Genomic DNA, 115343 nt, shown 5'->3' on the forward strand with positions numbered 1-115343 from the left:
GTGACCAACGCCGTGGACACCGTAAGTCCGGCCGTGGTTCATCTCAAAGTGAGCGGAAATCGCGGGGGCGGAGCCGGCTCCGGATTCTTAATTTCTCCCGACGGTTTTGTAGTAACCAATCAACACGTAGTCGAAAACGCTTCCGAGATCAACGCGGAATTTCCCGATGGAAGAAGTCTCAAAGCCATGAAGATCGGAGAAGATCCGATGACCGACATCGCGGTGTTAAAAGTTTCGAGTGATCCTTTTCCTTATCTGCATTTTTCAAAACCCACTTCCGTAAAAGTAGGACAACTCGCGATCGCGATCGGCAATCCTCTCGGTTACGAATCCACAGTGACTGCGGGTGTCGTGAGCGCGTTGGGAAGAAGTCTTCGTTCTCGTTCCGGAAGATTGATCGAGGATGTGATCCAAACCGACGCGGCTCTCAACCCCGGAAACTCCGGCGGTCCTCTGGTCAACTCAAGAGGAGAATTGATCGGTATCAACACGGCGATCATTCCTTCGGCTCAAGGAATTTGTTTTGCGGTGGGTTCTGGTACTGCTGAATACGTCATCACTCGTCTGATGAAAAACGGTTTTGTAAAAAGAGGTTATTTAGGAATCGCGGGTCAGAACCAGAGTATTCCCAATCGACTGAAGATCTTCAACAAACTGGAACAGAGTTCGGGTGTTCTTGTGATCGAAGTCGAAACTTCCGCTCCTGCGGCCGGGAGTCTATTAAGAAAAGGTGATATGATTCTTTCTTTGAACGACGTTACCATCCGTTCCATCGACGATATGCATCGAACCTTGGATGAATCCACGATTCAAAAAGAACTTCCGATCCGCGTTTTGAGGGAAGGTTCCCTTCGGACCTTTTCGATCCGCAGCGGGGAAATTTGATCGGGGAATCGCAAGATTTTTTTAGAAACGGTTTTTTTGTAGGAACTCCAATGTTTCTTTTGGTTAGAGTGGATTCTCAGGCGGCACGCTGTGCCCCCTGAGATTTTTCCGACAAAGATTTTCTTTTGGAGAATTTGGAAGAAAGCGCAGGAGATCCTACAATATTTCCCGGATGAAACGGGATCATTTTTTAAAAAAGAAGGAGTTCCCACGTTTTTAAGAACAAAGAGATCTGAAAAACCAAAGAAAATCCGAGTCAAGAAGAAGTTCCCACACAGTTTCCGTTCTTTTATCGGAAGAGAAACCCATTTCTTTTTTATTCAGAACCGATCCCAAAACCTGCCCGACACCCAATCGAAGTCGAGAAACTGAGTTTCTGGAAAATGTGGGAACTCTCACGCTTATTTTGGACTCTCAAGGTCCGAATCGAAATCTCAGAAAAAATCAATGAGACGTAATTCGTGGGAACTCACACAGATTAGAATTTTATAAAATGAGCTTTCTTTCTCTTTCGAGGTTTTAGGACCGGTTCTAAATTGCGATGGGAGCTCCTACATTCTAAAACCTTAGGACGTTCTCAATAGCGGTTATGTAGGAACTCCTCCTTTTTTTCGAATCTTAGAACGGAGTATCGATCGCGAGAAGTTCGGATTCTTCCAAAAAAAGAATTTCGAGTTTGGGAGAAGCCGAAAGCCCCAGACCGTCTCTCGCGGACAATTTCTTACCGTCGATTTCGACGGAACCGGAAATCAGAAAAAAATACACTCCACCACTTTCATTTTTTGGAATATACTCGATCTTTAATTCTTTTTTTCCGTGAGCCAAAGAAAAGATCACGTTTTGATTGATCCAGACCGCGCCGCTTTCTTTTTCCGGAGATACGACGGTTTGAAATTTTCCCTGACGATCCTCTACGTTAAACTTCTTTTGTTCATAACGAGGGGCGATTCCCATCTTATCCGGAAGAATCCAGATTTGTAAAAAATTGACCGGCTCCGTGGAAGAGGCGTTGTATTCGGAATGAACGATTCCGGTTCCCGCAGACATGATCTGCACTTCCCCGGCTTGGATGACGGAACTGTTTCCCTCGCTGTCCTTGTGTTCAAGACTTCCCGAAAGGGGAATGGAAACGATTTCCATATTCTCATGCGGATGCGGAGGAAATCCCTTTCCGCCGATTACGATGTCGTCGTTGAGAACTCGCAGTTTCCCGAATTGAACCCGAGCTGGTTCATAATAAGAACTAAAACTGAAAGTATGTCTGCTCTTCAGCCAACCAAAGTCCGCCTTCCCTCTTGTTTCTTGCGCGTGGTATACTGTTTCCATATATCTCCTGAGAGTTAGACTCTAAAACTACGAATCGATGATCACTTCGTTTCGATTTTTGATTGGATTCCTGGATCCTTTTTTGACTTCCACCTTTACAAACAAATTGGAAGCGTAGAATGAATCGTATGCTTCCGATAAAGATACGATTTAAAAAACAGACAGAAGCAAATTTAATTTCCGATGAGAATTGGTCCCTTTTCCCGATCGATCATCGGAGGCGATCCGTTCTTTCCTAACGTTTCCAAAAATAAAATCGGGTTCGATCTTTTAATAAACGATGAGCCAAAAAGAAACTTCTTTCAAAAGAAAAATCGAATCAAGCCGGTGGCACATCCAAGAAAGAATCCGAGAATACTTCCGTTGATTCGGATCGTTTCCAGAACGTTCCGGGTCTTCCATTCTAAATTCTTTCTTAAGTCCTTCGGATCCAAACTCTGAAGTCTGGTCGTGATCTGTTTTCCGATATAACCGGAAACTCCTTCGTCCACGCGTTTTTCCACGAATTCCAAAACGGACCGAAGCGGCGCGTATTCCTGCAAGGTTTTGATCTCGCCGATTTCCTTTAAATGCGTTTGGATCAGAGTTCCCAGAAGTCGGCTCGCTTGGTCTTTTAAAAAACCCATGAGTGATCGAACCGCCTTTTCCCTTTGTTCCAGGGGAAGTTCGTTCCAAGAGGAGATGTAAGTTTCCGTGGAAGCCGCCATCAGGTTTACTAACTTTTCAATCGTCTTCTCGTCCTTGGATTCGATGACAAGCCCTTGTTTGACGTGATTTCCGTATTCTTTCAATTTTTTCGGGAAGTCGACGACAAGATTCAAAACCACCTGAGCCACTAAATTCATCTTTCCTAATATTTCCTGTAGAAGGGATCTGAATTCCTCCGTATCCGCCACGCGGATCATGGATTCCCCGATCAGTAGTTTGATCGTATCCATAATTTCTTTTTGTCGGTTTAATTCTTTTAATAAGGCGACATCGGTTCCCGAAAACTGGTAATGAACGATGTATTCGACGATATCCTCTTCCACTTTTTCAAAAAGTTGATTGAGAACCTCTTTTGTTTTTTTTTCGTTTCCAAAGGTCTCCAAAAGAACTTCGTGTACGTCGTCTCGAGTGTTAGGATCTTCCAATACCATTCGAATCCTGGAACGAATCACTTCGTGGTGTAAAAGATCTCCCGCGACCCAGTTTCCGATTTCACCCGCGAGGGTAAAACTGTCCTCTTCAATCGCTTTGTATGTTTTCCAAACGGCGAACCAATCGCAAAGTCCTCCGATCAAACCTCCCTCTAACGCCGATAAGACGATCTTTGAAATCGGAGATTCCGGATTTCCGAAAAATAAAATCCCGAGGATCGCGGCTGAAAATGCGACCAGAAGAGAATTGGAAAAGAGCTGTCTTTTTCGAAACGGAGTTTTGACGGACCTTGAAGAGGCGAAAAAAATCAATTGGATAGTTTCCTTCGGTTTAAAAAAGTCGCCCCGAAAAACAAAAGAGGTAACAGAAATTGAAAAAAGGTGATCAAGTAGGATCGAATATCATAAAATACGAATCTATTCTCCTTTTGTTTGGAACAAAGATAAAACTGACCTTCTAAAGTTCGATAACTGGTTTCACCGGTTTCCGATTTCCAAAGCGGAAAAAATCCGGAACGGATAAGCACCGGAGAACAGACGTTTTCGGATTGTATCAAAGGTAATTCCCAAACGATCCTTGAGTCGTCCCATAAAAACGGATGAATTTCCGTTCCGGTCCGTTTCCTTTCTTTTTCAAGATCGGTTTTGCCCTTCGGTTTTTTCTTTGAATTCTCCTCTTCCTGGATGGAAACGAGCTTCTGAAGTTCCGATTTCAACCCCGAAAACGGAAACGCACCGGAGAAGGATTTCTCATTCTTTTTGTATTCTTCCGTAGTGATCGGAACCAAAGAAATGGAAAGTGTATAAAGAGAATGTAATGCGAACTCGGAAAGATCCTCGGATCGAATCGAAGTTCTCCTTTCCTGTCCCGCGTCGTCGATCAATAAAGCCCAGGGTTTGGCGGACAAAAGCTCTAACGGCGGTTTGGTGACGTTCAACTTCCAGAGAATCCAGTCCCCCCTTTTTGCGATCTGGGCAAAAGAATCCGGAAGATTGGAAGCAAACTGATTGAGGGCTTCCGATTTCAAAAGCAGATGAGTCACACCTCTTTCCTGCAAAAGACTTAAAAACAAATCGGAAAGTTTGTCCCTTTCCTGTACCGGACGCAGATTGGATCGTTTCCCGTATGTGACCAAAGAACTTTTCGGTCCTTGGGACGGGAAAAGTTGGATAATTTCTTCCGGAGAAGAAGGTAAAGAATTTTCAAAACGATTCTGCAAAACGATATTTCGTCTAACGGATTGTCTCACAAAAACGGAAGCCCATCTGGAATCCAAAGAATTGACTCCCCCCGTGATTTCTTCGGACGCGATCAAGGAAGAATACGGAGTTTCCTTTAAAATTCCGATCCATTCTTCTTTTTGGCTCCAGATCGCTGAAGGCGTTTTGGAAAGAGCTTCGATTCCGGTGGAAGGACCGGGAATCGTAACGATAAAACGAACCATTCCTAATATAAAAAGAATAAGTCCGGTCCAGAGTTTCCATCTTCCGGGCGCGAGATTTTTGAGAAAAAAACGAGCGGTAACAAGCGCAGCGAAAGTTAGAAAAACGAGAGAAACATTGAGAGCGGTATACCACTTAACGTGCAACCACGGAAAAATCAAAGACAAGGAAGAATCGGTAGCCATCCAATAAAAGAGCAAGGTTCCGAAAATGAGAAACCTCGAAATCGGAGGTAACAATTTTCGGATAAACAACAATCGAATTCCGATCACAAAAAGGATCGGAAACAAAAGATGAATCCAATACTGATCGATCAAAATCTGCTTGAAAACTTCAAAAAATCTTTCAGGGTTTGCGACCGAACTCGAAAATTCTTCGCCCAAAAGAGAAAGAAGTCCGTTGACCGGATAAGAAACCGGAGGGTTTTGTTGAAACTGAACAAAGGCAAAATAATTCCAAAGAACGGGCAAGGCCACGAGAATCGGTAAAAGAAAGATAAAAAGAATTTCTAAAAATTCGAACTCGTCTTTGTAAAAAAGAAAATAAATTCCGAGCGAGACCACGTAAAAAAGCGACATCTCGTAATGGGTGTAAAACACGAGTGAACCCGTGATCAGATTCTTCGCAAACGAAGAAACCTTACCCGTGTAACGAAACTTTTCCAAATAGTAGATGGCAAGAATCGCAAAACCGAGACCTAACACCGATGAGATGGAATTCTGAAAAACTCCTACAACGCCCGCGCCGACGACCCGATCCCCGGGATATAAAAAGTAAAACATCAAACCGGTCATCGCCAAAAGCGCGTTCCCTGGACTCAGATTGGTTTCAGTGAGAAAAAGAAATCCCAATTTTAAAAAAGCATACGAAAACAAAAAAAGAGTAAGAAGAATTCCTAAATTAAAAGCGACGCTAAAGGGAAGAAAAAAAAGAAAAAACGTGTGCAAAAAGGAAACTAGAAAAAAGAAAAACGGAGATTGAAAGTAGAATGTAGGACTTCCACCGTGAAGAGAACGATCATAACCGGAGGATAAAAAATTCTTAAAAAGAATCTGATAGTCCTGGGCGATCAGATATTGATTCTGCAAGGAGACCGAATCGGGAACAGAATCCGAAAATAGAAATCGAAACTGAATGGAAAGAAAAAGTAGAACTAGGAAAAAAACGAGCGGCTTTCTTGCGGCATGAGGAATTTTCCATTTCCCCGGGATGATTTGCATGGGATGATTCTTACGAAACCCGATTTCCTGACAAGCAAAACGGATAAGAACCGACGTCTTTCACTCAGCCCGAAGCGGGAAACAAAGAAATTATTCCTGCTTTGCGTTTTCCTGCACGTATTTTCTAAAATCGGCTTCGGACATTTTATCGGCGTAAAGAGGATAGAGGGCCGCGATCAATTCTTCTAAGGTCGGGAATTTCGCCCCGTCAAGTTTGTAAGCCATATCAGACTCCTTGCGATTCTAAGGTCTTGGAAAGATTCCAATCGAATCCACGTATTGCCATCATTTTTAGGAACCCATTTCTATAAATCTAAAAACCGAACCGATTCTAAATTCGATCTTTCGATTCCGAGCAAAGTGATATCGTCTTTTTTAAAATCGGGCAGAGGTAAAGAATTTGCTAAGTCCAATAAGTCCTGACAAACCCTTTCCAAGGGTTGATCCGTTCGATTTCGAATCCAATCCTCGATCGAAAAAAATTCGTGTTCATCTCCGGAAAACAAAAAACGATCCGGCAATCCATCGGTAAAAAGAATCAATCGAAAGTCTTTCGGTAAGTCATAAGATAACTCGGCATAATGATACTCCGGAAGCATTCCGGCATACGGACCTACGAGTTGAAGAGATTCCGACTTTCCGCCTCCGGTCAAAATACAAGCCGGGTTTCCGGAGCTGGAAAAAAGAATCAGATTTTTACTTAGATCCAAATCCAAAATCAAACCCGAAAAAAAAGGACTTACGTCCCCGATTCTGGAAGCGAACTTTTTCGCTAGTTTTGTAAGAAGTTCTCCGGGAGTAAGATTCCAATCGAAAATCGAATTGTATTCGCTCTGAATCACCATCGTGATCAATGAAGCTTGGATTCCGTGACCGATCGCATCCGCGATAAAAATTCGAATCCTATTTTTTCCGTTTTTTCGAACATTGTAAAAGTCTCCACCCACACTTGCGATCGGCTGGTAAAAAGTTTGAAGACGAATTCCAACTTCCTCAAAAAAAGACTCCTCCGGAACTTCCAAAAAATCACTTTGGATTTTTGCGGCCATATCCAAGTCATCGTGGATGGAACGAAGAGTCAGTTTCAATCGATGAGTTCTTTCCTCCACTTTTTTCTCCAGGTTGCGGGAAAGATCCAAAAGCCTTTGCATATTTTTAGAATTTCGAACCGAAAGTGAAACGGATTGTGCAGCCAAAAAAACAAAGGTTCCGATCGAACTGTAATATCCCGTTTCCAAAAAATAACTCACATACAAAAGGTCGTTGATCATCGCGAGATAGATAAATAAAAATCCGGTGAGAAGAATGGCGGCCCCTTCCCTTTTTTTACGAACCGCTCGGATCAAAGTATAAAGTCCGAGACTTCCCGCAAAAAAAGCGTTTAGATAATAGATCGGAATCGTATACGTAAAAACTTTCATCGGTAAAAACAAAACGATCGCACACGCGACCGCGGATATCCACCAGAGTATATCCACAAAAATTCTTTTTAAGTCTCTTGGATAGAGAGATAGAATATAATTTAAAAAAACGGGGACCGAAAGATAAAACGTAAGGTATTCCACACGTATTAAATTTTCATAATTTATTAGATTTGTATATTCCAGAATCAATCGATTCCCCGGAAAAAGACTTCGAAACCCCATCAGAAGACAAAAAAGTCCGAAATAGAGGGACTGAGTTTCCTTTTTTCTCATGAGAAAAAAGGAAAGGTGCAGAAAGGCAATGATAAACAGACCTCCCACCAAAAAGGAATCGAGTCGAAGACTTCGATTCCAATCGGAACGCAAAGAATCGGCCTCTCCCAAAACGATCGGGGACCAAAAACCTCCGAGCCTCAGATCTTCATTCGCGATTTGTAATACGATTTCAAGATTTTTTCCGGAAGATTCGAACTCAAAAAACAAGGGGCGAATTCCCTCCTCCACTTCCTTTAGGGATTGATCGTCGTTTCGAACGATCTTTCCGGAACTCAGGACAAATTTCCCGTCTAAAAAAAGTTCATAGGAAGAACTTTGATCCGGAAGAATCAAACCCAGTTTTTGAATTGTGTTCGGTAGTTTTACTTCGAGGACATAGGAACCAAAACCCTTCCCCGTCCTGGAACCTCCGTTCCAAGTCGAAGGAATATATACGATTTCACCGGATCGTAAAGGACTAACTCCGGCCGGTAAATATTTCCAACCGCCCCAGTAAAACATCCATTCCCCTCGTAGAGTCAGACTTCCGTCTTTTCGAAAGTCCCAAGAGGAAGCGTCCAAAGTTCCGGATTTCCCAAGCGGAGCTTGCGGTCGCGAACAGGAGGAAAAAATAAAAAGAAAAATCCCAACGTAGAATAGAAGAAGAGGAGCGAATTTTCGCAAACGTAACGGCTGATTTTTCAAAAATGGAATTTCATACTTTGGAACGTTTCCGAACATAAAGGAAAGATCTTTCCACGATTTTAAAACTGTTCAAATTCTTTTTATCTGCTTCCGAAGAAATGAAAAACTTGTTTGGTCTTTTTTGGGCAGGCGCTTAGAGGAAAAAACAATGAGAACGAGAATACAAACTCTCATCTTATAACTGTGCTGTCCTTCAAGGACTCTATTTTCTCCCGTAAAAAAGGTCGATAGGAGTTCCTACAAGGGCGTTTCCACTTTCCAAACACCTACAATTCAGAAGAAAGCTCTCTCTTTTACCGGAAATTTTGCCAAAAAAACAAACGGATAGCTATAAAATTAGAATAATTATCCAATATAACAGATTTTTAGTTGACTATAGCAGGATAGCAACATCCCCTGGTTCAAAATCTCGCAAGGAGGGATTGAGTGAAACACACAACGACAAAAATCATTACCGGAGTTTTTTTCATCTGTACTCTTACATTTGGCCTATTCTCTCAAGATACAAAAAAAGCAAAAACTTCCGATCCCGTCCTGAACTTGGATCCTCCTTCGAACGTTCAATACGAAGAACAAGAAAACGACGGAAAAGGGATTCCTGAAATTCAACAGGAACTCGCAAAGGAGGAACCTTATAAAAGTCCTTACAAAGGAAAACTTCCCGGTGAGTTTATGAAATCGATGCTCCTTTCTCCGGAGCACCAAGACGCGGTCCGAAAGGTCGATCGTCTCTGGCTTGGAGATATCTTCCGCGTCGGTTTCCAAGTCCGCCCTCGTTTTGATTACAGCCACAACGCCGATTTTGATAAACGAACTCAGGATGATCGAAACTTTGCGACTCAGAATTCGCAGGTTTCTTTTATCATCGATCCGAGTCCCTATGTCGCCGCCAAGGTTACGATTCAAGACGTTCGTGTTTTCGGCGGAGAACAATCCCGCAAGGACGGACAGTTGGGTTATCTCGGACTTTCCAACTCAGCCGGTGTGGAACTCAGCTCAGCTCCTACCGCCGCCAACTCGGTGAGCGTTAAGAATAACACCGATCTGAGAGAAGGTTTTATTCAGTTGAAAAACTTCGCAAACGGATTCGAGGTCTTTATCGGAAGACAAATCTTCGGTTTTGGCGACAACCGGTATATCGGAGGAAGAAACGACGGTCAGACCGGAAACTCTTTCGACGGCGCCCGAGTAAAATACAATTCCAAATATTTCAACTCGGAAGCGTTTACCTCCATCATCGCGGAAGACTCAAACGCCGGAAGCGGGAACAACACCGCAAACGGAGTCAAAAGAGGAACCGTGAACGATACCTATCTTTCCGGTTTATACAACACCCTTAAGTTCGAAGACTTTCTCATCGACTTCTACTATTTTAACATCGACAAAAAATGGGAACAAGGTCCGACTCCCACCACAAGTTTGGATCGAACCAGACAAAGAGACGATTTGAATACGGTAGGATTTCGCTTATCAAATCGAACGGATAACAACCGTTTGCCGAAAACGAAATCCTGGGACTGGACTCTCGAAGGTTCTTGGCAATACGGATTCAACGGTCAGAGGGTGAACGCGGGTTGGGACCAACTCAAACAAACCGTGGACGGAAAATCGAACTCCGCAAGAATTTACACCGAAAACGTTCAATACGACGCGAAATATTTCATCGCCCAGACGGGTTATACTTTTTTTGACCGATTCAGAATCGGGGTCCAATACTCGATCGCTTCGGGCGATCCTAACAGAACGGATAACAAGGTTGCGACGTATGACGCCTCTTTCGCTACGAGATCGGGCGGGTTTCCCTATTTCGATTCGGGAAACGGGATCGCAAACGCGACGTTCTGGTCGAACACAAAAAGCAAATCGATTCACCTGATGTATAATTCCGCAAACTACGGAAGATTTATCTTCGTCGTCTACGACGTACAAAAAGCGTCCGAAAACGACGCATGGTATTCTTCCGGGGGAGCGCCTAACACGGGACTTACGACGGAAAACGTTTCGGGTTCCGCGTTCGGCGGTTACAAACTCGGTGAAAGAGGCGGCAAACGTCTGTTCTACGAATTCGACCTAATCTACCAATACTACCTCAAAGACTACGTTTCGATTTGGACCGGAGGTTCGTATCTGCTCGCCGGAGACTCGGTTCGAAACGCGAGGGTCAATCCATGGGCGACTAACGTAAACGATCGATATACTCTGGACGGAAAGTCTTACAGTTTCTTTCTTTTTGTCCAATTTGCAATGTAATTCAAAATTAGAAGTTAGGAAAATAAAAATGATGAAAACAACAATATTCAAAATCGGAACGATCGTATTCTTCTGGACCGTTGTAAACGCGAATCTCTCCGCAAAAGACGTGAATCTTCTAAACGTTTCCTACGATCCGACAAGGGAATTGTATGCCGAGTATAACAAACTTTTTGCAAACTACTGGAAGTCCAAAACCGGAGATGAAGTAAGAATCAATCAATCGCACGGTGGAAGCGGGAAACAGGCAAGATCGGTGATCGACGGACTCGAAGCTGATATCGTGACTCTGGCTCTCGCTTACGATATCGACATCATCGCGTCGAAAGGTTTGATCGCGAGAGATTGGTTGAAAAGTCTCCCGAACAACAGCACACCTTATACTTCTACGATCGTGTTCGTGGTTCGAAAAGGAAATCCTAAAAAGATCAAAGACTGGGACGATCTTGTAAAACCGAAAGTTGGAGTGATCACTCCGAATCCGAAAACAAGCGGGGGTGCGAGATGGAACTACCTCGCGGCTTGGGCTTTCGCGCAGAAAAAATTCAACAACGATTCTTCCAAGGTTCAGGACTTTATAAAAACATTATTTAAGAATGTTCCAGTTCTCGATTCCGGTGCCCGCGGTTCGAGCAATACCTTTGCACAAAACGGAATCGGAGACGTCTTGATCGCCTGGGAAAACGAATCCTTTCTCATCCTGGAAGAATTCGGAAAGGACAAATACGAGGTAGTATTTCCTTCCTTGAGCATTCTTGCGGAACCCCCCGTCGCGATCGTGGAAAAGAACGCGGAGAAACACGGAACCTTAGAAACCGCAAAGGCTTATCTCAAGTCCCTCTATTCGGAAGCGGCTCAAGAAATTATTGCCAAACACGGATATCGTCCGAGAAACCAAGCCGTATTGAAAAAATACGAATCCAAATTCCCGAAGTTGGAACTCGTCACGGTAGACGGTCATTTTGGCGGATGGCATAAAGCTCAGAAGGATCATTTTGCGGACGGAGCCTCTTTCGACCAACTCTACGTAAAATAAGGAGCAACCACAAAGACGCAAAGAAGAGGTTTCGTTTTTCGGCTTCTTCTTTGTGATTCTTACCAAAAATGAGTTGCTACTGATCGAAGTCCTACGATTCTCCTGCGTCGATCTTTCCCAGGAGTTGTTGTTTGAATTTTCAAAAAAATCTGTCGTAACTCCGACGATCCTCTGTGAAAGCCGCGCGCCCCGCCCGATTTTCGGGTGGTGGGGCGGGAGGTGGAAAAATTCCGGGAGATTTTCCTATATCACAGAATTATAATTTTGCAAGGAATATTCTCTCTCCACGGTTGTAGGAGCTCTTACAAATCGTTCCTTGGGATCGCCCTGATTTTAAATTTCTTCCCAACTTGTGAGCAAGGCAAGGATCAACGAGGCGGGGAAAAGTTCGAAAGGAATACAAAATTCTTTACTTTCATGCAAACTTTAAAATTATTGGATCCAAATATCTAATTTATTAGAAATTTATCCACTTTGTTGTAGAGATGAATCCAGGAAGAATCAGAATGAACTCAAAAATCCTAAGACTTACCCTAACCGCAATTCTCCTTTTTACGGGTTCTTCCGGTCTTCTTTCCCAGACGAAACTTTTAAACGTTTCTTACGATCCGACTCGCGAACTCTATTCTCAAATGAATAAACTTTTTATCGCACACTGGAAAAAACAAACCGGAGAAGACCTGATCATCAATCAATCGCACGGAGGTTCGGGCAAACAGGCCAGAGCCGTGATCGACGGACTCGAAGCCGATGTAGTAACTCTCGCACTCGCGCACGATATCGAAGCCATTGCTGAAAAATCAAAATTGCTTTCGACCGATTGGGAGAATATTCTTCCGCACCAAAGTTCTCCTTATACATCCACGATCGTTCTTTTAGTGAGAAAGGGAAATCCGAAAGGAATCAAAGACTGGGACGACTTAGTAAAACCGGGAATCGGAGTCGTAACTCCCAATCCAAAAACCGGAGGGGGCGCGAGATGGAATTACCTCGCGGCTTGGGGTTTTGCAAAAACTAAATACGGTTCCGAAGAAAAGGCTAAGGGTTTTGTTAAGAATCTCTACAAGAACGTTCTTGTTTTGGATTCCGGAGCCAGAGGATCTCTGACAACTTTTGTACAAAGAGGAATCGGGGACGTCCTGATCTCTTGGGAGAACGAAGCCCATCTTGCCATCAAAGAAACCGCAAACCAACCAAACTCTCAAGTGGAAATCATCTTTCCTTCGGTGAGTATCTTAGCCGAACCTTCCGTCGCGGTAGTGACCAAAAACGCTGAGAAACACAAAACGTCCAAGGTTGCGGAGAGTTATCTGAAATTCTTATACACGCCGGAAGGACAGGAAGTGATCGCAAAAAACTACTATCGCCCCTCTGATTCCAAAATTTTAGCGAAGTATAAAAGTATATTCAGAAATTTGAAACTATTTACGATTCGAGATCTGGAAGGTTCTTGGAAAAAAGCTCATGAGAAACATTTCGCGGAAGGCGGAATTTTCGACCAAATCTATTTAAAGTAAATCGTTTCAAAAAAAGAGAAACCAAGTGTCCATTTTGAACTTAAGAACCAAACCCTACGGAAAGTCGGCTTTCGGAATCAGCCTTGGACTCACCGTCACCTACTTGAGTCTTTTGGTGATCATCCCCTTGGGCGCTCTTTTTCTCAAAAGTACAGGAATCGGGTGGATCGGTTTTTGGAAACTACTCACGAACGAAAGAATAGTATCGGCTCTTTACTTGAGTTTTGGCGCGGGAGCGATCGCCGCACTCTTAAATTTATTCATAGGATTTTTATTTGCCTGGGTTTTGGTTCGTTACGAATTTCCGGGTAAGTCGCTTTTGGATTCCCTGGTGGATCTTCCCTTTACGTTACCGACGGCGGTTGCGGGAATCGCTTTGACAACCATTTATACAAAGAACGGAATCATCGGAAAACTTTTGGATCCTTACGGAATTAAAATCGCATACACTCCGATCGGAATCGTAATCGCACTCGTGTTTATAGGATTTCCCTTCGTGGTCAGAACCATTCAACCGGTATTGGAAGAATTTCCAAAAGAACTGGAAGAATCCGCATACTGCCTCGGCGCAAACCGCTGGCAAATATTTAGAAGAATCGTCTTTCCGGAACTCATTCCACCGATGGTCACGGGCGCCGCGATGGCCTTTGCGAGAGGGATCGGAGAATACGGATCCGTGGTTTTTATATCCGGAAACCTTCCGGGTAAGACCGAAATTCTTCCCTTATTGATCGTCACCAAACTCGAACAATACGAATACGAAGAAGCCACCGGAATTGCGTTTATCATGCTCGTAATCTCTTTTAGTATATTATTAGGTATTAATATTCTTCAGACGATATCCGCAAGGAGAAAGGGATGAGACAAGAATCCTTATTAACGCGCAGCATCCTCATCGGGTTGGTCTTTCTATTTACCGGTTTAATTTTGCTCCTTCCGATCTACACCGTTTTTCAGGAAGCTTTTTCAAAAGGACTCGGGGCGTATTTGGAGGGAATTCAGGAACCGGATACGATTTCGGCATTCAAACTTACGTTATTGGTCGTTGCCATAGCGGTTCCGATAAACACCGTATTCGGAATCGTCTCCTCGTTCGCTGTGACAAGATTCGAGTTTCCCGGAAAAAGTTGGCTTTTAACGATCATCGATTCTCCATTTTCCGTTTCGCCGGTGATCTCCGGTTTGATCTTTATTCTTCTTTTCGGAAGACAGGGATGGTTCGGTCCCTTGCTCGAAGAGATGGATATCAGAATCGTGTTCAACACGCCCGGGCTTGTGATAGCGACCGTGTTTATCACGCTTCCCTTTGTCACGAGAGAACTGATTCCTGTCCTTGAATCGCAAGGAATCGAAGAGGAAGAAGCCGGGCTCTTACTCGGGGCATCCACTCTCAAAGTTTTTTTTAGGATATTGGTACCCGGAATCAAATACGGACTGTTATACGGGATCATCCTTTGTAACGCAAGAGCCATGGGAGAATTTGGCGCCGTTTCCGTTTTATCGGGACATATCCGCGGACAGACAAACACGTTACCGTTGCAGATCGAAGTCCTTTACAACGAATACAACTCTGTCGCCGCGTTTTCGGCGGCCTCACTTCTCGTATTCTTATCCTTAATCACGCTCGTAGCAAAACAGATCTTGGAAAGAAAAATCAAGGTCACAAAAAAGGAAACATTGCTCCAAGAGGAGGTATAACCATGGGAATCAAAGTTAAGAATATCGTAAAACGGTTCGGAAACTTTACCGCAATCGACAACTTATCTCTGGAAGTTCCTTCCGGGGATTTGGTTGCGCTTCTTGGTCCGTCGGGTTCCGGAAAGACGACACTTTTAAGAATCATCGCCGGACTAGAAGACGCGGATTCAGGAGAGGTCATCTTCGAAGGAAAGGAAGTCGGAAAGAAGAACGCAAAAGATAGAGGAGTCGGTTTTGTATTCCAACACTACGCACTTTTTCGGCACATGACGATTTTCGAAAACATCGCGTTCGGTCTGGAAGTAAGAAAAAGGGCGGAAAGACCTAGTAAGGAAGCGATACGGGAAAAGGTCATGAGTCTTTTGAAACTCGTTCAGCTGGAGAATTTTCACAATCACTATCCCGCCGAACTTTCCGGAGGACAAAGACAAAGGATCGCACTCGCAAGAGCACTCGCGATCGAACCCCGTTTTTTATTGTTAGACGAGCCGTTCGGCGCTCTCGATGCAAAGGTAAGAAAGGAACTTAGAAACTGGCTTCGCCGACTTCACGATGAAATTCATATCACGAGCGTATTTGTTACCCACGATCAGGAAGAAGCGTTGGAAGTTTCGGACAAGGTCGTGATCCTTCGTTCCGGAAAGATCGAGCAGGTCGGAACTCCGGACGAGGTTTACAATCATCCGAAAAACTCTTTTGTGTTTCATTTTTTGGGAGACGTGAATCTATTTCATGGCAGAGTCCAAGGTGGTGAGGCTCAATTAGGCGAAATCAAAGTTGACGCACCCGAACACGCTGCTGTTGAAAACGCAAACGCGGTCGGTTATGTTCGCCCCTATGACGTTGAGATCCTAAGGGAAGCGATTCCCGCTCAGACGATCCCTGCGGAAATTCAGTATATCCATTCCACAGGAAGAATCGTAAAGGTAGATCTCAAACGTTTGGATACTGGTGCTATCTTAGAATCTCAACTCAACTCGACTGAATTTCAAACCCTCAACCTACTCCCCGGAGAAACGGTTCACATTCGTTTTAGAAAGGTAAAAGTTTACGTAGAGGATTATACGATTTAGAATCCGGTTCGCCGTTTTACCCGCTCTTGTACGGATTCCGGTGAAACAGAGGAATAGAAACAAATTTTATCCGGAAATTTGTTTCGAAATATATTTTGTATTCTAATTTATATCGGAATTCGAGGACAATCAGAATCGACTTTTGATTCTCAGAAAAAAAGTCGGATGCAAAACGGAATTCTAAAAATCTATTTTTTTTATACGAATCAATCTCTGAAAATTCTATTTTTTGAATATACTGCCGTTTTCGATCGTAAGAGTTTCTCCGGAGAAGAATGTAGAATCGCTTTGATCGTGAGAGACAATCAAAACGGGGATTCGATAGAGTTTTTGGATTTTTTCCAATTCGTTTCTCATTCTATCTTTTAGTTCCGAATTGAGGGCGGCAAACGGTTCGTCCAAAAGCAGAAGGTCCGGTTTTTTTACAAGCGCTCGAGCCAGGGCAGCCCTTTGTTTTTGCCCGCCGGAAAGATTTTTAGGATAACTTTCGGCAAAAGTATCAATTTCAAATAATTCTAATATTTCCTCGATCCTCTTTTGATCCGAATCCTTAAGTCGAATCAGCGGCGATCGTCTCAAAGGAAATTCAATATTCTTTCGAACGGTCAGATGAGGAAAAAGGGAATAACCTTGGGGGAGATAACCGACATTGCGTCTTTGTACAGGAAGATCGTATTTTTTCTCTCCGTCAAAAAACAAGTTTTTACAAAACGAAATTCTACCTTTATCCGGTCGAATCAAACCCGCAATCGTTTTCAAAGTCAGCGTTTTTCCGGATCCGGAAGGTCCGTAGATCATCAAAAAGTCTTTCTGAAAAGAAAAGTCAAGATCGAGAAAGAACTTCCGATTTCCATCCAGTAACGTTTTTTGAATTTTAATTTCGAGAGACATTCTGTTTTTACTCGTCTTTGCTTTTCAAGCGCTACAGGCTCTCATTTCAAACGTTTGCCTACCCGTCCAAGTTTAATTCCGAACCTAAAGTCGATCCAAGAATCGTCAGGACCGCAGTCTCGGAAGTTAACGAAGACTCGGGTCCATCCTTTCAAAATGATACTTTTCAAAGATTTTGACCACTTCGGGCGTTGATAAGAATTCCAGAAAAAGTTTGGACTCTTTCGGTAGAACGTTATCGGAGACAATCACGATCGGATAAAGAATCGGTTCTGTACTTAGATCGTGGATCATAATTCGGACTTTTTCCTTAAAAAGCAGAGCATCGGTTCTATAAACAAAACCGGCGTCGGCCTCGCCTCGCGCGACGTAGTCCAGAACTTGTCTTACATTTTCTCCGGGAATAAATTTCGGTTCCAGGGTTTTATAGATTTCTTCTCTTTCTAAAACTTCCTTCGCATATTTGCCTGCGGGAACGGTCGACGGATTTCCGATCGCTATTCTTTGAACGGACGCTTCCTCGAGTTGAGAAAGAACTCGAATCTCGGAAGATCCGGAGATCGGGACGATCAGAACCAGTCTATTTCTTATAAAATTCTTCTTGGACTTTCGATCAAAAAGTTTTTTCTTGATTCCTTTTTCCACACTTTCTTGATCCGCAGAAGCAAAGATACTCGCGGGAGCTCCGTTTTCAATTTGCCGGAGTAAAACGCCGGATGCGGCGAAGTTCAATAAAACTTTGATTCCGTGTTTTTTATCGAACTCTTTTCCGATTTCAGTAAACGCCTGAGTCAGACTGGATGCGGCCGATACTATAAGTTGTTTTTTCTCCTCTCCGAAAATCGGAGATAAACAAAGGAAAAAGAAAAGGAAGAATACGATTTTGATTCTTTGTATATTCATTTTACCTTATATTCTACCAATACGATTTTTTAAAAAGTTTTGTCGAAACGGTCAAAATAAACACGCAAAGTATCGAAGTTAAAACTACGAGATAAAAAGCGACCGCGTCGTTTCCGGATTGTACTGCGTCGTAGATTGCAAGGGAAAGAGTCTGGGTTCTATTGGGGATATTGCCTGCGATCATAAGCGTAGCTCCGAATTCTCCCATTCCTCTTGCATAAGCTAACATCGATCCGGCTAAAATTCCTCTCCAAGAAAGTGGAAGAAGAATCTCCCAAAAAATTATAAAATTTCCCCGTCCCAATGTCCTTGCAGTATCTTCTAAGTCGGAATCCACGTTTTCGAAGGCGGCTCTTGCAGACCGATAGACGAGCGGAAAGGAAACCAACACGGAAGCGATCACCGCGCCGGACCAATGAAACAAAACGCTAAAATGAAAATATTCGGATAGAAAGGATCCTCCGATTCCATTTTTTCCAAAAAACACCAAAAGGTAATAACCGAGAACGGTAGGAGGCAAAACTAGCGGAAGTGTGAGAATCGAATCCAACAATTCCTTTCCAAAAAAACCGGCCTTGGACAAAAGATATGCGCCTAACACTCCTAAGACGGTCGCGAACAACGTGGAAAGAGCGCTCACTCCCAAGGTCAATAGAACCGGATATCGAATCGTTTCCCAATCCAGCGAAGTCATTGACGGATAGATAACCCCGCAACCCTTGTGAGGTCAAGAAGAGAAGAGATCCGATCAATAAGATATCACTGAAATCGGTAGGAAGCGCCGAACAAGATCGCCGGAACATCCGATTGTAAGGACTGGGAATAATTGAGAACTCGAATGTCGTTCGGACCGAAAACGGAATGTAAAACCGCCCAGTCGTTTCCTTGGGACGCGACGATCTTTCTCGAAAAAAGATAATTGATCGCAAAATCAAAACTCCAGTTTCCGGAAAGAAAACTGAGTCCAAGAGTGGCCAACTGTTGAACCATAATTCCGGCTTGTAAGGCGCTCATTCCTTCCGAACGTACCACACCCGTGTTATAACGATAGCCCGTCCGATAGGCAAAGGAGTCTGACTTATATTCTAAACCGATCGCTCCGGCCCAAGCGTCGTGATAGGCAATATTCTGGGAGACAGTGTTAGTTTTTCCGAATGCGGTCGGAAACCAAGGATCTTCTAAGGTCTGTTTAAACGTTTGATTATACGAATTATAATTATAATAGAGGAAGTCGATTCCCAAACGAAAATTCTCGTTCCCAAAAGAAAAACCTACGCCGTGTTTTTCAGGAAGGTTGAATGTCGCCGAAACCCCCGTTCTTCTATAATTGTTTGCATCCCCGATTCCGACCTGCATTCCCCCGTCCAAGGGAAGAATATTTCTCGCCTGATAAGAATACGCCGCCTTGAACCAATCCGTAAACGAATAAGTGAGACCGAATATCGCCCCCATGGAATAGGCGTTTCTACTTCGATAATCGAAACCCTGTCCCGGAACTTCGAGCGTATGAGTGATATCGTAAAATCTTTGATAGGCGATCTGTCTGGAATAAATCGCCTCAATACCGAGACCGACCGAAAGATTCCCGAACTTGTAAGCCAACGCGTTAGTCATCTTTACTACGTAAAAGGTCGTCAAAAGATCTTCCTTGATCTTTTTGCTGTCTCCTATCGGTCCCGGAATATCGATTCCGGACCAATCCCGAAACGATTGTCCGTTAGGCGTCACCCTGAGAATCCCATCCACTTGTCCGTTTCCTCCGCCGGGAATATAAACTCCGACTCCGTAATTCAATCGATTCGTGATCGGAACGTTGAGACCAAAATAAGGCAGGGGTGCAAGAATATTATAATTCTGAGAATTAGTATACGCGTAATCCGCGTTCGGATCCGCGAGTCGATCCTTATAAGTGGAACGAATGTATGGAAGTCCGATACCGAATTCCAAACCGCCTTTTTGATTGATTGTCAGATTGGCCGGGTTGGTCGCGATATCCATAGGAGAACCGCCGATCGCAAGATTTACGCCTCCCATTCCCGCGTAGCGTGTATTATGCGATGGTTGAAAAAGACCGACGCCGAACAAGGAAGAAAAACCCATCAGAAAAACGATACATACAAAAAGAAAAATTTTTGAATGTTTTGGAAAATAGATTTTCGCATTTTGCATTGGCAAACTCTTTCGAATTTTAGAATTTTGGAAAGTTATTTTTCTTTTCAGCGTATCCAGGATATGGAAACTTTGTGACTCAAATAAGGAAAGTTCAATGCAAAATTTTACGAAATACAGAACTATGACCGATCCTTACGCCGATCAGATCATAGAGGATTATTTTCAATCCGGCGACCAAGAAAAACTCAAAAGTTTAATACTGTTCAATACGCTCACAAAGAATTTCGCACCGATCCCATCCGAACTCCCCGACTATTTCGAAGACTACTTTGAAAAGACGGGTGTATTACCGGAGTGGGCCGATCCAAAACAGATAGTGATCGCCGAAAAGATTTTTACTTCGTTCGGACCTCAGATACTCATGATCCTCTGTTGCAAGTCTTTGCCGATGAGTTATACTTGTGGAAACGGAGCGGAAGTCCTCGTTCATACCGGAAGACTGGTGGAACAGAATGGATCCACTGACAAGGTCTATCGAAGACTGATGGAAACAACCCAGTTCGTCGTTTCCGTTTTACAAGAAGGTGGTCTCTCTCCTCAAGGAGACGGAATCCGAGTGGCGCAAAAGGTAAGACTCATGCACGCATCCATTCGGCATTTTATAAAACAGTCAGGTCAATGGAATTCGGAATGGGGGGAACCTATCAATCAGGAAGATATGGCCGGAACTCTTCAATCCTTTTCGAGTTTGATCTTGGACGGGCTGGCTTTCTCGGGCATAACCCTTTCAACGGATGAAAAAAACTCCTTCATACATCTTTGGAGAGTTGTGGGACATATCCTGGGTGTTCTCCCGGAGCTTTCTCCCGAAAAAAACGAGGATGCGTATGCGATGGGACTTGCGATCTTTCAGGACCAGAGAAGACCATCGGAAGCCGGGAAAATTCTTGCCAAATCACTTTTAGATTTTATGGAATATATGTTGCCTGGAAATTTATTGGACGGGGTTCCCGTCTATTTTCTTCAAAGTTATTTAGGAAAGGAGAACTGTAACCTCCTTGGAATTCCCTGGGAAGAAAAGGAAATTTTAGGAGAGATACTTGAGAAAATCATGATGGACTTCGACAAAACCCTAAGCGGAAACGATCATTTTCAAAAACTTGTTTCTCATTTTTCATCCAAACTTATCCTAGGGATGGATCATTTTTACTATAAGGGTAAAAAAGCAAAATTTCAAATTCCACCTTCTCTGAAAGGGAACTGGGGAGTATAAAACAATGGAATTCTGGCAAAAAATTTTAACGGACCCGTATTATCTCGGAAAATTTTCCCCGCTCGAAAATTTCTTTCTATTTGTAGGAGTGATCTTCTGGGCCTACGTTTACTACGCGTTGATCGCGGATTCCAATCGAAAACAATTTATAGAAATGCCGGTCTTTATCGCCTGCGGGAACATAGTTTGGGAATTCCTCTGGGGATTCGTAATCCAAGAGGACATGGGGATCGTCCTAAACTGGGGATACAAGATCGCGTTTATTCTGGATATTTTCATCTTTATCAACGTGATTCGATTCGGACAAAAACAATTCAAAATACCCATCAGTATTTTAGAATATAGAATTTTACTGTTTGTTTTATTGATTTCCTGGGGCGCCTTGATCTACACCTATTACATAAATCGATACGATCTTTTTACAGGTTCGAATTCCGCATACATTCTCAATCTTTTTATTTCGGGAATGTATCCCGTTTTATTTTTGAGTATGGGAAATTCTAAACTATTTTCGTATCCGATCGCCTGGTGTAAATTTTTAGGAACCGTATTTTTTACCGTATTCTTATTCCTCTACTTCCCGAAAGAATACTTCGTCTTATGTCTGGGCGTTTTGGTTTTTATAGCGGATGCTTACTACGTTTACATATTTTCCAAACGTAGAACTTAAAAAATGCCTTTTCGAACGGAAACAAAGTTTTCTTCCTTCCGAATCAGGGAGATACTATTGGAAGACCACGTTTCCAGCATTTGTAGAGGCGTTTTAGAGGAAGAATCCGAAACCAAAATTCTCCGGATACAAAAGGAGAAGATAAAAGAGGAAGATTCTTTCTATTTCCTAAACGAATACGAAATCGGAAAGTTAGTGGACGATGATCAGATTCTAAAGCCTGAAAGGATTTTAAGAATCCAAGACAAGTATTGTCTTGTCTACGATAACATCGAATCCTCCTTATTAGGAAATCATTTAAACAAAGCGGATTCTCTTCCGATCCAAGAGTTTCTACAGATCGCGATTTCCATTACGGAAAATCTCATAGCCCTTCATTCCAAGGGAATACTCCACAACCAGATCAGTCCGAATTCCTTCTTTTACGATTCTCATTCAGGAAAGTCGATGCTCGCCTGGCTCGGTTCTTCTTCTCTTCTCATCGGAGAAAAAGGGAACCTTGCTCCTCTCCAAATCTCGCCTACGTTACTCGCCTATTGTTCTCCGGAAAGGACAGGAAGAATGAATCGGACCGTAGACTTTCGATCCGACGGTTATTCCTTAGGCGCGCTTTTTTATCAGATTCTCACCGGTAAACCTCCGTTTGAATCCAACGACCCGCTCGAAATCATCCATTCTCATATCGCGAGAGCTCCGGTTCCGGTGCACACGAGAAGATCCGAAATCCCTATTCAAATTTCGAACCTGGTCATGAAACTTCTTTCGAAGATGCCCGAAGAAAGATATTTCGCTTTGGAAACCCTTTCCAACGATTTGAAAATTTTATACGACTCGATCCGTTCCAGCCAAAGTATCTTGGAATTTATCCCGGCCTCCACCGAAAAAAAGGATAAGTTCCGAATCACTGAAAAACTCTACGGAAGGGATAAAGAAAAAAAAATCATAGAGGATTCGATTTCTTCTATATACGCGGGGGTCAGAGCTTCGATCCTTATCAAAGGAAAATCGGGAACCGGCAAAACGTCCCTTATGATGGATTCCGTTTTTTCTACTGACTTCAACGCATTAAGAATCTTTAAAGGAAAGTTCGACGAAGACAAAAAGGAAATCCCCTACTACGCGCTCAGACAAATCCTCGTGGAACTTTCCAATCACCTTTTGACACAATCGGAGTATGAAATTCAGAGTTTAAGAAGAGGGATGAGAGAAACCCTCGGAGAAAACATTCAACTTTTAGTCCAGCTCATTCCCGAAATCAGAAGTCTTATCGGAATTTCCCCGGAGCCGGCGGAAAACCCGAGCCAAAAGGACGATCAATTTTTGTTTATCGTCATCCTCCGTTTTCTTTCGATTTGTTTTAACCGGAGAAGTCCCGCCTTACTCGTATTAGACGATATACAATGGGCCGACCCTGCATCGATAGCTCTTATCGAATTCATTTCCAGACAAACCGATTGGGAAGGGATGCTTTTCGTTTTTATCTGCAGAAACGAAGAGGAGAATTCCGAATTTTTAAATCAATTTAGAAATAAATTATTAAGTTCTGAAATTCTACTGCAGGAAATTTCCCTGAAACCCCTTGATCGAACGATGATTCGCAGTTTTGTTTCGGACAGTTTGGACATCAAGACGGAGGACGCGGAAAAACTGGCGGACATTCTCTATCAAAAAACAAACGGAAATCCTTTTTTTCTCAATCAGTTTTTTAACGCTCTCTATACCGAATCTTTTATACAATATCGGGAAGGTTCGGGGATCTGGAGTTTGGATTGGGATGGAATCGTAAAAAAAACCGTAACCGAAAACGTCCTGGATCTGCTTACCGAAGAAATCAAAAGACTTCCCGAAGAAACTCTGAAGTTCTTAAAAGTCGCCGCTTGTATCGGAGGTCTTTTTGATTTGGGAACCCTTTCCCGTTACTTTCAGGATTCTCCCGAAATCATCGAAACTGGAATTCGGGAATGTATCAGACGAGGAATCATCATCTTTCAAGAATCGCAAGTCAGTCTTTATCCGATTCTTCAAATTCTTAAAAACGGAACTGAAGAAGAGATAAAACGCGATTCCATTTTTGAAGGGATCACGTTTCGTTTTTCTCACGATAAGATCAATCAAGTGATCAGCGAATCGATCGTCGCCGAAGATCGCGCCGAAATTCACAAAAGTTTGGCCTGGATTCTGATCCAAACGGATCGGAATTCTCCAAAACAGGAGAGAATCCCTCAAATCGCGAATCATCTTATCCGCGCTCAGAAAATTCTAAATTCAAAAGAAGAAGTCGATCTTTTTATCCATTACATTCTTCTCGCAGGAAACGCGGCGAAACTTTCGGCTGCGTTTAACACCGCTTATTCGCTTTTTACCCTTCTCAAAAAAAAGATCACGAAAGAATCCTGGAAGGAAAAAAAAGATCAAACCGTTCAGATTTACAAATCCCTCGCCGAATCCGCCTACTTTCTTTCCAAAACATCGGAAGCGGAGAACGCGGTTCAAATTCTGCTCGAGAATCTAAACGACAGAATCGAAATCGCCGACGTTCACTTGATGCAACTCGAAGTTATGAACGCAAAAAACGACTTGGAGGGCGCTTACAAGGTGGGGATCAAGGCCTTAGAGTCGATGGGAGAGTATTTTCCGGAAAAACCCGGAGTGTTAGTTCTTCTTTTTGAATTTCTCAAGATGATCTATTATCAAAGAGGAAGAAGTCCCGAAATCCTGGAAGACGCAAAGAAAAATCAAAATCCGTATAAGATCGAAGTGATCAACATTCTCACGAACATGTTGAACTATGGAAAACATTTCGACAGCAAACTCTTTGTGTTCTTATTTTTAAAACTGATGAACATCACTCTCAAAGAAGGAAATTCTCCGGTCAGCTTTTTCGGTTATGCCGGGTTCGGTTCTTTAGTTTTTGCCGTCACCGGAAACTTCCAAACCTCGCTTCGTTATTGGAAACTTGGAGAAAGAATTCTTACACTTTTTAACACGGATCGTCTGAGAGGAAGATTCTTGTTTGGAAAGAATATGCTCTTGGACTACTTTCAACATCCATTTTCAAAGCTCGTCCTTTTGGCGGACGACGCGTATCAAAAAAGCATTCAATACGGAGACTATCTCTGGGCCGCATTCTCCTTGATTTCGCATTCGATCTATCAATTGTATCATTCTGAAAATTCCGAAAGTTATCGCGAGGTTTTAGCAAAGGACGCAAAACGCGCGGAAAACCTAAACTATGAAATCACGTATTCCGTACTCGCGAGTTCGGATTATTTTATTCGAAGTTTGGAAGGAAGCGAAAAACCTAACGTCTTTTACAAGGACCAGGAAGTTTCCCTGGAAACTTTCGAAAATAAAATTTTGATTCCCTGCGGCAACGGAACCGCCTTTGCTTGGTATGCGGTTCTAAGAGGGAAGGAAACCTATCTTCACGGGAATTGGGAGGAAGGACTCGAAACGTTCGCAAAATTCAAAGAGGATCTGGAGAGATCCAGAACTATATTCATCTATTCGGAATACAGATTCTATCGTTCCTTACTTCTGATCCGCGCGTCGGAGAACGGAAGAAAAATTTCTTTGATGGATCGCCTTTTTATCCGGGGATCCGTGTCTCTTTTTAAAACCTGGTCCAAGGTTTATCCGGCCAACTTCTTGACTCACTACTACATTCTAAAAGCGGAATATTCCAATTTTAAGAACGACTATAAAACGGCCGAATTCTGTTTTGAACACGCTCTTTCCGCGCTTTCCAAAACTGAAAACAACCTGAGAAAAGCGATCGTCAACGAACTCGCCGGTTCTTGGGAAATCTCCAGAGGTAGAAAACAATACGGGAATTATCTCTTAAAAATCGCGCAAAAACAATATCGTTCCTGGGGAGCTTCGAAAAAAGCCGATCTCATCCAGGCGAACAGGGATCATATCGACGATGAAACCGGCTTTTTACTTCATACAAGAGAGGAAGCCTTACTCGATACGATTCTAAAATCAGCGGACAATCTCGATCTCAGGAGCGTTCTCAAGTCTTCACAATCGATCTCGGGAATTATAGAACAGGACGAACTTCTAAAAAAGATGATGCGGACCATCATGGAAAACGCGGGAGCTACGAGAGGATTTCTGATTCTTCCCAGACAAAACGGACTTTACGTCGAAACGGGACAAGATATCGAAGAATCTGAAAACGTCTTACCGGAACCTTTGCTTTTGGAAGCGGCGGGAGAACTACTTCCGATCGAACTCGTTTACTATTGTTACCGTTCCGGGCAAAGAACTCTTCTTGGAAACGCTTCGAAAGAATCCTTGTATTCTCTCAATTCTTATATCGCGACCCACCAACCTAAGTCTCTTCTTTGTCTTCCGATCACAAAACAGGGTAGAATTTTGAGCATTCTTTATCTGGAGAATCGACTGACCTACGGCGTGTTCGACGAACACAGATTGGAAATTCTCGAAATACTGTCTTCGCAGGCGGCTATTTCATTAGAAAATGCTAAACTCTATGAAGACATCACGCGGTTGAACTCCGAATTGGAAAAGAAGGTAGAATCAAGAACTCAGGAGCTGATGCATTCCTTAAAGATCATCCGGAAGGATCTTCTTTATTCCAAAAAAATTCAGAGAAGTATTCTTCCGGAACATCCCGTTCTCGCGGGAATTTTATATTCGGTTTCTTATCAACCCATGGACGAGGTGGGCGGAGACTTTTACGATCTTTTCGAACTCAAACCCGGGGTGTATCGTTTTTTTGTGGCGGACGCGACTGGACACGGAGTTCAGGCTGCGCTGATCACGATGGCTATCAAAAGCGAATACGAACATCTAAAAAAAGTCCATAAATCGCCGGCCGATCTTTTGAAAGAATTGAATTTCGTGATTCTTGAAAAATTCAAAACGTTGTATCTCACGTGTATCGTCGCAGACATCAACGTAAAATCACACACGCTGGAATATTCTTCCGCAGGTCATCCCGCTCAAATTCTTCTGAGAGAGGGAAAGGCTGAATGGATGCACAAGACCGGAGCGATCCTTGGTCTGAAAAAAAATTATGAATACTATTCCGAAAAATTGAAGTTGAAAACCGCCGATCGAATTTTTCTTTTTACTGACGGAGTCTACGAACAATTCAACGGCGGTAAAAACGAATACGGAGAGATTCGTTTTTTAGAATCGATCCGCACTTCCGATCTTTCGACGCCCGAAAAACAACTTGTAAGAATTCAAAAAGATCTCAACGAATTTTTACAAGGATCCGCGATCCAAGACGACCTTACTCTGATCATAGTCGAAGTCCTCTAATTCTTTGGGACCGTTTTTTATTCCGGTTTCATTTCCAAAAAAAAGAAAGGTTTCCTTAACGAACAGAGGAGAATTCTTAAAATTGAAAATCGGATTCTAATTTTTACTTTTACTTTCGAGCGGGAAATGCTTTCTGAAAAGAAATGACTTCAAAAATTGCTGACATTAGAAGCAACTATACCCGTTCTTCTTTGGACACCGCGGATACCGGAAACGATCCGATCGAGTTTTTTCAAAAATGGTTTCAGGAAGCGGTCTTATCCGAAGTTTTCGAAGTCAACGCGATGACCTTGGCCACGGCTTCCAAAGACGGAAAGCCGGATGCAAGAACCGTTCTTCTAAAAGGAATCAGCGGAAGTTCTTTTCAATTCTTTACAAATTATGAAAGTAGAAAGGGAAAAGAATTGGAAGAAAATCCGAGAGCCTGTCTTGTTTTCTTTTGGTCCGAACTGGAACGTCAGGTTCGAATCGAAGGAAACGTGAAAAAAATTTCCAAAGAAGAATCCAAAGAATACTTCCATTCCAGGCCGAGGGAATCTCAGATCGGCGCCCACTCTTCTCCCCAGAGCCAGGTGATTCCGGATCGGAAATTTTTAGAAGAGAGATTTCAAAAATTTTCATCCCAATTCGAAGGAAAAGAAGTGGACCTTCCCGATCACTGGGGAGGTTACGCGGTCGAACCGGAAAGGATCGAATTCTGGCAGGGAAGATCGAGTCGGCTTCACGATCGAATTGTGTTTGAGAAGAATCCGGATTCTTCTTGGAAGAAGTTTAGAGTCGCTCCTTAATATCAGTCGATCATTCCTTTTTTTTGGAAGAATATAACCCAAAACGTCGAGCGTAGGAACTCCATCGTTTTTTATTGCAAGTTTTCCGAGTGTTCAAAGCGGTTTCTTTACGCTTTGGAACGCGGCTCTATTGATTTTTAGAGTTGTAATTGGAACCTTTTCCGAGAGAATTTCGGTCCTTTCGTATGTTAAAGAATTCGAAAACGCACTTCTGATCCGGAGAAATAACCTTGAAAAAATCGATTCTATTCTTATTAACAATTTGTATTACTGCGCTCGTTGTATGTAGCAAAAAACAAGAACCTAGCTCCGAAACCGCCTCCGGGGAAGCTGAAAAAACGGCGATGAGAAGCGCCGATGTTTCCGGGCAACTTGGTTCACCGATGGCTCCTTCGGAAGACTCAAAGAAAGTTTCGAGTGAAAAGGAAGAAAGCGGTTACAAAAATTCTTTTGATAAAACCGACGATCAACTGGGAAAAATTTTCGCGCCGATTGGACTTACAACGGAAAGACTGCTCGAATACAACATTCAACTTTCTTATGAATGTAAGGATCTCGTAAAGACAAGGAAAGAACTTTTAGACTATATCGCCAAATACGGTTATTTGGAAAGCAGTTCCGCGATCAATTCCAGAACTCCGTTTATGAGCGTGAAAATGCACGTTCGTACCGCGAAGTTATACGAAGCGCTTTTGGATCTCGACAAACTCGGGGTTTTGATCTCCGAAGACATCTCGACGATCGATCACACCGAAGGAATGGTCTGGCAGAAACGAAAGACAACGCGCGAAAAAATCCGTCTTTCAAGAAGAAACAACGCCAATCAGCAAATAGGCGCGGCTTCCAAAAACTGGGAAGTGATCGAAGAATCGATCGAGAGAAGCGAGGACGAGCTCGACCTTGCGGAACAGGAAACCTGGAAGATCAAGGACCGAGTCAGTTGGGCTACGATCTCCGTCAGTTTCGGAACACCGACACCTCCGGACGCGATTCAAGTTCCGGAATATAAAAACGCGCTTGTCGGAATCTTAAACGCCTTTTTACAACTGAGTTATTATTTGTTGTGGATTTTTCCGTTCGCGCTCATCGCGAGTGTTCTTGTTTATTACGGAGGCGTTTTGTTTCAAAATTTGAGAAAGAAGTTCGGGAAGTAGATAAGAATTTAGAACCCCGCAGAGAAAGGAAAGTTTTGTCGGAATTCCGACAAAACTTTCTCGTGAAAGTCGAGCGCCCCGCCCTGTTCTTGCGTAACCTTACCCACAAGTTGGAAAAAATATTTGGAATCAACAAGGGTTACTTTCAGCATTTTTGTGGAGTTCCTACAAAAGCTCTGAAAGAGAATATTCCTTGCAAAATTATAATTCCGTGATATAGCAAAATCACCCGGAGTTTTCCCCTCGCCACTCCACCCAAGAGCCTGTTGAAAAAGAGGTGCAATATTTACGAATTTGCTAGATTAGCACAATGGCAAAGTTCAAGAATACAGATCCGAATTTGCTGAGGATGTATGTTTTAGACTTTCAGGAATTGTTCGGAGAAAGAGGACATCCGATCCACGGATTTAAGAAAGTCATGGAACGTTTAGATTTTGAGGACTTCGAGAAGAATTATCAAAATGACGAAGCTGGTCGGGTCGACCTGTTTCGTCTTCGAAGAAAGTGATTTCGGCCCTTTTCTATTCCATCTTAATCGGCAATCTTTCGACGAGAGAACTCTTGTACGTTATCAAAACTCAGGGTAGAGTTGATCTATCTTTTGGATGGAGAAGAATTGGATCATACATTTATTTCCAAATTTCGAAAAGTTCATAAAAATGAAATCGAGGATCTATTTCGGAGACGGTATTTCTTGGAATGAAAGCGGCCTTATCGACTTTGAAACGATTTCCATAGATGGGAGGAAGAGAAACGGTATTGGTCTTCCTCGATTTCGATGGGTGAGAATGGAGCCTCTAATTTGTATATTTTCAAAGGCGAAATTCGCTGGGATAATCTGAGCAATTACGCAGGAGTTCGTTGTATAAAATAGTTTTTGTCCGGGTGCAGAAGGGGGTGTCGAAAAAGTTGTTATTCGATATGACTCCGGGTAGATTTCGTAGAAAAACGCTTTTGACTAATTCGGAAACCAATCTCGGTAATCTAAAACGTAAAAAAGGGAGCCAGGTTCGGTTTGAAGTCTTCGAAAAACAAGATTGTATCGTAGATCGAGATGAAGGATATAACTGTAACAGTTGTGAAATGCGGGAGCTCCCGCATTCACTGTCTCCACGATAGAATCCCCGACTCCCAACTCTTCCAACCACAGCAGATAATTAAAAAGATAACAACGGGAGACACCGTGTGTCTGCGCAAGCATTCCTAAATAAGTCCAGCTCCCGGTACTCAGGCGGATATTCACTCGTTTCATTTTCTCTTTTCCAGGACTCGGCTGATACAATGTCTTACGTGCGTTTTCTCCAAGCCGTCTCGTCGAGGTAAGATATTTTCCATACCTTCTCAGCAATTGGGGAATTTTTTTCGGCAATGATTTTGCGTCCTTTACACTCACGCCCAACCGATCCAAAGTGCTCTCCGGAATCAACAGAGTTACGGTATCCATTCGACTTTCCTGAAGACTTGAAGAAATTTCTTCATCCGCATTGAACGTTAAGTATCCCATACCCATTTCAGTTCCTGGATCACTTTCAATCGGAGGCGATTCCCTCAAAAAAACAGTTTTTCCGAGTATTTTCTCGAAGTTTTTTGCGGCCATTCCGCCCTTTTCCCACAAAAGACTATCTTAGACAAAATGGCACACCTTCCTGGACTTGAAAAACGTGGGTTAGATGCAAGCTTTTGCATTTATCACAAGACAAGAAAATGACAGAAGGCACGAAATGAAATATATGTAGGAATAGATTTTCACAAAGAAACGATCGGTATCGCCTATTTAACAGGAAATTCAAAAGATTCGGTGAAAGATTACCAAGAACGAAAGAGACTCGGATCAAGAAATTCATTCATAAATTGCAGGAAGGGAGATATGCAGTGGAACGTTGTTACAAAGCCGGAGAACTGGATATCCACTTTACAGATATTTAAAGTCTTTACGGTCGATTGCAAAATAATCGCCCCTGGAAAGATACCAAGACAAAATTCGGATCGAATCACAAGAGATTCTCTGATTTTCTTTTTCAACAGGCTCCCAAGGAACTCAGTGCATAGCTCCCGATGGGTCGCTACGCAGGGCGAGGCTTTCATTTTACAGAAGACTGTCGTTGTTACGACTGATTTTTCTTAGAGATTCAGTCCACTTATGAATAAGTTTATACCGATCTTGGGTGGCGGGAAAACCTCGGGCAAATTCCTCTCTATCAGAAAATTCTAATTAAATCAAGAAGAATCTATATCTCAGAAATTCTGTAGGAACTCCGACAAGTTCCGTTAAAAAACTTTCAACCTAATCCTAGTATATGCCCCAGTTTTAATTTTTTAGTCATCAGATAACCGTGGTTATCTGAACCGGGCTGGATTTCGATCGGGATTCTTTCGACAACTTCAAGACCGTAACCTTCCAAACCTACGATCTTTCTCGGATTGTTTGTAAGAATTTTCATCTTTCCGATTCCGATTTCTCTTAGAATTTGAGCTCCGATCCCATAGTCTCTCAGGTCCGGCGCGAAACCGAGTTTTTCGTTGGCTTCTACCGTATCATATCCCTTATCTTGAATATTATAAGCTTTTAATTTATTGATTAGTCCGATTCCGCGGCCTTCCTGTCTCATATAGAGAAGGACACCACGACCTTCTTTCGCGATCATCTCTAAAGCGGCGTGAAGCTGAGGACCACAGTCACAACGGTTGCTGGAAAAAATATCCCCCGTCAGACATTCGCTATGAACTCGAACCATCGCCGTTTCTTCTTTTTTGATTTCCCCTTTGATCAATGCGACATGAATCTTATCGTCGATCAGAGTGGAATAAGCTCGAATCGTAAACTCTCCATATTCGGTCGGAAGTTTGGATTCCACTTCCAAACGGATAAGATTCTCTTTAGCCCTTCTATAACGAATGAGATCTTCGATTGTATAAATATTGAGTCCGTGTTTTTCCGCAAACTTTTCCAAGTCCGGAAGACGAGCCATCGTCCCGTCGTCGTTCATGATCTCGCAGATCACTCCCGCAGGATAAAGATCGGAAAGTTTTGAAAGATCGACTGCTGCTTCGGTATGGCCCGCCCTTCTTAAAACTCCTCCTGGAACCGCTTGCAAAGGAAACAAGTGCCCTGGTCGCATCAAATCGGCGGAAACAGTTTTTTCGTCCAAAAGAGCCTGCACCGTGATAGCACGATCCTGAGCCGAAATCCCCGTCGAAGTTCCGTGTTTTGCGTCCACGGAAACCGTAAACGCCGTCCCGTGTTTATCCCCTAGAGAATAATCATCCACCATCCGGTTGAGACCGAGTTTTTTCAGTCTCTCCCCTTCCATCGGCATACAAATCAACCCCCGACCAAAGGTGGCCATAAAATTGATCTTTTCCTTATCCGCAAATTCGGCCGCGACTACGAGGTCTCCCTCGTTTTCCCTGTCTTCCGAATCCACAAGAATGATCATTCTTCCGGATTTGATTTCTTCGATTGCGTTCTCAATGGGTTGGATCATAGCTTTTAGTTACCATCTCTTCTATTGGACTAAAATTTGGCTACAGAAACTTAAATCTTTGGAATCAAATCCAACTTTCTCAATAAATAGTTCGAATTATAAACTATTTATATTTGAGAAGTTGCTCCAAGTAACGCGCCACCAGATCGATTTCTAAATTGAGAATACTTCCCGGTTTCCAGGCTTTGGCATTGGTTTTTTTTAGAGTCTCCGGGATGAGAACTAGGTCGAATTCTTCGAGTCTCGAATCCACTACGGTCAGAGAAATTCCGTCCACAGTGATACTTCCTCTCGGAGCGATGTATTTGGAAAAAGAAGAATCGTTTTTTACCGTATAACAGACGACGCTTCCACCTTCTCTTTCTTCTTTGCTGAGAATGTTTCCGGTTCCGTCGATATGTCCACTCACAAGATGCCCGCCCAAACGAGTCGTCGGCAAGGCGCTTCTTTCTAAGTTCACTTCTTCAGCGATTTTGAGTTTTCCGAAGTTTGTGAGTTCCAAAGTTTTAAAACTAGAATAGAATCGAAAACGACTTCCTTTATCGGTAAATTCCGTTACCGTCTGACAACATCCGTTTACTGAAATCGAATCCCCGAGTTTCAAATCGGGTTGTATCCAGGTTGTTTCTACGAAAAAATCCCTTCCATCCGAAGTGTCTTTGATTTCTAAAATTTTTCCGGTTGTTTCTACAAGTCCCGTAAACATCTATGCGCCTCCCAGATATCTTCTTCCAATTTCGACTTCCAGAGCAAGGTGGAATCGTCAGTTTTCAACTTCGGCTGGATTCCTTCCCGAATGGAAGTTGCGGTTTGTATTTTTAAAATTACATCGTTTGTTTTCATCTTAGACTGAAACTTTTCATAAAGTAGATTTCCGCCTTCCACAAGGAGAATATTGACTCCGATCTCGGAAAGAATTTTTAAGGTTTCTTCCGCGAGATTTGTAGAATCGAAAAAAAACAATTCCCTCTCGGAAAGTTTTCCCAGCTCTTCTTTTGTTTTTTCGCCGAGAACCGCGGTGTTTCGGATCAGAAAAACGCACTTTTGAGAACCGACTCTTTCGTTGATCCTCTTTTGTTTTTCAAGAAATTCTTCTGTTATATTCATTTCTTCGAATATAATAAAAACTCGATACGGTTGATACGCGTTTTCAAAAACTCCGTGAATCCTCTGAATATCGGAATCCATTCCGAATTTTAAAACATTCTTCAGAAGAGCGGACGCTCCGGAAGAATTCTCGCGAAACTCCCGAACGTGAATTATTTCGGTCTCCTGAAATTCTTTCGTAAGATTTTTTCGAACCTCCGAAGTTTCTGCTTTCGGAAATCGAAAATCCAATCCCGGAATATCATAAAACAACGTCCCCGGTCCCACAAGAACGGCGTCACATTTCGCGCGAAGCAAAGACGTGTAATACGAAGAAAGTTTTCCGGAAAGTTGAGTTCTTTTTTTATCGGAGGATGCAAAAAAACCTTCTTTCGAAACCGCAGTTTTTAGAATCATAGAAGGACTTTGTGTTTCCAATCGGGATGAAAATCCGAAAAGACTTTCCTCCGCGATCTTTTGCAAGGTCGGATCTTGGATGACGTCGATTCCTTGCCGCAGGCATTCTTCCAAACCGTTTTTATTTTTCACCAATGGGTTTGGGTCTTTCCATCCGTAATAAAGGGTTTTCGGTCTGTATTCCAAAATCAAATCGAGACAAGGGGGTGTTTTTCCGTGATGTGCACAGGGTTCGAGAGTTACCCACAGGTTATGCGGAGTATCGGAGAATCCGTTCTTTAGAAATTCGGAATATGCATTTCTTTCGGCGTGTGGCCCGCCCGTGGGGGATGTTCTTCCCTGTGCTAAAATTTTAGTATTGTCTCTGTTTGTGATGAGACAAGAAACGGGCGGGTTCGGAGAACTTTCACCCGTGGAGAGAAAGGCAAGTTTACGCAATTCCTCCCGAAAAGATTCCGGGAGGAGAGACATCAGGCACGAATCCTTCTTGAAACGTGATCGTAGATATCAACCAGAGGCGCGGCGATAAAGATGGAAGAATAGGTTCCGATGACGATTCCGAACGTTAGAACATAAGCGAAATCGAAAAGTTCGGTCGCTCCTCCGATGATGATCGCTACGATCGAAATCAAGGTCGCAAAAGAAGTGTTAAACGTTCTTCCCAACGTCTGGTGGATCGAAGAATTGATAGTTTGTCCGAAAGTTTCGTTCAGATTTCCAGCGGCATTCTCCCGAATTCTATCAAAGACAACGATCGTATCGTTGATCGAATATCCGAGTAGAGTCAGAAGCGCGGCTATGATCGGAACGCTCGGTTTGATCTGAAAAAATCCGATAAACGCGATGGTCAAAACCAAGTCGTGGGTAAGCGCGGCGATCGCTCCCAGAGCAAACTTAAACTGAAATCGAAAACTAATATAAGCAAGAATGATCACCATCGTGAGTCCGAGAAGTGTCACTCCGGTCGATGACAATTCACCGCCGACCACGGCTCCTACTTGATTTGCACTCAATACTTGACCTTTAGTGATTCCGAAATCCGCGATTAAGATCGCGATCAACGCGTCGATCGCAGAAACGTCCACCTTGTCTTCGGCCTTTAGGCCGTTTTTTTCTTTGTATTTTTGAAGAATCGCATCGACGGAACCGAGTCCGATATCGATCTGAAAGTGATTCTTCTCTTTATCCAAAAGGAGAAGAACGGCTTCGATCTTATTTTCCGAGAAATAGTTCTCAATTTTTTTGCGATCTACACTTTTATCGAATTCGATGACCGTTCTGAGTCCGCCGTTGAAGTCGAGAGAATTCGCAAACCCTCCGTGAACTACAAACGTATAACCGAATCCGAATAGAATCAGAGAGATAGAGGCTGCGAGAGAGACGTATTTATACTTTATAAAATCAAACATTCTTAAGACTCCAATTTTTTAAAGCCGATCTGGAGTTTCTGAACTCCCAGCTTATTGACCAAAAGATCCATGATCAGACGACTTAGGAATAATGAGGTAAAAAGAGAAGTAACGATACCCCAACAAAGTGTGATCGCAAATCCTTTGATCGGGCCGTTTCCGAGACGGATCATCAGAATTCCGGAAATCAAAGTAGTCACGTTACTATCGATGATCGTCCAGAAGGCGTTGTCAAAACCTTGAGCGACCGCGACGGACGCGGACTTACCGGCCAGCAATTCTTCTTTGATTCTTTCGTAGATGATCACGTTAGCGTCCACCGCCATACCGACCGTGAGGATAATCCCCGCAAAACCCGGTAGTGTGAGCGTAAATCCCATCAAAGAAAGAAGAGCGCTCAGAATGATGATGTTCGCAAAAAGCGCGATGTTTGCCACCATTCCGGAAAGTCTATAAATCAAAAGCATATAGAACATCACGAGAATAAATCCGATTCCAACGGCTTTGATACCAACTTCGATCGATTCGATCCCGAGAGTTGGTCCGATAAAGCGCATTTCCAATACACGAAGAGGAATCGGAAGCGCGCCTTCGCTGATCACGTTTGCGAGATCCACTGCTTCTTCTTTTGTAAAAGAACCGTCGATCTGAGCCATACCGCCCGCGATCGCGCCTCGGATCGTAGGAGCGGAAACTACCTTGTCTCCCCAAACGATCGCGAGATTTCTTCCTTTGTTCTGGGAAGTGATTTCGAAAAACTTTTCGGCCCCGCTGCTAGTAAGAGTAAAGGAAACGATATAACCGAAAGAATTATTCTCAAACGCAGGTCTTGCGTCCCTCATATCTCTTCCGTCCAGAGCGATCGCCTTTTCGAGAACTATAAAGTTTCTCGGAAGCTGAGGAGAACTCTGACTGTTTCCTCGTTTCCAATACGCAAAAACTCTGTATTTGTCTTTTGGAATTTTATACTTGTCTTCAAGCGCTTGTAAGAATCGATCCTGCTCCGCTTTTCCGAGTTTTTGTTTTACGATGTTCTGATATTTAACGATGTCGGTTTCTTCTCTTTTACCGGCTTCCAGAAGTTTGTTTTCTTCCTGTTGAATAATCGCGGAATATGTAAGCCCGTTCCCTGCGGAATTTTCGGATTCTTCCAGACGATATTCCACCGTTTCGGTGTTCTGGATGATTTCCAAAATCTGAGAAGAGTTGGTCACGCCGGGAAGGGAAACTTCGATCGAATCCTGATCTTTTTGAATCCTAACTTGGGGTTCCGTTAAGTTTTGACTCGTGAGACGGTTGTCGATGATGAGTTTCGCCTTTTCGAGTTCCAAAAGTTTACGGCTTGGAGAAAGTTCGAAATAACTTTCGATCTCTTCCAGACGATCCTTTGCCTTCTTCTTTTCCTTTTCGTCGGAAGAAGGATCAGCTACCGTTTTTTTTAAATTTTCAATTTCTTTAATATAACTTTCACGAAGTTTGGAGGCGTAGTCTTCGAAATCCCCTTTCATTGCGACTCTCATCCCGCCTTGTAAGTCGAGACCGAGTTTGATCGTAAGAGGACGGCCCTTTGTGATCCATTCTTCCACAAACGTTGGACGAAGTTTGTTTTTTGCTTCGAGGATGAGTTCCGGATTCTCCTGCGAGATCTGATTGATCTTTGCGGAAGTTACAAATCTTCCCTTTACCAAAAGAAACGATTCGTCTTTCAGGTCCAGAGGAGAAGGCGAGATGACCCAATCGGATTGTTTGTATTCCGCGTTCCAGCGTTTTTCAAACTTGGAGAGGATCTCTTTTTTTTGCGCTTCCGGAAGGGACGCAAATTCTTTTCTAACCGCAAGCTCCAACTCTCTCGGAGCGAAGTTGGGATACAGTACAACGGTGGCCGCTAAAATAATGGCGAGCGGCAGGAAAATCCATGTCGCAGATTTCAAAGGGGAACTCCTAGTCTCTTCTCATTTTATTGATCGTCACCGGGGATCTGCGACCGGAACTTCCGCGCGATTTTCCCGCTTTCAATCGATACAAAGCAAATAATAAAATAAATACTACGATGATGATGGGTTTTTTATAGTCGGAGATAAATCCGGTAAAGGATCCGGACTTTTGTCCTTCCTGAACTTTCTTTTTCTCTTCTTCCTTTTTTTTATCTTCGCCTAACTTGAGTATGTCGGAAAGACGGGATTGAAAAGAAGGCCCCTGTTCGATTTTTTCAGGTTCCGCAGCGGCAGTATAACCCGGGAGCCCGGTCGGTTTGACCTTTACTTCTTCGTTTACCCAATACGGTTTTGGAAGATCTCCCGTGTCCACTTTGGATGCGCTCGCGAGTTGTTGCTCTTCTACATTCCGAGAGGAAGATTCTTTTGTTTGAGTGTTCGTATTCGAAGAATTGGATGGGTTCGAATTGTTCTGAGAGTTGTTTCCGGAATTGGAAGTCTCCTCTCCGTTGTTCGAAGGTTCCACATTCTTCTTGGAATTTTCCGGGTTTTGAGGAGAAGTGGAAGATTTTTTGGATTTTTTCTTCTTCGACTTTTTCTTTTCTTTTTTCTTGGAAGACTTTGCGGAAGAAGAAGTCGTCGAGTTGGTTGACTTTTTGCTGACGGTCTTTTTGGGTTCGGCAACCTTTTCGAGGAAGTCGATTTCTTCCCCGTCCTGGGAAAACAAAACCGTGTTCCCAAGAAATAGAAAGAGTAGAATGGAGACCGCCGCTTTTTTCATTTGTCTGCTTGTTTCTTTTTCAGAACCGTACTAGCGGTGAAGGAAACGTTCGTATCCTTTGCGATGTTTAAGACCACAACTTCGTTGTTGTCTTTGATTTCCACAACCTTACCGTGAATCCCGGAAGAAGTTACGACCTCGTCGCCTTTTTTGAGGCTTTCGATCATTTCTTTGCGTTTTTTCTCTTCGCTTCTTTGCGGACGAATCACGAGAAAATACATGATCACGAGCATGATTGGAATCAAGAGTAACGTGGAGAAAGGAGACTTGTCTCCGTCGCCGGCGGCTTGTGCCAATTGAAGTAGTATAATTGAATTCAGAGTCATTTCTAATTCCCTGTTTAGATTGGATAGAGGATTCTAACCAGTATTTTTCTCGTTTACCCTTTGGAAATTAAATCTTCGAAATACTTCTTTGTTTTTCCGGAAAGAATCGCTTCCAGGGCTGTTTTATATCCGTCTTCGATATTCGGAGCTTTTCCCATCACAAAAAGTCCCGCCCCCGCGTTCAAAGCGACCGCATACGAACCCGCGATCTCTTCTCCCTGCAAAACCCTTCTCGCCAAAGCTTCTGCGTGATCGGAAGAGGAAGCATAGACTTCTTCTTTCTTGAGTATCGGCAGTTTTAGGATAGAAGGATCAAAAGAATGACGACTGATGACCCCATTCTCCAGAAAAGAATAATCGGTGATCGAAAAGATCGAAAATTCATCCAAACCGTCCCGAGAATGGCAGACCATGGCCCGTTTTAAACCAAGGGCCTGTAAAACCTTGATAAAGAGTTCCATGAGTTCCGGTTCGTAAACCCCGATGATCTGATACTGAGGGGAAAATGGATTGGATAGAGGACCGATCATATTGAAGACGGTTCGAAAACCCAACTCTTTGCGAACCGGTCCCGCGTATTTCATAGAAGGATGCCACATCGGTGCAAAAAGAAAGGTGAAACCCTGAGAAACAAGATGAGCTTCCACTTCTTCTTGGGTCTTTTCGGTTTTGTATCCGAGTCTTGTAAGAATATCGCTCGATCCCGTATGAGAGGACACGGATCTGTTTCCGTGTTTAGCGACTTTGATTCCCAAGGAAGCAAGAGTGATCGCGGAAAGAGTGCTGATGTTGATCGTCCCCTGCCCGTCCCCCCCGGTTCCGCAGGTATCTAAAAGATCAAAAGGAAATACGGTCTTGGGTCGGAGCGCGTTTTTACGAAGGGCCAGGGTGCAACCGAGGACTTCGTCCACCGATTCTCCATTGGCTCTCATCGCGGTTAAAAAGGCGGAAAGAAGAATTTCGGAAACTTCTCCTTTCATGACGTGATTTAGAAAAGTCTCAGCTTCTTGGGAAGTGAGGTGTTTTCGATCGATCAGTTTAAGAATGGTTGCTCTTGGTTCCACGTTTCTGAAACATCCTTTTGATATTGGAGGGATAAAGAACTTGGCTGTTGGATACCATATAACGAAGACCCGAAAATACGGTGATCGCGGTCGTGATGAGCATTCCCCAATAAGGAACAAAGGCGCCGAGACCGAAGATGATATCTCCCAAGGTAGTATTCTTATTTAGGTTTTGAAAAAAGTAAATCGCATTCCCGGTCGCGATCTCGAATACCGTAAGACCGGAAGCCTTTCCGGAGGCGTAGGCTTCGTTGATCAGAATTCTTTTTTTACTCGATACAAGGACAAAAAAGATAAGAATGAGAACGATCGCTCCCATCTGAAAAACGGTCTTTACCTTTCCGAGCATCGTGGTACGGATCGATTGTCCCTGACGAATCGCGAGATATCGAAGACTGGTGATCAGCATGTCTCTTCCGATGATCATACAAACCATCCAGAATTCGATCTGTTCCTGCAAAAAGATAAACGTTACAAAACAACCCGTGACGATGATCTTATCGGCGAGAGGATCCAAAAATTTACCGAACTCGGTTTCTTGATTCCATTTACGGGCGAGATAACCGTCGATAAGATCCGTCAAGGACGCGGCGACAAAAAGGATCAGCGCGGCGATATGATATTCCAATTCTTTCTGGAATAAAAACCAGACAAAAAAGGGGACCGCGGCTACGCGGAGCATCGTAAGAATATTAGGAATATTGAAAATAGATTTGTTCATTCAAAAAACCCAGGTTCCGTTCATGTCATACTCGTAAAAAGAATCGATCCTGACTTTTCCAAGAGTCCCCGGAATCAAGGAAGAATCGTCCACATAAACGACCTCGTCCATCTCCGGCGCGTCTTGAAGCCTTCTTACCACCGCTTGCCCGTCTTCGATATTGTCGACGATCGCGTCGTAAGTCCGACCGATTCGAGATTCGTGGATCTCTTCCAGGATCGCCAGGTGTGCGTCTCGGATGAGATTGATTCGCTTGGATTTTTCTTTTTCGGATACGGTCTGTTTGACCTCGGCGCCTTTTGTTCCTTCCTGAGGAGAATAAGAAAATAAGTTCACCTTTTCGGGTCTTGTCTCTTCGATAAAACGAAGAACCTGGTCGACGTCTTCCGGTTCTTCTCCCGGATAACCGATGATAAACGAAGTGCGGATTTCCAGACCCGGTTTGACTTCTCTCGCGAGAGAAAACAAATCCTTGAAGTAAGAACTTTCTCCGGCGCGGTTCATACTCTTTAGAATTTTGGAAGAAACGTGTTGCAGGGGAGATTCCAGATACGGTGCGATCTTCGGAGTTTGCCCCATCAAACGAATGAGTTTTTCGGTTTTTTTGTCAGGATACAAATACAACAATCTTAGAATTTTGAGGGATTCGATTTCGGAAACCTTTCGGACCATATCCAGAAGAATTTCGGAATCTCTTCCGTAATAAACCGTGTCTTGAGAAACGAGACAGATCTCCTTGGCTCCGGCTCGAATCGCACGGTCCGCGTCGCGGAGAATATCTTCCACCGGAGATTCTTTGAACTTCCCGCGAAAGGAAGGAATGATACAAAAAGAACAACCTCGGTTGCAGCCGTCGGAAACTTTTACATACGCATAGGGTTTGGAATAGTTTTCGATTCCTGCGGAAAGTTTGAGTCTTTCCAAAATGTCTTCGTTGAATTCCAATTTTGGAGGGGAAAGGTCGGGGAACTTTTCTCTGAGAAGTTTTCCCGCTTGGTTGTATTTTCCGGTTCCAAAAAAGAGATCCACTTCCGGAATTTCTGCGCTGATATTATCAGGATAACGTTCCGCAAAACAACCGACTACTACAAGCTTTTGGTGATTTTGTTTTTTGACCTGGGCCGCTGAAAGAATCGTTTGAATCGTTTCTTCGGTCGCGGACTGGATAAACGTGCAGGTATTGATAAAATGAAAATCGGATTCTTCCGGAAGAGTTGCGGGAACAAATCCCTCTTCCAGAAGAGAATGATGCATACTCATGGAGTCCGCCGTGTTTTTCGGACAACCTAACGTGGTGATGAAGAATTTCTTTTCCAAGAAATTCTATTCTCCCAACTCCCTGATGACGGACTGTGTACTATCATAAGGGTTTTGTGTTTTGACGAAGATCTTTTTCACGAGTTTTCCCGGACGTCCCAATGTGATCTTCGGTTTTCCGTTCTGGATCATTTCCACGGCCGAACCGTCTCCGACTTTGAGTTCGAGACGATCCTTTGCTTCGAGACTTCGGTTTTCACCGGCTTGTACAAGACCTCTAAACCCCATCTGTCCGTCGATGATGAACTCGGCGTAACTCGCTTTGCTGAAAAATAAAGTCACTTGGATCGGAACGTCGCCTAACGTCTTTGTGGTGTCGACGGCGCTTTCCTGTTTTTGTTCCTCTTCGCTGAGTGTAACGAGAACTTTGGCGGAGTTTTCAGTCACGGCTTGCGCGATGATTCTTACGTTGCGTCTAAGACTGGAAATTTCGGGGATCGTATAACTTAAGACTTTTTCCTGTCCTTCGCTCAGACGGAATTTATAAACCGTGAGCTCCGGATAGACGTTAAACGCGAGAACCGCGGTGTTCACGGCTCCGCCTTTTTCCACGGAGTCGATAAAAAGTTTACACTGTTGGTTGCTTACCGAAAAGCTCACTCCCTTGTCCGGTGTGAGGATAAACGATTCACTTCTGTTGTCAGGAATCGAACGAGATGAGAAGTCGATGTTTTCGGGGATATCGAGTTTTTTACCGGATTCTTCCACCGCGTCGTCGCCGGAAGATGAATCGGTAGCTACGTCAATGATGATATACGCACAGATGAGAATGACGAGAACGGCCGCGATCGTAAAAATCTTATTCTTATCCACGTTGATCTTAGAATAATAAGAAGTTGTGGGACGGGTGAGTTCTTCGAGTGGAGCCTGGGACTCTTCTATCTTTTCTCCTCGATAGAGGTTGATCAGTTGTCCCGTGTCGAGTTTGAGATAACTTCCGTAATTCTTCAAAAACCCCATGGTAAAAGTTTCACCCGGAAATTGGGAATAGTCTTCGGTCTCAAGCGCGAGGATGTATTTTACCGAAATATTTGTTTCTTTCGCTACGTCTTTTACGCTTAACTTTTTTTCTTCTCTCGCTTCGCGGAGAATCTGTCCTACTCTTTTCTGATTCAATGTTTTCGCTCCTTTCTCGGACTTTGGTTATTGTTCCGACACAAGAGGGTTGTTTACGATTTTTGCGTTTCCGCTGATATGAAAATTGAACTGACCGTCTTCCAAATCGGGATTGATTTCTATATTCGAAAATTCTACTGTAGTTTCCTTTCCTCTTCCGTCGCTCGCGACCGCTTTTTGGATAAAGTAACTTTCCGCGTCCACGTAAAGAAGCATCGTCTCGAATCCGCCGACCTTTTCTCTTTGTTCTAAATTGAGGACGAAATATTTGCGTCCGTCCTTCGGAGAAACCTGGGGTTGTTCGATGGAATCAAACTTGTAGTGATACTTTCTAAAAATTCGAGAAAGTCCTTCGTCCGTAAAACTGGAGAAGATGGGGCCCGATTTATTCGATTTATTTAATGTGAGATCTTGTTTTCCAACCGCGTTCAGACGAGAGATGTAGATGTAGAGGGTCTTTCCGTCAGAGACGATTTCGTCTCCGGAAGGATCGCTGAACTGATAGCGGATTCTTCCACCTTTTTTATAAAGACAGACTCCTCTCATGTTTTTGTTTTTTTTGTTGGAGACCGTCTGGATCTGAAAATCGGCTTTGTAGGAATTCAGATCGCTAAACTTCTTCTTCACCTGTTTTACGACTTCGGAAGGAGAATTCCAGTTATGAGAGGGTTGCGCCCAAAGAGCGGATTCTAAGGTTAAAAATAAGAAACAAAAAGAGAGAATGATTGTTTTTTTCATGAGAAAAACCGGATCTCCCGGGATTTTTTTACTACCTTCGGACGCATTAGGAACCTTGTCACTTTCTAAAATTCGGGTGGGCCCGGTTCGGGGGAATTTCGGTGAGGTTGGGGTGTTGGAACTCCTGCGGGAGAGTCGGAGGTGCGGCGTTTGTGATTTAGACCGGTTTTGTCTGGGGCGCAGATTTATCGTGGAGCGATTTTGTGAGAGTTCCCACAGTTCGAGGTATACGGAGATTTCTGGTCGGGTGGGGCCGGTCGAAAAAGAGCCAAAGAAGAATGATTTTTTCCTCATTCTTAAATTTTTATCAAATCAAACGCTCTCTAAGCCCCTCCTCTCGGAACCGTTAAAAGTGTATGGGAATATTAATGCTCAATGGGGATCATCTCATTCAATCGCGTTTTCGAGGAAATAAGACAAACGTCGTTACCCTGCTCATTCCGGAAAATACCTTCCTAAGGTATCCCGAAAAAGAGAGAAGAATTCTTCCTAAGAGAATTCCGATTCTCTTGAAACGATACGGAAAGTTTTTGTCGTCTACACGCCGTTTGGGAAAGAGAGCGGATACAACCTTGTATCAACAGAGTCCCGGAAAGAGGAAAATGAAGAAAGTCAACGCTCGGATCGGAGCTGAAAGCTGGGCTTTATTGGGAGTTTTAGCACAAGCTCATGGGGTTTCTCGCTGCTTTCTTTTTAATTATCTTTTGTATCTGGAAGATTCGGAAGTCGGAGATTCTATCGTGAATACGATGAATCAAGGAGCTCCAACGTTTCACAAGAATTACAGATACGTCCTTCATCTTGATCTGTTCAACAAAATGATTTCCAGAGGTTTAGAATGCGATCCGAGAGATACTTTCTACCTTTCGGATCATTGAAATTCATTTTCTCGGCTCTCTTGAAAAGGAAGACGCAGCGTCAAAGTTGCAGTTCCCACATTCTTCCTAAAAAAAACCGGGTCCGGGGTTCTCTCCGAAAAGATTTCCCGGAGAGGGGGTAGCGTAAGACGCGAAAGCGTCTGAAGCGAGGGGGACTCTTCCCCCACAATGAGTCAAAACGCCGAACGCTCCCGTCCAAAACCGCGCCTTCATCGCAGTCCAGCGTAGGAGCTCCCCTACTTTAAAATTTCCCTTCCCTTCGAACCGATCTGAGCGCTGACGTATCCTCGCTCTTCCATGAGTTCCATAAGACGGGCGGCCTTGTTGTAACCGATCCTCATCCTTCTCTGAAGATAACTCGCGGAAGCCTTCCGATCCGAACGAACGATCTCCCAAGCCTGCTCAAAGAGCTCTTCGTCTTCCTCATCCATCGCGGCGTTTTCCGGTTCTTCATCCAGATCAAAATCCACATAAGAAGGTTTTCCAAACTTCCTCGCCTCTTCGACGATCTTCTCGATCTCTTCCTCCGAAACATAAGGCGATTGAATTCTCACGAGATCCGCAGCCGTCGGAGACTTGTAGAGAAAATCCCCTTTTCCAAGAAGAGATTCCGCTCCGTTCTGATCCAAGATAATTTTAGAATCCGTCTTCTGAGCCACGTGGAACGCCATCCTAGCGGGGCAGTTCGCTTTAATAAGCCCTGTGATCACATCCACGGATGGACGTTGTGTCGCCATGATCAGATGGATCCCGACCGCTCTTGATTTCTGAGTGATCCTTGTGATCGCATCTTCCAGATCCTTTCCGGAAACCATCATCAGGTCCGCGAGCTCGTCTATAAAGATCACGATATAAGGCATCTTCTTGTATCCGTCTCTGTGCGCTCCCTGTTCCACTTTTTCGTTGTAGGTTTTAAAATCTCTGCACTTGAGTTTCGAAACCGAATGATAACGGGCTTCCATTTCCTGGATCGCCCAAGCAAGAGCCCGAGTCGCCTTTTTCGGATCGGTGATCACTGGCATAAGAAGATGAGGAATATCTTCGTAAAGAGTGAGTTCCACCATCTTCGGATCGATCATGATAAAACGAACTTCTTCCGGAGAAAGATGAACCACAAGAGAAGAAATCATGGAATTCAAACAAACCGATTTACCGGAACCCGTGGTTCCGGCGACCAGAAGGTGCGGAAGTTTGTTAAGATCAATGCTGACTAACTTTCCGGAAATATCCTTTCCAATAAGAATCGAAAGATCCTTCTTCGGTCTCAGACTCAGGTTCTGATGGAGAATGTCTCCGAGAAAGACGTCTTCTCGGATCGTATTCGGAACCTCGATCCCGATCGTGGACTTTCCCGGAATCGGAGCTACGATCCTGATATTTTTCACGGCGAGATAAAGACGAAGTTCGTCCGCAAGAGAAGTGATTCTTCCTAACTTCACCCCCGGCGGTGGCGTGAGTTCGTAACGGGTGATGATCGGCCCTCTCTCCATCGAAACGACCTGAGATTCGTATCCGTATTGGCGAATGATCTCTTCGATCTTTCTTGCGACCTTGTCCGATTCGATCTTAAAAAGCGGATCCTGAATCTTAGTGGTAGTAGTCTTTAAACTCTTGAGAGGAACGTGATAGATCGAACGTTTCGATTTTACTTCCGGGATCAAGGTCACGGGTGGAAATGGAAGAGCCTGTTCTAACTTCGGTTCTTTTTTTTCAAAACTTGGGATCACCTTCGCAATCGGAGAAAGAGGAACGAACTTTTTATCTTCGGAAACTTCTCCTATTTCTTCAAAAGATGTTTCCAGCTCTTCTTCGGGAGCCGCTTCCGATTCTTCCTCCAAAGAATTTTCTTCCTCTTCCGAGTTTTCTTCTCTATCGTCGTAAAATTCTTCTTCAGCTTCCTCTGAAGAATCTTCGATCCATTCTCCGCCTTTTTCTTTTAAAGAATGGAATGTTTCTTCCTTAGGAGGAGAGACGATTGTGATCGTATTTTCCTTTTTGGTAAAAGGATTTGTCTCGTCCGAAGTTCTAAAATCGATAATTTCCCAACTGGATGAGGATTCTTGAAAACGTTTTTCTTCTCTGATCTTTTCGGAAAGTGCGGAAGAAACCGACTGAAATCGAAAAACCTTTCCCTCTTCCTCGAAGTTCCCCGAAAACGCTCCCTGATTTTGAAAACGAATTCGAGAATTTTCTTTGGATACGATCGAACCGGAATCCACCTTGGAAAGTAGATCGGAAAGCCTCCCTTCTTTTCCAAAGGTAGAATGAAGAGCCGTCTGCAAGGGAGAAGGTTCGATTCTTTCCGCCCTTTTTTTTTGCGTGTGCATTTTTTGAAAGAGTTCTTCCGGAGAATGGTTTCCGCTCGTGAGGGAAATAAACCAAGGAGGGCTGGATTCTTTTTTTTGAATTTTCTCCACCGCGGATTGAAAGAGTGTCCCCAAACTCGAACCTCCCTTTCCCAATCCGGATTGAAATCCTTCTTTGTATTTCGCTCCTGCGGTCCCGAGAATTCTTCCCAAAAAATGAAGAGGAGATTCGTTTAACAAAAGTATTAAGGCGTAGAAGTAAAAAACAAGATGGATGAGAATTTTTCCCGTAGATCCGAAAATGAATTCCAACCCCGAAGAAAGCAACTGCCCCACGAGTCCGCCTTGAGAGGCGAAAGGAATCGTCGAGACGTGTCCGGTTATTTGAAGTGTCACCGTAAAACAAAACAAAAAGACGGGAAGTGAAAAGAGTCTGTTTGTAAGGTCAAATTCGTCTTTTACCAGACGAAGCGAACCGAGACCGATCGCAAAAAGCCCCGGAAGAAAGGAAGCCGCCCCAAACATAAAAAACATTCCGTAAGAAAGATAGAATCCAAGTCTTCCAAAGAAGTTGTGTTGTATCCCTTTCTCCCCTGCGTCAAAGGATCCGAGGGAAAGTGTTAGGATAATTCCGGAAAAGAGTAGGACATAGGGAAGAATTTTTCTCCCATTTTGCAGGTTCCAGGTGGGTTTGAGGTCTTTGGATTCCATGCTATTTGTATCGGAAACTGCCCAGAAAAAGAAAAGAGACTTAATTTTTGATTTTTTCAAGTTTTAGAATCCGAATCTTTGGGTCTCGAATTTTAGAGTGAAAAACCTCTTTCAAAAACAAAGATCCGATTTCAAAAAGAGAAGCTCATTCCAAACAAAAAAAGAAGAATCCAAAGACGAATACCGTCTTTTACACTTTTATGATTTTGTTTTGCATTCGGAAGCCATTCTTCTTAATAAAAGTATATGGGAGAATTCTGGGAGACGAGTTTTCAGGAAAAGAAAGCGATGTGGGGAAACTCCCCCGCAGATTCCGCGATACGCGCTTCGGAACTTTTCAAAAAAAGAGGGTATAAGGAAATTTTAATTCCTGGGATCGGTTATGGAAGAAATGCAAAACCCTTTCTGGATGCCGGGATGAACGTTACAGGAATCGAAATTTCCGAAACTGCCATTGTTATGGCGAAAGAATCCATCGGTCCCTCCGTCAAAATTTTTAGAGGTTCGGTCTCGGGGATGCCCTTTGAAGAAAAACAATACGATGGAATTTTTAGCTTTGCCCTCATTCATCTCCTAAACGAAGAAGAAAGACGGAAACTGATTTCTACGTCTTACTCTCTTCTCAAGGCAAACGGTTGTATGATTTTTATATCGATCGCCGAAACGTCGCCTATGTTCGGAACTGGAAAGAAACTATCCGATCGTCTTTATGAAACCAGACCCGGTGTTCGGTTGTTCTTTTATGATGAAGCGGCCATAGATCGTGAGTTTGGTCATACGGCCTGAAGAATTTTCAATCCATCTCTGAGCCGGCAAAACACGCCCCGAAAGAACAAAATTTAGACTTTCTATGGATTGAATGTCTAAAGCCGTCTCAGGATTGAACGTCTCCTAAAGAATGTAAGAAGACGGGTGAAGTCGTCTGACTTTTTTCCGTAACTTTCTCCACTCTCCCCTGTCTTCTTCTCTGAGCGATTGACCGATTTGTTTTGTTCCAACTGATTAAATCGTGTTTTACGTATTAAACGCCACGAGGAACATTAAAAAAGCCGTGCTTTATGCGGTATTGGTTGAGCTTCAAAAAAAATTTTCTCAAAACCTCAGATGTAGGAACTCCAATAAAAATTTATCATCAATCCATCCATTAGGAAGCTCAGAAACCGATCAAGAGACGTAATCTGTAGGAACTCCACCGTTTTTATCTTTAGCGAATCGCGTATTCAATATGGTGAATCCTGAGGTTTTCGGAAAAGTTATAATTCCCTGTTTGTATTTAAGGCAATTATACCAATGGCCTATCAACTAGCTAAATACAGACCAGTCCACGAATCCGGTGCGATTTGGGAAACCTTTCGAAAATAGGGTTGTCGGGATACGAAATTTTTACTAAAAAACTTACTCTACGCCCGCGTTTATACGAACTTCACATAAACGTAATAAACCACTCTGTCGGAACTACGTCCTCGCCTTTACAACAACGATATGCGAACTTCGTCAAAAATCGCATGGATCAAAGTTCGATTTCTTTCTCTAACCCAGTTGGTCTTCAAAAAATTCCCAAAGACGACGAATGTCGGAATTACGACAGATAAAATTATTACTGCAAAAGGCTTCCTCACACCCTACGCGCCCGCGTTTATGCGAACTTCGCATAAATCCCGTAAACCGCCAGTCGCGTGAGTGTGACCACCGCTTTCACAGCCGCAATACTCAACTTCGTATAAGCCCTGTTCACGAAAACAACTTCGAGAATCCTGCTTCTCCGTTCGCTTAAGTGACCTAATCTGTGGGAACTCCTGCGCGTTTATCCCGAGCGAACTACGTCCTCGCCTTCACAACAGCAATACACGAACTTCGCATAAACCCCACAAACCAACTGCGTCGGAACTGCGACCACCGCCTTCACAACAGCAATATACGAACTTCGCATAAACCCCACAAACCACTATGTCGGAACTACGACCTCGCGCCTTCACAGCATCAATACACGAACTTCGCATAAACCCCCGCAAACCAACTGCGTCGGAACTACGACCTCGCCTTCACAACAGCAATATACGAACTTCGCATAAAACCAATTCATGAAGACACCCTTGAAAGACATGTTCTATTATTCGCTTAAGTGACGTAATCTGTGGGAACTCCTGCGTTTTTATCTCTAGCGAACCGCGTGTGGGAACCGCCTTCTTTTAAGGCTTCGGGATAAGTTCTTAACCGATAAAAAAGGAATCTATCCTTCTCTTTTCTTATCCTTTCGAATTTCAACGATTCACTTTTGAAAAAATCAAGTCTACCATTCGGAAGTTCCTAAACAAAAATGATCAAAAATACATTCAAACGAACTGTCCATAGGGCTACAGGCATAGATTCCCACTTGAAATCTTTTTTCAAACGAATGCAAATGTGCGATTCTAATCTGATTCCAGTCCATTTCATTTTCAGAATATTCTAATATAACATCGTTCCCTCGGCTCTGAATCCGATACCACATAGAACGAACCTCGTTGAGAATATCCAATGTGGCCCAGTCCGAATAACCAAAGTTTGTAACGACCGAACCCAAACGGGAATGGCTCGGGGTTTCATACTCGATGGAAGATTTGATCCAATTCTCAGAGTCAATCCTCACCATCAAACCGCATTGATCGTATTGTTTTTTAGGAAAAAACTCCGTCCTTACCGAAAGCGAGAAATCGGATACAACGTATCTTAATAGACAATGCCCGTTGTCCTTTCGAAAACCGTAGTGTGTACGTTGCCAAAAATCCGTCTCCGGAGAAGTTTTCAAAAACAATCTTCGATCCTGAATCTGAAAGTCCGGAATATTGTACCAAAAAAAGCCTTCCTCAATTTCCTTTTTTTCATTGAACATTTAAGAATTTCCTTATATTTTGCGTATCTTTTCCGTAATCCTAAAATCCATTCATTTCAGATACAAAGAATTCCGTTTAGATTTTATCACTTGATAATAGGAAAATAAAATGAACCTTAAAGAGAGATCGTAGAATTAAACGGATGCATTTGACTTTAGATTAAAAGCGTTTGCAAGAAGGCGGTAAGAGCGAAGTCTATCCTCGAAATCGTACGTAATCGTAGTCAAAACCACCTCGTCCACATCATATTCTTCCACAATCTGAAGAATTTCCTCTTTTACCCGATCCGGAGTACCCGCTACCATTCTTCCCCGATTTTGTAAAATCACGGCTTTTTCATATTCGGTATATTCTGTTTGAATTACTTCCTCGTAAGACATCACACCTTCGCTGATTCCTTTTCCTATGTTCAACAACTGTCTATCCATAACCGTCCGTAACTCTTCCGCTTTTTTTTCGGTCTCAGCGCAAAGAACAAAAATTCCCAAACTCGCTTGAGGATAAGCCAAAGATTCAGACGGACGAAAGCGCTCTTTGTATGCTTTCACCGCGTTTGGTCCCCCGTGCGGATTGATAAAATGTGCAAAGGAAAGTGCTAAACCGAAATGAGCCGCGAGAAGCCCGCTCTCCCCGCTCGATGTAAGAATCCACAACTCGGGTATGGTTTCCGATTTTGGAATCGCCTTAACCTTTGTTTGAATCGAATCCTCTTCCGCACGATCGGTAAGAAAACACTGAAGATCCAAGAGTTGTTGTCCAAAATCGTTTCGAACAAATTGAGCACCCGGATTTAGAATAGATGCCGTCAAACGATCGCTTCCGGAGGCTCTTCCTAAACCCAGATCGATTCTTCCGGGAAAGAGCGTTTCCAACATTCTAAAATTTTCGGCCACTTTCAAAGCGCTGTGATTGGGAAGCATCACACCTCCCGCGCCGACGCGAATTCTTTCCGTTTCACCGGCAAGATGTGAAATCAAAACCTCGGGCGTGGAGCCCGCAAGTCCTTGAATATTATGATGTTCTGATACCCAAAAACGAGTAAAGCCGAGTTCGTCCGCGAGTTTAGCGAGTTCAATCGTTTCTAAGACCGCCTGTCTTGCGGAACCTCCTTTTCGGATAGGAGATTGATCCAAAACGCTTAATTTCATATTTAGAATGCCGACTTCACAACTCCCCCGTCTACTCGCATCGCGGCTCCGTTTGTACCGGAGGAAAGGGAACTCGAAAGATACGTAACTAAATTCGCGATTTCATCCACGTTTTCAAATCTTTGAAGAAGAGAAGAAGGACGTGCGTTTTTAAAAAACTCTTTTTCAACGGTTTCGGTGGAAACGTTCCGATTGACCGCCAGATTTTCGATAAATCCGCCGACTCCTTCGGAACGAGTCGGACCGGGTAACACTGAGTTTACGGTAACGTTAGTTCCCTTTGTCAGCTCTGCGAGTCCCCTTGCAAGAGAAATCTGCGCGCTTTTTGTAACTCCATAGTGAATCATTTCTTCCGGGATTTGAATTCCGGATTCGCTGGAGATAAAAAGAATTCTTCCCCAATTCTTCTTTAACATTTTTGGAAGGTAGAATTTGGAAAGTCTTACACCGCTTAATAAATTGATTTCCAAAAAACGAAACCAGTCTTCATCCGGAATTTCGATAAAATCCTTTGGTTCGAAAATTCCGACATTATTGATAAGAATATCGACCTCGGGAAGTTCTTTAAAAATCGAATCGATTTCCTTTTTTTTTCCGAAGTCGGCGATCACTCCTTTTACATCTCCTTTCGGAACCTCTTTTTTGAGTCGTTCGATCGCCTGATCCACCCTCGATTCAGTTCTTCCGTTGATGAATACATTTGCACCTTCGTTTAGCAGTTGTTTTGCGATCGCAAATCCGATTCCCGCGGTGGAACCGGTGACAAGAGCCTTTTTACCTTTCAACATGGTTTCCATTAAATTCAATAACTCCGATTTCTTTAAGAATTAGACAAACTTTAGAATGAATGGAAATTAAAAACGAAGAAATCTTTAGGACTTAGAGTGCCCTCTAAGCTATGAAAAATCGCATTATTTATAAAACTTTTACTTTCTTTCCGGTAATGAAAAAAAATCAGCCAAAGAATCAAACGCAAGCTCCATCTCAAATTCCAGATCGCTCTCAACGCTAACCTCGTCTCCATCTTCGTCCTCGTCTTCAAATTCATCACCGGGATAACCCTTGTGTTTGAGAAGATAAACCGCACACGGATCTTCGGAGTCATAAGTCGGAAATAAGACGAAATTATGGATAAAGTCGTCTTTACCAAACTTTGATTTCAATTCGGCAAAAGCGATAGGTTCATCCGTATCCAGACCTTCTGCAATGGCGATCCGAATACTCTGATCGATCAATCCTCCCATCCGATTGCCTATGTCTTTGATCAGTTCGACTTCGAAGAGTTGGTTTGATTTTTTTTCAACGAATTCCTTTTTAGAAAAATTAATAAATTCTCCACTGAGTATCCTTTCGCTCAAAGGTGCGGGGAGAGTGGTTCCAAAGGCGGCCTGATAACAGTCTAAAAGATATTGATTTTTATCCTTCACTTACTTCTCCATCATATTCTAAATACGTCGACATTTCTTTTTGTAATTTCTTTTCAAGCAAACGAACCGCATAGAATCCGATATTCAAATGCCAGAAAAAAAGCGCAAAAGCGATCGTAAGATCCCGGCTCTGAACAAATTCACCGGATGTATCATCTAACATCTTCAACCCCTTTGCTATCGACCACGTCCATTCATGATCCGTGATAAAAACGATCAAAGAAGGAAGAATGGAAAGAAAAACGGCGTTTCGTCTTGATTTTAAATCGAGCTTTTCCTGAAGAAAATTCTCCAAAATTTTGATTTCCAGAAAAGAAGAAAGGACGAGAAGAATCGAGTAGCGCAGAAAATCCATGACCGATTCCGGAAGAAAAAATTTAAATTTAAGAATATTCAAATAATTAAATATACTATAAAACGAATCAAAGAGGAAAAAGGATATATAAAAAAGCAAACTTGTTAGAATAAAGAACCGAACCTTTTCTTTCGATTCAATGTTTATTTTTGAAAAGGAGCGAAGGATCCAGAGAATCGCCCCTGCAAACGCAAAACCGGAAAAAATAATCGACATATAAGACGAGATCGGAGTCGATCGATCTCGACCAGCATCGAGAATTACATATCCGGAAGAAATGCCCGAACCCAATAAGATCCGGAGAACATGAAACCAGCGAGAAAAATTACTTTCTTCTTCCATCCCTTGCCTTTAAAAAATTTTCGATCCTTCGAAACTATAAATTCAGAAAAGACAACAAATCATATCTTAGAATTCTCGATATTTTTCCTCGAGATCCTTTTTGGAGACGCTTTATAAGAAAGTAACGTTATACGCCCGTTGAACCGAATCCGCCACCACCTCTTTCAGTCTGGTCTGGAAATTCCGCGACGAGTTCCCACTCAGCATACCAGGTTTTTCGGATGAGCAATTGAGCGATTCGCATCGCATGTTCCACAACAAAAGGAGAATCTCCTAAATTTAAGAGTGGAATCATCAATTCTCCTCTGTAATCGCTGTCAATCGTCCCGGGAGAATTCGGGATAAGAATTCGATTTTTAGTAGAGAAACCGGATCGCGGCCGAATCTCAAAATGGTATTCGGAAGGAATCGCAAAAGAAAGCCCGGTGGGAACCAAGGAAACTTTTCCCGGTTCGAGAATTAGATTCGAATCGAGACAAGCGTGTACGTCATAGCCGGCTGAATGAGTCGTTTGCAAGACGGGGAGTTCCGCGTTTGGTTTTAATTTTTTAACTGAGATTTTCATGATTCCGCGAATCTCCTTTCCTAAATATTTCATTCTCTCCGAAAAGAGAATTCCATGTTTTCAGTCGGAATCTCGACAACAATCTTTAAAACATTGGGATTAGGCGAACTTCGCATAAACCCCGCAAACCAACTGTGTCGGAGCTACGACATCACGCCTCACGGTAAAATACACGAACTTCGCATAAACGCCACAGACCACCGTGTCGGAGCTAGGACCTCGGCTTTACATCGAAAATATACGAACTTCGTATAAACGCCCCGCAAATCAACTGCGTCGGAACTACGACATCGCGCCTCAAAGCAAAATACACGAACTTCGCATAAACCCCGCAAACCACCGTGTCGAAGCTACGACCTCGCGCCTCACAACAAAATACGCGAACTTCGCATAAACGCCGCAAACCACCGTGTCGGAACTACGACGTTGCGACTCACAACAAAATACGCGAACTTCGCATAAACCCCGCAAACCACCCTGTCGGAACTACGACCTCGCGACTCACAACAAAATACACGAACTTCGCATAAACGCCCCACAAACCACCAAGTCGGAACTACGACCTCGGCTTTACAGCAAAATATACGAACTTCGCATAAACCCTGCAAACCACCGTGTCGGAGCTACGACATCGCGCCTCACGGCAAAATATACGAACTTCGTATAAACGCCGATCTTATCAAAGTTTCAAAGATATCTGGATTGATTTTTAAAAAGGGAATTCGAGCCCAAGGGAGCTTTGGAAAGAAATTAAAGAGAGAACAATTTCCCGACGGCTTTTTCTTCTTTCGCGCCAAGATTTCCTAACGCGGAAAGATGAAGTTTCGGGACTCCAAAAACGGATTTCGCAAAAAGGTTGAGATCATCCAAAGTGATCGAATAGATCTCTTTTACCCTTTCTTCAAAAGTATAATTTCTTCCATAATAGAGTTCCATGAGAGCGATCGTGTTCATTCGGGACTCTGTCTGCTCATAACTAATAGAAAGAGTTCCTTCGTGATTGGTTTGAGCGTCCCTCAATTCCTTTTCGGTGATCCCATGATCCAAAATCGATTTAAGTTCATCGCTAATCGTTTCCATACATGTGATGAATTTATCCTTCGAAGTGGAACATACGATGCTGTTGATCCCGACATCCGCATACGAAGAAGGATACGCCGTAATCTGGTAACAAAGACCCTTTTCTTCTCTGACCTTCTGAAAAAGTCTGGAAGACGTCCCTCCACCTAAGATATGAGTGAACAAACTGGCCTTCGAAGCGTTGTGGAATTCTCTCTGAAAACCTTCACCGCCTAGAATGAAATAAACCTGTTCCAACTTTTTCTTTTTTGGAAAGTATCCCCATTTTTTTTTGGGAAGAATCAAACCGTTCCCTTCCTGTTTTTTCTTTCTCGTTTTGCTGAAATGTTTTCCGGCAACGGCGAAAATTTCCTCGGGTTCGAAATTACCCGAGATAGAAAGAAACATATTTTCGGTGTGATAGTTCGTATCATAGAACTCTAATAGACTTTTATGACTTACTTTGGAAATGGACTCTCTCGTTCCTATAATGTCTCGTCCCAAAGGATTCTTAGGAAAAAAATTCTGATAGTAGAAGTCGTGGATATAATCTTCGGGAGAATCTTCGTAGCCCTGCAATTCTTCCAAAATCACACCGGCCTCGTTTTCGATATCCGATTGTTTGAGGAGAGGTTCATAGATCATTTCGGATAACAATTCCAAACCGAGATCGAGGTGTTTACCGGCAACGGTAACGTGAAAGTATGTATATTCTCTGGAAGTCGCTGCGTTTGTAAAACCGCCGACTCTTTCGATATCTTCGGCCTGTTCTTTTGCGGTGCGTTTCTCCGTGTCTTTGAAGAGCATATGCTCTAAAAAGTGACAGTAGCCTGCGTTCTTCGGAGATTCGTGTCTGGATCCGACTCGGACAAAAACGCCGGCTGAAACACTGACTGTATGGGGTGCTTTTTGAAAGAGGACCGTAATGCCCCCGGGAAGAACTTTCCTATAGACTTGCTGTGAAGGTTCTTGCTCCAAGGGTGTTGAAATGGTCAGGCTTGTTGTTCTTCTTCGAGAGCGTCTTTTCTGGAAAGATCGATCTTTCCGGTTTTGTCCACATTGAGGACTTTTACACGGATGATATCCCCTTCTTTTACGATGTCCTTGACCGAATTGACTCTTTTAAAATCGATCTTGGAGATATGACAGAGTCCCTCTTTTCCGGGAAGAATTTCGACAAAGGCTCCGAAGTCGGCGATCCGTTTCACCTTTCCTTCGTAGATCTTTCCTACTTCCACTTCGGTGAAAAAACCGTCGACCATTCTCGCGGCTTTTTCCGCAGACTCTTGGTTCGCGCCGGAAATCGTTACGCGACCGTCGTCTTCGATGTAGAGTTCGGCGCCCGTGAGTTCGCTGATTCCACGAACGTTCTTACCGCCAGGACCGATCAATTCCCCGATTCTATCTTTAGGAATGTTTCTCACGATGATTCTCGGAGCCGTTCCCGCAAGATGATCCGCGGCTTTGGAGATATGTTTCTCCATAATATCAAGAATATGGAATCTACCTTTTTGAGCCTGAGTGAAGACGTTTTCAAGAACGTCAAAACTCACTCCGGTAACTTTTAAATCCATCTGGAACGCGGTGATTCCTTTTCTGGTTCCCGCGATTTTGCAATCCATATCTCCGAAATGGTCTTCGAGACCGGCGATATCGGAAAGAACCGCAAATTTTCCGGAAGAATCGGAGAAAAGTCCCATCGCGATTCCGGAAACACTTCCACGGATTGGAACACCCGCCGCCATGAGCGCGAGAGAACCGGAACAAACAGACGCCATAGAACTGGAACCGTTGGATTCTAAAATTTCGGAAACAACACGGATCACATAAGGAAATTCGTCAGGTTTGGGAAGAACGAGTTTTAAAGCTCTTTCCGCTAAGTTTCCGTGACCGATTTCTCTTCTTCCCGGACCGGAAGATCTACGAACCTCGCCTACGGAAAACGCAGGGAAGTTATAATGAAGCATAAAGGACTTTTCCTTTTGTCCTTCCAGAGTTTCGTATCTCTGATTGTCTGACCCGGTTCCAAGAGTCACAACTCCCAAAGACTGGGTTTGCCCCCTTGTAAAAACGGAAGAACCGTGAGGACCCGGAAGGGGATTGATTTCAACGGAGATCGGACGAATTTCGTCTAACTTTCTTCCGTCAAAACGAGTTCCTTGTGTTAGAACCTGCTCACGAACGATTTCGTATTCCAATTCGTGAAGAAAAGATTTGATGTCTTTGATCTTCTCGGATTCTTCCACGGTTTGTTTGAAGAATTCTACGACTTCTTTGTTTACGTTTGAGATTTCTTTGTTACGAGAAGTTTTATCGGAAGTTTGATTCGCGGCTTTGAGTTTTTCAAAAGCGTAATCTTTTACTTTTGCGAGAAGCTCTTCGTCTTTTTTTCTAAGCTTCACTTCTCTTTTGACGACCCCGATCTTTTTCGCAAATTCTTCCTGAAGGGCTACGAATTCGGCGATATGTTTTTGTGCAAAACGAAGAGCTGCGAGCATTTCCTCATTGCTGAGTTCCTTCGCTTCTCCTTCGATCATCACGATATGAGTTTTGGTTCCGGCTACTACCAGATCCAAATCGGAATTTAAGAGTTCTTTGTTGGTCGGATTGAGAACGAGTTCTCCGTCGATTCTTCCGATTCTTGCGCCGCCAATCGGACCGTTGAAAGGAATATCAGAAACCGCTAATGCAGCGCTCGCCGCGTTCAACGCGTGTCCCGCAACGGTGACGTCTCCGTCTGCGGAAAGGACCTGCACCTGCAATTGAACTTCGCAGAAATATCCTTCCGGAAATAAAGGACGAATCGGTCTGTCTATGATTCTTGAGGTTAAAACTTCGTGTTCCGGAGGTTTGGCTTCCCTTTTAAAATAGCCGCCCGGGAAACGACCCACTGAATAGAGTTTCTCGGAATATTCACAAGTCAGCGGAAAGAAGTCTTGTCCTTCTTTTGCATCGTCCGCCGCACAAACGGTAGCGAGCAAAACGAGGTTTCCAGATTTATAAACTACGGAACCGTGAGCCTGTTTCGCCCAGTTACCGGTTTCTAAAACGATAGAATCACGGCCATACTGACCGGAAATTGTATGTGTCATATCGGACTCGCTTACTTACGAAGTCCGAGAGTTTCGATCAGCTTTTTATAACGGTCTAATTCGGTTCTTTTGAGATAATCCAGAAGTTTCTTTCTTTTGCTCACAAGTCTTAAAAGACCTGTTTTAGAATGAAAATCCTTTTTATGAGATTTAAAATGTTCGTTGAGTTCTTTGATTCTCGCGTCAATCAGTGCGACTTGCACTTCTGTGGACCCAGTGTCTCCCGCTTTACGGGCAAAATTACTGATAATTGTTTTTTTCTGTTCAGTAGCTATCATATCGTGAATATACCTTTTTACCATTTTTCAAGTCATAGGCCCCCCTTTAAAGCTAATTTTTAGGGAAGACTCTTAAATATTTATAATCCAACTCGTGAATTCCATGTTCTTCTTTTTTACACCAGGCAAGAATCTCCCCTTCGGGGGAAACGAGCAAAAATTCGGTCGGAGGAATCCATTCCAACTTTGTCTTTCTTCCATTGAGGACGTTTCGAACTTCAGTTCCGGGAATCTCGAGGGTTGGGAATTCTAAGATGGCTTCCGGAGGATGAATTTTGACCTTTCCTTCCAAAAGATTCTCATAAGAATCCGCTTGGTTCAGATGGATCTTTCCGATACTCGTGCGAACCAGTCTTTCCAGACGAAGCGGAAACCCCGCTCGATCAGAGATATCCATCACGATTTTTCGGATATAAGTTCCCGCGGAAACTCGGATCTTAAACTGAATCGATTCCGCGCTAAAATTCCCAAGCTCATACTGATAGATCCGAATTTTTCGGACCGCCGGGACCAGCGCCACACCTTCTCGAAAAAGGTCGGATCTTCTCCGTCCATTCACCTTGAGAGCCGAAACGTCGGGGGCCTCTTGGGTTTCCCAGGTAGGAACCTCGAGAAAAAGTTCCTTCAGGAGATTTTGATTTTCTTGGAACCAGGCGGCGGTTTGCTCCTTGGGAAGGGATTCTAAGATTTCCCCTTCTTTATCACCGGAGTCGGTGGATTCTCCCGGTTTTACCCAGGCTTCGTAGGATTTTTCTTTTTCTAAGAATACGCTGGAAAAACTCGTACAACTTCCTATAGGAAGAATCATGAGTCCGCTCGCCGCTCGATCGAGTGTTCCCGTGTGACCGACTTTTTTTAAACTGAGTTTTTTACGGGCTACCACCACAAGATCCGAAGAAGTCATTCCCTCGGGTTTGTGAATGAGTAAGAATCCGGACTCAGTCCGGCTGGGTTGGCTTTCTGGTAAGTCTGAGTGATTCATCCAAACTCTGAATGTATTCCTCATCCCAGAGGAACTGAATTCTTGGCGCGATTCTTAAACTTAACTTTCCCGATAACGTCGTCTGAAACACTCCGGCGGCGCTATTGAGTCCCGCCAGAACCTTGATCTGCTTTTTCGGGGTGCAGATCGCGGTTACAAAAATCCGCATATTCTTTCCGTCTTCGGAGATTTCCGCTCTGTGAACTGAAATCATATGAACTCTCGGATCCTTGATCTTTCCGGAAAGGATCATCATCGCGACGGTGCGAACCGCTTCCGCTTCGATTTTTTTTCTTCGGATCGGATTCACAGTCCGTTACCCCGGTTACTCAAGCTTACGCTTGATGACGGTAACGTTATACGCTTCGATAATATCTCCGGATTTGAAATCGTTAAACCCATCCACTTGAATCCCACACTCGAATCCGGAAACAACGTCGTTGACGTCGTCTTTGACCCGTTTGAGAGATTTGAGTTTCCCGTCGAATTTGATCACACCGTCGCTGATCACGCGCACATTGGCGGATTTTGCGATTTTTCCGGATGTAACCATACAACCCGCGATATTCCCAACCTTGGAGACTTTGAAAATTTCTCTGATCTCCGCGGTTCCGATAATTTCTTCGATCTTCTCGGGTTCAAGAAGTCCTTCCATCGCGAGTTTAATTTCATCCACAACTTGATAGATGATGTTGTAATATTTGATCTGAACCTGTTCTTTTTCCGCAAGAGCAATGGTCTTCGGATTTGCACGAACGTGAAAACCGATGATCAGAGCATTCGAAGCGGAGGCAAGCATCACGTCCATATCCACGATCGCACCGGCGCCGGATTGGATTACGTTCAACTTCACTTCCGGTGTGGAAAGTTTTTCCAACGATTCTTTGATCGCTTCCGCAGAACCGCGAACGTCCGCCTTGATGATGACCTTGAGTTCTTTCAAAGCGCCTTGTTTGATGAACTCGTTCATATTCTCAAGAGTGACTTTCGAAGCGGATCCGGCTGCAGCGCCGGCGTTTCCGATTCTTTCGAATTCGATTCTATGCTGGGAAATATTTCTGGCTTCTTTTTCATCCGCCATCGCATCAAAAGGAGCTCCTGCATCAGGCACTCCGTCGATGCCGGTCACCTGAGCCGGGAACGCAGGTCCCGCTTCCTCGATCGATTGACCGAGATCGTTGTACATTGCCCGCACACGGCCTGAGAAAATTCCCGCGACAAACGGATCTCCCACGCGCAACGTTCCGTTCTGAATCAGAACCGTCGCAACCGAACCGCGACCTGGATCGAGTTTGGCTTCGATGATCGTTCCTTTGGCTTTCCGTTTTGGATTCGATTTGAGATCCATCACTTCCGCTTGGAGAAGAATCATCTCTAAAAGTTTATCGATACCGATATTTTCCTTCGCGGAAATTTTTACATACATGGTCTGACCACCCCATTCTTCCGTTTGGAGTCCGTGGTTGGCCAATTCTTGCATGATCTTATCCGGATTTGCAGTAGGAAGATCGATCTTGTTGATCGCAACAATGATAGGAACTTCCGCCGCCTTTGCGTGACTGATCGCCTCGAGAGTCTGAGGCATCACCCCGTCATCCGCCGCGACCACTAAGACAACGATATCCGTAATCTTAGCTCCCCGCGCTCTCATCGAAGTAAAGGCTTCGTGACCAGGGGTATCTAAGAATGTGATCAGTCCTCTTGCGGTTCTTACCTGATACGCACCGATATGCTGAGTGATTCCGCCGGATTCGGTGTCGATCACCGAACTGGTTCGAATCGTATCCAACAATTTGGTTTTACCATGGTCAACGTGACCCATGATGGTAACGACCGGAGGACGATTGATATAATCTTCAGGACTGTCTTTTTCTTCTTCGATGATGGTTTCTTCGTAAAGGGAAACCACTTTTACCTTACAACCGTATTCATCCGCCAAAAGGCCCGCTGTTTCCGCGTCGATGATATTGTTGATCGTCACCATCATTCCCATTTTCATGAGTTTTCCGATGACGTCTCCCGGTTTCAGGTTCATCTTTTTGGCGAGTTCGCCTACTTGAACATTTTCTAATATAGTAATTTCTTTTGGAACGGAGATTCCGGAAACTCCCACAACTTTCGATTTTTTGAATCTTTGTTTGAAGAATTTCGTATTCTCCGCGCCGGAAAAGTCTCTCTTATCGGAAGAGGATTTTTCTTTGTCGTGTCCTTTTTTCTTGCTCGCACCGGCGGCCCCTCTTGCTTGAGAGAGTTCCACTTCTGCGGAAGTAATCGGCATAGGGCGCCCGCCCGGCCCGCCGGAACGATTTCCCGGACCACTGCCGCCAAAACGATTTCCCGGTCCGGGAGCCTGTCCCGGTCCACGATTTCCTTGATAACCGCCACCGCCGCCTTGGCCTGGTCCGCGGTTTCCTTGATAGCCGCCACCCTGACCTGGGGGACGACTTCCTTGATAACCCGTTCCGCCGCCTTGGCCTGGTCCGCGGTTTCCTTGATAGCCGCCACCCTGACCTGGGGGACGACTTCCTTGATAACCGCCACCACCTTGGTAGCCACCGCCTTGACCCGGGCCACGGTTGCCCTGATAACCGCCGCCCGTATTCGGACGCGGAGCCGGTCTTGCGATCGGTCTAGATACGATAATGCTGGAATCTTCTTTTTGAAAAGGAGATGGAGACGGAGGATAGGAAGAATCTCCTCCTTGTCCTTGAGAATCGCGAGGAGGTCTTTGCGGAGATCCGTGAGATCCGGAATCCTGCCTTCTCGGAGGTTCTTCGCTTTTGACTTCTCGTTGAGAAGAAGGCGCCTGACGAACGATCGGCGACTGACCGGAATCTCCTCTTGGAGGAAGCGGCGTCACCGGTTTGGACGGAGCAGAAGATTCCGCCGTCGTTTCTTTTTTAGGAGATGCAGAGGCAGAAGGAGACGAAGGTGCTTCATCCCCTTTCTTCTTAATGATCAGCTTCTTGCGTTTTCCCGCATCCGCCGCGCCCTGGAGCGTTTCCTTGATCGTCTTATTTTTATCTTCCATAATTGATACCCTGGCTTTCCGGAGTCACTTAAAAGCTCCGGCTCTGAGAAAAACCCATTCGGGTTTTCTCAGTTATCTTCCACCCATTCTACGGATTCTCTTAAAAGTTTGAGAATCTGTCCGGCGGTTGTATGTCCGATTCCTTGCAGTTTTGCCAGATCGTCTTGACTGTATTCGATCAGGGTTTCCAGATCTTTGATTCCTTCGCTCTTCAAAATTCCCACGATACGGGCTGAGAGACCGGGAAGATCTTCGAGAGGAGTCAGGCCTTCATCCTCTTCTTCTTGTTCAGCCTGAGCCTTGGATTCTTCCGAAGGAGAATAGAAAAGTCTTTCCAACCTTTCTCTCGCTTCCGGAGAAGCCAACTCGGCGTTGTACTGCGCTACGGTTTTGATATCGATTTTATAACCGGCCAACTGAGAAGCGAGCTTCACGTTGGATCCGTTGATTCCGATCGCGAGAGAAAGTTGATCGTCAGGAACGACCACCATCGCCTCTCTTCCGGAACCGTCCACTTTGACTTCCACAGGTTTTGCGGGAGAAATTGCATTCGCGATAAATTCGGATGGATCGTCGGAGGCTTCCACGATGTCGATTCTTTCGTTCCCAAGTTCTCTTACGATGGACTGGATACGAACCCCTTTCATACCGACGCAAGCGCCGACCGGATCGATATCTCCGCGAGTCGCGCGCACCACAACTTTCGTTCGGATGGATGGTTGTCTTGCAACGTTGATGATCTCAACAAGTCCGTCGTAAATTTCGGGGATTTCCATTTCGAAAAGTTTTCGAACAAAATCCGCAGAAGCTCTGGAAAGAGTGATCACAGGAATCGGTTCTCTCGGACGAAGTTCCACTCTTTGAATGATTGCTTTGAGTCTGTCCCCGCTGTGATACTTTTCACCGGGATTTTGTTCCCTGCGAGGCATGATTCCTTCGACTTTCCCGAGGTCGATACTCATCGCGTCTTTTTTCCATCGCTGAAAATATCCGTGAGTGAGTTCTCCTTCCTTCGCCTTATACTCGTTATAGAGAAGTTCCTTCTCCATATCTTTGAGTCTCTGGAAAACCATCTGTTTTGCTTGGCTGGAGATGATTCGAGAAAGTTCCACCGGTTTTTCACGAAAGGAAACGACTGATCCGACTTCTGCGGATGGATCGATCACTTTCGCTTCTTCTAAACCGATTTCGAGCGGGGAAGTCGTGCTTCCTTCCACCACTTTTTTTGCTATTGCTATAACGACGCTGTCTTTGCCGGATGCAAACTCTACTGTGACAGGAGAAGGGGCGTCCGATTCTTCGGATTCTTCCAATCCTTCCAGTCCGGACTTTTTCTTATAGGCGGTTATAAGAGAATCACGTATGACTCCCATAACGGCTTCCCTATCTAGGGACTTGTCCGCACAAAATTGCTGGATTGCTTCCAACAGATTTCCTTCCGATTGTGTCTTCTTAACTGCCATATCAAATACTTACGTAGAGATTCCCTTTCAGTATATCCTTGAGGTTCAGGGTCGTCTGCTTTTTTCCGGCAGATTTTTTACCCTTCTGGAATTTTTCCAAAAGAACCTGGTCCTCAACTCGATCTATTATCCGGAAAATTCCTTCCTGAGGATTCTCTGATTCTCCGGATAGAAAAACCAGACGAACCGGTATTCCCCGGAATCGATCCAGGTCCCCCGGAAGGTCAAGTTTCCTTTCTGCCCCAGCGGAGGAAACTTTAAGAGTATAGTCTAGATCCGGTGAGATCCGTTCTAACTCTTCTTTCAGTTTTCTGGAAACTTGCTCACATTCCAGAAGGCTGACTGAACCATACGGATGTTCAAGATTGTCCAAGACAACCTCGATCAGCGAGTGGTTAGGCCTTTGGTTGACCTTTAATGAGTACAGCTTGACAGGCAAATGCAAGGCTCCATCCAGAATCGTCCCGATTTCTTCCTTGCTTACTGTCAAACCCCGGCCTTATAGAGAGAAAACTCACAAATGATTGAATTTTTCCTGATATCCTAATCAAACTATTCAAATTTGGCTACAGTGTAAAGTAAAAAAAGCCACGGATTCCGCGAGCGATTGAATTCCTTGGATTATTGCTTGTTTTCCAATCGATCCATTGGAATGGTATCGTTACATTCCCAGATCCAACCAGGTTTTCATGAGAAATCTCAATCCAATCTCCCGCATCCGCTCCCATAAGAGAAGAATTTCGATTCTTTCTTTTGGAATCGTTTTGATCCTCGTTGCAATTGCAAGTTGCACCCGATTCAAAGTGGACAATTACAATTCTTATCTTTATGGAAGAATCAAGTTAGGCAATACTCTCGCGGACGTTCAGGCAAAAATTTTGAACGGAGTTCCGACCAATCTTCCGCAGACGTTGCCCGTTGTTGGAGGCAAGATCTACGTCCCCGACTTCGAACAATCCTTGTTAAAAGTTTTCGCAACGGACGGGGAATTAAAATTCATATTAGGAACTTTGAAGGAGAAAGTCGGAGATAAATACAAGTTGATCCCGGCAAAGATAGGAAAGATCGGACTTGTTGCGGTGAACGGTGACGAAGACATTTATCTTCAATCCAGAACCGGAAAAGAAGAACAACCCAAAGTGGATCCCGCGACCGAAGACATTTTTTTAAAGAAGAGCGGCTCGTTTGATACGGAATACAGAGAGGCAACCCCTTCCGCCATTCTTCACTTTTCAGACGCTGGAAAATTATTAAATACGATCTATGTCGAAGGAACGAACGGAAACACTCCTTTCGGCTATATCGAAAGAATGGAAACCGGAGAAGACGATCTCCTTTTTGTGTTTCACAAGTCGAACGGTGAAATGAAACTTTCAGTATACGAAAAAGGCGCTTTGTTACGATCGATCGGGGCTTCCAATTTTTCGGACGTCGTCTCGGATTCTGATTCGACTCAGGTGCGTTTAGAGACGATTCTTCCGCATCTGGAAGGAAAATACGCGGTCGCTTCGTTTAGCATTTTTGATAAGAAGAATTCCCGTTTTAAATCCAGAAAGATCTTTAAATACGACTTCGAAACAAAGTCAGCGACTCCGATCAAAGAAATCCAGGATCCTTCCGAGTCTTTGTATTGGATCTTAAAGGATAACAACTTCTTTCTCTGGGAAACCGAAACCGAAGAGGAAAGTTCAATTCGTCTTCAAGTTCACGACGACGAAGGAAATCACGTAAACAATATCCGACTCAACTATCTTCCTCCGAGAGGTCTTTGGAGAGAAACCTGGATGGATCTGAACGACGAGATCTATTCCGCAAGAATCAAATCCGGGTATCTGGAAATTCATAAATGGAAATAAGGTTTTCCGAATATTCAGAACCTCTGTTTGACGATCAAGAAAGCAGGGATCTGGATCGGAAAACGATCGTAGAATTCGGAATTTCGGGCTCTCATCTCATGGGCTTTGCGGCCCTTTCTATCTATCAACAATATCGAAAAAAGATCCTTTGGGCGGATTCCGTCTATATTCTTTGCGGAAACGGAAACAACGGTGGTGACGGGCTCGCCCTCGCCTTTTTTCTGATCCAGGAAGAAAAAGAATCCAAAGTTTTTTTAAAAGAAGGAACTCTTTCCGAAGAATCGGAATATTATAAAAATCTGTTTTTGCGATCCGGAGGGAAAATTCTAAATTTAGAATCCGACCCGCTTTTGTTCGAAGGCGAGAACATCTGCATCATCGACGCGCTTTTGGGAACGGGTTTTCAACCTCCGATCCGGGAACCCTACGCTTCTCTTTTTGAAATAATCCAAAGACAAAAAAAAAGAAGCCCGAAGAGAACTTTTATCCTGAGCATCGACGTAGTTTCCGGTTTTTCGGAAGAATCCGCTCTACCTTTCGAAGTCGATGCGTTAGCCGAAATTGGAATGAAAAAATGGAGAAATCGTTTTTTACCAAACGAAATCAGAAAAACATTCCATAGAATCGGATTTCCGATCTCGCAGAAAAGAGATTCCGATCCGGATTCTAAGATTAAAAAAACTCTTTGGAAAAGAATTCCGGATTCTTCTTTGAAAAAGTCGTTAAAAAGAGAGGAAGATTCCCACAAATACAAAAACGGTTCTTTGCTTTTGATCGGGGGTTCTCAAGGACTGACGGGGGCAGCATTGTCTTCGGTTCTCGCATTTCACGAGTTAGGCGGTGGAATTTCTTTGCTCCTGAGTCCTTCCGCAAAAACGGTTCGTTCCGTTTTAAAAAAAGATCCTTCTTTGATGGTGGATGAGATCGGGGATTCTTCCCAAATTCTTTCCAGACCCTTTGTCCAAAAGGCTTCCGTTTTTTTATTCGGTCCCGGCTTAAAACCGGAAGAATGTCCGGTTTTGGATCTGCCAAAAGACAAATTTTGCGTATTAGACGCCGGGGCCATCGGCGTATACAAAGATAAAATTCTCCATGAGAAGGTTTTGATAACCCCGCATACGGGTGAATTGGAAATGCTTCTAAACTCGAAAATTAAAAACGTCTCGGATGGAATTTCACTACTAAAAGATTATACGAGATCCTTTCGAGTTTATATCCTCTGGAAAAGACATTCATCTTTCCTAATAGACCCTAATGGAAATTTATTTTTTTGGGAAAAAACGGAACCGAAATTGGCCGTGATGGGAACGGGAGATCTTTTAGCGGGAATCTTGGCGTTTTTTCTTTCGAGAGGTTTTGCGATTCCGAACGCTACTCAACTTTCCTTTTCATTATTGACGAACGCCGCGAGAAGATCCAAAAACTTTCCGACGGCTTCGGGGATTCGGAAACGTTTACAAAAGGGAGGAAATTAAAATGGGCGGCGGTTATCATTCTCGTTCTCCTGAAGAATTTAGAAAATTCTTAGAAGAAAGTCGCAAACGATCCAGCTCGGGTAAATTCTCAAGAGTTAAGTTGATCTTTGTCCTCAATCTTGTTTTGATCGTTTTGGTCATCGGGATGGTTGTAAGAACGATGACTCCCGGCGCTTTTGCGGTTCAATCCTCCTCTTCAAAATTAAAAATCGGTCCGGCCCTCGTTTATGCAAAATCGAGCCGGGAAGGAAAAGAGGGAGTTCCTACTTTTTTCCTATTTATGAAGAATGAAGGCGATTCCAAAGAACTTCGTTTTCCGGAAAAAAATAGAAAGTTTAGAATTTTCTTAAGTAACAAAGAAGGTTTAAAGTGCCTGGAAGCGGATTGGGAAGTAATGGAAAGAAATTTAGATCCGGGTAAGATCGAATTCGCAAGATTCCAATTTGACGAAAAGGAATTTGTTTCCCTTCCCCCAGATTGCAAGATTCAACCCGAAGGTAGCTTTTTGGAAAGAATTTTCCGGAGGACCTCCGTTAAGAACGGTTTAAAATTGGAGATTCGGATTTCAGGAATTGAGGAAGAAAAAATTCTTACGATTCAAAACCTTTGAACCGTTCTCCGCCTCGAGTTTCGAAAACACTTTCAGCGGGATGATTCGAGTCCTAGGCAATCCCCTTTTGATTCAAACTTTTTTAAGGTAGTTTTGTTGGAACTGCTACGAACTCGTCCCGCCCGCGTTTAGGCGAACTTCGGATAACTCCAATGGACCTGTGAAAAACGAATACATCGCTGATGTTTAGGCGAACTTCAGATAACTGCAATGGACGTGTGAAATCGAATACATCGCTTGCGTTTAGGCGAACTTCAGATAACTGCAATGGACGTGTGAAATCGAATACATCGCTGGTGTTTAGGCGAACTTCAGATAAAGCGCAATGGACCTGTGAAAAACGAATACATCGCTTGCGTTTAGGCGAACTTCGGATAAGCACAATGGACCTGTGAAAAACGAATACCCCGCCCGCGTTTAGGCGAACTTCGGATAAAGCGCAATGGACCTGTGAAAAACGAATACATCGCTTGCGTTTAGGCGAACTTCGGATAAGCACAATGGACAGGCTGTGAAAATCGAATACCCCGCTCGCGTTTAGGCGAACTTCGGATAACCGCACGCAACATCTCCGGCGGTCGGAGTTCCGACGTAACAGCAAAGAACGGGGCTGTGAAAAATCAACACCCCGCTCGCGTTTAGGCAAACTTCGGATAAGCACGTACAGCGTCTCCGGCTGTCGGAGTTCCGACGAAGCAGCGAAGGACGGGCTGTGAAAATCGAATACGTCGCTCGCGTTTAGGCGAACTTCAGATAACAACCCGTCGTTATCGATCTCGTGAATCAAAGATGGATCCATGGTGAAGACTTCGGGTATTCGACAGAATAACAGACAAACCTTTTTGTAAATCAAACGTAGATTCAGAACTAAATTCTAAAATACCGGATTGTTTTTTTGTGATTCTAAAATCAAAGATTCCGTTCGAGAAAATCACGAACGGAATCTTGCATTGGAAAATTCTCCAACCTCTTTCAGCTATTGGGTGCAAAGACCGGCGGGAATCGTAACTTCGGGATATTCCCTGTAACGGTTATTATTAGGGTTCCAATCATCGATCCAATGACGGCTGTTGACTTCTATAGAAAAAGAATGTCTTCCTCCCATATAAGAAGGATTCCCTATCAAATAATAGATAGGAAAAGTAACCGTGATCGTCTGACCTGGGAGAATGGATGGAATGCCGGTGCCGTTTCCCCAATTTACCACACGAACATTCGTATCGATGGCGGATATCATTCCCACATCCAACCTCTCTTCACTTGCAACCTTTCCTATATTCTTTATATCGGCCGTTACCAAGAGAATGGGAGTTTGAGGACGACATTCACCGCTGAGAGCGATAGAGGCGTTCGTGATAGTAAGGTCCGGCAGCTCATCCGAAATAACTTTTATCTTTCTGCAGTATGTATTGTTCGTTTCATCGAGCTCATGCACCTTTTTGCCTGGATCGATTCTTGCGCATAAATAATACTCCCCAAGAGGCGTATCCAATGGAAGATACATTGTTTCTTGCGGTAACCGTGAATAACTATTTCCCGGACGGTCCTGAGTATTGCTGATTCTTCCCCCTCGTAGCAAAGCGTCTTCCTTAAAAGTCGACGAATAGATGGCATAACCTTCGGGAACAATTTGGTCTTTCGAAATTATATAGTCCACCATATAGCCTTCATGAGTTGTATTACTTCCGTGCGCAAAACCGGTTCCGAAGTTTGCTACCTTCGTGATTACTTTAGAACTGATTTCTTCACCAGGGGCTACCCTATCGTTCACGTCAAAACTCAATGTGAGATCGGGTAAATCCGATTCTTTTTGAATTCCACAACCGTTTGAAGAAACCGAAACGACATTGTTATTCGGATTTGATTCATCTCCAAGTCCGATGAGTTCCGCTTTGATCTTCAATTCTGAGCGCGGGTCATCAATGTCCGGAATGTAATATTCGGTATTGAATTCGATCGATAGTGATTCTCCAGGAAGTAGATCCTTCAGTTTTTTTCTATCGGTAGGATTTTGTCCCGGATTCGATTTGAGATTCGCTTTTGTTACCGCGAAAGAACCTTGAGAAGCGTCCATACGAAAGGGCCCTTTTCCTATATTCCTTATCCAAAGAGTCAAGGAAGTCATACAACGTGTTTTATGTTGATTGTGATCGTCTTTCCAAGAAGAAAAAAGCTGCGAACGTATGAGTAAATCCGGAAGATCTTGATTCCCTCCCGACTTCGCCAGATTTTCGTTTGGATTTTCTGAATCCGACGTGGCCAAAAATTCTTCCGCACCCACGGATCCGCTCGTATCGGAAGAACCAATTGTATTCAATAACAAGAAGGAAGCGGAAGTATCTTCCTTTTTTTCTCCTCCACAATGGAGAAGCGAAAACAAGACTGTCAACGAAACCAAAGTTCGCACGGTTTTTTGTAGATGTGCATTCATATTTATCTCCTAATATCCCGCTTAGGAAACGAAATTGACCGGAAGTTTGTGCCAGGTTTAAAAGTTTTTTTATCGGAAATATCCGCCTAAAAAAAGGGAATAAAATCCAAAACGCAGGCTTTTTCAGCGCATTTTTCAAAAATTTAGAACGGACGGAGGATCAATGATCCGGAGACAAAAAAAATACGGGTCCGAGAAACGTTTCGTTAGAATGCCGTTTTGGAAGAAGCCGGTCAAATTCAAAGCTTAGAATCCCCGAGTCGAAGAATGGTCGATTGTCGAGCTCCCTATTTACTCGTTTAGAAAGGATTGAACGATGGATTTCGTCTTTGGAAAGAATGGAATGGTAAAGATCCAATTGCACTGCGTTTATACGAACTTCGCATAGTTTCACAAGTTCGCTCATTTTTTACAGATACAAATAGGGTCCTTGCCCTGACTCTCGTCGGAGTTCCTACGACGGTGTATCTCGTTCCTCGCGTTTAGGCGAACTTCGCATAGTTTCACAAGTTCGTTCATTTTTACAGATACAAATGGGTCCTTGCCCTGACTCTCGTCGGAGTTCCTACGACGGTGTATCTCGTTCCTCGCGTTTATACGAACTTCGCATAATCCCTTTTAAAGGTCAAAATCTATGCTCCTTTTACTAATTCTCGTTGGAGTTCCTACGTTAGACAAGAAATGCCTAAGTGAACAGACCTAACTCCGCGTTTAGGCGAACTTCGGATAAGCGCGCGCAGCATCTCCGGTGGTCGGAGTTCCGACAAAGCAGCGAAGGACAGTTTGTGAAAAACGAATACATCGCCCGTGTTTAGGCGAACTTCAGCTAAGCGCAATGGACCTGTGAAAAACGAATACATCGCCCGCGTTTAGGCGAACTTCAGCTAAGCGCAATGGACCTGCGAAAAACGAATACATCACCCGTGTTTAGGCGAACTTCAGCTAAGCGCAATGGACCTGTGAAAAACGAATACATCACCCGTGTTTAGGCGAACTTCAGCTAAGCGCAATGGACCTGTGAAAAACGAATACATCGCTCGCGTTTAGGCGAATTTCGGATAACTGCAATGGACGTGTGAAAAACGAATACGTCGCTCGTGTTTAGGCGAACTTCGCATAAACTCACAAAAACTCAAACGCAAAAACCTAAAAAAAAGAGAAACAACCCGTTGCCGAATCGAAGTATAATTTTTTGCTGAAAATAAACTAAATTCTTAGTTAGAATTTTGTTTCCAAAATGCCTTTGCACTTTTTCTTCCAAACCCTCTCTTCTTCTTTCAGATATTCGAATACAATAAAATCCGAATGTTCTCCGTTCAGATAATCCAAAAGAAAACGATCTCCTACCAACAATTCAATCGCAGGTTTATCGGAACGGAATTCGTAAGCGCCGTCTCGATAGGAAAATTCCTTCGGATATTCTTCTCTCAACAATCGAACGAGTTTTAGGGAAAAAAACAAACTATGAAACTTCTCCGGCTTTTTTAAAAGAATCTGATAACCTCCGCAGATTTCATCCTTGTGTTTGTGAAACGTAGGAATGAACTTCAAAGGCCGGAGAACAAAACTTTCCTTTTGAAAATTCTCCAGTTCCTTTCTTATCCTTTCGTTCCCTTCTCGGATATAAGGAGCGCCGAAAGTTTCAAAAGGACGCGTAGTCCCCCTCCCTTCGGAGAGATTGGTTCCTTCCAAAAGACATTGCCCTGAATAAACATAACAAGTGGAGATAAAAGGAATGTTTGGAGAAGGCGGAATCCATAAGAATTCGGAATCCTTCTTTGAATACCAACCGTCCCGGACGACTTGTATCCTTAAGTTGAGGGAAAATTCTTCCTTATAATAAGTGAGCAATTCTCCGGGAGAAAGTCCGTGTCTGTGTAAGACGCTCCTTACTCCCACGAAGGATTCGTATTCTTCCTGTAGAGGTGTTCCTTCGATTCTTCTTCCCGCCGGATTTGGAGAATCCAAGACCAAAACGGAAATTTTTTCTTTCCCGGCGTTGTTCCACTTACTGATCTCTTCCAAAAAATAATAAGCCGTAGTTAGGAAAGTGTAATAACGGGCGCCCGTGTCTCGGATATCTACGATCACAAGATCCAATCCTTCCAGGGATACGGAATCCGGAACGAGACTGGATTCATGATCTCCATAAAGATTGATAAATTCCACACCCTCCAAATCGTATCTCAGGTGAGAACCCGAAACCTGATCCTGAAGCTCCGCGAAAAGTCCGTGTTCCGGTAAAAAGATTTTTTTAAGATCATAACGTTTTTGAATGGTCCGAAAATGATATTCTCCATCGAGTCCGAAAGCGCTCTGATTTGTGATCATTCCGATTCTGGAAACACGAAGAAGTTTTTCGATTTTATTCATCGTTCTTTATGGTTTTCAAGTGGCATAAGGAGTCAAGTTTTCCAAGAATCCAACTCGATTCTTCGCGTTGAAAACTGGTTTTTTCTCAAGTCCCGAAAAAAAGTGTTTTCCGTATGGATTAGGAATAGTTTCTTTTTCATTTAACCTTCGATAATCTAACTATGGCATTTGATCCTTCAGTTCCACAACAACAAGCCCAGGCTCCCGCAGGAACTCTCCTTTTTCCGGAGGGTTCTCCCGCAAATACACTAAACGTGCTTCACAGTGGAACGGTTCGTTATTTAACCGAAATCCCGGGTGGAAGAAAACTAGAACTTTTCAGACTCAACGGCGCCAATCTCACTCCGGGTTCCGTCGCTCTTTTTACGAGCGGGAGATATCCCTTCCATCTCCAAGCCGAAGAAGCCTGCGTGATCTCCACTTACGCGATGAATTCCCAAACGATCGGAAAGAGCATCGGTTCGAGAGTTTCATTAGGAATGATGGTCGCAAGGACCCTCCTAAGAGAAGTCACTGAACTTTTTAAAAAAGCAAACCAGATCCGAAAGATCACTTCGGAAATCGAAAAGGTAAACGATAACCTTTCCATTCTCTATTATCAATTCAATCCGAGTGTTTTTCCCGATATCAAACCGGGTTCTCCGATTCCCGAAGTTTCCGCAGACGTCGTGGATCCGGTGATGCGACTTTGCAGGGAGAATCTGAAATTATTTTTTGACAATGGCGGTCTTCTTCCCGATAGGCCGAGTCCTCAATTCTTAGAAGAAGAACACGAATCCCAACTCACAAGACTCTACCCCGAAGAGATCGATTTTCAAGACGGGGAATTTAATTTTATCCGAAAACTCGTCCTTCAAGATCCTAAAATTCTGAACGCACTTTTTACCGCAGATCCTTCGATGCTTACATACGTTTGTGTAAAACTCGCAAACGTCTTAGAGCAGATTTCCGGGATTCTCAAAACCTGTCTTACGGATTTGGACGAGGCCTTTCAACTCTTCTTCGTGGGTGAAAGCAGTCTCGTAGAAAAATTCTATCTCATCTTGGATATTACGTCTTCGGGTTATGGAACCGCTCCCGCAGAATTCGTAATTCCGGTTTTAGGGGCAGTCGCTGCAAAAATTGAAAAGTATAAGAATGGTCATCAAGCGCTTTTTGGAGTTCCGGTGACAGGTATTTCGCCTAACGCGGCCGCGTTCTTATCCAAAGCGGGCACACTCGCAAAGAAGATGGAAGAGACCGCTCCCAAAACGGCCGCCCCTACTTCTTCCGCGATTACCGCCGGAGTGGACGTGGAAGCGATCCGCAAAGAACTCGACAACTCCGCTTCCGTTATCATCCAATTTTCAGGTTTGGACGCGGAGAGAATAAAAGAATTCTCCGCTCTTATGGTGAAAGTAAAAAGTTTGAAAAATCCTCTCGATCCTGAAGGAGACATTCGAAAGGTTCGGAGAACTTTAGGAAGACACTATTGGGACATGTATCAGGCCTGTTTTATGAAATACATGAATTCGAATCGGAACGTCCCCAAAGCGGTCGATCTCATGCTAAAATACGGCTTTTTCGATGAGACGATGGTGGACGATTCTCAGATCGCCTTTATGTACACTCATAAGGACACGATGAACTTTACTTCGGACATTCCCATTTCCATCGGAACCGAATGGCTGGAGAGAGTTTATAAGAGAGAAATTCCGACTTCCTTGGACGAGATGGGACAAAACTTTTTCGAAAAAGTGAAGATGGAAAACAGAACCATCAATATCAAAAAAGAATCGGACATTCCTCCCGAACTCGACAACCCGGATACAAGATTGAAGTTCGAGTTCGCTTCCCTTTACGAGGCAAACGTTAGACTCACTTCGGGAAGTCCTGCGACTCATTTCCCGATTCTTACCAAATTTCACAGTCAGATGGCGATCGATAAATCCTACGTTTCTAAAAAAATTCTTACCGACGTGGTTCATGATTTGATGGCGATCGATTACTCGGTTTTTCATAGGGAAGTCATCTACAATAACAACGAGTTGGGAATCACAAAAGAATTTATTCAGAAATGTGTGATTCCCGATTTTGTCTTAGTTCCTTCTATCGGAACCAAGGTTATGATGTGGCAGGATCTTTCGGTTCATAGAGGGGCCGGTTCCAAAGAAAGTCCTGGAAGAATCGTGGTTCCTATCTTTTCGCAAGGCGATCTGAAAACGATGATCTCGGACGCTCTCGCGGCCTTTCGTTGGGAACTTACAAAATCCATTCTCGGTGCGGAATGGAACAACGTCGGTAATCCCTCGATCACCGCGGATTATACGGATTACATTCAATTCTTTAAGAAGAATAAAGACCTTTCCATCGAAATCAAAGAGAAACTTGCGGGAGACTTCAAACGTTTTCGAAACGATAGGGATATCTTTGCAAACGATTATCAACTCTGGATCAAATATGAATCCGACGGTGTTCAGAGACTCAACAAGGTCGTAAGAAGTATTTTTTATCGTCACATTCCTTTTAGCAGACCGATCCGGGAGAAAGTTGCCAAAACTCCTGCCTTCGGAGAGATCCATAACCGTTTTATCAACATTCGAAATCGCAAATATGTCGAATTAGAAAACCGATATAAAAAATATCTCAACGCGTTAGGCTCCCTTCCGGACCCTTTGCGGGAGAATCTGGAATTCTACCGGGTTTGAGTTGTTTTCCTTTTGAATTCTCGAATTTAAAAACCTCCCCCAAAAAGAGGTGTTTCGATTTTTTCTCGAATCCTTTAAGACCGAAAACCGCCATCTTTTAGGAACAAAAAGATGGCGGATTTGGAATGTTCAAATCCGGAAACAATCAGCCCAGCCTGCAGAAGATTAAACCGATGATAAAAATTTTTGAATTTACTAAAACTTGATTCAATGGGCAAGAAGTGAATAAGAAAGCTCGAGAAAGATTCAAGGTTCGAACTTAAAAAGAGGACACTTTGCCGGCTGTGCGCTGCGTTTAGGCGAACTTCGTATAAGTCGCGCCGTTGGTTGGAAGATAAACCTGGTCATCCAATCTTTTTGTCGGAACTACGACGGACTATTATCTTTAAAACGCTGCGTTTAGGCGAACTTCGCATAAATGAAACGAATTGTATTATCGAGGGCTTGCGGATATCAGAATGTTGGAACTACAACAACGATCATCTTCTTTGAAATTCCGCGTTTAGGCGAACTTCGCATAAGTCGCGCCGCTGGTTGGAAGATAAACCTGGTCCAACCTTTTTGTCGGAACTACGACGGACTATTATCTTTAAAACGCTGCGTTTAGGCGAACTTCGCATAAGTCGCGCCGTTGGTTGGAAGAAAATCCGGTCCAACCTTTTTGTCGGAACTACGACGAAAAGAACTTTGTAAGTTACGTGTTGCGTTTAGACGAACTTCGCATAAATGAAACGAATTGTATTATCGAGGGCTTGCGGATATCAGAATGTTGGAACTACAACAACGATCCTCTTTGAAATTCCGTGTTTATGCGAACTTCGCATAAGTCGCGCCGTTGGTTGGAAGATAAACCTGGTCCTCCAATCTTTTTGTCGGAACTACGACGGACTATTATCTTTAAAACGCCGCGTTTATACAAACTTCGCATAAATGAAACGAATTGTATAATCGAGGGTTTGCTGATATCAGAATGTTGGAACTACAACAACGATCATCTTCTTTGAAATTCCGCGTTTAGGCGAACTTCGCATAAGTCGCGCCGCTGGTTGGAAGATAAACCTGGTCCAACCTTTTTGTCGGAACTCCTATGAACCATTATCTTTAAAACGCTGCATTTAGGCGAACTTCGTATAAGTCGAATATGAATTTGAGAAGTAGAAACTCCAAGTCGGATTATAAGTTCAAGGTAGATTAAATTTTGCGAACTTTTCGTGTTTATACGAACTTCGTATAAGTCGCACGTCTAAACATTTTTGCAAGTTTATTTGTCGGAGCTCCTACGAATCATTATCTTTAAAACGTTGCGTTTAGGCGAACTTCGGAAAACTTCAATCATAAGATAGGAGGCCAGGTTTTGTTCGTCGGAACTACGACGATCATCCTCTTTGAAATTCCGCGTTTATACGAACTTCGCATAAGCTTCGTATGTGGGCATCGTTTTTCTTGGATCTGAATTCTAAGATTGAAAGTTATTTCCGTGATCTATAAATAACTCGAAAAAAAAAAGAAAAACTCGTTAGTTTTTCCATAAAAATTCAAATCAAAAACGATTAAACTATCAGCGCTCGAATTCTACTCGAATCAAGAAATCATAAATAGAAAGGTTAGAATGAGATCCTCTTTCTTCCTGAAAAAACGATTGAACAAACGAAATAAGAATAGAAGTTGAATTGAGTATTATGAAAACACAGAAAATGATCGCACTTACGGATTCAATTTCTGCGCTACTTGCAGGAATTTTCACGTTAACATTCTCTTCCTTTCTTTTCGAATGGTATCATTGGGATCTTAGTCTAATTTTTTTCATCGGTGCCGTTAATATTATCTACGGGCTTTATTCCGGATTTATAAGTCTCCGCTTACTATCGGAAAATAGTGTCGCTAAAGAAATCGTGATTTTCTTAATTATTGCGAACAGTCTTTGGGCAGGTCATTGTTTTACTCAAATTGTATTTCTACAAAGCAATTCTTCTATTTTTGGTCTTTTTCATCTCGGATTCGAAGCGCTCTATGTCCTTAGCTTAGCTTATTTGGAAGCTAAAATTCTACTTCCTAATTCCAAATAACGTCAAAAACGATTCTCTTTATTTTAAAAATTTTATTTCTTTGGCGAAGTATGGAGTTGATATCTAAAATTAGAATATTAAAATTTTTGAATTCTCCTCTTATCGAAGCTTCAAATCCAAAATATCAATCAATCTTGCTTGATATGTAAATTTTCGAAGTTGTTTTCATCCTTTCGCGACAGACTTAAAATGAGTTCAAGGATCTCTTAGAAAAAAAAGTTACACAGAAATCGAACGTCTGAAAAAAAAACCAATTTCGAACAAAACGCAGGACAGACCAAAATTTCGCATCATAAGTAACCCCAAACATTAACCGAGTTTCCCGCTTTTCAAAATATGAAATTATAATTTTCGACAAATTAAAACCGGGTTTATTAAAAAAGGATAAACTCTCCCTTTTTAATGATTCGAAGTTCTTTGTTTCTTCTGTTAGAAATTGAAAATTACTTTTTAGATATCTTCCAAAAGATACGGACGTGTGTATTCTCGGATAATCTCCACGACAAAACGTCCCCAACTTTTAGGATCATTCTGAGAAATTTCAATTTGTTTGATCTTGGGAAAGTAAGGCTGTGGTTTAAAAAGACTGTGAGAGAGTTCGATTGCGCGAAGATAATTGTCGACCCTCTTGACTCGGACAAAGTTCAAAAGTTCGGCCTGGACTTGGCTCTGAGGTATATAACCGACGATGATGAGTTTTGGAAAAAGGGATTTTTTCAAAAGATTGATAAATTCTCCAAAACTATCCACACGATCGATAAATCCTTCGTAGGCTCCTCCTCCAAGGTTCATAATCTGAGTTACGATATCCATCGTAAACGAGACCCCTTCTGCGGAAGTCATATCGGAGATGATTACAATTCCTTCGTCCGGCTGAAACGTCTTAAACATCTGATTCCCTTTGAATTGTCTCCTCAGAAGTTTTGCAGCGGAAATGTCAATTTCAGCTGCTTTTGCAAAAAGGGCTTTTCCATTTGAATCCAAAATCGGTTCTCTTGTTATAAGATATCTCTTTTTCGCTGCGTTCTGATTCATCACTCGGAACGCTTTTACTTTTTCTTCTATCTCGTCCAGAGAACAGTATCCAATCTTTAGTACGTTCTCTCTTGACCTTTTCTCTAACTCTGTATCTTCCATTTGAAGTTTTAGGGATGGTACGACTCGATTATCGAGATCCGAACTAGTTACCCTTATCCCATTTTATCATAACATTTAATTTATTTTGAACAACTCACTTCTCGACAATCGAGAAACAAGATTAAAACACTTGCGCCTTATTTCCATTTTTTCTGAATGGAAGCATGCATCCGGAAACGGAAAAATTGTCCCGATTTCGCTTCTTTTTACGGATTGCGAAGATTCTTCCGGTACTGATTCTACTTTCCACTCTTTTTTCTTGCGAGTCCGTAGAATTTATCCCGGAAACCGTTCTTAGAGAAGAATTCGGTTTTTCTCATAAGTCCTCTTGGGAAGAAATCGAAATCCGAAATTCTTCTCCTCCAAAACCATATCGAACTTACGGGAAAATTCTCATCCGAACTTTTGTCAACGGAAAGGTTCCCGATTATCTTATTTCCAATCTCAAAAAAGAACTCTTCGAGAATCATATGGACGGCGTTATCTTTACAGGAAAGGGGATCGTGAACGTCCCCCCCACTCTTCTTCAATCCGGAAACGGAGACGGAAACACCGTTGCGATCGGTTACATGAATAACGAAATGGGAGTAATCGAAGGGGTGGCTTATCGATATAAGGAAGACAGGAGGTAAACTCATTTATGAGTGAAAAAAGCCAAAACTCTCCGCGTCGATTTAATAGCGAGATCTATGTTGATTCCGAAGATCGTTGGATCTTTAACGGGAATCGAATCGTTCAAAAAGAAGTTCTTAACTACTTTCGCAAAAATCTTCGCGAAGACGAATTCGGAATTTTTATAGACAATCGTTTTGGAGAACTTTCCGAGAACGGTTATTTGGAATTAGACGGCTATCCGATTCATCTCACTTCCTGTAAAGAATCCGATCACACGTTAGTCTTTCTTTCGGAATCGGATGTTTCCTTTTCGCTTGAAAACCTCTTCTTTGCCTTAGACACGAAAGGTTTCCTCTTCGCAAGAACGGCGGAGAATCACAAATTAAAATTCAGACCGGATCGAAATTGTCTTTCCGATCTCAGCGTTTTCCTGGAAGAAACGAAGAATGGAATCGAAATCCATTTTCATGGCAAAAGAATTCCCATTCCTGACTCCGGAGAATCACCTAAGGTGCCCGTTCCAATTGAATTCAGGTCTCCTATCTCTTAAAAATTAAGATGAGAAATGAAATCCTCCTTCCATTTCTCCCTGTGAACTTTTTATACGAACTTCGCGTAATCCGATTGGTGATTGGAGTTTAAATCAGATTCTTCCAGCCCTTTCGTCGGAACTACGACAGATGATTTTCACGGAAACTCTGCGTTTAGGCGAACTTCACGTAATTGGAGCGAACTGTGAAATCGGGGTTGGCGATATAAAAATTGTCGGAACTCCAACAATCATTTATCTCGGAAATTTCGCGTTTAGGCGAATTTCGCGTAATTGAAGCGAACTGTGAAATCGGGGTTGTGATGATATCGAGAATGTTGGAACTCCTACAATCAATTTTTCACGGAAACACGCGTTTAGGCGAACTTCGCGTAATTGGAGCCTATGTTCCTTAACCGCATTCCTTTTAATTTATGCGCTTTTGGACCAGCTTTGCGTTTGGTTACAAAGAAACTCGAGAACCCTTTCCTGAAAATTTTTTCTTTAGAAGTTTGGTCTTTTCCTCAGAGTTGAATCGATATTTCGCGGCGTAAAACCGGTTCTCGAGTTTTTGAAAACTCAAATTCCGTCTTCGAATGCGTGAGCGATCGTAGCGGAAATACTGCAATGCGCCATTTTGAAAGTGACCTTCTTAGTTTTTTAAAAAACGTTTCGATGGCGCTTTGCAGATTGGAGCGTAGAGCGCGACTCTGCGTAGCAGAGGCACGCCCAAAAAAAGATTATATCGTGGATCCCAATTCTTCTTTGAGTTTTCTCGCTTCTTCAAAGTCGGGTTTGATTTGTATCGCTCTATGTAAATACTGCAAGGAACGTTCGGGGCGATTCCAGATTTTATAGAGAGTTGCCAGGTTATAGAGGGAAATATGCGGGGCATCGTTTAAGTCGCATCGGAGAGATTTTTTCAACCAATACACGGCTTCGGTTTCCTTTCCGGCTCTTAAGAGTATAATGCCGATTTCATTACAGGGATTTCCGTAGTTCTGATTGACCTCTACGGATTTGTAAAAATGAAGAAGCCCTCTCTCGTGGTTTCCCTTTTGATTCTCCATAAGACCTAAAAAGAAATATGCCTCGTGGTGATCCTCTTCTTCCAGTGTGAGTTTGAACAGGTATTCGGCTCTATCAGAGTCGCCCGTCTTGTAAAAATATTTTGCCGCTTCCAGAAAATCAGAGGGAGTAAAGTTGTCCAATTCCATAACCCGTTTTTACTTTGATTTTCGGTTTGGAATCACTAAGGCTTGATTAAGTTTTTTCTCAAGGCCTCAGCCACCGTTTCCGCGATCGACGGGGCATCCAATTTGTAAGCTTGGAAAATTTCCTTTCTCTCTCCGTGATGGATCGGCTCGGGAGGAAATCCGAATGTTTTGATGTATTTCGATAAATGTTCCGGTGAAATCCGATTGAGCAGATACCCGGAGGCTCCCGCATCCACATAACTCTCGTCTAAGATCGCAAATTGTCTTACGTTCGATATTTCTTCATTCAAAGCCTCCGTTCCGAGCGGTCTCAGCCAAACGAGATCGATCAGGGTGACGCTCAATCCGGAAGATTCTAAGATTTCCGCAGCCTTTTGGGCTTCTTCCAACATGGATCCAATCGATAATAATGCGACATCGGTTCCTTTTTTAAGAACCCGAAACGTTCCCGGTACCAATTCGGGTTCTCTGTAAAAATCCAAACTTTTGATCTCCACACTCGCCTTCGGAAATCGAATTGCAATCGGTTCCTGTTCATAGTGTTCCATAAGTCTGAGCGAGTCTATCAAGTCTTGTCCATTGGAAGGAACAAATACGTCCATATGAGGTAATCCTAAAAGATAACTCAGATCGAATAAACCCTGATGGGTTTCTCCGTCCGGTCCCACACACCCGGCGCGGTCTATCACAAAACGAACCGGAAGATTCATCAGAGATACGTCTTCTACAAGCTGATCCATTCCTCGGGTTAAAAAGGTAGAATAAATACACATATACGGAATCACGTTTCCGTTGGTCATCGCCCCCGCAAACGCAACGGAATGTTGTTCCGCAATCCCCACGTCGAATAAATGGTCCGGATATTTTTCAGCGTATTCTTTGAGTCCGCTTCCTTCGATCATCGCCGGTGTGATCGCCGCAATCTTCGGATTTTTTTCGGTAAGAATCGTGAGCATTTTTCCCACGATCTTACTATAGGCAATCTTGGTCGAATCCCCGCTCTCCATAGCTCCGTCTTCTTTCCGAAACGGGGTTACACCGTGATATTTGATCGGATCCCTTTCCGCAGGGTCGTATCCCTTCCCTTTTTGTGTGATTATGTGAAGTAAGATAGGCCCCTTCATCTTTTTCACTTTTTCGAGCATCTTCACAAGTCTGATTACGTCGTGTCCGTCTTCCGGTCCTATGTATCCGAACCCTAAATCTTCGAAAAGGCCGCCCGGAGTGAGGACGTCCTTGAATCCCTTCTCCACCTTCTTAAAAAATCTCTCTGTTGCCGGCCCTATGATCGGAAGCCATTTTAAGAATGTATAAAAAATTCTCTTCCAGTGGTTGTAAAAATGCGATGTGATGATGTTGTTGAGATAGTTGGATATGGATCCTACGTTTTTGGATATCGACATGTAGTTATCGTTTAGTATGACGATCATGTCCTTTTTTAAATGTCCCGCGTGGTTCATCGCTTCGAGCGCCATTCCGGTCGCGATCGAGGCGTCTCCTATGATGGCGACTACGTTGTAATCCCCTCCGGTCAAATCCCTCGCCGCGGCTTCGCCGAGCGCCTGAGAAATGGAAGTCCCCGCGTGTCCGGTATTGTAGAGATCGTAAGGTGATTCTTCCCTTTTTGGAAATCCGGAAAGCCCGTTGAATTTTCGAACCGTGTTGAGTCGGTCCTTTCTTCCGGTTAGTATTTTATGCGGATAGGTTTGATGTCCTACATCCCAGACCAGTCTGTCCTTCGGGGTATCAAACACATAGTGAAGAGCGACCGTGAGTTCTACGACTCCCAGATTGCTCGCGAAATGTCCGCCCACTCCCGAAAGAGTGTCGATGATATAATTCCGAACCTCTTCGCATACCACCGGAAGTCTTTCCAGTGGGACACTTCTGAGATCGGCCGGATAGTTGATTCTATCCAGCAGAGTTGGTTCCTGTTGCATGAAAACTTTCTATTCTAATTTTATAAAATTCTCAGCTCGCCTGCAATGGTTTTCTTAATAGTTTTAGGTCTTCCTCGTTCACCAAATCCAGAAGTTCATAGATCCGAACCGGCTGAGTCTTCCCCTTTACCTTAATCAAGTCCAGTTCTCTTGCGATGATCCTGTCCTTTACCTTTTCGTAGGTGTACTCAGAGATGATGATATGGGTCCCGTATTCCTTATTCGTTCCTTCCAATCTGGATCCAAGGTTGATGGTGTCTCCCATACAGGTGTAATCCATCCTGTGGGAACTCCCCATGTTTCCGACGACCGCAGGCCCCGAATTGAGTCCGATTCCTATATCCATTTGAGGCAGATCCCGAGCTTTCCACTCTTCCTTGAGAGTTGCGAGTCTTCTCATCTGAGCCAGTCCCGCCGCACATCCATAGTAAGCGTGGTCTTCCAGAGGCACGGGCGCCCCCCAAAATGCCATGATCGCATCCCCCATGTATTTATCAATCGTTCCCTTGAATTCAATGATGATCTCAGTCATCTCCGATAAGTATTGGTTCAGGAATTGAACGAGTTCCTCCGGTCCCATTTTTTCCGACATCGTCGTAAATCCGCGGATATCCGAGAAGAAGATCGTAATATCCCGTTTCGATCCTCCCAAGTTGAGATTCTCCGGATTCTTAAGTAACTCGTCCACAACGTCCTTGGATACGAATTTGGAGAATGTGCTTCGGATGTATTTTACGTTCTCTTCTTCCGTCAAAATTCTAAATCCTATCAGACCGATAAAGATAAACAACTGCTCTAAAATCACCGAAGGATAGAGATGCACCAAATTGAATTCCGAAAAATTCACCAAAGTTACTACGGAATAGAGAAACGCAGTCGCTAAGAAGAAGATAAAAGCAAGCCAGGTCTTCAGTCGCGGTTGTATGATTCCCGCTAAAATTCCGACTATGATAAGAATTAAGAATTCTCCCCAGAGCGGTAATTCAAAGAGAAAGTCTTGATTGAGAATCGTGTTGATCGCGGCTGCGTGGTGTTCGATCCCGGACATATCGCCGAATGGTGATAAGTGAGTATCCTTTGCAGCCCCGGCTCCAGTCGCATAATACATCGCCACAAGAAAGATCGTGTTCTGAAACTGAGATGCCGTCTCTTCGTTCCATTCCGTGGACGCCTCGAAAATCTCATGAGCTCGGAAGGAATAAAGTCCGCCCGGAAAATTGATCTGCATCTGTCCGTCTTCGTCGATAGGAATTTTGATCTCTCTTTTCTCGTTCGGACGATTCATGATGTCCTTGGTTTCCATCTTCAAAGACTTTCGATTGAAACTCGTGAGCGTTTTCTGAGGTATGTTTTTGATCTTCACATACTTCCCCATCACGACTTCCACGTCCCTTTTTACGTCGACTCCGAGATAATTGCAGGCGATCATCAAGTCGATCGAAGGATAGTATTCGGTTTCTCTCAAAGGTCCGGCATTCAGCAGTTTTGCGACCAAGGGCATTCTTCTGTTGAGCCCACTTTCGTCTTTTTTAATATTCGCAAATCCTAATCCGGATGCCTTGTCCGCTACGGGTTCGATCGGCGGTTGCGGAAATTTCAACCAGGATCTTCCGAGCTCTCCCGGATCTTCCACATTCTCCAATTTGAATTTTCTCAAGACGTCGATTCGATTCTCCAGATTGAGGATCGAACTTTTGGATTCTAAACTGGTTTCCATAGGGTAGTCAAACATGACCTGCGGATTTTTGGCCAATGCTTCCGCCATCTCTTCCGTCTGTCCCGGTTTGTAATCCACGAAGAAAATATCGAACATGAGCTGATTCGACGTATTCTTAAATATGTCTATTATGTTTGCGTAATATTTCCAAGGAAGCGGCCATCTTCCCTGCAATTTTTCCAAGGAAGTCGTCGTGATCCCGATGATCTGGATGTCCTGTCTCGCTCCCGGCGGAGGATTGTAACGTGTGTATTCTATCGTTCCCTCCTCCGATTCTTTCTCGCTCTTGTTGACCCCCGCTCTTAAAAGCGTAAATCTCCAGGATACGGAGGATTCCTCCAACTCGGAAAGCGGTGTGAAGATCTGATAGAGAAAAAACATCACCAGTGATACTACTACCGCAAGCCAGATACTTCCGGATCTCTGTTTGTCCGGTGTGTTCTCCGCGATAAACTTGTAGATCGGATACGCGGACAAAATGAGCGCCGCGAATCCGCCTAAGAGAAATTCAGTATTCTGGGAATAGTTCGGGAAGAATGCAGTAAAACTGATGAGAAGGATTCCTAAAATTCCTAAAATGATAAAGAGTATCTGTATGGGTGTGATCTTAAATTTGGCTTCGCTCATTGTTTCCTCCGGGAAGAGATCGGGGATCAGTATCCAATCGGTCTGAGTTTCGTCAATATTTTCCGGTTTCGCTCGTCCCTCTTCTAGGGTGTTTTCGTTTTTTGTTTCGTTTTTTCGGTCTTTTACAGTTCCCTATTTCACTTTTTGTCAATTTTTTGGAGGTTTTCGTCTCCGAGCGTTTTTCTTTGGGAACCGTCCTTGGTATGAGGAAGTCTTCTCTGCGATCGGGCTTTGCTTCTTGTGAGATTCGGAAGAAAGGGCATCTTTGCACCCTTTTGATTCCGGAGGGGTTTGTGGTGTCAAATGGCTTAAAGGCGAGATTTTTGAGGCTGTCTCTGAGACGCCTTTTAGTTCGGTTTGACGAGGTTTTGATTCGAAAGAAGTTTTTAGGGAAGAGGTTGGTTTATGCGAGATACCAAGAGGAAAATCTCAACCTTAGAAAGATGAACTTTCGTCCTTTTGAAGAGGATTGGGTGAAATTAGGAATTCTGGCCTGGGGGTTGGGGGTATCTCGTTGCCTTCTCTTTTCAATTTTATTAGAATTGGACTGTGACCAGGAAATCTGCCCTGAAACCAAATCGAATGGAGTTCCAACAGAACTTTCTATCACTAGAAAAGTAATCTTCTTAAAAAAGGAAATCACAAGCCAAATTCGCAAATCTCGAACTCACCCATCTTAGAAAATTCTTTTCTTCGATCAAACTCCCTTCAAAAACCAATCTCCCAAAAACGGGAGTCGATTTCCCATTACCTCATAGAAGAACGAATCTCAGACGCATACGCAAATAACTTCTCCGCACAGCTCTCGCGATTACTCCCAAACTCTTCGATGATCCTCTGGACAGCGGAACCGATAATCACACCGTCCGCGTATCTCGAAATCTCCTTAGATTGATCCGCAGTGGAAATACCAAAGCCAGCACAAACAGGAAGAGAAACTACTTTTTTAACAAATTTGATTCTTTCTTCCAAGCCATCCGCAAGGGCTCTTCTTTCACCCGTAACACCGTAAGAAGTCACATAGTAGATAAAGCCGGAAGCGAGAGATTTCATCGAACGAATTCGATCTTCCGTCGTCGCCGGGGTAACGAGGTGGATGAAGTCGATCTTTCTCTTCTCGAGTTGTGTGAAGAATTCTTCCGCCTCCGGGGTATCGTATGGGAGATCCGGGATGATCAGACCCTGGATTCCGGAATTCTTAGCGGTTTCCGCAAAAGATTCCAAACCCATAGAATACAAAGGATTAAAATAGGTCAGGTAGACAAGCGGAGTTTCAGGATGAAGTTTGTGAATCTCTGCGGTCACATCCAAAATTTTCTTCATCGAAAAAGGATGAGCCAGGGCTCTTTTAAAAGCCTTCTGAATCACAGGACCGTCGGCAACGGGATCAGTAAACGGGATTCCCAATTCTAAGATTCCGGCGCCGCCACGAATGAGGGCATCGGCCCAAACGACGGAAGAATCATAATCGGGATCGCCTAACGAGATATAGGGGATAAAAACACTTTTCTCATCCGAGAATACGGCGGATATTGCGCTCAAGAAAATTCTCCTTTTCTCAGTCTCGCCACTTCGGCGACGTCCTTGTCCCCTCTTCCTGACAAACAAATCAGAATGTCTTCTTTTTTTCCCATTTCTTTCGCAAGAGATTTAGCGTATTGGAACGCGTGTGCGGTTTCCAACGCGGGAATGATACCTTCGATCCTACAAACTTCCAAGAAGGCGTCTAACGCACCTTCGTCATTTACGTTCGCGTAAGTGACTCTTCCGCTCTTGCTCAAATACGCGTGTTCAGGTCCCACTCCCGGATAATCCAGACCAGCGGAGACGGAATGAGCGGGAACGATCTGACCGAATTCATCTTGGATCACGAGCGTTTTGGTTCCGTGTAAGAATCCAGTCTTTCCAAAGGCCATCGTTGCAGAGTGAGAACCGGGTGTAGAAGAATAACCTCCGGCCTCAACGCCATAAAGTTTTACCTTTTTATCTTTGAGAAAACCGTAAAACATCCCGATCGCATTGGAGCCTCCGCCCACACAGGCGACGACCGCATTCGGAAGTTTTCCATTCTCTTTTTTGAATTGTTTTCTGGATTCGATTCCGATCACGGATTGAAAATCTCTTACGATCGACGGGAACGGATGCGGCCCGATGGAGGAACCCACGATATAATGTGTATTAGAAACATTTAAAGCCCAGTCTCTCATCGCTTCGCTCGTCGCGTCTTTGAGAGTGGCGGTTCCTGCAGAAACTCCGACCACCTTTGCGCCCATCATTCTCATCCGGATCGCGTTGAGTTCCTGGCGACGTAAATCTTCGTCTCCCATATAAACGACGGTTTCCATTCGAAACATAGCGCCGACGGTCGCGGTAGCCACTCCGTGCTGACCCGCTCCGGTTTCGGCGATGATTCTTGTTTTGCCCATCGCTTTTGCGATCAGAACCTGGCCGATGGTGTTGTTGATCTTATGAGCGCCGGTATGATTGAGGTCTTCTCTTTTGAGCCAGATTCTCGCACCTCCCCAAGCCTTCGTCAGGCGTTCCGCATACGTCAATGGAGAAGGTCTTCCGATGTAATTCTTGCGATAGTATTCGAGTTCTTTTTTGAAGTGTTTGTTTTTCTTTAACTTCTTATACGTGGCTTCGAGTTCCACAAGAGCGTCGTGAAGAATTTCGGGAGAATAACGTCCTCCGAATTCTCCAAAGTATCCTTCCTTCTCGGAATGTTTTGATTCTTTTCCCATACCTACCCCAGCTCGGCAAAAAGTTCTTGGCGAAGCGATTCTACTCGGCTCGTGAAATCTTCGAAATCGGTAAAAACAAAGGATTCTTCTTTGTCCTTTTTGCGGTTGTAGATCGAAACTTCCCCGTTTTCGAAGAATTTTTTTCCGATCGTAACTCGGATCGGAAAACCGATCAGCTCGGAATCTTTCAGTTTAAATCCGGGTCCGAGGTCGCGGTCGTCCCAGAAAACTTCGACACCTTCGTTTTTTAGAATATTATAAAATTCTTCAGCTTTTGCGTGTTGTTCTTCGCCTTTTGTGATGCTCACGAGGGTCACTTCAAAAGGAGCGATGCTGATCGGCCAAAAAATTCCCTTATCATCGTTGCATTGTTCGATGACGGTGGCGAGAGTTCGATTCACCCCGATCCCGTAACAACCCATCGTAAGAGTTCTCGCTTTTCCGTTCTGATCCAGGACTTGAATCCCGAAAGCCTTCGTATATTTATCTCCGAGTTTGAAAATATGTCCGACCTCGATTCCTTTTTCTGCCTTTAAGGGAGAATTACAATTCGGACAAAGATCGCCTTCTCTTGCTAATGCGACATCCGCAAAATCCGGAAGATTGGAGATTTCCTTTTCCAAGATAAAACCTTGGGTATGAAGATCTTCCTTTCCGGCGCCGACCACATACGGAAAGTTTTTCTGCAAAGAACGATCGTATAAAACTTTTACTTTTTCGTTCGGTGCAATCGGCTGAATAAAACCGGGAACGAGTTCGAGCTCTCTGAGTTCGGAATCACTCATCGGCTCCGTATCCACGATTCTCAAGAGGGAATGAAGTTTGTGGAGATTGAGTTCCAGATCTCCGCGCAAATACACGAGAATCTTTTTTTTCTCCGATTTCAAAGCCACCGCTTTGATCGTTTCCTTCGCGGAAATTCCGAGGAGTTGGCTTACTTCTTCGATCGTTTTTTTTCCGGGAGTTGCGACTTCTTTTTTTTCGGGAAACGAAGAAGGAAGATTCTCTTTTTCTAATACAAGAGGAGTTTTTTCGCTGTTGGAACTATAATCGCATTTTGCACAGAGAAGTAGGGTTTCCTCTCCGATCGGAGATACTACCATAAATTCTTCGGAAGCGGAACCGCCCATACTTCCGGAATCCGCGAGAACAGGAATGGTCTTGAGTCCGCAGCGATCGAACATCTTCCTATAAGCGATTCTCATAGCCTGATAGGTTTCGTCCAAAGAAGCCTCGTCGAGATGGAAAGAATATGCATCTTTCATAATAAACTCTCTCGAACGGATCACCCCGAATCGAGGACGGATCTCGTCCCGAAACTTTGTCTGAATCTGATAGACGTTGATCGGAAGATCTTTATACGACTTTAAAAGCGGTTTTACGAGATAACTAAAGGATTCTTCGTGAGTGGGTCCGAGGGCGTATTTGAGATCGTGGCGATCTTGGATCCGAAACATTTCCTTTCCCATCGCACTCCATCTTCCGCTCTGTTCCCAGAGTTCCGAAGGAGTTAAAATCGGAAGGTCGAATTCCAAGGCCCCGGTCGCGTTCATTTCTTCCCTGACGATCTCTTTGATCTTTTGAAGAATTCTCACACCAAGAGGAAGATAGAAGTAAAGACCGGCGGAGGACTTTCGAACCAAACCGGCGCGGATCATCAGACGGTGGGACGCGACGACCGCGTCCGCAGGATTTTCTTTTTCTGTGGGTAAAATATATTTCGATGCTTTCATGCGTTTTAGAAAAATCGCGTTACATCGTTGAAGGTGACGTAGAGTCCGAGCCCCAATAAGAATAAAAACCCGATTCTAAAGATGGACTCGATCACTTTTCCCGGAAGAGGTCTTCCGGTGATCGCTTCATACGCGTACAATACGATATGTCCACCGTCCGCCATCGGAATGGGAAGTAAATTCATTATCATCAGAGCGATCGAGATCCTCGCGACAAACTCCAAGTAAGTTTCCCAACCGATTTCCAAACTGATCCCCGCATACGATACGATTCCAACCGGTCCGGAAAGACTGTCCTTTACGGAAAGAATTCCGGAGAACAACATCCCGATTCCTTTGAGAGTGGTTTCCACATTCTCATAGACGTCGGTTCCTGCGACTACGAAGGATTCTAAAAATCCGAGTTCTCTCGCCATCGGTTCCGGATGAAACTTCATGTTCGGTCTAAAACCCAGAAGTCCGATCGGTCTGACCTTCGGCTCGGCTTCGAGTCTCAGATTTCCCATGTCTACGGTAACGGATTCTCCGTTTTTATTCTTCACGTATGCGAGAAGTTCTTCAAAGCTCGGAAAGGTTTTTCCGTCCACTGCCAAGTTCAGAAGTTTTTGTCCGAGCTCCGGATCGTAACTTGCGAACTGATACGATTCGAGTCCGAGTTCGGGAAATTTTTTGTCTTTTAGATTCTTAAATTCTAATATGTTTGCTCCGAGTACGGGAACGTCCACGTTTGCGATTTCGGTGGACCAAGGATTGACCAGAGGATACGTCTTACGATCGACGACGATCTTCACCGTTTGATTCTGATATTCGCCTAGAATTTTCTGGAGTTCTCCAACGGTCGAAACGGATCTTCCGTTGATCGTCTGAATCACGTCTCCGTCGTTCAAGTAAGTCAAAGCGCGGGAACGAAGAAGATTTTCTTTTTCTTCCTTCTCCTTTTCCAAAAGAATTTCCGCCGGAATATCCCTTCCTTCCACGGCTTTTTTCAGACGTTCTTGGTAATAGTTCTCGGCTTCGTGGGTTTTGTCCAACTTGGAAGAAAGCCAGTGCTGGAATTGTTCGGAATAACTAAAGGTCGCGACGACCCTTCTTTCACCGAAGGGTTCGACTCCGATGGTCGGAATTCCGGAAGCGCGTTTCGGGTTGTAGACAATCCTAGGAGTTACGATCCATTCCAACTTCTTTCCTTCTCTTTCCCCTTCGAGCTTCAAGGCTTCTCCCGAAGAAAGTCCGACTCCGGTTACGATGTCCTCGAACTTTTCGGTTTTGTTTCCGTTGATGCTAAGAATCCGGTCCCCCGTCCTAAGTCCGGATTGATACGCGGCGGAGAATTCCTGATCGGCAGGATCGATAAAGATTCGATTTCCCGGAGGATTGTGTCCGAGAAAATTCAAAAAGAGTAATAAACCAAAACCGAGAAACAAATTGAAAAGAGGACCGCCGAGCACCGGGATCATTCTTTTGAGAGGAGGAGTGGATAACAATTCTCCGGGTTCTCCTTTGATTTCTCCGCCGTAGTCGTCGCCTTTAAAAAGAACGTATCCGCCGACCGGAATCGCGGTGATCTGGTAAGTGGTTTCACCCACTTTTTTTTTCCAGATTCCTCTTCCGTATCCGATCGAAAAGATTCTCGCCTTCACACCGACGAGCATTCCACAGAGAAGGTGTCCCAGCTCGTGGATAAAAATAGAAATAGCCAACATAAATACGGCGCCTAATACCATGATCAACATGCGGATACAGCCTTCCTTGATTTCAGATTTCCGACGGTCTCCCTGGCAACTCGATCTGCGTCTTCGTAACCTTCCAGGGTGTCAGGATACGTGATTGGAATTTCGTCTAACGCGGCGGAGATGTATTTGGGAATTTCCACAAAACGAATCTCGTCTTTTAAAAACAATTCTACCGCAACTTCGTTGGCCGCGTTAAAAATGGAAGGAGCCGTTCCGCCCGCCTTACCCGCTTCGAACGCAAGCGCCAAACCCGGATAACGTTTTCTATCCGGTTCTCTAAATTCCAGTTTTCCCCAATCTTTCGAAGGATGAGACCGTAAAATCTTGGGCACCGGTTCCGGATGAAAGAGAGAATGTGCGATCGGAAAGATCATATCCGGATAAGAAGCATAAACAAAGGAAGCGCCGTCTTTCAATTCTACGATTCCATGAGCGATACTCTGTGGATGAACTACAACTCCGATCTTTTCGTAAGGGAATCCGAAAAGAAAATGAGCTTCGATGACTTCGAGCCCCTTGTTGATCATTCCGTTGGAATCGACCGTGATCTTCGGCCCCATACTCCAGGTCGGATGATGAAGCGCCTGCTCTTTAGTGATGGACGACAACTGATCGATCGGCATATCCCGAAACGAACCGCCCGAAGCCGTGAGAATGATTTTTTCCACCGCGTTTCTATTTAAGGACTCCAGAAGTTGGAAAAGGGCGTTGTGTTCCGAATCGACCGGAACCACTTTTGTATCGTGTTTACGAATGAGAGAATTGATCAGAGGACCGGACGTGACTAACGTTTCTTTATTAGCGATTCCTAATCTTTTTCCCGAAGTGATCGCGGCGATCGTAGGACGCAAACCCACGGAACCGACGATGGCCGTGATTACGATTTCTACGGAAGAATCTTTGACAAGATCGATGAGCGCGGATTCTCCATAAAGAATTTCAGTCTTTCCGATTTTATTTCCGAGCATCGAACGATCGGCCGTCGCCGAGCTGACACAAATGACCGAAGGAGAAAATTCCTTCTGAATCTCCAGAGCTTTCTGGAGATTGGAATGAACGCTGAAAGAATGAAGTCTAAATTCTTCCGGGTAAGCGCGCAGAACCTTAAGAGTGGATTCTCCTACCGAACCCGAAGCGCCCAGAAGACAGACGGAGGTTGCCATATCCAATTAGACTTGGAAACCAAGATTCCCCTTGATCTGGAGATAATAATATAAAACAGGAATCGTGATCAGAAGTGCGTCCGCCAGATCCAAAACACCGCCGTGACCCGGAATCAGAGAACCCGAATCCTTGATCTTTGCGTCGCGTTTCATCGCGGATTCGAGCAGATCCCCGATCACGCTCACGAGAGAAATGATCACGGAGATCAAAAAGACTTCCACGCCGGAAATCGCGGAGGCGGTTCCGGTGGAATTCTCCCAGATCGCGTTGAAGATAAAAACGGAAACGATCGCCGTCACGATTCCCGTCGCATAACCTTCCCAGGTTTTTTTCGGAGAAATCGCAAGCCCGGCCGGATGTTGACCGAACCATCTTCCGCCGAAATATGCACCCGCGTCCGTTAGGAACGTGATGACGGAAACGAGGATGATGTAGTAAATTCCCTGCCCCATTCCCAAAAGAAGAAGCAAGTGTCCGAGCGGAACCGCGACGTAAAACACTCCGAGAAACGTGGAGGAAACCGAAAAGATCGCGCCGTCTAACGGGCGTCTGGTGATCTGCAAAGTAAAGACGATGATAAACAAAAGAAGAAACGCGACCGGAACCGGATCAAACGGAGGTACGAAAAATTTGATGTATTGGAGAAAGAAGATCGGAGGATCGAATTTGTTCTGAGAAGCGATAAAACGGAAATAATAAAAGGTAAGAATGACGAACATAAAGAACGTTCCCGTTCCACGAAACGGCCTTCCCTCGTCGCCGCGATCCGCCAAATTGTAGAATTCTTTGATTCCGATAAAACCGCCCAAAAGAAGAATCAAATACGACTGCAGATAATAAAAATCCGCATAGAATATCATAAAAAGATAAAATACGACTAATACCGCGGCTGACGCGATCCTTTTGGATGTTTCACCCATTCTCCAATCCTCCGAATTTCCGGGTTCTGGTTTCATACCATTTTAAGGAATCCACCAGAGAATTTTTGTCAAAGTCCGGCCAGAGAGTATCGGTAAAATACAGTTCCGCATAAGCGGACTGCCAAAGTAGAAAATTAGAGAGTCTTTGTTCCCCGGCCGTTCTGATCAGTAAATCTACGGGAGGAAGGGTAGACGTATATAAAAATTTTTCGAGTTCTTTTTCTTTCAGAGGCTTTTCAAAGGAAACCTTGGAACGTTTTCGTTCTAAAAAAACCTCTTGTGCCGCTTTTAAAAGTTCGTCTCTCGATCCGTAGTTCAAACAGAAGTTCACGGTGAGATTCTGATTCTTTTTTGTTTTATCGATCGCGAAATCGATCTTGTCCAAAACCCCTCGAGTCAGACGTTTTCTGCTTCCTGAATGGTGAATTTTGATTCCTCTTGCGTGAATCGTATCCAGACGGGTTTCGATAAATTCGATGAGAAGATTGAAGATGGAACGAATTTCTGTGATCGGGCGTTTCCAATTCTCCGTGGAAAACGCGTAGAGAGAAATATTCTGAAGACCGAGTTCGAGACTTGCGTCCATCAGACGATCGATCGCAAGAGAACCTTCTCGATGACCTTCCGATCTGGATTTTCCGCGAGAAGTTGCCCAACGACCGTTGCCGTCCATGATGACGGCGATATGTTTCGGGAGATTGGACTTGAGGAAGCCCACGTCAGATCGTCGTGATTTCCTTTTCCTTCTCTATCGTAAGAGCGGAAATTTTTTCGATATAAGAATCGGTGATTTTTTGAATCTGATCCTGAACGGTTTTGATCTCGTCTTGAGACATTCCTTCGGTATGTTTTTTCAGATCTTCCATCGCATCTCTTCTGATATTACGGATCGCTACTTTTTTTTCTTCGGACTTGGACTTTACAACTTTTGCAAGTTCTTTCCGTCTTTCACCGGTCAGCTCGGGAATGATGATACGAATGACAACTCCGTCGTTCGACGGCTGAAGCCCCAGACCCGAGGTTTGAATCGCTTTTTCGATATCCTTCATGATTCCCTTATCGTAAGGAGAGATCACGAGGCTTCTCGGCTCGGGAACCGAGATGTTTCCGAGCTGATTGATTGGGGTCTGAGTTCCGTAATAATCAACACGAATGTCTTCCACAAGAGAAGGGTTCGCTCTTCCGGTGCGGATGGTGCCAAAGTCCTTTTTTACGAGGTCTATGGTTTTATCCATTTTTGTTTTCATTCCTGAGATAATTTCTTCACTGGCCATCGATTTTTATGTCCTCCGAATTAGAGATCAGGGTTCCGATGTTTGTTCCGGTAACGAGGTCTTTTAAATTCCCTCTTTTGAAAATATCAAAAACAATAATGGACATATTGTTTTCCATACACAAACTCAAGGCGGTGGAATCCATCACCTTCAAACGGCGATTGATCGATTCCATAAATGAAATTTGAGAATAACGTTTTGCAGTGTTGTCTTTTTTCGGATCCGCGGTGTAAACTCCGTCGACCTTTGTCGCCTTGAGAATCACGTCGCAACCGACTTCTACCGCGCGAAGACTCGCGGTCGTATCCGTTGTGAAATAAGGATTTCCGGTTCCACCCGCGAAGATTACGATTCTTGCTTTTTCCAAGTGACGAACCGCACGACGGCGAATATAACTTTCAGCAATGGAATTGATTTCGATCGCGGATTGAACCCTTGTGTAGAGTCCTTTTTTTTCACAAGCGTCTTGGAGCGCGAGTGCGTTTTGGATCGTCGCGAGCATTCCCATATAATCCGCGGTCGCCCGGTCGATTCCCGCTTTTGCAAGATTGGTTCCACGGATGATATTTCCACCGCCGACGACCAGAGCGATTTCGACGCCGAGATCGTGAACTTCTTTGATTTCTTCCGCGAGAGAATGGGCCTTATTGGTATCGATCCCGAATTCTCCCTCCCCGGCGAGCGCTTCCCCGGAGAGTTTGATCAGAATTCTTTTATACTTCGCTTCTGCTGCCAAAACTTAGAGTCCACCTACCTGAAAGCGGACAAAACGAGCGATCAGGATATTCTCGCCGAATTTTGAGATCGCTTCTTTGACTAGGTCGTCTATCGTTTTAGAATCGTCTTTGAAAAACGCCTGGTTTACAAGACAGGCCTCGGAAATATATTTCTTAATCTTTCCAGGAAGAATCTTGTCGATCTGCTCCGCTTTTTTGCCTTCGGCTTCGAGCTGAGCTCTCATGATTCCTTTTTCCTTTTCCAGATCTTCCGCAGGAATGGATTCTTCGTTCAGATAAAGAGGATTCATCGCGGCGATCTGCATGCAGATTTCTTTGCCGAGGATTTCGAAGTCTTCATTCTTAGAAACGAAGTCCGTCTCGGAGTTGAGTTCAACCAAAACTCCGATCTTTCCGTTTCCGTGAATGTAAGAAACCACTCTTCCTTCTTTGGTTTCTCTTCCGGCCTTTTTAGCGGCCTTCGCGATTCCTTTCTCACGGAGCCAAGTAATCGCTTTTTCGATATCTGCGTTGTTTTCTTCAAGAGCCTTTTTGCAGTCCATCATCCCTGCACTCGTTCTCTCTCTGAGTTCTCTGATTAAATCTGTAGATACTGCCATTTCGTAGAATTCCTTACTCGTTCTTGTCTACTTCGATCGTAGTAGTCGCAGGTTCTTCCGGAGCTACAACCGGAGTAGTTACGCCCGCTTCTAAAGCGGCTGCGGCCGCAGCGGCGGCTGCAGCTTTGGATTTTTTAGATTCAGGATCTTCGTCCATGATGAACTTTCCGCTTTCATCATATTCTCCCTGATATTCCAGAGCCAGAGCTTCGGAATCCAAGTCTTCGCTAAAACGAGGTTGTTCTACAACTCCACCCGTTCCTTCGATTACGGCGTTCGCCATAGTTTCCAGAAAAAGAGAGATCGCGCGGATCGCGTCGTCGTTACCTGGGATCGGATAGTCGATAAGCTCAGGATCGCAGTTCGTGTCCACTACCGCGAAGATCGTAAGGCCGAGTTTTCTCGCTTCTTTGACCGCGATTTCCTCTTTTTTAGGATCGATCACAAACATGATTTCCGGAATGGTAGCCATGTCCTTGATTCCACCTAGAGTTTTGCGGAGTTTATCCAACTCTCTTCTTAAGGTAAGAATTTCTTTTTTAGTTTTTACTTCTTTCTCGAAGCTGTTGTCCGCTTCCATTCCTTCGAGTTTTTTAAGACGAGCGATACTCTTCTTCACCGTGTTCCAGTTTGTTAAGAGTCCGCCCGGCCAGCGGTTATTGATAAAGAACATATTGGAGCGGATGGCTTCTCTTTCGATCGCGCCTCTCGCTTGTTTCTTCGTTCCCACAAAAAGAACTTTTTTACCGTCTGAAGTTTGTTTTTTCAGAGCGTCATACGCTTCTTTTGCTTTTTGAACGGTCTTTTGAAGATCGATGATGTGAATCCCGTTTCTTGCCGTAAAAACATACGGCGCCATTTTGGGATTCCATTTGCGAGTCTGGTGTCCGAAGTGTACTCCGGTTTCCAGAAGGTTTTTCATTGAAATCACTGACATGTTTTACCCCTTTTTTAGTATGAAATACAACGTCGCTACGAGTCCTATCAGACTAGCAGGGGTAAATTGTATCTCAACCTTGATTACGTAGAGTTCAAATTTGATTGCTTCTCGGAGCAGGTAGGAAGAGAAAAAAGAAACGCCCGTTAGGCGATCGAGAATGACTCCCGTCACGGCTCCTGCGAAAAATCCAAGGAGCAGAATGAGGGCAATCTTGCCTATCTCAGCCCTGTCCGTAGGCTTTTTCGGGTTAGCAGATACCACTTTTTACTGGTTTCAGCGTGGGTCAATCTTTATTGGGCTGGATCATCTCACAGTTCCCGTCAAAGATCACTCCGTCTGCAATTTGAAGTTTGGAAGTTTTGATATTCCCGTTTACTTTCCCGGTGGATAACATTTCCAACTTTTGAGTCGCGATTACGTTGCCGGTGATCTCGCCGCCGACGATCACGGTGCCCGCTTTGATGTTCGCGCGCACTTTAGCTCCCTCGCTTACAAGAAGAAACCCTTCGGATTCGATCTCACCTTGGAATTCACCCGAAATTTCGAGAGGTTTTTGGAAGTTTAGAATCCCGGAAAAGGACGTTTCTTTTCCGAGAACTGTGGAAATCGCTCCGTATTCCGTGATCGGACGAGCGCTTCTGGTTGCGGGTTTCTTGGACATGGATTCTCTTATTTGGTTTTCATTTCAAAAACTCCGTCCCAGTCGTCTGGAGGAGGAGTTGTGATAAATGCCTGGCAACGGCCGATGTATTTTTTAGAAGGACCGTCTTCCGGTGAGAGTTCGGTCGCCTTTTGAAACTTTTCAAGGGCTTCGGCGAATTTTCTGGTTTTGTATAAGCTCAAACCTTCGTTATAAAATTGAATGGTTTGTTTCATCGTTTCAGAGATCATCTTTTACTCCCTATAAAGCACCACGACTGCGGTGGAATAATTCTCGGCGTGACTGATCGAAACCGAACATCCGCTATAACCTTTGGTAAGAAACAATTCTTTGGATTTTCCGTGGAGTACCAATTCTTTTTTTCCGAATTCCTTTCCGAAAAGTTCGATTTCCCGCATGTCGAGGATCACCTTATCGCCGGGTTCGATCGCTTTGATAAAGGCTTCTTTGACGCAAAACCTTCCGCTGAGATGAGGAATCGGATCTTTACGATTGCTACAGTATTCCCTTTCGGATTCCGAAAAAACCCGTTTTAAAAAACGATCCCCGTGTTTTTCCAGAAGCTCGCGGATTCTTTGATTTTCAACGATATCGTTGCCGACGGAAATTTTCATTCTTCTTCGAGGAGCTCCGGATTGGAATCGGGTTCGATCGTATTCTCTTCTTCCCCGTTGTCGCCTTCTTCGCCCGCAGATTTATCCTTATCCGGTTTGATCTTATAAAGAATCGAAATTCGATCCGGAAAAACTCCGAGGATATCGACCGCTTTCAAAGAAGAAGCCTTGGTCAACTTGATCTTTGCAAATACCGGTTTGTTGTCCGGGAGAATTTTTTTTGTCTTTGGATCGTATTTATGAGAACAGACGACGCTCGCTGAAAGTCCTTTGATGACTTGAATACTTTTCAGAGGGGTTTTGGACTGGAGTTTTACCGAGACTTCCGGCTCCGAAAATTCCGCCTCCAGATTCTTATCCAAACTCTGACATTTGATCGGAATTCCGAGAAGAAGAGTTTCTCCCGCGTTAGACGCGCTTGCGAAGATGTTTACACGAACCGTGACTTCCTTTACGTTGTCCCTCACTTTTACACCGGCGGGAAAATCCGGGAGTTTGTGTTTGATCGAAAAGGATTCGGTTTTATCCTTGAGAGAGATCGGAGGAAAGTTGATCTTCCCGAGGTTTTCCAAAACTCCGGGAGGACCGCTGACGTGGATCAAAGAAGGGGAAATAAAAGGCCCCGTTTTTACGTAGTTAGGCGGAAGATCTCCGGTAAATTTCACGTCGATGGGAAGAAATTTTCCCGAGTTCGATTCTACGATTACCTTGACCTTGTCTTTGAGTTTTGTGATCCGAAGTCCCGCGGGTGCGCCCGAGATTCGATACAAGGAAACCGAGTTTTCTCCCGGTTTCAGATCGGATGCGTTCACGTGAGCTTTGAGGAACTGCGAGTAATAGTTAACGTATTCCCGAACCCCTTCCACTTTTACCGGAAAGGTTTTGTCCGAAGCCTTGGAAACGGTGAGAGAACCGTTTAACTTAGGATATTCGATCGGAATATTGATTTCTTTTACGAGTATTTTAGAATTTTGTAAATTTACATAAAAGAGAATCGCGAGAAGAATCGATCCGAGTTTTGCCTGCCAGTTGTTGAAGATCCGTTTCAGCATCTTGGATTAACCCGTTTTATCGTCGGAAGCAAGACCGTGTTTTTCGGAACTATTGCTTCTTTTTTGAAGGATCGTATTCACAAAATTTTTGAGCTCTATGGGTTTGACCGGGTGAGTCATCTCTCCGTCGTAACAAACCGAAATTTCTCCGGTTTCCTCGGAAGTAACGATCACGATAGAATCCGATTCTTCCGAAATTCCAAGCGCGGCCCTGTGTCTTGCGCCCATTCTCGCGTCGTCCAAATTCTGAGCCATGGGTAAGAATGCGCCCGCACAGGCGATTCGGTTTTGTTCTATGATCACCGCTCCGTCGTGAAGGGCCGAATTCTTTTTAAAAATCGTAAGGAGCAAACTTGTGGAGATGATCGCGTCCAACTGCACGGACTGATCGATGATTTCTTTCAGACTATTCTCGCGGACGATCGCGATGAGAGATCCGGTTTTATTCTTCGCCATGATCTTTACCGCTTCCGTGATCTCTTCCAGATCCGTCATTTGTTTTAAAAGAAAGGGCTGAAAGATTTTCATCTTCGAAAGATCGGCGGTGATCTTTCTGAGTTCGGGTTGAAGAAGAACGATGATCGCAAAGACGAGGGCCGGACGGATATTTTCGATGATCCAGTCGAGGAGTTCGAGTTCGAAGGTACTCGCAAAAATTCCCAAAAGCCAAATGAGCGCGACCCCGAGAAGAAGTTGGATTCCCCGCGTCCTCCGAATCGTTGTATAAAATTGATAGATTAGAACGCTGACGATGAGGACGTCGAGAACGATGATAAACGGATTTTTACCGAGGGGAAAAAGAGATATGTTCTTGAAAAAAAACAAAACTTCCCCTTCTCCTTACAATCCCAATACCGCAAACATATCGTAAAGCCCGGGTTTTCGTCCGACTAAAAATTCAGCGGCGTGAACGGATCCGACCGCGAAGGTCTTACGATCCTGAGCCTTGTGAGTGATTTCGATTCTCTCTTCGGGCGTAAAAAAATAAACCGTGTGATCACCGATCACTTCTCCCGCGCGAAGCGTATGAATTCCGATTTCTTTTGGATCTCTTTCTTTGAGAATTCCATGTCTTCCGTGAACTACGTTCTTCTCCGTTCTGCCTAACGTTTCGAGAAGAATACTCTTCAACTTTTCGGCGGTTCCGGAAGGCGCGTCCTTTTTATGACGATGATGAATGTCTTGGATTTCGATGTCGGAGATTTCTCCCATAACTTTTGCCGCAATTTCGGTTAACTTAAAAAGAAGATTCACCCCGATGGACATGTTCGGAGAGTAGACGATCGCGATTTCTTTAGACGCGACACGAAGAGAATCCTTTTGTAATTCCGTAAGTCCCGTGATTCCTACGACCAAAGGTTTTTTGAGAGAAACACAAGCCTTGAGTGTGGAATCCAGATTCTGATGCGTGCTAAAATCGATCACGACGTCTGCGCCTTGGACTGCGGCTTGAATGTCCGATGTAAAAGAAACTCCGTTCTGTTTGATTCCGGAATGTAAACCGGAGTCCATTCCTAAAAATACGGAACCGGAACTGACGACCGAAGACGACAATTCCGATTTGGAAGATGCGGAGAGAACCGTGATGATGGCGCGCCCCATTCTTCCAGAACCTCCGATGAGAGCGATCTGAAATTTTTTCTCGGACATGTTACTCGTATCCTTTTTCTTTCAGACCTTCGAGGACTTTTCGAAATTTTGAACTCGTTTCATTTTGCGTTAGGACGGTCATCGGAAGACGGATCTCCGAAGAACAATGTCCGAACCAATTCATCGCGGCTTTGATCGGAATCGGATTGGTTTCCATAAAGGCGAGAGCAAAGACTTCTATAAAATCATAATGGATCTTCCGGGCTTCTGCGATCTTTCCTTCGTGAAAGTTCTGAACAAGCCGGACCAATGCGTTTGGAAATAAATTGGAAACCACGGAAACTACTCCGACGCCGCCAATCGCAAGAAGAGGTAACGTGAGATTGTCGTCTCCCGAAAGAACGGTCATCTTCTGACCTACGAGAGAAATCAGCTTGGACATCTGACCGAGATCTCCGGTCGCTTCCTTCATCGAACGAATGTGTTTTACTTCGCTCAGACGAAGAACGGTTTCCGGAAGAAGATTTACGGAAGTTCTTCCCGGAATATTGTAAAGCATAACGGGAACGGAAGAATGTTCCGCGATCGCCTTGAAGTGTTGAAAAAGTCCTTCTTGCGTCGGCTTGTTGTAATACGGATTTACAGAAAGAATCCCGTCCACTCCGTCCTTACAAGCGGCTTCGGTGAGTTCGATCGCTTCCTGGGTGGAATTGGAGCCGGTTCCGGCGACGACTTGGATTCTATTTTTTACCGCTTTGACGGTTTCACGGATCAGTTCCGCGTGTTCAATATGGGAAAGGGTCGGAGATTCTCCGGTGGTTCCACAAGGAACAACTCCGTTGACCCCGGCCTTGATTTGTTTTTCCAGAAGTTTGAAATAGCTATCGTAATCAATTTTTCCGTTTTTGAATGGTGTGATAATCGCTGTATAGACGCCCTGGAACATAAAGTGACGTTCCCAAGTTTGGCCTGATTTGGCAATCAAAATCGGTTCGATTTCTGATTGCGAAGGAGAAGGTTTCGTCCAATCTGGAATGCCAGTGGATCAAATCGCAAACTTCTGGAATCCGGGAATTCTTTCCATACTTCTTTTCCTGATCACCGCAATTCTCTCCTGGATTTACGTTCGTTCGGAGACTTTCGGAATCGAAGACGTCTCCAACGAGAGAAGTATGCATATCGGTGTGACCAAGAAGTCCGGGGGAATCTGGATTTTTCTTTCCATATTCTCCGTCGCGTTGGTTTGGTTCGGCGGTTTTGAGAATGTCGAAGAGAAGGTGCTTCTGTTTTTTGCGGGTCTTGTTTTCTTTTTTGTGATCGGGCTCGCGGACGATCTTCTTTCTCTCGGCGCCGGAATCCGTTTGCTTTTAGAGATCGTGTTTTTGATTTTTTTCTTTCAGCTTGTTCCCGTGGACTTCACCCTTCTCGGTTGGAAACTGGAAGGAATTCCCGGAGCTTCGACGACGATCTTGATCGTCTATGTGCTGTTCGTTGTAAACGTCTGTAACTTCATGGACGGTTTGGATTCTTTTCTTGCTTCTCACTTTTTACTCGCGGTTTTTGCGTTTCCGTTTTTGTTTCATTCTTCTTTGCCTCCGATCTATCTCTGGATCTGCGCGGGAGTTTTCGGTTTTCTTGTTTTCAATCTTCCCAAAGCGCATTTGTTTATGGGAGACGCGGGTTCTCTTCCTCTCGGTTATGCGATCGCAGTTCTCCCTCTTCTTTTTATCAATGAGAAGAATTGGCCTTCCTTTGAAATCACTTCCGCATTTTTCTTACTTCCCGTCTTTTTTGTGGATGGAGTTCTTACGATTCTTCTTCGTTTAAAGGATAGGGAGAATATTTTGAAAGCTCACAGGAGACATCTCTATCAACTCGTCGCGGTGAGGACTGAAAAAAAAGGTTTGGTTGCAATTGCGTTCACCGCGGCGAACCTACCCGCGATGATTTTTTTTGGAATTCACAGAGAGGTCGGAATTCCGGGGAGTTTTATCTTTTGGGTTTCTCTGGCGGTTTATGCGTCGCTTTACTTTTTGATTTTTCGAAAAGTAAAAACCGCCAAAAATATGTAAGCCTTTTTGAAGAGCGGTTTTTGTGTCGAAGAATGAGGATCTGTTGGAACCGTTCCAAGGTTTGTCCTCAAACTTAAAATGTGGGAACTCTCACATCCACTGGGTGATAGAGAATGACTCAAAATCCCAATCAAACGCGAACAAGACGTAAAATGTGGGAACTCTCACACAGAAGATTCGAATTTTAAAAACGGAATTCTTGCCATCTCTCAAGGTTTTGGGACAAACTCCAAGTGGTAGATCTTCTTTCAAAAAAATCGGAGATTGAGACGTTGAAGTTCATACGACTTCAAAGCCGTAAGTCGGATCTTACAAAGAAAACCGAATTCTTCATTTGAGAATCGGAATTCCATTCTTATTTTCTTTTGAAAAGAATCTCGGAGGGTCGCGCTTTCGCACTCGCGATTTTTGTCGTTTTGAAAGAATTCAAAAAATTTAATTTAGAATTCAGCCTTGAATTTGCCCACCTTTTTAAAACTTGATTTTCAAGTTATAGAATTCAATATTTGAGATTCTTAATTTTTCATCCGGAAGGGAATTGGATTCTAAAATTCTAACGAATTTCGAAATCTAAGACTTTGCGTTTTATAAAATATCCGATTTTGGTATATTCCATTTCAGGATGTAGAATGGACCCTGTTTTGTTCAAGTCTCTGCATTCACGAGAAGCTAAATTTTTTTGTAAGAATCTGATCGCGGCGAGAAAATCTGCCGGTCTGACTCAAATTGATATTGCGAATCTTTTGGGCGAACCGCAATCCTACATTTCCAAAATCGAATCCGGTGAACGTAGGCTCGACGTCATCGAATTCTGGAGAATCTTTAAGATTTTGAAAAAACCTTTCGATTTCTATTTTCATTTTGAAGAGAAAGCAGAGGTTCCGGAGAAAAAGACCAAAACCCTCAGGGTTGCAAGTGGGAAACGGAAGAAAAAAGTAGAATAGCCCGTGGTCTTGGTTTGGTGTGAGTTCCTACTTTTGTTTTGAGATAAAACCTCGTCGATCGAAGAATCCTCCAAAAAGAGGAGTTCCTACTTTGATTTTCCAAGTAAACTCAAAGTTGTCTCAGATCCTTTCGACTCCCATTGTGAGAGTTCCTACATACTTGCTTGCTCTATCTTTCGTTCCCAAAAGGATTCTTAAAATCTTTTGGCTTTTTTGAAAACGAGGGAGTTCCTACTTTTTGCCTTTGCCGGAGGAACTTTAGGAAATTGGAGGAGTTCCTACTTTTGTTTTAAAATTCAACAAATGAACCGTCCTCCCGAAGTCGAGTTCCTTTGAGAGCGATTTGTAAGAGTTCCCACAAACGGGAAAAGGCGAAAATTCTCACTCAAACAACTCCCTTGAAAACGAGGGAGTTCCTACTTTTTGCCTTTGGCGGAGGAATTTTAGGAAATTGGAGGAGTTCCTACTTTTGTTTTAAAATTCAACAAATGAACCGTCCTCCCAAAGTCGGGTTCCTTTGAGAGCGATTTGTAAGAGTTCCCACAAACGGGAAAAGGCTAAAATTCTCACTCAAACAACTCCCTTGAAAACGAGGGAGTTCCTACTTTAATTTCAAAAACAAACTTTTGAATGAGAAAGAAAACGCGTTCTCGGATCCTTCTCTTTCCTAACAACTTGGTACGACAAATCATCCCCTCAAAAAAAACTTCTTGAAACGGACTCAACCGCCTTTTCCGCAATACAAAACAACCTTCCTTCTCACAAACGAACTCAGATTCAAAAATACAAAGAAATAGAACTTCTTCTCTCTTCTAACAAAGTTCCCCTAAAAAGACGAGACTCCCTTTTGACTCAGAGAGAAGGCGCGGTTCTTTATTAATTGTATCGAACGTAGATTCTCTTGAGAGCGAGATTGGCAGGAGGATAGTTTGGTTGGATCTGGACCGCCTTTTCGTATTCGAGACGAGCCAACTCGATATGACCTAAAATTTCCAGACAAGAACCGGCGTTGAAGTAAGGATAGACCGGAACCTCGTATCGGGGGGCGAACTTTGCCTTCTCAAACCAAGGAAGGGCTTCCTCAAAACGTTTCTCCTGGAGAAGATAAACTCCGATATCGTTGTAAGGATTTCCAAGACTGGGATCGGTTTCGATCGCCTTCTTACAAAACTCAATGGCGCGATCCAATCTCCCCGCAAGAGAATAAGACCAACCCAAAAAAGTCCAGGCTTCCGCCGTAGGTTTGGCGGAGATCGACTTTCTGTAGTGCAAGGAAGCGAGTTTTAAATTGCCCTTTGTCTGAAACTCATAGGCGGTCAAAAAATGTTTCTTAGCTTCTTCCGATTCTCCGAACGATTGTAAGTAGATTGGATTCATTCTAACTCTTTAGACCTTCCTCATTGGGAAGAAAACTTCAAGAATTTCAGAAATGTTCCGTTTAAAAATAAATCCACTTCGGGAGAAAAGTTATTATAAAGAATAAAACCGCCCCAGTAGATCAGAGTCACGCTTACGAGAGCCTTTGCCAGAGACTTGCTCACTTGCGGAGAAGCCGAATAAAAGATTCTTATCAGAGCCACGGGCCAGAGAAAAAAAAGAAAAAAGTAAGTTCCTCTTCCCATTCCATAAATCCAGGAAAGAATTTCCACGGGATAACTCGCGGTGAGACGTTCGTAACTCGCCTTTAATTCGGGAAAGTATTGGAAGAAGTAAAAGATAAAAATAAAAACAAAGATGATCTTCCAGACAAATTCAAAATCGGAACGAAAGAGCACAAGGGTAAGTCCGCAGAACCAAAAGAGGAAGATGGGAAATACGATTTGTTCTAAAAGTCCCGGCATGTTACCTCGTTTCAGATATGGAATCCGGATTACCCAGAACCCGGTGCAGACATTCTACAAAGCTGGCTGAATCTGCAAGCCCTTTCCCGGCGATATCAAACGCGGTTCCGTGATCCGGAGAAACCCGAAGAAAGGAAAGACCCAAGGTAACATTCACACCCTTTTTCCCTTCCCACATCTTAAAAGGAATCAAACCTTGATCGTGATAACAAGCCAGATGAAGACCGTATTTTTTTCTTTCCGATTCGCCAAACATAGAATCGGCGGAAAGAGGACCTTCCACTTTCAAACCTTTCTTTTTTAAGAATTGGATCATCGGTTCGAGAATTTCCGATTCTTCCTTCCCCACCTTTCCACCTTCTCCCGCGTGCGGGTTGAGTCCGAGAAACGCGATTGGTTTTTTCCGATCGATTCGATCGCAGGAAAGAATCGCGTCCGCCAGAGAAGGAAGATCGATTCTTCGAAGATGTTCCGGCACCGCGATCAAAGGAACATGAGTCGTGAGAGGAAGAACCTGCAAATCGTTTCCGGACATGAGCATATACGTTTTTTTTTCATACGCGTCGGCAAGAAATTCGGTATGTCCTCGAAACGTGGAAGCTCCGGAGGCGATCACCCATTCTTTGCTGAGAGGAAGAGTGATTAAATCTCCTCCCCCTTCTTTCTGAAACTCAACCGCTAAAGAAAGAGAAGCAAGCGCGGACCTTCCCGAAAGAATCGATGGTTTTCCCGGAGTAAAGGAAGCCGTTTCCCTTTTTGAAAGAGAATCCGGAACGATCGAGAAGAGTCCTTGATTCTCCACTTGAGAAGAAGTTGAAACAGAAATAAAGTCTTTGGGAAGAGGATAACGTCCGGAGTGAAAGTAGAGAACCGGTCTTGTTTTGGAGATTTTTTTGAGAAAGGAGAATGTGGTGAGAAAGAGTTCCGGACTGATTCCGCAGGGGTCGCCTTCTGTAATCAGGATCCGGTTCACTTTATTAGAAGAATTCCTTTTGATACGAGAAAAAGTCCCGTATCAAAAGTTGGATTCATTATTCTTTCGCGCCGGATTGTTTTCCGAAGATTTTTTCCACGCTCAGAGCGTCTTTGGAATATTCGAGGTCGATCAGATCTTTTGCGGAATGTTTGAGGTCGTTGGAGATCATACAACGTCCTTCCAAGATCACTCCGTTCTGAATGATCAATTCCGGAGTTCTGATATCTCCCAAAATTTTGGAAGTCGGAAGAAGCATCACTCGGTTTCTGGCGGTGATGTTTCCGATCACGATTCCTTCTATGATAACGCTGGCGGCTGTGATATTGGTTTTTACCTTTCCGGTAACACCGATGTAGAGCTGTTCTGCCTGCAAAGATTTACCTTCGAATTTTCCGTCGATCTTAAGAGATCCGTTGATAAAGAATTTTCCGCTGAAGTAGGAATTTTCTCCGATGGTGGAGTTAGTAACTTCGGATGAATTTTTAACGAGTGCCATGCGCCTGTCTTTCCTGTATGTGGTTTCCGGAGGGAGTTAAATTCACTAAATATGCAGATCCCATCAGAGGGAAAAGAATTTTTCAGGCTCCGGCTTTGAAAATTGCCGGATTGGAGAATCGGTCAATTCCGGATATTCGGAACGTTGATCCTTTCCAGAGCCTCCGAAGTAAAGTCCTGAAATTCTCGGAGCGCGTCCATGATGCTCTTTCCTTCCAGTTCCGTCGCCCTTTCGAATCTTGGATTGAAGTGGATGGAATCTTCGATGTTCATGATTACCCCTCCGACTTCTTTGGCTTCTTTCAATACTTTGTTTAAGAATTCGTTGAATTTCTGGAACATCTCAAAGGCTTCCGCGATAAAAATCCGGGTCTGTTTGTTTTTCATCCGGCTGAGCTGTTCTCTGAATTCCTGTTTCTCCGCGGCGTGAAATTCTTCTATGGTTTCCGTGAGAACCTTGATGTTCCTCCGAATATTCTCCATATACTTTACGACCCCGTCCTTTTCGTTGGTATGAGAAAAGTCGAATCGTACGTGTGTCTCGTTCAGGACGGGGAGATATTCCCGGTCCATGACGTTGATCCAGGTTCCGATCTGATTGACTTCCGCGTCGTTCGAGTTCGGAGAAATTTTCATAACCGGATATTTTGCGAGAATGTGTCCGACCTCGTGAGGGTTGTCCTTGAAACGTTTGATCTGTTCGGCTGCGACGTCGAGGTTGTCCGGGATTCCTTCCGGAGAAATGTCCTTCATCTTCGTTCTGTATTTTTCGAGATCCCTGGATACACGATAACGTTGTTCGTCGTTTTTGGATCCTTTGGAGATCTTTTCCAGTTGATGAATCATCTTCTGGTATTTTTGGAGTTCAAGAATCTGTTCGTGACTGATTGCCATTTTCCCCTCGATACGGACTTCGTCCTGGATTGGACTTCTTTAGAAGATTTCCCAAGTTTTGTTGGAATTGTCGACTTTTGTCAAGGAGTTCCCACGTTTCTTTTCAAAACAAAACTTTACTCTTTCGAAAACTGTGAGAGTTCCCACACTTCCTTTCAAAACAAAACTTTACTCTTTCGAAAACTGTGAGAGTTCCCACGTTTCTTTTCAAAACAAAACTTTACTCTTTCGAAACTGTGAGAGTTCCCACGTTTCTTTTCAAAACAAAATTTTGCTCTTTCAAAAACTGTGAGAGTTCCCACGTTCTTTTCAAAACAAAATTTTGCTCTTTCAAAAACTGTGAGAGTTCCCACGTTCTTTTCAAAACAAAACTTTACTCTTTCGAAAACTGTGAGAGTTCCCACGTTTCTTTCAAAACAAAACTTTACTCTTTCAAAACTGTGAGAGTTCCCACGTTTCTTTTCAAAACAAAACTTCCCTCTTTCGAAAACTGTGAGAGTTCCCACACTTCTTTTCAATTCTTCTTATAACGTTCCAAAACCAGACGCAAATAATCCGAATCCGGAAAACGAAACAAAAGACTTTCCAAAAGCCCGATCCCTTCTTCCGCCTTACCTGTTTCCACCAGAGCAAGCCCGTGAAGATAGATCATCTCGGGAGTAAAACGAAAACGACCGCACTGATCGATCGTGTTCAGAAATTCATCGAAATTCTTTTTAAAAAAACGAAGAACGAGCTGAGCGCGTTTTGTAAGATAAGAATCCGGAAGTTTTTCCTTCACACCCGCGATTTCGTGCTCCACGTTCGAAGACTCCGTAGAATTCAGAAGAATCAAAAGTTCGAACGGAGACAAGGTGTAAACCAGATGATTCTCCTTCAAGAGCGCGTAACGTTTCTCCAAAGAATCGTCCTGCCCCGCGAGAATATTGTCCTGCAGAGAACCCAACAAAACGGATCTTCCGTTTTTTTTCTTTTCCCCTTCGAGCCAGGCCTTTCTGTATTCTCTAGGACGGAATTGCTTTAAGACAAAATAATTTTCGAGATAACCGTGACGGGAAGAATAAGCCTTAAAAAAAGATTCTTTTTCATCGGAAGAAAACGTATCGATCGCGGAAAGAATTCTTCTTTCGATCGCAAAGACGTTTCGAAAACCGGAAGTTTCGTGTTTGTACAAAACCCAAGCGAGTCCCAAAAGACCCGGTTCTTCCCCGGTAACGACGAGATCGTAGATCGTTTCTCGGTCTTCCAACTCCAAACCGCCGAACTTCCAGCGAAAACCGAATTTCTGAAAACGCGAGGTTCCTTCCTTATTTAGAGAATCCGAATATTCCAACTTACCCATCAACGCCAAAACTTGTCTCGCCTCGACGATAAACGGAAGCTCCTCGTCGAACACAAGAGTCAATTCGAGATATTCGTCTAACTCTTGTTCGTGGAGAAGATACGATTCTAAAACTTGAAAGATCTCTGGATCGGATTGATGGTCTTCGATCGCTCTCTCATACAATTCTTCAAAGAAGATCTTCAGAAGATTTTTTTCTCTCTCGGAAAGACCTTCCTCTTCGAAGGGAGAAGTAACGTCGGCGTGAAAACGGAATTCACCGAAAAGATCGATTCTAAGATTGGAGAATGGAGAATGGACTTTGTTCAGAGCTCCTGAAAAGTATTCTAAAATTTTGGATTTGAGTCTAAGGATTTCGGGATTTCTCGGAGCCGGCCCCTCGGGTCCTTTTTTTCTAGGAAGAATTTTCTCCGTAAAGGAAGAGAGCGTAATTTCCGGCCAGGCTTCGGTTGTTTTGTCTTTTTCCAGGGTCTGCATTGGAATTTCCTTCTTGCGATTGAATCCTTCGGCCGAAAAGGTAATAGAGCAACAACGAATGAAAAAATTCGCACTGATCAGCCTACTCCTCTTCATTTTCGGCAGTCTTCTCGCAAACGATGATCTCAAATATCTGATCAAATCCTACAGTCTTCAAAAAATACACCGTATTTTCCGAGATCGGGTTCCCGGAACCGAATCCGAGGTTTACGCTCTCGTCCGCTATCACGAAGAACATCCCGATGGAAGCCGTGAAAAAAAGTTCTCTTATCTCGTTTCCCTTCTCAAAGGAAGAATGGTCTCCAACCCCGGAAGACAAGATCTCCTCGAAATTCTCTCCTCCCCGATGCCTTCCTCTACGGTCATCACAAAACTTTCCCTCTGGAAACTCTATGAAGAAGTAGTAAGCCGGAAGATTTTAGGAAAAGAAGAACTCGTGGGGTTACTCAAGAAATTTCCGAGAGAAAACGACCCCGTCTCCCAAAACGCGATCTCGGAAATTTTTAGAATCTACTACGAAGCCGGAATGATCCAGCAATGTCTGGACTTCGCAAAAACGTTTAGCGAACGCGAACAGGCGGAAATTTTCTCGCCGATGATCTTATACCGTTATGCGAAATCTCTCTATAAATCCGGAAACACCGAACAAGCGGAATCGATCTTCTATTCGATTTTGGAAGATCCATCCATCGTATCTTCGATCAAAAAATTCATCTTTGAGGACTTACAAGTCTGGAAAGGAACTCATTTTTATCTTTCGCAAACTCCGGAACACGCGGCTCTTTTTCTTCCCTTCTTAAATTCTTCCGAAAAAAAACATCTTCTCTCCTACAAAGATCTTGAACGTGTTTCCTTTTCCAAAGCGGAACCGTTTCGAAATACTGCGAGAGCCATCGCCGCCGTAGAACCCGAATCTCTTCCCGGTTTTTTTAGAAAGAATCAAAATCACGCGAGAACTCACCGTGACTTCACCGCTTCTATGTCGAGGGAGCTCACGAACCAGAGTCTTCCCGGAAAAGGCCTGGAATTGTTAAACGACTCAGGCGCCGAAAAAAACGACGAGGTTTTTTACAGCTATGCACGCGCTTATAAAAAACAAGGACACAAGGATCTTTATTTCAGAAATCTAATAGACTCTCTCGAAAAAAGTCCCACAAATTTAATCCGACAAGACGAACTCATTGATCTTCTTACCGGAAATCACGAACACTTTTTAGGAGACGCCTATTGGCAGGATGCACTTCGAAAGATCCCGGATCTCCCCGTAAAAGGAAGACTCGTCTATTGGTATCTCCGGCTTCTTAAAAAAACGGGAAGAAACGAAGAGCTTACAAATTGGTTGAAAACTTATTACAGACATATTCCGGGTTCGTATTATACAAGAGTGATCCGAGAAGAATTCCAGGAAGAGATCGCAAACCTCCCTCTCCCCAACAATCCGACTCGAAACCGCGATACTCTTTTCGAATATCTTTCACTCACGGCCGGGATCCCCGATCTCTCCGGAAAAATTTTAGGAAGAGACTTGGACTTTGCGATGCAGTCTTCAGCGTTTCAACTGAGTGCAAGAATCGATTCAGCACATTCTAAAATACGAGGGAACCGTTATCTGCAATCGGCAAAGGAATATCTGGAAGTCGGAGAGATGAGCCACGCTCTCACTCTCGTCCAAAGATACAAACTGCAACAGGGAATCGGTGAAAACGAAAAGGAGGAAATTCTCGCAGCTCTCGGAGAACAAACCGGAACTCCTTATCTCACCGTTTTTCACACGAGAGCCTTGATGAAAAAGGAAAAACTCAGCGACGACGTAATTCTTCTTCCATCCAAACTTGCGGCGAGAATCTACCCAAGGCCGCATCGAGGATTGGTTTCGAGCATTTCCAAAAACGTAGGGATCGACGAAGACATCGTCTACGCGATCATGCGTCAGGAATCTTTTTTTAAGGAGAATGCGACGTCCGTTTCGAACGCGAGAGGACTGATGCAAATCATGGGACCGACCGGTCGCGAACTCGCAAAAAGAATGAATCTGGATTCTTATTCTCTTTTTGATCCCGAGGTCTCGATCGAAATGGGAGCCCGTTTTTTACGTTATTTAGTGGCATCGAACGACAACAGTTTGCAGTGGGCTTCCATCGCTTACAACGGCGGGCCGGGGAATCTTCGAAAATGGAAACGCAATCACTATCACGGAGACTTCAATCATTTCTTGGAAGAACTCCCGGTCAAAGAACCCCGCGACTATTGCAGAATCGTTTCTTCCAATTATTACAACTATCAAAACTTGAGAAGGTATAAGAATCTCTAATTTTTGGATTGTCTCTCTGATAGAAAGAATAGGATAGGAATCTGGATCGATTTCAACGCACTTGAGCGACCGACTCGTTTTTCGAGCCGGAGTATAATTTATATTTTTCCAGGAGAGGAACATGGCTGAGGTAGCAATTCTGAAGATTGACGGGAAAGAATACGAACTCCCGATCATCGTGGGCAGCGAAAACGAAAAAGCGGTCGATATATCAAAACTCCGTCAACAAACCGGGTATGTCACCTTGGACAACGGTTATCTCAACACCGGAGCTTGTACGAGCGCGGTTACTTTCCTGGATGGAGAACTCGGAATTCTAAGATACAGAGGAATCCCGATCGAACAACTCGCCGAAAATTCCACATTTACCGAAGTCGCCTATTTACTGATCTACGGAAAACTTCCTTCGGACGCGGAACTCAAAACATGGAACGAAGAACTCACGATGCATACTTTGATCCACGAGGATCTCAAACGTCTTTATAACGGATTTCCAAAAGACGGTCATCCGATGGCGATCATGTCGTCGATGATCGGTTCCCTTTCGACTTACTACCAAGATTCTTACGATCCTGAAAACGCGGAACACAGACATATCTCCATGATCCGACTTCTCGCGAAGTTTCCGACGATCGCGGCATTCGCTTTCAAAAAGTCGATCGGCCAACCTACGATTCATCCTTTGAACAGTTTGGACTATTGCGGAAACTTCATGAACATGATGTTCTCCGTTCCGAGCGAGGATTACAAGATCGATCCTGAAATCGTAAAAGCGCTCAACCTTCTTCTCATCCTACACGCGGACCACGAACAAAACTGTTCTACGTCTACGGTGCGTTTGGTGGGATCCTCTCTTGCAAATCTCTACGGAGCCGTTTCCGCGGGAATCTGTGCGCTCTGGGGACCAAGGCACGGGGGCGCGAATCAGGAAGTATTGGAGATGCTCCAAGAGATCCAAGCGAGCGGACTTCCAGTGAAAAAGATCGTGGAAAAAGCAAAGGACAAAAACGATTCCTTCCGTCTTTCCGGATTTGGTCACAGGGTTTATAAGAATTTTGATCCTCGCGCAAAGATCATCAAAAAGGCGTGCGACAGCGTTCTCAAACGTCTCGGAATCCAAGATTCTTTATTAGACATTGCTAAAGAACTCGAGGAAGCGGCGCTTCACGATCCTTACTTCGTAGAAAGAAAACTTTATCCGAACGTGGACTTCTATTCGGGAATCATCTATCGTGCGTTAGGAATTCCGGTGAATATGTTCACGGTGATGTTTGCGATGGGTCGTCTCCCGGGTTGGATCGCTCAGTGGAAAGAAATGATCGAGTCCACCGATATGAAGATCGGTCGTCCAAGACAGATTTATGTCGGAGCGACAGAGACCTCTTACAAAGAGGCCAAGAAAAAAGCCTGAACATTCCCTCTTCTCCCGCCTTCCGGTTCCGAAGATACCAACTGAACCGGAAGAGCGAACTCTCCGTAAAACGAAAACATCCTTGGATCTTTAGCGGCAATCTTTCTTCCGCAGTAACACCCTTTGCAAATGGAGAATGGCTGACGCTTTTTTCCACGGAGAATCAACCCATCGCGACCGGGATCTATTCCAAGACCGGGCTCATCCGAATTCGAGTCATACAAAATCTTCCCGAATTCTCCAGAGAAAAGGTTCGCGAGAATCTGATCTCCGCCCTTCACAAAAGAAAGGAAGTCCGAAAGACGACTAACGCTTACAGGATCCTTCACGGAGAGAACGATCTTTTTCCGGGAGTGACCGTGGATAAAATCGGCGGGACCTGGGTCGTTCGAATCTATTCTTCCTCACTTCTTGCCTATGGAAGATGGGTCGTCTGGAACTTATTTGATCTATGCAAGAATTCTAAATTAGGAGAACCTTTACCTTCCAGAATTCTTTTCGACCCTCCGGAAAAAACGGGCGATGACAAAAAACTCTCCGAAAGAATTTGGAGGGGCGCCAAACAAAGCAAAGGCGAAACTCCAATCGTTGTCCGCGAAACTATTACTTTACAGAACATAAAATTCCCGGTGGAACTTCCCGGACAAAAGGGAGGAATTTTTTTGGATCTTCGAAATCTGAGAAAATTTCTCCTTGAAAAAAAAGAGATCTCCAAAGGAAAAAACTGTCTCCATCTTTTCTCGCATACGGGACTAACCTCGATCTGTATGGATTCTGCGGGAGCGCGTTCCGTCACCTCAGTAGACGGCTCCAAGGAGGCCTTGGATTCTTTCCAAAGAGTCTTGAGCCTAAAAAAAGACGGAAGTTCCTGCAAACACAGATTCGTTCAGAAAAATCTTTTTAGGGAATTGGAGGACGTCTTAAAGGATCAAAAATTCGGGCTGATTGTGATCGATCCACCAAACTTGACCCCGGACGCAAAATCCAGAAAGAACGCACTCAAGACATACGCTCATCTTTTCGGGAGTTCCCTTTCCTCATTGGAAGAATCGGGAACGATCATTCTTTGTTCTTGTTCGGGAAGAATCGCTTCCGAAGAATTAGAATCTCTTGCAAAGAACATTCTCGAAGCACACGGTTGGAAATACGAGAAGTTTGAAAGTTTAAAACCGGAGGACGACCATCCGGTAAGAACTCAATTCCCCGAAGGAAATTATTTTAAGGTACATATCTATGAAAATTGTAAAACAAGCTGAAAGCCTCGACGGAACCTATTCTCTTATCGATTCCGGAAACTTTCGAAAACTCGAACAAATCGGTCCTTATACCATCATACGTCCTTCTCCGATTTCGGCTTGGCCCGAATCCAAACCCGCGCTCTGGAAAAACGTTCACGGAGAATACGTTCGTTCCGACAAAGGCGGGGGCGCCTGGAACTGGAACAAAAAAGTGGAAGACGAATTCTTCGTTCAAATATTAGAATATTCGATTAAGATAAAGTTTACTCCGTTTGGTCATTTGGGAATCTTCGCCGAACAGTTGGAAAACTGGAAAAAGATTCAAAAACTATCCTCTCAG

Annotated in this window: 94 protein-coding genes and 3 pseudogenes (2 of these 97 cut by a window edge); 29 read left to right on the forward strand and 68 right to left on the reverse strand. The window is 43.9% G+C overall.

The genetic code is table 11. The annotated features are described in order from the left end of the window. Nucleotides 1–885, forward strand: partial view of a S1C family serine protease gene (locus JWG44_RS07895; RefSeq protein ID WP_205274420.1) — the 3' portion only. Its footprint begins 108 nt before the window's first position; only the last 885 of its 993 coding nucleotides appear in the window; the start codon falls outside the window, past its left edge; the stop codon is at nucleotides 883–885. A 618-nt stretch (nucleotides 886–1503) separates the two neighbouring features. Here the strand turns inward: JWG44_RS07895 and JWG44_RS07900 are convergent. The 5 genes from JWG44_RS07900 to JWG44_RS07915 all read right to left on the reverse strand — a co-directional run bounded on the left by JWG44_RS07900 (nucleotide 1504) and on the right by JWG44_RS07915 (nucleotide 8433). After that, on the reverse strand, nucleotides 1504–2211 hold the full coding sequence (locus JWG44_RS07900; protein ID WP_205274421.1) for a pirin family protein: 708 nt from the start codon (nucleotides 2209–2211) through the stop codon (nucleotides 1504–1506). Nucleotides 2212–2513: 302 nt separating this feature from the next. Then, the gene (locus JWG44_RS07905; RefSeq protein WP_408611932.1) at nucleotides 2514–3659 is read right to left on the reverse strand and encodes a DUF445 family protein; all 1146 of its coding nucleotides are present in this window, start codon (nucleotides 3657–3659) and stop codon (nucleotides 2514–2516) included. After that, the gene (locus JWG44_RS07910) at nucleotides 3659–6013 is read right to left on the reverse strand and encodes a hypothetical protein (RefSeq protein ID WP_205274423.1); all 2355 of its coding nucleotides are present in this window, start codon (nucleotides 6011–6013) and stop codon (nucleotides 3659–3661) included. Before JWG44_RS07910 ends, JWG44_RS07905 begins: the two co-directional genes overlap by 1 nt. A gap of 90 nt (nucleotides 6014–6103) precedes the next feature. Then, nucleotides 6104–6238 carry a hypothetical protein gene (locus tag JWG44_RS22460; RefSeq protein ID WP_118970409.1) on the reverse strand — a complete coding sequence of 45 codons (135 nt, stop codon included), beginning with the start codon at nucleotides 6236–6238 and terminating at the stop codon, nucleotides 6104–6106. An 80-nt stretch (nucleotides 6239–6318) separates the two neighbouring features. Then, a complete protein-coding gene (locus JWG44_RS07915) occupies nucleotides 6319–8433 on the reverse strand; it encodes a PP2C family protein-serine/threonine phosphatase (protein ID WP_205274424.1) in 2115 nt (704 codons plus the stop codon). 411 nt (nucleotides 8434–8844) lie between these two features. On the opposite strand from JWG44_RS07915, the gene JWG44_RS07920 reads away from it, so the two are divergent. From JWG44_RS07920 to JWG44_RS07945, 6 genes are all read left to right on the forward strand, one after another. Then, nucleotides 8845–10647: an alginate export family protein gene (locus JWG44_RS07920; protein ID WP_332460780.1), complete on the forward strand. Its 1803-nt coding sequence runs from the start codon at nucleotides 8845–8847 to the stop codon at nucleotides 10645–10647. Nucleotides 10648–10678: 31 nt separating this feature from the next. Next, complete coding sequence (locus JWG44_RS07925) at nucleotides 10679–11683, forward strand: sulfate ABC transporter substrate-binding protein (RefSeq protein ID WP_205274519.1); 1005 nt, start codon at nucleotides 10679–10681, stop codon at nucleotides 11681–11683. 506 nt (nucleotides 11684–12189) lie between these two features. Then, nucleotides 12190–13200, forward strand: coding sequence for a sulfate ABC transporter substrate-binding protein (locus JWG44_RS07930; protein WP_205274426.1), 1011 nt, complete (start codon nucleotides 12190–12192; stop codon nucleotides 13198–13200). A 25-nt stretch (nucleotides 13201–13225) separates the two neighbouring features. Next, nucleotides 13226–14062, forward strand: coding sequence for a sulfate ABC transporter permease subunit CysT (cysT, locus tag JWG44_RS07935; RefSeq protein WP_205274427.1), 837 nt, complete (start codon nucleotides 13226–13228; stop codon nucleotides 14060–14062). Next, a complete protein-coding gene (gene cysW / locus JWG44_RS07940; protein ID WP_205274428.1) occupies nucleotides 14059–14898 on the forward strand; it encodes a sulfate ABC transporter permease subunit CysW in 840 nt (279 codons plus the stop codon). The genes cysT and cysW overlap by 4 nt, the downstream gene beginning before the upstream one ends. Before the next feature lie 2 nt (nucleotides 14899–14900). Next, nucleotides 14901–15971, forward strand: coding sequence for a sulfate/molybdate ABC transporter ATP-binding protein (locus JWG44_RS07945; RefSeq protein WP_205274429.1), 1071 nt, complete (start codon nucleotides 14901–14903; stop codon nucleotides 15969–15971). Nucleotides 15972–16193: 222 nt separating this feature from the next. Here the strand turns inward: JWG44_RS07945 and JWG44_RS07950 are convergent, their stop codons facing one another. The 4 genes from JWG44_RS07950 to JWG44_RS07965 form a co-directional block, all read right to left on the reverse strand. Next, entirely contained in the window at nucleotides 16194–16862 is a 669-nt protein-coding gene (locus JWG44_RS07950) for an ABC transporter ATP-binding protein (RefSeq protein WP_205274430.1), read from the reverse strand. Between the two features lie 126 nt (nucleotides 16863–16988). Continuing rightward, on the reverse strand, nucleotides 16989–17765 hold the full coding sequence (gene modA / locus JWG44_RS07955) for a molybdate ABC transporter substrate-binding protein (protein ID WP_205274431.1): 777 nt from the start codon (nucleotides 17763–17765) through the stop codon (nucleotides 16989–16991). 13 nt (nucleotides 17766–17778) lie between these two features. Continuing rightward, nucleotides 17779–18459, reverse strand: a complete 681-nt coding sequence (gene modB / locus JWG44_RS07960; RefSeq protein WP_205274432.1) for a molybdate ABC transporter permease subunit — start codon at nucleotides 18457–18459, stop codon at nucleotides 17779–17781. A gap of 65 nt (nucleotides 18460–18524) precedes the next feature. Continuing rightward, nucleotides 18525–19934 (reverse strand): OmpP1/FadL family transporter, encoded by a 1410-nt coding sequence (locus JWG44_RS07965; protein WP_205274433.1) that lies wholly within the window; start codon nucleotides 19932–19934, stop codon nucleotides 18525–18527. Nucleotides 19935–20031: 97 nt separating this feature from the next. Between JWG44_RS07965 and JWG44_RS07970 the strand changes: the two genes are divergently transcribed. The 6 genes and pseudogenes from JWG44_RS07970 to JWG44_RS22745 all read left to right on the forward strand — a co-directional run. After that, nucleotides 20032–21150 carry an oxygenase MpaB family protein gene (locus JWG44_RS07970; RefSeq protein ID WP_205274434.1) on the forward strand — a complete coding sequence of 373 codons (1119 nt, stop codon included), beginning with the start codon at nucleotides 20032–20034 and terminating at the stop codon, nucleotides 21148–21150. Nucleotides 21151–21154: 4 nt separating this feature from the next. Continuing rightward, nucleotides 21155–21820 carry a transmembrane-type terpene cyclase gene (locus JWG44_RS07975; RefSeq protein ID WP_205274435.1) on the forward strand — a complete coding sequence of 222 codons (666 nt, stop codon included), beginning with the start codon at nucleotides 21155–21157 and terminating at the stop codon, nucleotides 21818–21820. A gap of 3 nt (nucleotides 21821–21823) precedes the next feature. Beyond that, on the forward strand, nucleotides 21824–27115 hold the full coding sequence (locus JWG44_RS07980) for a trifunctional serine/threonine-protein kinase/ATP-binding protein/SpoIIE family protein phosphatase (RefSeq protein WP_205274436.1): 5292 nt from the start codon (nucleotides 21824–21826) through the stop codon (nucleotides 27113–27115). Between the two features lie 143 nt (nucleotides 27116–27258). After that, nucleotides 27259–27903: a pyridoxamine 5'-phosphate oxidase gene (pdxH, locus tag JWG44_RS07985; RefSeq protein WP_205274437.1), complete on the forward strand. Its 645-nt coding sequence runs from the start codon at nucleotides 27259–27261 to the stop codon at nucleotides 27901–27903. A gap of 230 nt (nucleotides 27904–28133) precedes the next feature. After that, nucleotides 28134–29057, forward strand: a complete 924-nt coding sequence (locus tag JWG44_RS07990; protein WP_205274438.1) for a DUF4349 domain-containing protein — start codon at nucleotides 28134–28136, stop codon at nucleotides 29055–29057. Nucleotides 29058–29367: 310 nt separating this feature from the next. After that, nucleotides 29368–29806: pseudogene (locus tag JWG44_RS22745) on the forward strand (transposase); the annotation flags it as partial. A gap of 209 nt (nucleotides 29807–30015) precedes the next feature. Here JWG44_RS22745 and JWG44_RS08000 read toward each other — a convergent pair. Beyond that, nucleotides 30016–30561 carry a DUF1564 domain-containing protein gene (locus JWG44_RS08000; RefSeq protein WP_205274439.1) on the reverse strand — a complete coding sequence of 182 codons (546 nt, stop codon included), beginning with the start codon at nucleotides 30559–30561 and terminating at the stop codon, nucleotides 30016–30018. Between the two features lie 222 nt (nucleotides 30562–30783). Here JWG44_RS08000 and JWG44_RS22260 point away from each other — a divergent pair. Beyond that, nucleotides 30784–31059 (forward strand): annotated as a pseudogene (locus JWG44_RS22260) (IS110 family transposase); the annotation flags it as partial. A 277-nt stretch (nucleotides 31060–31336) separates the two neighbouring features. Here JWG44_RS22260 and JWG44_RS08005 read toward each other — a convergent pair. The 12 genes from JWG44_RS08005 to JWG44_RS08060 form a co-directional block, all read right to left on the reverse strand. Further along, a complete protein-coding gene (locus JWG44_RS08005) occupies nucleotides 31337–32542 on the reverse strand; it encodes a bifunctional 3,4-dihydroxy-2-butanone-4-phosphate synthase/GTP cyclohydrolase II (protein ID WP_205274440.1) in 1206 nt (401 codons plus the stop codon). Nucleotides 32543–32645: 103 nt separating this feature from the next. Beyond that, nucleotides 32646–33248, reverse strand: a complete 603-nt coding sequence (locus JWG44_RS08010; RefSeq protein ID WP_205274441.1) for a riboflavin synthase — start codon at nucleotides 33246–33248, stop codon at nucleotides 32646–32648. Further along, a complete protein-coding gene (locus JWG44_RS08015; protein WP_205274442.1) occupies nucleotides 33230–34516 on the reverse strand; it encodes a bifunctional diaminohydroxyphosphoribosylaminopyrimidine deaminase/5-amino-6-(5-phosphoribosylamino)uracil reductase RibD in 1287 nt (428 codons plus the stop codon). Before JWG44_RS08015 ends, JWG44_RS08010 begins: the two co-directional genes overlap by 19 nt. Then, nucleotides 34516–35454 carry a protein translocase subunit SecF gene (gene secF, locus JWG44_RS08020; RefSeq protein ID WP_205274443.1) on the reverse strand — a complete coding sequence of 313 codons (939 nt, stop codon included), beginning with the start codon at nucleotides 35452–35454 and terminating at the stop codon, nucleotides 34516–34518. Before secF ends, JWG44_RS08015 begins: the two co-directional genes overlap by 1 nt. A gap of 2 nt (nucleotides 35455–35456) precedes the next feature. After that, nucleotides 35457–37385: a protein translocase subunit SecD gene (secD, locus tag JWG44_RS08025; RefSeq protein ID WP_205274444.1), complete on the reverse strand. Its 1929-nt coding sequence runs from the start codon at nucleotides 37383–37385 to the stop codon at nucleotides 35457–35459. A gap of 10 nt (nucleotides 37386–37395) precedes the next feature. Further along, entirely contained in the window at nucleotides 37396–38169 is a 774-nt protein-coding gene (locus tag JWG44_RS08030; RefSeq protein WP_205274445.1) for an SRP-less Sec system protein, read from the reverse strand. After that, a complete protein-coding gene (gene yajC, locus JWG44_RS08035) occupies nucleotides 38166–38489 on the reverse strand; it encodes a preprotein translocase subunit YajC (RefSeq protein WP_205274520.1) in 324 nt (107 codons plus the stop codon). Before yajC ends, JWG44_RS08030 begins: the two co-directional genes overlap by 4 nt. Before the next feature lie 59 nt (nucleotides 38490–38548). Further along, a complete protein-coding gene (trpD, locus tag JWG44_RS08040) occupies nucleotides 38549–39559 on the reverse strand; it encodes an anthranilate phosphoribosyltransferase (protein ID WP_205274446.1) in 1011 nt (336 codons plus the stop codon). Next, nucleotides 39534–40280 (reverse strand): CDP-diacylglycerol--glycerol-3-phosphate 3-phosphatidyltransferase, encoded by a 747-nt coding sequence (gene pgsA / locus JWG44_RS08045; RefSeq protein ID WP_205274447.1) that lies wholly within the window; start codon nucleotides 40278–40280, stop codon nucleotides 39534–39536. The genes trpD and pgsA overlap by 26 nt, the downstream gene beginning before the upstream one ends. Then, entirely contained in the window at nucleotides 40281–41597 is a 1317-nt protein-coding gene (rimO, locus tag JWG44_RS08050) for a 30S ribosomal protein S12 methylthiotransferase RimO (RefSeq protein ID WP_205274448.1), read from the reverse strand. A 6-nt stretch (nucleotides 41598–41603) separates the two neighbouring features. Next, nucleotides 41604–42713: a helix-turn-helix domain-containing protein gene (locus JWG44_RS08055; RefSeq protein WP_205274449.1), complete on the reverse strand. Its 1110-nt coding sequence runs from the start codon at nucleotides 42711–42713 to the stop codon at nucleotides 41604–41606. A 27-nt stretch (nucleotides 42714–42740) separates the two neighbouring features. Further along, nucleotides 42741–43451 (reverse strand): LolA family protein, encoded by a 711-nt coding sequence (locus JWG44_RS08060; RefSeq protein WP_232371546.1) that lies wholly within the window; start codon nucleotides 43449–43451, stop codon nucleotides 42741–42743. A gap of 356 nt (nucleotides 43452–43807) precedes the next feature. Between JWG44_RS08060 and JWG44_RS08065 the strand changes: the two genes are divergently transcribed. Further along, the gene (locus JWG44_RS08065) at nucleotides 43808–44329 is read left to right on the forward strand and encodes a DUF1564 domain-containing protein (protein ID WP_205274450.1); all 522 of its coding nucleotides are present in this window, start codon (nucleotides 43808–43810) and stop codon (nucleotides 44327–44329) included. A gap of 236 nt (nucleotides 44330–44565) precedes the next feature. Here JWG44_RS08065 and JWG44_RS08070 read toward each other — a convergent pair whose 3' ends face one another. Continuing rightward, nucleotides 44566–47346: an FtsK/SpoIIIE family DNA translocase gene (locus tag JWG44_RS08070; RefSeq protein WP_205274451.1), complete on the reverse strand. Its 2781-nt coding sequence runs from the start codon at nucleotides 47344–47346 to the stop codon at nucleotides 44566–44568. A gap of 246 nt (nucleotides 47347–47592) precedes the next feature. Between JWG44_RS08070 and JWG44_RS08075 the strand changes: the two genes are divergently transcribed. Continuing rightward, entirely contained in the window at nucleotides 47593–48132 is a 540-nt protein-coding gene (locus JWG44_RS08075) for a class I SAM-dependent methyltransferase (protein ID WP_205274452.1), read from the forward strand. Between the two features lie 1504 nt (nucleotides 48133–49636). On the opposite strand, the gene JWG44_RS08080 is transcribed toward JWG44_RS08075, so the two are convergent. The 14 genes from JWG44_RS08080 to rimP all read right to left on the reverse strand — a co-directional run bounded on the left by JWG44_RS08080 (nucleotide 49637) and on the right by rimP (nucleotide 64451). Continuing rightward, nucleotides 49637–50218 (reverse strand): DUF1349 domain-containing protein, encoded by a 582-nt coding sequence (locus JWG44_RS08080; protein WP_205274453.1) that lies wholly within the window; start codon nucleotides 50216–50218, stop codon nucleotides 49637–49639. Between the two features lie 135 nt (nucleotides 50219–50353). Beyond that, nucleotides 50354–51367 carry an LLM class flavin-dependent oxidoreductase gene (locus tag JWG44_RS08085; RefSeq protein WP_205274454.1) on the reverse strand — a complete coding sequence of 338 codons (1014 nt, stop codon included), beginning with the start codon at nucleotides 51365–51367 and terminating at the stop codon, nucleotides 50354–50356. Between the two features lie 2 nt (nucleotides 51368–51369). Then, nucleotides 51370–52164: an SDR family NAD(P)-dependent oxidoreductase gene (locus JWG44_RS08090; RefSeq protein ID WP_205274455.1), complete on the reverse strand. Its 795-nt coding sequence runs from the start codon at nucleotides 52162–52164 to the stop codon at nucleotides 51370–51372. 129 nt (nucleotides 52165–52293) lie between these two features. Beyond that, complete coding sequence (locus JWG44_RS08095) at nucleotides 52294–52794, reverse strand: hypothetical protein (protein ID WP_205274456.1); 501 nt, start codon at nucleotides 52792–52794, stop codon at nucleotides 52294–52296. Then, nucleotides 52784–53149, reverse strand: a complete 366-nt coding sequence (locus JWG44_RS08100) for a hypothetical protein (RefSeq protein ID WP_205274457.1) — start codon at nucleotides 53147–53149, stop codon at nucleotides 52784–52786. Before JWG44_RS08100 ends, JWG44_RS08095 begins: the two co-directional genes overlap by 11 nt. Before the next feature lie 469 nt (nucleotides 53150–53618). Beyond that, the gene (gene dut / locus JWG44_RS08105; protein ID WP_205274522.1) at nucleotides 53619–54056 is read right to left on the reverse strand and encodes a dUTP diphosphatase; all 438 of its coding nucleotides are present in this window, start codon (nucleotides 54054–54056) and stop codon (nucleotides 53619–53621) included. A gap of 750 nt (nucleotides 54057–54806) precedes the next feature. Further along, the gene (locus JWG44_RS08110; protein WP_205274458.1) at nucleotides 54807–56093 is read right to left on the reverse strand and encodes a M16 family metallopeptidase; all 1287 of its coding nucleotides are present in this window, start codon (nucleotides 56091–56093) and stop codon (nucleotides 54807–54809) included. 14 nt (nucleotides 56094–56107) lie between these two features. Then, nucleotides 56108–58207, reverse strand: a complete 2100-nt coding sequence (gene pnp, locus JWG44_RS08115; RefSeq protein WP_205274459.1) for a polyribonucleotide nucleotidyltransferase — start codon at nucleotides 58205–58207, stop codon at nucleotides 56108–56110. A gap of 11 nt (nucleotides 58208–58218) precedes the next feature. Then, nucleotides 58219–58485, reverse strand: coding sequence for a 30S ribosomal protein S15 (rpsO, locus tag JWG44_RS08120; protein WP_069609165.1), 267 nt, complete (start codon nucleotides 58483–58485; stop codon nucleotides 58219–58221). A 52-nt stretch (nucleotides 58486–58537) separates the two neighbouring features. Beyond that, nucleotides 58538–59467, reverse strand: a complete 930-nt coding sequence (truB, locus tag JWG44_RS08125) for a tRNA pseudouridine(55) synthase TruB (protein WP_205274460.1) — start codon at nucleotides 59465–59467, stop codon at nucleotides 58538–58540. Next, nucleotides 59424–59777: a 30S ribosome-binding factor RbfA gene (gene rbfA / locus JWG44_RS08130; protein WP_205274461.1), complete on the reverse strand. Its 354-nt coding sequence runs from the start codon at nucleotides 59775–59777 to the stop codon at nucleotides 59424–59426. Before rbfA ends, truB begins: the two co-directional genes overlap by 44 nt. 15 nt (nucleotides 59778–59792) lie before the next feature. Continuing rightward, a complete protein-coding gene (gene infB, locus JWG44_RS08135; RefSeq protein WP_205274462.1) occupies nucleotides 59793–62498 on the reverse strand; it encodes a translation initiation factor IF-2 in 2706 nt (901 codons plus the stop codon). A gap of 68 nt (nucleotides 62499–62566) precedes the next feature. After that, nucleotides 62567–63961 carry a transcription termination factor NusA gene (gene nusA / locus JWG44_RS08140; RefSeq protein WP_205274463.1) on the reverse strand — a complete coding sequence of 465 codons (1395 nt, stop codon included), beginning with the start codon at nucleotides 63959–63961 and terminating at the stop codon, nucleotides 62567–62569. 1 nt (nucleotide 63962) lies between these two features. Then, complete coding sequence (rimP, locus tag JWG44_RS08145; RefSeq protein WP_205274464.1) at nucleotides 63963–64451, reverse strand: ribosome maturation factor RimP; 489 nt, start codon at nucleotides 64449–64451, stop codon at nucleotides 63963–63965. Between the two features lie 199 nt (nucleotides 64452–64650). On the opposite strand from rimP, the gene JWG44_RS08150 reads away from it, so the two are divergent. Genes JWG44_RS08150 through JWG44_RS08160 form a run of 3 tightly spaced genes read left to right on the forward strand, consistent with a single transcriptional unit; the run spans nucleotide 64651 to nucleotide 67902 of the window. After that, on the forward strand, nucleotides 64651–65817 hold the full coding sequence (locus JWG44_RS08150; RefSeq protein WP_205274465.1) for an LIC_12708 family protein: 1167 nt from the start codon (nucleotides 64651–64653) through the stop codon (nucleotides 65815–65817). Next, nucleotides 65808–67292 carry an NAD(P)H-hydrate epimerase gene (locus JWG44_RS08155; protein ID WP_205274466.1) on the forward strand — a complete coding sequence of 495 codons (1485 nt, stop codon included), beginning with the start codon at nucleotides 65808–65810 and terminating at the stop codon, nucleotides 67290–67292. Before JWG44_RS08150 ends, JWG44_RS08155 begins: the two co-directional genes overlap by 10 nt. Nucleotide 67293: 1 nt before the next feature. Further along, on the forward strand, nucleotides 67294–67902 hold the full coding sequence (locus JWG44_RS08160; RefSeq protein ID WP_205274467.1) for a hypothetical protein: 609 nt from the start codon (nucleotides 67294–67296) through the stop codon (nucleotides 67900–67902). Nucleotides 67903–68878: 976 nt separating this feature from the next. On the opposite strand, the gene JWG44_RS08165 is transcribed toward JWG44_RS08160, so the two are convergent. Then, complete coding sequence (locus JWG44_RS08165; RefSeq protein WP_205274468.1) at nucleotides 68879–70333, reverse strand: CARDB domain protein; 1455 nt, start codon at nucleotides 70331–70333, stop codon at nucleotides 68879–68881. Between the two features lie 1218 nt (nucleotides 70334–71551). Beyond that, nucleotides 71552–72706, reverse strand: a complete 1155-nt coding sequence (locus tag JWG44_RS08170) for a DUF1343 domain-containing protein (protein WP_205274469.1) — start codon at nucleotides 72704–72706, stop codon at nucleotides 71552–71554. 161 nt (nucleotides 72707–72867) lie between these two features. Between JWG44_RS08170 and JWG44_RS08175 the strand changes: the two genes are divergently transcribed. Next, nucleotides 72868–75393, forward strand: a complete 2526-nt coding sequence (locus tag JWG44_RS08175; protein WP_205274470.1) for a cyclic nucleotide-binding domain-containing protein — start codon at nucleotides 72868–72870, stop codon at nucleotides 75391–75393. A 2516-nt stretch (nucleotides 75394–77909) separates the two neighbouring features. On the opposite strand, the gene JWG44_RS08180 is transcribed toward JWG44_RS08175, so the two are convergent. Further along, nucleotides 77910–78596 (reverse strand): hypothetical protein, encoded by a 687-nt coding sequence (locus tag JWG44_RS08180; protein ID WP_205274471.1) that lies wholly within the window; start codon nucleotides 78594–78596, stop codon nucleotides 77910–77912. A 164-nt stretch (nucleotides 78597–78760) separates the two neighbouring features. Between JWG44_RS08180 and JWG44_RS08185 the strand changes: the two genes are divergently transcribed. Together JWG44_RS08185 and JWG44_RS08190 are read left to right on the forward strand one after the other, a co-directional pair. Beyond that, nucleotides 78761–79228 carry a hypothetical protein gene (locus tag JWG44_RS08185; protein ID WP_205274472.1) on the forward strand — a complete coding sequence of 156 codons (468 nt, stop codon included), beginning with the start codon at nucleotides 78761–78763 and terminating at the stop codon, nucleotides 79226–79228. An 8-nt stretch (nucleotides 79229–79236) separates the two neighbouring features. Beyond that, nucleotides 79237–79761: a hypothetical protein gene (locus JWG44_RS08190; RefSeq protein WP_205274473.1), complete on the forward strand. Its 525-nt coding sequence runs from the start codon at nucleotides 79237–79239 to the stop codon at nucleotides 79759–79761. A gap of 719 nt (nucleotides 79762–80480) precedes the next feature. Here the strand turns inward: JWG44_RS08190 and JWG44_RS08195 are convergent. From JWG44_RS08195 to JWG44_RS08205, 3 genes are read right to left on the reverse strand one after another with little or no spacing between them, the layout of a single operon-like run. Beyond that, entirely contained in the window at nucleotides 80481–80957 is a 477-nt protein-coding gene (locus JWG44_RS08195) for a tetratricopeptide repeat protein (RefSeq protein WP_205274474.1), read from the reverse strand. Nucleotides 80958–80992: 35 nt separating this feature from the next. Then, on the reverse strand, nucleotides 80993–82897 hold the full coding sequence (gene dxs / locus JWG44_RS08200; RefSeq protein ID WP_205274475.1) for a 1-deoxy-D-xylulose-5-phosphate synthase: 1905 nt from the start codon (nucleotides 82895–82897) through the stop codon (nucleotides 80993–80995). Between the two features lie 31 nt (nucleotides 82898–82928). Beyond that, nucleotides 82929–85241 (reverse strand): adenylate/guanylate cyclase domain-containing protein, encoded by a 2313-nt coding sequence (locus JWG44_RS08205; RefSeq protein ID WP_205274476.1) that lies wholly within the window; start codon nucleotides 85239–85241, stop codon nucleotides 82929–82931. Between the two features lie 203 nt (nucleotides 85242–85444). Here JWG44_RS08205 and JWG44_RS08210 point away from each other — a divergent pair, with 203 nt between their 5' ends. Beyond that, entirely contained in the window at nucleotides 85445–85921 is a 477-nt protein-coding gene (locus tag JWG44_RS08210; RefSeq protein WP_232371547.1) for a DUF1564 family protein, read from the forward strand. A 67-nt stretch (nucleotides 85922–85988) separates the two neighbouring features. On the opposite strand, the gene trpA is transcribed toward JWG44_RS08210, so the two are convergent. Genes trpA through dapA form a run of 19 tightly spaced genes read right to left on the reverse strand, consistent with a single transcriptional unit; the run spans nucleotide 85989 to nucleotide 101948 of the window. After that, complete coding sequence (gene trpA, locus JWG44_RS08215; protein ID WP_205274477.1) at nucleotides 85989–86783, reverse strand: tryptophan synthase subunit alpha; 795 nt, start codon at nucleotides 86781–86783, stop codon at nucleotides 85989–85991. Next, nucleotides 86780–87985, reverse strand: coding sequence for a tryptophan synthase subunit beta (trpB, locus tag JWG44_RS08220; RefSeq protein WP_205274478.1), 1206 nt, complete (start codon nucleotides 87983–87985; stop codon nucleotides 86780–86782). The genes trpA and trpB overlap by 4 nt, the downstream gene beginning before the upstream one ends. Nucleotides 87986–87987: 2 nt before the next feature. After that, nucleotides 87988–89718, reverse strand: coding sequence for a proline--tRNA ligase (locus JWG44_RS08225; RefSeq protein ID WP_205274479.1), 1731 nt, complete (start codon nucleotides 89716–89718; stop codon nucleotides 87988–87990). Between the two features lie 5 nt (nucleotides 89719–89723). Then, a complete protein-coding gene (locus JWG44_RS08230; RefSeq protein ID WP_205274480.1) occupies nucleotides 89724–91451 on the reverse strand; it encodes a site-2 protease family protein in 1728 nt (575 codons plus the stop codon). After that, nucleotides 91445–92614: a 1-deoxy-D-xylulose-5-phosphate reductoisomerase gene (dxr, locus tag JWG44_RS08235; RefSeq protein ID WP_205274481.1), complete on the reverse strand. Its 1170-nt coding sequence runs from the start codon at nucleotides 92612–92614 to the stop codon at nucleotides 91445–91447. The genes JWG44_RS08230 and dxr overlap by 7 nt, the downstream gene beginning before the upstream one ends. A gap of 6 nt (nucleotides 92615–92620) precedes the next feature. Next, nucleotides 92621–93535 (reverse strand): phosphatidate cytidylyltransferase, encoded by a 915-nt coding sequence (locus tag JWG44_RS08240; protein WP_205274523.1) that lies wholly within the window; start codon nucleotides 93533–93535, stop codon nucleotides 92621–92623. Continuing rightward, the gene (locus JWG44_RS08245; RefSeq protein ID WP_232371555.1) at nucleotides 93528–94208 is read right to left on the reverse strand and encodes an isoprenyl transferase; all 681 of its coding nucleotides are present in this window, start codon (nucleotides 94206–94208) and stop codon (nucleotides 93528–93530) included. Before JWG44_RS08245 ends, JWG44_RS08240 begins: the two co-directional genes overlap by 8 nt. A 46-nt stretch (nucleotides 94209–94254) precedes the next feature. Next, nucleotides 94255–94809, reverse strand: a complete 555-nt coding sequence (frr, locus tag JWG44_RS08250) for a ribosome recycling factor (RefSeq protein ID WP_205274483.1) — start codon at nucleotides 94807–94809, stop codon at nucleotides 94255–94257. Then, a complete protein-coding gene (gene pyrH, locus JWG44_RS08255) occupies nucleotides 94799–95545 on the reverse strand; it encodes a UMP kinase (RefSeq protein ID WP_205274484.1) in 747 nt (248 codons plus the stop codon). Before pyrH ends, frr begins: the two co-directional genes overlap by 11 nt. Nucleotides 95546–95548: 3 nt before the next feature. Further along, a complete protein-coding gene (gene tsf, locus JWG44_RS08260) occupies nucleotides 95549–96145 on the reverse strand; it encodes a translation elongation factor Ts (RefSeq protein ID WP_100787652.1) in 597 nt (198 codons plus the stop codon). Between the two features lie 13 nt (nucleotides 96146–96158). Beyond that, complete coding sequence (gene rpsB / locus JWG44_RS08265; protein WP_205274485.1) at nucleotides 96159–97082, reverse strand: 30S ribosomal protein S2; 924 nt, start codon at nucleotides 97080–97082, stop codon at nucleotides 96159–96161. 3 nt (nucleotides 97083–97085) lie between these two features. Next, nucleotides 97086–97346 (reverse strand): hypothetical protein, encoded by a 261-nt coding sequence (locus JWG44_RS08270; protein ID WP_069606737.1) that lies wholly within the window; start codon nucleotides 97344–97346, stop codon nucleotides 97086–97088. Nucleotides 97347–97368: 22 nt separating this feature from the next. After that, the gene (locus tag JWG44_RS08275) at nucleotides 97369–97746 is read right to left on the reverse strand and encodes a bactofilin family protein (RefSeq protein WP_205274486.1); all 378 of its coding nucleotides are present in this window, start codon (nucleotides 97744–97746) and stop codon (nucleotides 97369–97371) included. Nucleotides 97747–97754: 8 nt separating this feature from the next. Further along, a complete protein-coding gene (locus JWG44_RS08280; RefSeq protein ID WP_205274487.1) occupies nucleotides 97755–97976 on the reverse strand; it encodes a tetratricopeptide repeat protein in 222 nt (73 codons plus the stop codon). Between the two features lie 3 nt (nucleotides 97977–97979). Further along, complete coding sequence (gene acpS, locus JWG44_RS08285; RefSeq protein WP_069606734.1) at nucleotides 97980–98360, reverse strand: holo-ACP synthase; 381 nt, start codon at nucleotides 98358–98360, stop codon at nucleotides 97980–97982. Continuing rightward, nucleotides 98357–99409 carry a CdaR family protein gene (locus JWG44_RS08290; protein WP_205274524.1) on the reverse strand — a complete coding sequence of 351 codons (1053 nt, stop codon included), beginning with the start codon at nucleotides 99407–99409 and terminating at the stop codon, nucleotides 98357–98359. Before JWG44_RS08290 ends, acpS begins: the two co-directional genes overlap by 4 nt. Nucleotides 99410–99418: 9 nt before the next feature. Then, nucleotides 99419–100237 carry a diadenylate cyclase CdaA gene (gene cdaA, locus JWG44_RS08295; RefSeq protein ID WP_205274488.1) on the reverse strand — a complete coding sequence of 273 codons (819 nt, stop codon included), beginning with the start codon at nucleotides 100235–100237 and terminating at the stop codon, nucleotides 99419–99421. Between the two features lie 15 nt (nucleotides 100238–100252). Then, complete coding sequence (gene dapB, locus JWG44_RS08300; protein ID WP_205274489.1) at nucleotides 100253–101062, reverse strand: 4-hydroxy-tetrahydrodipicolinate reductase; 810 nt, start codon at nucleotides 101060–101062, stop codon at nucleotides 100253–100255. Nucleotide 101063: 1 nt separating this feature from the next. Beyond that, nucleotides 101064–101948, reverse strand: coding sequence for a 4-hydroxy-tetrahydrodipicolinate synthase (dapA, locus tag JWG44_RS08305; RefSeq protein WP_205274490.1), 885 nt, complete (start codon nucleotides 101946–101948; stop codon nucleotides 101064–101066). Nucleotides 101949–102042: 94 nt separating this feature from the next. On the opposite strand from dapA, the gene JWG44_RS08310 reads away from it, so the two are divergent. Together JWG44_RS08310 and JWG44_RS08315 are read left to right on the forward strand one after the other, a co-directional pair. Next, nucleotides 102043–103074, forward strand: coding sequence for an MraY family glycosyltransferase (locus tag JWG44_RS08310; RefSeq protein WP_205274525.1), 1032 nt, complete (start codon nucleotides 102043–102045; stop codon nucleotides 103072–103074). Nucleotides 103075–103715: 641 nt separating this feature from the next. After that, the gene (locus JWG44_RS08315) at nucleotides 103716–104018 is read left to right on the forward strand and encodes a helix-turn-helix domain-containing protein (protein WP_205274526.1); all 303 of its coding nucleotides are present in this window, start codon (nucleotides 103716–103718) and stop codon (nucleotides 104016–104018) included. Between the two features lie 876 nt (nucleotides 104019–104894). On the opposite strand, the gene JWG44_RS08320 is transcribed toward JWG44_RS08315, so the two are convergent. The 6 genes from JWG44_RS08320 to JWG44_RS08345 form a co-directional block, all read right to left on the reverse strand. Next, nucleotides 104895–105395 carry a tetratricopeptide repeat protein gene (locus JWG44_RS08320; protein ID WP_205274491.1) on the reverse strand — a complete coding sequence of 167 codons (501 nt, stop codon included), beginning with the start codon at nucleotides 105393–105395 and terminating at the stop codon, nucleotides 104895–104897. 20 nt (nucleotides 105396–105415) lie between these two features. Beyond that, complete coding sequence (locus JWG44_RS08325) at nucleotides 105416–105859, reverse strand: hypothetical protein (RefSeq protein ID WP_205274492.1); 444 nt, start codon at nucleotides 105857–105859, stop codon at nucleotides 105416–105418. A gap of 1 nt (nucleotide 105860) precedes the next feature. Continuing rightward, nucleotides 105861–106832 (reverse strand): PdxA family dehydrogenase, encoded by a 972-nt coding sequence (locus JWG44_RS08330; RefSeq protein ID WP_205274493.1) that lies wholly within the window; start codon nucleotides 106830–106832, stop codon nucleotides 105861–105863. A 58-nt stretch (nucleotides 106833–106890) separates the two neighbouring features. Then, entirely contained in the window at nucleotides 106891–107331 is a 441-nt protein-coding gene (locus tag JWG44_RS08335) for a bactofilin family protein (protein ID WP_069606727.1), read from the reverse strand. Between the two features lie 122 nt (nucleotides 107332–107453). After that, nucleotides 107454–108224, reverse strand: a complete 771-nt coding sequence (locus tag JWG44_RS08340; RefSeq protein WP_205274494.1) for a hypothetical protein — start codon at nucleotides 108222–108224, stop codon at nucleotides 107454–107456. Between the two features lie 514 nt (nucleotides 108225–108738). Continuing rightward, nucleotides 108739–110043, reverse strand: a complete 1305-nt coding sequence (locus JWG44_RS08345) for a tetratricopeptide repeat protein (protein ID WP_205274495.1) — start codon at nucleotides 110041–110043, stop codon at nucleotides 108739–108741. A gap of 58 nt (nucleotides 110044–110101) precedes the next feature. On the opposite strand from JWG44_RS08345, the gene JWG44_RS08350 reads away from it, so the two are divergent. From JWG44_RS08350 to JWG44_RS08365, 4 genes and pseudogenes are all read left to right on the forward strand, one after another. After that, a complete protein-coding gene (locus JWG44_RS08350; protein WP_205274496.1) occupies nucleotides 110102–112354 on the forward strand; it encodes a lytic transglycosylase domain-containing protein in 2253 nt (750 codons plus the stop codon). Nucleotides 112355–112475: 121 nt separating this feature from the next. Beyond that, nucleotides 112476–113765, forward strand: coding sequence for a citrate synthase (locus JWG44_RS08355; protein ID WP_205274497.1), 1290 nt, complete (start codon nucleotides 112476–112478; stop codon nucleotides 113763–113765). 41 nt (nucleotides 113766–113806) lie between these two features. Continuing rightward, nucleotides 113807–115021: a class I SAM-dependent rRNA methyltransferase gene (locus JWG44_RS08360; RefSeq protein ID WP_205274527.1), complete on the forward strand. Its 1215-nt coding sequence runs from the start codon at nucleotides 113807–113809 to the stop codon at nucleotides 115019–115021. Between the two features lie 10 nt (nucleotides 115022–115031). Next, nucleotides 115032–115343: pseudogene (locus tag JWG44_RS08365) on the forward strand (class I SAM-dependent methyltransferase); its annotated part runs 534 nt beyond the window's last position; the annotation flags it as partial.

Origin of the sequence: Leptospira ainazelensis, assembly GCF_016918785.1 — a bacterium.
GTDB lineage: Bacteria > Spirochaetota > Leptospiria > Leptospirales > Leptospiraceae > Leptospira > Leptospira ainazelensis.

What these genes read in the sequence shown, in the direction of transcription:
- JWG44_RS22460 (WP_118970409.1), bottom strand. Translation starts at nt 6,238, where the DNA reads ATGGCTTACAAACTTGACGGGGCGAAATTCCCGACCTTAGAAGAATTG.
- JWG44_RS08165 (WP_205274468.1), bottom strand. Translation starts at nt 70,333, where the DNA reads ATGAATGCACATCTACAAAAAACCGTGCGAACTTTGGTTTCGTTGACA.
- JWG44_RS08005 (WP_205274440.1), bottom strand. Translation starts at nt 32,542, where the DNA reads ATGATCCAACCCATTGAGAACGCAATCGAAGAAATCAAATCCGGAAGA.
- acpS (WP_069606734.1), bottom strand. Translation starts at nt 98,360, where the DNA reads ATGAAAATTTCCGTCGGCAACGATATCGTTGAAAATCAAAGAATCCGC.
- JWG44_RS08245 (WP_232371555.1), bottom strand. Translation starts at nt 94,208, where the DNA reads ATGGACGGCAACGGTCGTTGGGCAACTTCTCGCGGAAAATCCAGATCG.
- JWG44_RS08010 (WP_205274441.1), bottom strand. Translation starts at nt 33,248, where the DNA reads ATGTTTACGGGACTTGTAGAAACAACCGGAAAAATTTTAGAAATCAAA.
- JWG44_RS08180 (WP_205274471.1), bottom strand. Translation starts at nt 78,596, where the DNA reads ATGGAAGATACAGAGTTAGAGAAAAGGTCAAGAGAGAACGTACTAAAG.
- JWG44_RS08065 (WP_205274450.1), top strand. Translation starts at nt 43,808, where the DNA reads ATGGGAATATTAATGCTCAATGGGGATCATCTCATTCAATCGCGTTTT.
- rpsB (WP_205274485.1), bottom strand. Translation starts at nt 97,082, where the DNA reads ATGTCAGTGATTTCAATGAAAAACCTTCTGGAAACCGGAGTACACTTC.
- JWG44_RS07950 (WP_205274430.1), bottom strand. Translation starts at nt 16,862, where the DNA reads ATGTCTCTCGAAATTAAAATTCAAAAAACGTTACTGGATGGAAATCGG.
- JWG44_RS07965 (WP_205274433.1), bottom strand. Translation starts at nt 19,934, where the DNA reads ATGCAAAATGCGAAAATCTATTTTCCAAAACATTCAAAAATTTTTCTT.
- dapA (WP_205274490.1), bottom strand. Translation starts at nt 101,948, where the DNA reads ATGTTCCAGGGCGTCTATACAGCGATTATCACACCATTCAAAAACGGA.
- JWG44_RS08335 (WP_069606727.1), bottom strand. Translation starts at nt 107,331, where the DNA reads ATGGCACTCGTTAAAAATTCATCCGAAGTTACTAACTCCACCATCGGA.
- JWG44_RS07975 (WP_205274435.1), top strand. Translation starts at nt 21,155, where the DNA reads ATGGAATTCTGGCAAAAAATTTTAACGGACCCGTATTATCTCGGAAAA.
- modA (WP_205274431.1), bottom strand. Translation starts at nt 17,765, where the DNA reads ATGAATATACAAAGAATCAAAATCGTATTCTTCCTTTTCTTTTTCCTT.
- dxs (WP_205274475.1), bottom strand. Translation starts at nt 82,897, where the DNA reads ATGCAACAGGAACCAACTCTGCTGGATAGAATCAACTATCCGGCCGAT.
- pgsA (WP_205274447.1), bottom strand. Translation starts at nt 40,280, where the DNA reads ATGAACAAATCTATTTTCAATATTCCTAATATTCTTACGATGCTCCGC.
- JWG44_RS07925 (WP_205274519.1), top strand. Translation starts at nt 10,679, where the DNA reads ATGAAAACAACAATATTCAAAATCGGAACGATCGTATTCTTCTGGACC.
- JWG44_RS08030 (WP_205274445.1), bottom strand. Translation starts at nt 38,169, where the DNA reads ATGAAAAAAGCGGCGGTCTCCATTCTACTCTTTCTATTTCTTGGGAAC.
- JWG44_RS08320 (WP_205274491.1), bottom strand. Translation starts at nt 105,395, where the DNA reads ATGAATCCAATCTACTTACAATCGTTCGGAGAATCGGAAGAAGCTAAG.
- pdxH (WP_205274437.1), top strand. Translation starts at nt 27,259, where the DNA reads ATGACTTCAAAAATTGCTGACATTAGAAGCAACTATACCCGTTCTTCT.
- JWG44_RS08070 (WP_205274451.1), bottom strand. Translation starts at nt 47,346, where the DNA reads ATGGAATCCAAAGACCTCAAACCCACCTGGAACCTGCAAAATGGGAGA.
- JWG44_RS08195 (WP_205274474.1), bottom strand. Translation starts at nt 80,957, where the DNA reads ATGGAATTGGACAACTTTACTCCCTCTGATTTTCTGGAAGCGGCAAAA.
- JWG44_RS07980 (WP_205274436.1), top strand. Translation starts at nt 21,824, where the DNA reads ATGCCTTTTCGAACGGAAACAAAGTTTTCTTCCTTCCGAATCAGGGAG.
- dxr (WP_205274481.1), bottom strand. Translation starts at nt 92,614, where the DNA reads ATGGCAACCTCCGTCTGTCTTCTGGGCGCTTCGGGTTCGGTAGGAGAA.
- JWG44_RS08240 (WP_205274523.1), bottom strand. Translation starts at nt 93,535, where the DNA reads ATGGGTGAAACATCCAAAAGGATCGCGTCAGCCGCGGTATTAGTCGTA.
- JWG44_RS08060 (WP_232371546.1), bottom strand. Translation starts at nt 43,451, where the DNA reads ATGAAAAAAACAATCATTCTCTCTTTTTGTTTCTTATTTTTAACCTTA.
- pnp (WP_205274459.1), bottom strand. Translation starts at nt 58,207, where the DNA reads ATGACACATACAATTTCCGGTCAGTATGGCCGTGATTCTATCGTTTTA.
- JWG44_RS08205 (WP_205274476.1), bottom strand. Translation starts at nt 85,241, where the DNA reads ATGAGCGAAGCCAAATTTAAGATCACACCCATACAGATACTCTTTATC.
- rpsO (WP_069609165.1), bottom strand. Translation starts at nt 58,485, where the DNA reads ATGATAGCTACTGAACAGAAAAAAACAATTATCAGTAATTTTGCCCGT.
- dut (WP_205274522.1), bottom strand. Translation starts at nt 54,056, where the DNA reads ATGAAAATCTCAGTTAAAAAATTAAAACCAAACGCGGAACTCCCCGTC.
- truB (WP_205274460.1), bottom strand. Translation starts at nt 59,467, where the DNA reads ATGAATCACTCAGACTTACCAGAAAGCCAACCCAGCCGGACTGAGTCC.
- JWG44_RS07910 (WP_205274423.1), bottom strand. Translation starts at nt 6,013, where the DNA reads ATGCAAATCATCCCGGGGAAATGGAAAATTCCTCATGCCGCAAGAAAG.
- secF (WP_205274443.1), bottom strand. Translation starts at nt 35,454, where the DNA reads ATGTTTGATTTTATAAAGTATAAATACGTCTCTCTCGCAGCCTCTATC.
- JWG44_RS08085 (WP_205274454.1), bottom strand. Translation starts at nt 51,367, where the DNA reads ATGAAATTAAGCGTTTTGGATCAATCTCCTATCCGAAAAGGAGGTTCC.
- JWG44_RS08340 (WP_205274494.1), bottom strand. Translation starts at nt 108,224, where the DNA reads ATGGCAATCAGTCACGAACAGATTCTTGAACTCCAAAAATACCAGAAG.
- infB (WP_205274462.1), bottom strand. Translation starts at nt 62,498, where the DNA reads ATGGAAGATAAAAATAAGACGATCAAGGAAACGCTCCAGGGCGCGGCG.
- JWG44_RS08160 (WP_205274467.1), top strand. Translation starts at nt 67,294, where the DNA reads ATGGGCGGCGGTTATCATTCTCGTTCTCCTGAAGAATTTAGAAAATTC.
- JWG44_RS08175 (WP_205274470.1), top strand. Translation starts at nt 72,868, where the DNA reads ATGGCATTTGATCCTTCAGTTCCACAACAACAAGCCCAGGCTCCCGCA.
- modB (WP_205274432.1), bottom strand. Translation starts at nt 18,459, where the DNA reads ATGACTTCGCTGGATTGGGAAACGATTCGATATCCGGTTCTATTGACC.
- JWG44_RS08080 (WP_205274453.1), bottom strand. Translation starts at nt 50,218, where the DNA reads ATGTTCAATGAAAAAAAGGAAATTGAGGAAGGCTTTTTTTGGTACAAT.
- JWG44_RS08355 (WP_205274497.1), top strand. Translation starts at nt 112,476, where the DNA reads ATGGCTGAGGTAGCAATTCTGAAGATTGACGGGAAAGAATACGAACTC.
- dapB (WP_205274489.1), bottom strand. Translation starts at nt 101,062, where the DNA reads ATGTCCGAGAAAAAATTTCAGATCGCTCTCATCGGAGGTTCTGGAAGA.
- JWG44_RS07900 (WP_205274421.1), bottom strand. Translation starts at nt 2,211, where the DNA reads ATGGAAACAGTATACCACGCGCAAGAAACAAGAGGGAAGGCGGACTTT.
- cysW (WP_205274428.1), top strand. Translation starts at nt 14,059, where the DNA reads ATGAGACAAGAATCCTTATTAACGCGCAGCATCCTCATCGGGTTGGTC.
- JWG44_RS08000 (WP_205274439.1), bottom strand. Translation starts at nt 30,561, where the DNA reads ATGGGATACTTAACGTTCAATGCGGATGAAGAAATTTCTTCAAGTCTT.
- frr (WP_205274483.1), bottom strand. Translation starts at nt 94,809, where the DNA reads ATGGCCAGTGAAGAAATTATCTCAGGAATGAAAACAAAAATGGATAAA.
- JWG44_RS08210 (WP_232371547.1), top strand. Translation starts at nt 85,445, where the DNA reads ATGAGGAAGTCTTCTCTGCGATCGGGCTTTGCTTCTTGTGAGATTCGG.
- trpB (WP_205274478.1), bottom strand. Translation starts at nt 87,985, where the DNA reads ATGGGAAAAGAATCAAAACATTCCGAGAAGGAAGGATACTTTGGAGAA.
- JWG44_RS07915 (WP_205274424.1), bottom strand. Translation starts at nt 8,433, where the DNA reads ATGTTCGGAAACGTTCCAAAGTATGAAATTCCATTTTTGAAAAATCAG.
- JWG44_RS08280 (WP_205274487.1), bottom strand. Translation starts at nt 97,976, where the DNA reads ATGATCTCTGAAACGATGAAACAAACCATTCAATTTTATAACGAAGGT.
- JWG44_RS08230 (WP_205274480.1), bottom strand. Translation starts at nt 91,451, where the DNA reads ATGTTGATCATGGTATTAGGCGCCGTATTTATGTTGGCTATTTCTATT.
- JWG44_RS08090 (WP_205274455.1), bottom strand. Translation starts at nt 52,164, where the DNA reads ATGGAAACCATGTTGAAAGGTAAAAAGGCTCTTGTCACCGGTTCCACC.
- JWG44_RS08325 (WP_205274492.1), bottom strand. Translation starts at nt 105,859, where the DNA reads ATGCCGGGACTTTTAGAACAAATCGTATTTCCCATCTTCCTCTTTTGG.
- JWG44_RS08225 (WP_205274479.1), bottom strand. Translation starts at nt 89,718, where the DNA reads ATGAAAGCATCGAAATATATTTTACCCACAGAAAAAGAAAATCCTGCG.
- JWG44_RS08275 (WP_205274486.1), bottom strand. Translation starts at nt 97,746, where the DNA reads ATGTCCAAGAAACCCGCAACCAGAAGCGCTCGTCCGATCACGGAATAC.
- JWG44_RS07930 (WP_205274426.1), top strand. Translation starts at nt 12,190, where the DNA reads ATGAACTCAAAAATCCTAAGACTTACCCTAACCGCAATTCTCCTTTTT.
- JWG44_RS08075 (WP_205274452.1), top strand. Translation starts at nt 47,593, where the DNA reads ATGGGAGAATTCTGGGAGACGAGTTTTCAGGAAAAGAAAGCGATGTGG.
- JWG44_RS08170 (WP_205274469.1), bottom strand. Translation starts at nt 72,706, where the DNA reads ATGAATAAAATCGAAAAACTTCTTCGTGTTTCCAGAATCGGAATGATC.
- JWG44_RS08015 (WP_205274442.1), bottom strand. Translation starts at nt 34,516, where the DNA reads ATGTCTCTCCTCCCGGAATCTTTTCGGGAGGAATTGCGTAAACTTGCC.
- JWG44_RS08190 (WP_205274473.1), top strand. Translation starts at nt 79,237, where the DNA reads ATGAGTGAAAAAAGCCAAAACTCTCCGCGTCGATTTAATAGCGAGATC.
- JWG44_RS08155 (WP_205274466.1), top strand. Translation starts at nt 65,808, where the DNA reads ATGGAAATAAGGTTTTCCGAATATTCAGAACCTCTGTTTGACGATCAA.
- JWG44_RS07945 (WP_205274429.1), top strand. Translation starts at nt 14,901, where the DNA reads ATGGGAATCAAAGTTAAGAATATCGTAAAACGGTTCGGAAACTTTACC.
- JWG44_RS08350 (WP_205274496.1), top strand. Translation starts at nt 110,102, where the DNA reads ATGAAAAAATTCGCACTGATCAGCCTACTCCTCTTCATTTTCGGCAGT.
- JWG44_RS08150 (WP_205274465.1), top strand. Translation starts at nt 64,651, where the DNA reads ATGAGAAATCTCAATCCAATCTCCCGCATCCGCTCCCATAAGAGAAGA.
- JWG44_RS07970 (WP_205274434.1), top strand. Translation starts at nt 20,032, where the DNA reads ATGCAAAATTTTACGAAATACAGAACTATGACCGATCCTTACGCCGAT.
- nusA (WP_205274463.1), bottom strand. Translation starts at nt 63,961, where the DNA reads ATGGCAGTTAAGAAGACACAATCGGAAGGAAATCTGTTGGAAGCAATC.
- JWG44_RS08185 (WP_205274472.1), top strand. Translation starts at nt 78,761, where the DNA reads ATGCATCCGGAAACGGAAAAATTGTCCCGATTTCGCTTCTTTTTACGG.
- tsf (WP_100787652.1), bottom strand. Translation starts at nt 96,145, where the DNA reads ATGGCAGTATCTACAGATTTAATCAGAGAACTCAGAGAGAGAACGAGT.
- JWG44_RS08345 (WP_205274495.1), bottom strand. Translation starts at nt 110,043, where the DNA reads ATGCAGACCCTGGAAAAAGACAAAACAACCGAAGCCTGGCCGGAAATT.
- JWG44_RS08100 (WP_205274457.1), bottom strand. Translation starts at nt 53,149, where the DNA reads ATGGATTTTCTGCGCTACTCGATTCTTCTCGTCCTTTCTTCTTTTCTG.